Raw genomic sequence first — 115,343 nt, forward strand, 5'->3', positions numbered from 1 at the left:
GGCTCAGTGCTTGGCATATGGGGCGGTTCTCCTGTCGTGCCCTCTCAGGCTAACCCCGCAGAGCGGGACGTCTCACCCAAGGCTGACAGAGAGGGTTCTGAGCTGCGGCATCGCACTGGTGTGCATGTAGGTCCTGCGATCTTGGGGCCCTCCCCCTGCCGAACTACGTGGTGGCCGGGGCGGGTTCGGTGAGGCGGTCCAGCCGCGTGTAGAGGGCCCGTACGAGGCGGGCGCGGTTCTGGGCGCAGCGGGCGGTGCCTTCCGGCGCCTATCAGGCGGCTTCCACCGGTTCGAGTTCCTCGCCTCCCTGATTGCCATGGACAGCGAGCACGAGTTCCACGCGAACCCGTGGTCCGGCGACTTCCTGCTGGAGGGCTGGTGGGGGTACGACGACGTCGGCCTCGCCCCGGATATCGCTCGGAAGATCAACGAATCCTGGCCGCTCCTGCAGGCCGGCGCCTTCGGCGGGGAGGTCCAACGGGCTGAGGCTCTTGGTATTCGCCGTACGACGACTCCTACTTCAGCCAGGCCCGTCCCCTCGACATCGACCACCTGGTCCCGCTTGCCGAAGCATGGGACTCCGGCGCCTCTGCCTGGACCAGCGCCGAACGCCAGGCGTATGCCAACGACCTCGACGATGCCCGCGCGCTGATCGCGGTGTCCGCAGCCAGCAACCGGTCCAAGGCCGACCAGGACCCCACCACCTGGCAGCCCCCGGCCACCGGGTACCGCTGCACCTACGCAACCGACTGGGTCGCCATCAAGACCAGGTGGAGCCTCGCCGTCGACCCCGCCGAACAGACGGCTATCTCCACGATCCTCGACACCTGTCCCGATGCGCCCATCGAGGTCACCCGAGTCCGCTGACCACACGGCTAGGTCGTGTTTTGAAAGTTGGCTCTGCGTCTCGTCCCGCATCGCGATGATCTCGGTGTGGGACGAGGGGATCTTTCTGACGATCAGTGGGCTGTGCTGAAGCCGCTGTTGCCGGTCGCGGTGCTGGGGCGGCCGTCTTTGGGCAGGCTGAAGCTGATCGACGGAATCCGGTGGCGGGTGCGGACCGGTGCTCCGTGGCGGGACCTGCCGTCGGAGTACGGGCCGTGGCAGACGGTCTACGGACTCTTCCGCCGCTGGCAGCGTGACGGCACCTGGCCTGAACTGCTGACCCGGCTGCAGGTCCGGGCGGACGCGGCCGGGCTGATCACGTGGGAGGTCAACGTCGACTCCACGATCTGCCGGGCCCATCAGCACGCCGCAGGCGCCCGCCGCGACGGCCAGGCTCAGAACGAACCGCCGGGCGGAACCCGCACCGAGCCCGACGACCACGGCCTGGGCCGGTCCCGGGGAGGCTTCACCACCAAGATCCACCTGGCCTGCGAGCAAGGCCAGCAGCCGCTTTCTCTGCTGGTCACCGCAGGTCAGCGCGGTGACAGTCCTCAGTTTTCAGCCGTCCTGGAAGGCATCCGGGTGCCCCGCACCGGACCTGGCCGGCCCCGTGTCCGCCCGCTTCGAGTGCGGGGCGACAAGGCGTACTCCTCCCGCGCCAACCGGGCCTACCTGCGAAAGCGCGGCATCCGCTGCACCATCCCGGAGCCTGCCGACCAGGCCGCCCACCGCAAACGGCGCGGGAAGGCCGGCGGGCGGCCTCCTGCCTTCGACCGCGAGGACTACAAGGCCCGGCACGCGGTCGAGTGCGGGATCAACCGGCTCAAGCGCAACCGGGCGGTCGCCACCCGGTTCGACAAACTCGCCGTCCGCTTCGAAGCCACCGTCCTGATCGCCGCGATCGGCGAATGGCTGTGACCGGCCTGAGCCGTCGGATCCGCGTGCCATGCTGACCGCGACTCGGGTCGACAGCGAGGGGAAGGCAACGATGGCGGCTCAGTACTACGGCGCCGACAGCGAGAACGGCGACCGCATCGACGACCCCTCCGAAGACGCGCTGTTCATGATGATCAGCGACCTCAACGACTCCGACAACACCTTCGTCGTCGTCCAGCCCGACGAGGACGACCCCGTCTGGTTCGCCTCCGTGGCCGTCGTGGACGAAGGCGGCTACGAGATCGTCCGCCGTGACACCACCCGCGACGAGCACGAGGTCACCACGGCAACCAGCATCAACGACATCGCCCGCGACCTCACCATCTGGATGGCCGCCCGCGACTTCCCCGGACAGCCAACCAGGCAGGTCAGCGACTTCTAAAACACGGCCTAGTCCGCGTATCGTCGAGTGATGGAGGTTATCGCGGTGGCTGGTTATGGGGCGCTTTCCGACGTATACGAGTGGCTGATCGGGGACGACAGGTTGACCCCCGCCAAGGCAGCCGCGGTTTACTACAGCGATGTCGTGGGCTCTCTGCCGCCCAACGCGCGCGTCCTCGACTGCGCGTGTGGAACCGGCCAGCTCGCCGTCGGTCTCGCGAGTCTTGGCCTTGACGTGGTCGCCGCAGACGCCAGTGATGGGATGGTTCGCCGGACCGAGAAGGCCGCCGACGAGCAGGGTGTCTCGCTTCGAGCCCTCCGCGCGAGCTGGGACGAGCTGCCCGACCACCTGGAGGACTCCACGTTCGATCTGGTGTTCTGCGTCGGCAACTCGCTCGGGCACGCCGAGGGCGCAGCCGGGCGCCTGACCGCACTGGAAGCGATGTCGCGGCTGCTGAATCCGGGCGGACGCCTTGTGCTCCACTCACGCAACTGGGAGCTCGTGCGCTCCGCCGGCTCACGGGTAGACGTCCGTGATCGACTCATCCGCCGCAACGACCGCGATGCGGTCGTCAGCTACTACTGGCAGATCGAGCAGCGCTGGGAGCAGGAACACTTCCTCGAGATCGTGGTCGCCCAGATCGAGCCGGATGGGGCAGTGCGAGCCTGCTCGGAGCGGTTGTCCATCTGGCCCTACCGGTACGAGGACCTCGTGGCGCAGTTGCGGAGCGTCGGGCTCACGGTGCAGTCCACCACCTTCGATCCCGAGAACGATGGATACCTGGTGGTCGCCAGCCGCGACCAGGCGCGAGGCACGTCTGAGCCGGCGCGCTGATCCGCCTTTCGTCGTTGCCGTTGCCGACCTGCCAGCTCGCGACCGCCTGCCGCGGGTTCTTCGCGAAGTGTTCAGCGCTTGAAGCGGTTGCTGCGGGTACGGTCCTCACCCTGCATCTGACCTGCTCGAGCTGAGGCTGGAAACAGCTCACGATCTGCCTTACCGTCAGCTCACTCAGTGGCTGGGGAATTACGTGAACTTCCGCCTGGGGGATTTCGCGATCGTCCACACGCGGCTGTGGGAGCCGGCGGCGGAACTGATGGCCCGGACGCGCACCGCCCGGAACTGGGATCGGCGGGGCCAATACAGCGCCGGCCTGGCCGAACTCGCGTTGCACCACATTGGATGGCTCGAGGCCTGGCAGCAGGAGCGGCCCGAGGACCCCGATCTTGCCCTGGTGGCGGCTGAACTGGAGATCGACCGTGCCTGGGAGATACGTAGTGCCGCGCGCGCCCGCCATGTGACGCGGGAGCAGTTCCAAGCGTTTCACGCGGTGCTGCGCGACGCCGAACCGGTCCTGCGGACGGCCGCCGACCTCAACCCCGGCGACCCAGTCCCCTGGCGGATCCTCATCGCCCACGCCATGGGCGTCAGTGTTCCCCGCGCGGTGTTCGACGAGTACCTGGATCGGGGGCGCGAAGCCGACCCGCACCATGTGGGCCTGCACGCCCGGGCGGTGCAGTACCTGGCGCAGAAGTGGTACGGCTCGCACGCGGAGATGTTCGAGTTCGCTGAGTCGGCCGCCGCTGCAGGCCCTTGAGGGATCACCCCTGCGAGGACTGCCCCTGCACGCGGTCACCGAGTACGCGCTGGAGCACGAGGCGGGGATCGGGAAGGGGCCGGTCGCCTGGTCCCGGATCGAGCAGCTTGTCGAGGCGGACCTTTCGCTGTCCGCCGGGTTTGAGGCGGACGACCGACGCGCAGCGGGCTTCCGCAACCACCTCGCGCTCGCGCTGATCCGCTCCGGGCGTGAAGCCGAGGCCTTGGAGGTCTTCCGTCTCATCGGCACCGACGCCCGCGCATTCCCTTGGGCGTATCTGGGCGATCCGAGGGAGATCTTCCTTCTGATGCGCCAGGGCGTCCGGGTCGGTGTCACGCGCCGGACGCCGTACTTCGGCGGCTCCGGCCCGGCACCGGCCGCCACCAGCCCGTCCGGTGCGGCGACCACAGGGGACGCCGCAACTGCTCCTGTGTCCATGGCTGTCGCGCTCCCCGGCGCGCCGCTGCGGGACATCCGCACGGCGGTCCTGCTCACCGGCACGACTATGCGACTCGCTCCGGCCCGCGGAGGCGGCACGTTCGTCGAGCTCGCGTCCTCGGCGGATCCGCCGGGTCGCCGGGTCGCCGGGTCGCCGCAAGGGCATGCGCCAGACCCTGCCCGGCGAGAGGAGGGCTGCCGCGACTGGCCGGGTACGTTCAGCCGGGGCGAAAAGTGGCCGGTCCTGGTGGCGGTAAAGGAGGGCGCGGACTACACGCTCCACCTGTACCGCGATGGCCGTCTGGTGGTCGCCCACGCCTGGTGGGCCGACCCGGCCGAAATGCCGACGCAGGAAGAAGCGGCGAAGCGGGCGACTGCGATAGCGGCGGCGTACGGGGCGGCGGACCACCGGGCCCTCACCGCGGTCCTGCGCGGCACCGATGATCCGCGTCATCACCTCGCCGAGGCATTCGCGGCGCTCGGGCTGTCCTCGCCCCCGGCCGCCTTCGGGCACCGTCCCGAGCCCTTGGCCGAGGTGCCGGGTGCACAACTGGTTGAGCGGCGTTCCATCTTCCGCGCAATCAGAGAGTCACTTGTCTTCGAGAGTGACGGTGCCTCCAACGGAGAACTGCCCCCACTGTCCTGACCGCAGACCCGTCACCGAGCCGTCGAACAGGGGCCCGCGGACCATACGGGCCACTGGATCACGGCCGACTTCATCGTGCACCAGTCACGTGCCTGAGCCTACGTCGGACTTCCGTCGGACTCGGGGTGTCAGGCGGAGGGAGGGCTTGGTCGGTGATCGGCTGACCAGCCGTGGACCCCGTCAGCGGCCCTTTTCCTGGTCATGGGTTCGCCTGGGTCGTTGTGACCGGTTGGGGGTTCGTGCGACGAGGAGGGCGATGTCGTCGGTGTGGTCGGTGGCCATGCCAGCGAGGATTTCGTCGCAGAACATGTCGAGGTCTTCGCGGGCAAGGGCGGCGGCGTGCTGTCGTAGGCGGGTCATGCCGTGACTGAGATCCTCGCCGCGTCGTTCGATGAGCCCGTCGGTGTACATCAGCACGGTGGAGCGGGCGGGCAGGGTTTCGGTGGCGTGACGGCGCGAACAGGTGGGGTCGACACCGAGGAGGAGACCGCGGCCGCCTTCGAGGTAGCGGGTGTCGCCCTCGTGGGTGACCAGCAGGGGCGGCAGGTGTCCGGCGCTCGAGTAGGTGATCGTCCAGTCTCCGCTGTCGTCCTCGTCGAGGAAGGTGTACAGGCAGGTGGCCGTGGCGTGTGGATAGAGGGACTGGTGAGCGAGGTCGAGGCGGCTCAGGATCTGCCCGGGAGGTTCTTGTCGGTCGCAGCCGATGCCGCGGAGCATGTTGCGCAGCTGGCTCATGGTGATCGCGGCGCGCAAGTCATGACCGGTGACGTCCCCGATAATCATGGTGGTGCTGCCGTTGGGCAGGAGGAAGCTGTCGTACCAGTCGCCGCCGACCTCGGCGGTGGTGGCGGCGGGCGCGTACCGTGCGGCCAGCCGTAGCGGGCCGGTCTGCGGCAGGGTGGGCAGCAGCGAGCGCTGGAGGCGTTCGGCGATGTGCTGGGTCTCGCGGTGGAGCCGGGCGTTGTCCACGCCGAGAGCGATGCGGTGGGTCAGGTCCTCCACCATGGCGAGGTCGTCCTCTGTGAGAGGGGCCCGGTCGGCGGAGCGGCCGATGGTCAGCGCACCGAGGACCTGACGGCGGGCGCGTACGGGGGCGACCACGGCGGTCTGGGTGCCGAGTTGGTCGAACACCTCGAGCTGACGGGCGTGCAGCGGGTCGGCAGCCTTGTCGGGGCTGGGAATGTCGGCTGCGGTCAGCAGCAGGGGGCCGGCACCGATGAGCGCGCGTGAGAGCGGACCCACTGGATTTTCCGGGACGGCGGGCAGCAGGCCGGTCAGGCCGCCGACCGGCAGTATGCGGGGATCGCGGTGGACGACACTGACCCGGCGGGGGCGGCCGTCGTCGTCGAGGAGGTCGACCGCGCACCAGTCGGCCAGCTGGGGCACCAGTATGCGGCAAACCCGATCAACCGCAGCGTAGGAATCGAGCGTGCTGGTCATGGCGGTGGTGGTCTCCGCCAACAGAGTCAGCCGGTCCAGCGCCCGCTGGACCACTTGGTCCACCTCGAAATCGTCCATACCCCCCTCCTTCCCGTCGGGCCCACGATTGAAGGCGGCACGGCTACGCCTTCCCTCAAAGACTGAGGCCCGGGGGGGACACTGTCCCCTTCACCACTACGTCCCCCTGACCACGCCCGGTCCCCGGTTGTTCCCCAGGGTCCATCGCAGGGCGACGGTCGGTCTGGAGCGGCTCTGCGTCCCTGCTCGGGGGATCGCGGGACGCAGAGCCACGACCACGGCGGGGGTGGATACGGGGCCTGGCGGTGTGCCGCGTACGGTCAGCGTGCGCTTGATGAGCAAGGCCGTGCCACGTGGTCCAAAGCCCCGCAGACGGGGACGCCGGTAAGCGCCGACGAGGTAGCCGCCGGGCGGCCCGGTTCAGGAGGCGAGGTGGCAGGATGACGCGGTGTCCGACTCTCTGCACGAACCGTGGCTGCGCGGTATCGCCTTCAATCCGGCGGCGCCCTCCGACGTTCTGATACGCCTGGTGGATTCAGCGGCCGGTGAGGCCGGCCTGCTGATGTGCGCGGGTCGTGACATGCCCGACGCCGTCATCGACGCGGCCCTGAACCACCCGGACAGAGTGATCCGCCGCGCGCTCGCGCTGAACCGGCACATCGACCCCGCACGACTCGCCCCCTTGGCGACGGACCCGTCGGGGATCGTCCGCGGGTGGCTCGCCGGCGGCAGCCCTGCCCATCTCCGCCCGCGATGGGTCCGACCACTGCCGGACGACATCCTCGTCACCCTCCTGACCGCCCGGGACGGGGGTGAAGACGGCACGCTCACCGCGAACGAGATCGTCGGGGAGCTCATTTCCTCCCAGCAGATCCCTCTGTCCTTCCACCGCTCCATGGCCGGGCACGAGAACCCCCAGCTCCGTGAACGCGCCACCTGGGAGTGGCAGTCGCTCACCGCCGCGCAGCGGGAGGCCCTGCTCGACGACCCCGACCCCGCGGTACGGAAGGCGGCGCAGGAGCACAGCTGGGTGCTGGATCCCGAACGGGTGGAGGCCAGGCTGCCGTCCTACGGCTCCCGCGGCAAGCCTTTCGTGTTCGGCAGGTGTGCCCTGTCCCCCGCGCTCGTCGAGCAGTGCTTCGCGGAAGGCACAGTGCACTCCCTGACCTGGAATCCCCACATCCCGGCCGACGCCGTCGCCCGGCTCGCCCGCCGCCCAGAGGCGGAAATCCGCGAGTTGGTCGCCGCCCGGCCCGACCTGGGACCGGACCTGGTGGCGGAGCTGGGGGAGGACCCGGACGAGGACGTGCGGATGCGCGCAAGCCTCCACCCCTTCCCCCGCACCTGGGCCGAGTACTGGGCAATCGACAGGGTCATCGGGCATGGCCCGGACTGCACCTGCCCGATCACCGAGCCGACCGGCGAGCCGTCGCCCGACTGGTTCGCCGCCTGCGCAGCATCCGAGGAACCGGTGCTCCGCCGGGTCGCGGCGCGCTTCCCCGGCCTGCCCGCGGAACTCGCCGCGACACTCGCACAGGACGACGACGAGGAGGTACGGATCCTGCTGGCCTGCCACCACCCCCTGGCTCCGCCCCACCTCCTCCTGGACGTCTTCGTCACCCGCCCGGCGCACCGTCCGCACCTGCTGACCCTGCCCGCGTTCCCCCGCACCGGCCGGGCCCACCTCATCGACCACCCGGATCCCGACGTACGGGCCCTGGCCGCAGCCGACCCCACCCTGGCCGAACCCCCGGTGGAAGACCCCGACGAGTCGGTACGCCGGGCGGCCGCCGCCAACCCGAGCTTGACGCCGGAAGCCCTCGAGGCCCTCCTCACTGACTCGCGCACCGCAGAGGGCGCCGCGGCCAACCCGTCTCTCCCCGTTCCCCGCATGCACGCACTCCTCGACCGCTGCCTGAACGGCGCCGCCACCTCGCCGTCGGGCGGATGCTGAGAGACGACGCCCTCCTAGCGATCACAGGTCTGGCAAGCTCCATCGGCGATCGGCCATCGGCCATCGCCAACACGCCGGACAGGTGTTTCCACCGCTTATCAACATTCCGGGCATCAGTGACAAGCGACTGCTCCGGCAACTCGTCCACACATTCTCCGTTCTCACCCACGCAGCCAGCCCTACGCGCTGCGGCGCGGATTGCGGCTGGACGTCTTCGTGGCCGACCTCGTGCGGGCGGTCGGCTGCTTCTTCGCAGTCGTCTTCTTCGCGGCCTTCTTGGCCTTCGGCAGATCGTGGACCTCGGCGTCCTCGCCGCGTGAGGCCTTGGCCTTCTGCACGGACTCCTGCAGGGCGGCCATCAGGTCCACGACGCGGTCCGGTTCGGCCGGCTCCGGCGCCGCGGGCAGCTCGCGGTGCTCCCGTTTCGCCTCGATGATCTCCTGAACGGCTTCGGTGTAGGTGTCGCGGAACTCCTCGCCCTCGAGGTCCTCGCGGGTCATGGTGTCCATCAGCGCCAGCGCGCCGTCGATCTCGTCGTCGCTCAGTTCCACCGGTGGCGGCAGCAGCTCGGTGGGGTCGCGGATCTCGTCCGGCCAGCGCATTGCGTGCAGGACGATCACGTCGTCGCGGACCCTCAGCAGGCCCAGCCGCTCCCGGCCGCTCCCGGCCGACTTGGCGACGGCGACCTTCGCCGACCGGGACAGCGCCTGGCGCAGCAGCTTGTACGGTTTCGCCGCGACCTGCCCGGAGGGCTGCAGGTAGTAGCCGAGTATGGCCTGCATCGAGGCGAGGGTGACCAGTTCGGCATCGCTCAGGCGGGGCGTGATACCGACCGGCGGGCACCACGGCACCAGGTCGGGACGCTCCTTCAGCATGACGTCGGTCGCCGCATAGAGTGCTGTCGCGAGGGTGTCCACGTTGTTCGTCACACGGGCCGCTGCGGTCCAGGTCCGCGCACCGGATGCCGTAGTGGCGCTGGGGTGGCCGGTTGGCGGCGTCCCGCCGGTGAACTCCGCCGCCGCGTGACCCTCGTCCACCGGGGTCTTCTCGGAAGACCAGGTCAGTCCGGGTCCCCGGTGGCCTGGAGGCGGCGCAGGGCCAGGATCAGATTGCCGCTGCCGAACGTCGCGAGCGCGGCAACGCCCCACAGGGTCGCCGCGACACCGGCCCGGTCCAGCACGGCGCCCGCGGCCAGGAAGCCCAGCGGCCCGGCCAGGGTGCTGATCGTGACCACGGCCTGCAACACCTTGGGCCCGAAGCCGTCCGGCAGCCGGGCGGAGAGCAGGCCCATCAGCGGCGCGTTCGCCAGGGGCGCGGCGGCCGATGACAGGCCGACGGCGACGACGAGCACGCTGGCCGGCACGGGCACCAGGAGCGTCCACAGGGGCAGAGCGACGCAGACCAGGGCCGTACAGGCGAGTCGTACGGGGGCGACTTGTGCCGCCAGCACGTAGGCGGCCACCGAGCCCACCAGGCCACCGGCGCCCAGGGCGGCGATCAGCAGGCCGCCGACCCTGGCGTCCCCCTCGAACCGGGCGAACGCCAGCACCGGCATGGTGAGCATCAGGGTCCGCAGCATCAGCCCGAACACCACGGTGGACAGCATCGCCCGGCTCAGGAACCAGTCGCCGCACAGATGCCGCACCCCCGCCCACAGGCCGCGGGGCCCGGCCGCGGACCCTCCGGCCCCGCCACCCCCTACCGGGACGCGGCGCAGCAGCAGCAACCCGGAGAAGGCGAACGTGGCCGCGTCCAGCCACACCACCGATGTGGTCCCCACCAGCGGGATCAGCGCGCCCGCGAGCGCCGGTCCGGCGAACGCCGAGCCGTTCTGCACACCTTCCAGCGCGCTGTTGGCGCGGGCCAGAGAGCGGGCGTGCGGGCTCAGCAGTTCCATCGCCAGCACCCGCTGTGCCGCGTGGTACGGAACGGCCAGCGCCCCGAGCACCGCGACGATCGCCACGAGGACGGCCAGATTGAGCGCGCCCAGGGTCTGCAGCAGCGGGATCAGCGCCACCACCGGAGCGCGGGCGAGATCGGAGACGACCATGGTCCGGCGGGCGCCCAGGCGCTGGATGACCTCTCCGCCCGCGAAGCCGAGCAGCGCCATGGGCAGCACCTGGGCCGCGAAGACCAGGCCCGCCCGGGTGGCCGAGCCGGTGGTCTCCAGCACCAGCCAGGGCAGCGCGAGCATGGTCATCTGGGTGCCCAACGCCGTCACCGCGCCCGCGACATAGACCGCCGTCAGTGCACGGCTCGGCCTGCCACCCGCTGTGCCGTTCGGCGCTCCGCCTGGTGGGACGGGGGCTGCGCCGGGCCGGGTCGCCGCGATCGTCATCGGGTCGCCCCTTTCTCCTCGGTGGTCCGGGCCATGTGGTCGCCCCCGCACCCTGTCGCCCGCCCACCGTCCGGTGCCAGGGGAGGACCGGCAGTAGCTCACTGTCGGTGCCGCTGCGTTTTCTTCCCTGCCACGCAGCCCGCCCGTCCGGCAGTGTGATGGCCGTCGGAGCCCACCACAGCCAAGGCCACCGGCAGCGGAGGCGGACACCAACGAAGGGAGGGACGGCGATGAGCGGCGGTATCGGAACGGCGGTGCACGTCCCGTCCTTCGCCGCCCGCGACGGACGGCGAGCGGTCGAGACCCGGTATGTGGACGGTCTCCCGCAGATCGTGGCCTGGGATCTGACGACGGGTCAGCGCCGTCAGGCGACCACCGCACCGCTGGGTGTGGAGACCGCCGCCATCGAGCCGGACGGCCACGGCCTGTGGTGGTTCGACGCCGCTCCCGGCGGTCAAGGCCGCTGGCTGCGCGGGCCGTTCGAGGGCGGGCACCCGCGCCCGGCGCTCGACGGCGTACCCGCCGGGCGGATGCACGGCCTGGCCTTCGACCCCCGCAGCGGCCTCGCCGCCGTCGGCGTCGGGGTCGCGGACCGCTCGCGGTACTACCTCGGCCGACCGGGCGAGCGCGCCCGCCTGGTGGCCGAGGAGCCCGGCTATGCGGCAGTGGTGGGCCTGGCCCCCGGCGGCCGGCTGCTGGCCACCGCGCGGTGCCCGGCCGGACCGGCCGCGGTCCGGCTGTGGTCACCGGCCTCCGGCGTCCTCGTGGACGCCGTCCCCGGCGCAGCGGGGGACGGCGGCGCGGTGTGGGCGCTGGGCTTCCGCCCGGACCTCACCACCGCACGGCCGGAACTGCTGCTCGTCCTCGAACGCGCGGGCCGCTACACCCTGGCCTTCTGGCGGCAGGGCGAGGGGATCCGTACGCACGGTCCCGGCTCCGCCCTCGACTTCGATACGGAGATCACCGCCTGCTGGTATGGGCCCGGCCGCACGGCGCTGGTCCAGCAGGACCGGGCGGGACGCAGCCGCCTGCTCCGCGCCGACCTCGACCGCGGTACGACGACGGTGCTTCCCACGCCCGAGGGCACGATCATCGACTTCTCCTGCGCACCCGACCGCACGGTCCACTGCCTGTGGAGCCGCGACGGCGAACCGCCCCGGCCACTGATCTGCCCCCCGGAGAGCCCGGAAAGTGCGGAACCCCCGGAACCCCCGGAACGTCCCGGCCGCTCCGGCCGCTCCGGCCACTCCACGACGGCGTCACGCGGCACGGCGCCCGGCGGAACGACCGGATCCAGGCGCCGCGAGCTGTGGACACATCGGCCGTACGGGCAGATCCACAGCTTTGTGGCCACCCCGCCCGGCCGCAGGGCGGGCCACCGCCCCTGGCCGACGGTCTTCCTCGTCCACGGCGGGCCCCACACCCACGACCGGGACGCCTATGACGCCCGGACCGAGACCCTGGTGCGGGCCGGATTCGCCGTGGTGCGCACCAACTACCGCGGCTCGACGGGCTACGGCCCCCGCTGGCGGGACGACTTCGGCCACCGGGTCGGCCTCGCCCAGCTCGAGGACCTCGCCGCGGTACGCGGCCACCTCATCGACGCGGGAGTCTCAAAGCCGGGCCGTACCGGCCTGTGCGGTTACTCCTGGGGCGGCTATCTGACGCTGCTGGCGATGGGCGTCCAGCCCCGGCTGTGGGACGTGGGGCTGGCCGTCGCCCCGGTGGCCGACTACACGGCGGCGTACCGGGCGACGACGCCGGCGCTGCGGGAGGTCGACGACCGCCTCTTCGGCGGCACCCCCGAGCAGGTGCCACACCGCTATCGCGCGGCCTGCCCGATGACCTATGTGGGCCGCGTACGCGGCCCGCTCTTCCTCGCCGCCTCGGCGGACGACGAGAAGTGCCCTCCGGAACAGATCGAGCGCTATCTCGCCGCGCTGCGGCGCCGCGACGTCCCGCATCGCGTCCGGTGGCTCGGCGGCGGACACGACGTGGGCCGTGACCCAGCCGGACACGCCGCCGCCTGGGCCGCCATGGTGCGCTACGCCGACGACACGCTGCGCGCCTCCCCCAGAACCGCCGACCGCCGCACCAGCGGGCGGACCGGCTCGCACCACCCCGTCCACGACACCGAAGAAAGGTCAATACCATGAAGCGTCACGGACTGCGCGTCGACCCCATCAGCGCCACCGAGCGGGAGCGCGGGATCATCATTCCGCCGGACACCCAGGCCGCCCTGGACAAGGCGGTCCCGGTCCGGCCGAACGGCCCGGCGCGGACCTGCAGCACCCGCACGAAGAAGAACACGGAGAAGAAGTCGCCTCTGCAGTGAGCCCAAGCAGCGCCGTAGCGGGGTGCCACGCTCGGCACCCCGCCGCGGCGCCGGCCGTGCCGGTGAGGACAGGAAAACATCATGACCACAGCTACGGCAGCGACGGCAGCACCCCGGACGAACAGTCCCCGGCCGGACAAGCACCGGCCGGACAAGCCCGAGACGGCGGAACCGCGCCAGAACCCGCCGACGTTCCTCAGCGACCCGTACCCGGCCCTGGCCAGGATGCGGCAATCGGCCCCGGTCTCCGTGCTGCACAGCGACGGCGGCCTGCGGCTGTGGATCATCCCGCGCTACGTCGATGTCCGGGCCGCGCTCTTCGACCGCCGCTTCGCGCAGGATGTGCGGCGCGCCCAGGCCCTGGCCGACAGCCGGGTCGAGGGCGTCAATCTGGGCACCGAGATCACCCATATGCTCAGCAGCGATCCGCCCGACCACACCCGCCTCCGCCGCGTGGTCCAGGCGGCGTTCAGCCGCAAGCGGGTCGAGGCGATGCGGCCGATGGTCGAGCGCATCACCCTCGAACTCCTCGACGGGCTGGACACGGCAGCCGCGCGCCACACGACCCGCACCACCACCGCCACGGTGGACCTGGTACGTGACTTCGCCTTCCCGTTGCCGATCCTCGTCGTCTGCGAACTGCTCGGCTTCCCGCCCGAGGACCGCGACCTCTACCGGAAGTGGTCGACCGCCATCGTCACCCAGGAGGGCGACCACGCGGCGTTCCGGCGAGCAGTCCAGGAGATGGGCTCGTACGTCCTGGCCATCGCCGACCGGCGTATCCGCCGCAATGACCGTCCCGCCGATCTGCTCACCGAGCTGCTGGCGGCCCGCGAGCGCGGGGAGCTGACGGACGACGAGATCGTGGGCATGGTCGCCCTGCTGCTGATCGGCGGGCATGAGACCACCGTGAACCTGCTGGGCACCTCCTGCCTCGCGCTGCTGCGCGATCCCGGCCAGGCCGCCTGGCTGCGTGCCGATCTCACCCGGATGCCCAGGGCCGTCGAGGAGTTCCTGCGCTACGACTCCCCCATCTGTATGGCCACCACCCGCTTCACCACCGAGCCGGTGGACGTCGGCGGGGTGGAGATCCCGCAGGACGAGTTCGTACTGCTGTCCCTCGGCGCGGCCAACCGCGACCCGGCGCGCTTCCAGGACCCCGACCGCCTCATCCTCGACCGCCGGGACGCCGGCCATCTCGCCTTCGGCGGTGGCATCCACCGCTGCCTCGGGGCCCTGCTCGGCAAGCTGGAGACCGAGATCGCGCTCACCGCGCTCCTCGCCCGCTTCCCCGGAACGACCCTGGCCTGCCAGGAGCGCGACCTGCGCTGGCGCAACACGATGATGCTGCGCGGCTTGGAGGCGCTGCCCCTCACCCTGCGCCGCTGACCCCCGCCCTGGCCCTGCCGCCCTCACCGTCGCGGCCTGGGCCGGGCAGGTCAAGAAGAACGGGACACGGGGTGCGCAAGGTGGAACCGCGCCAGACGTACGGCAGGCGAACGGGCCGCCGACCGACGCCGAACCGCCGATCAGGCGCCCGCCCAGGACCGTAAGTTCGGGTGCCCTGGGGGTCGTGAACAGCTCTCGAATAAGTGTCCATGGGTGTCTTTTAGGCGCCGTGAGTGATGTACAATTTTGCGCATGAACCTGACGGAATGGGCACGCGCACAGGGCATTGCGCCCCGCACGGCGTACCGCTGGTTCCGTGAGGGCACGTTGCCGGTCCCTGCGGAACGCGTGGGGCCTCGCACGATCCTGGTGAACATCGACGCGAACACCTCACCCACCGTGACCGGTGGCGTGGGCTTGTATGCCCGCGTCTCCTCTCATGATCAAAGGCCGGACCTGGAGCGGCAGACCGCCCGGTTGTCGGCGTGGGCGGCGAAGGCCGGTCACAAGGTCGTCCGTATTGAGTCCGAGATCGCGTCGGGCATGAACGGCTGCCGGTCGAAGGCGAAGCGGCTGCTGGCAGACCCCGCCGTGACCACAGTCGTGGTCGAGCATAAAGACCGCCTCGGCGGGATGAACGTCGAACTTGTCGAAGCTGCCCTGTCTGCCTCCGGGCGCCGTCTCGTTGTCCTGGATGACGGCGAGGTCGAAGACGACTTGGTCCGGGACATGGTGGAGGTGCTGACGTCGTTCTGTGCCCGCCTCTACGGGCGCCGCTCGGCGAAGAGTCGCGCCCGCAAGGCTCTTGAGGCGGCTGCCGCCGGTGAGTGAGCCGAAGAAGAAGCAGCTCCGCAGCATCGAGGCACCGTTCGTCGCGCTGGGGCCGTCCGGGGTGGCGGTACGTGACCGCCTCAAGCACCTCACCGACGCGGACGACAAGGTGTTGCGGATGGTCGGTGAACACCTCGGGCGTCTCGCCTCCCAAGACCTCAAATCCCGGTGCGCCGACGGCCTGGACCACAATACGGATACGTGGGCGGCCCGTAAGCAGGGCCTGACCGCCACATCGTCCTCGCGCTGGGCCGGGAGCATCACGAAGGCCACTCACGATCAGTGGGCGCTCTCCCGGCGCTGCCAGCTCGCCCACATCCAAGGTCTTGAGACCGGCGTGCGCACGCTGATGCACCGCCTGTCCCAGCCGATCGGGGAGAAGGGCACCAAGCGGGCCCCTGGCGGATACCGGTCCAAGAGCGAGTGGTTCCACAAGTCCCGCCGTCTGGCGACTTTGGAACACCGCCTCGATGTGGCCCGCACAGAGCATGAGGCCGGTGTCGTGCACGTCGTGCGCGGCGGCCGACGCCTGCTGGGCAACCGTCACAACCTCGAAGCCGCCCGGCTCGCCGAGACCACATGGCGTGAGCGGTGGGAAGCGGAACGCTGGTTCCTCGCCGCCGACGGCGAGTCCGGCAAGCGGTACGGCAACGAGACGATCCGCGTCACCCCGGATGGCGAGATCTCCATCAAGCTGCCCGCACCGCTGGCCGAGTACGCGAACGCCCGCAACGGCCGGTACGTCCTCGCCTCCCGCGTCGCCTTCGCCCACCGAGGCGAGGAGTGGCGCGACCGGATCAAGGGCAACCTGGCCGTGGCCTACCGCATCCACCTGGACGTGGAACGTGGACGCTGGTACCTGACGGCCTCTTGGCAAAGGCCCGTCGTCAAGACGATCCCGCTGGACACCGCCCGCGCTGACGGCGTGATCGGTGTGGACACCAACGCCGACCACTTCGCCGCCTACCACCTCGACCCACACGGCAACCCGATCGGTGACCCGCGCCGGTTCTTCTACGACATCACCGGCTCGGCTGATCATCGAGATGCCCAGATCCGGCACGCCATCATCCAGTTGCTGCACTTTGCCGACCGGTGCAAGGTGACGGCCATCGGGCTGGAAAACCTGGACTTCACCGCCGAGAAGACCCGCGAGAAGCACGGGCGCCGCAAGAGGTTCCGGCAGCTCATCTCCGGCATCCCTACCGGCAAACTCAAAGCCCGGCTCGTCTCCATGGCCGCCGAACACGGCCTCGCGATCGTCGCCGTCGATCCGGCTTACACGTCGATGTGGGGAGCCCAGCACTGGGCCAAGCCCCTGACCAGCAAGACACGAAAGATGTCCCGTCACGATGCCGCCGGTATCGCGATTGGGCGACGCGCCCTCGGGCACCCGATCCGGCGACGGGCGGCACCGCCCCACGACGACCAGAGTGATCGTCGTGGGCATCGGACCGCCCAGGCCGAATCGGGAGTCGGAGGGCGTCAGGGAACCCGCCCACCCATCACGGAGCGTGCACACGATGCACGTCGCCGGATCGGGGAGCAGCGAACGCGGGAACCCAGCGCATCCAACACCGTTCGGGATGCGCGCAGTTCCGGGAGCTGGCGTCAGATGTCACTCCTGGACACTGTTTAGGAACGGTGAATATGGTGAAGCGGCGCCCTGGCACCACGCCGACGCTGGAGGAAGTGGCCGCGCTTGCCGGGGTGGGGCGGGGCACGGTCTCCCGCGTCATCAACAACGCGACCGGCGTCAAGGAGTCGACCCGGCATGCCGCGCAGCAGGCCATCGCCGAGTTGGGCTACGTGCCCAACCTGGCGGCCCGTTCGCTGGCGGGGCGGCGCGCGGACGTCGTGGCGCTGGCGATCACCGAGAAGGACTGGCGCAAGTTCGGGGAGCCGTTCTTCTCGGAGGTGCTGCGCGCGGTCGGCGACGCGCTGGCGGACACCTCGGTACAGCTGCTGCTGAAACGCCCCGGGTCCGCGACGAGCCGGACGCCGGGTCGGCCGCACGGGCAGCATGCGGGCATGGACAAGTTGATCGAGCTGGCCAGCACGCTCGCCTCGGGAGCGGTCATCGCTGTTCTCGCATCGTGGCTGACCAGTCGTGCCCGTAACCGCCAGGAGCAGCAGGCCGAGATCGGCGCTCTTCGAGTGCAGGCGGATGCGATGACGCTCGCGGTGATGGAACTGCAAGGTGCGGCCGCCGCCAACCGGCTGCTGTGGGAGGGGCCGGCCGAGCGCGGCCGGACGTTTCTGCTGACCGTGCTCGCCTTCGTTGGCGGCGCCGCACGCGCCCGGATCGGCGGCGGAACGGACGTCCAGAGCGGGCTCGTGGGGTTCGGCCGCGCGGCCGAGCTGCTGAGTCGGGAGCGGGTGGCGAGCATGCAGACCGCGGCATCCGCGCGCGAGCCGCTCACCCGGGCCGCCACCGCCGCCGCCCCGCACATGCGCTGCTCCGACCCGGCCGTCGCCACCGCCACCGCCATCGAGCAGCTGCTGAACGCCCTGTCGGACGTGGAGGACACCGCGCACCTGGAGGCCGCCCTGGAGGGGTTCGGCCGGGCCGTGAACGCCGCCACCGCGCCGAGGCTGTCCTGGTGGGCACGGCGACGCGGTGGCCGGGCTGGGTGACCTGTGCCCGCATGCGGGCCCGCAGTCAGCCACGGGCCCGTAACGCGGTCAGTGTCGCGTCTCCCACCACAGGATCAGCAGCGACACGGCGCCGCTGAAAAGCTGGAACAACTCAATACGATAAAGGAAAAGAAGAATTCACCTATCTTCATGGGAATCCTCACCTTCGATCACATAGCAGTACGCACGAGCATGGCTACGACTACCGATTAGTTGGTCCACAACTCGACTTGGATCATCAGTGCATGAGTTCCCGTCAGTCTCGCCGGGAGGGCGGACGATCAAGGAAGGGAGGGGTGGTTTTCCACGGTGGCGAGCATAGGGGCACGCCATTCGGTGTAAGGCGGGGCGCGTGGGTTTGCCTGAGAAGCCTCTCGGGTACACCATGGGGTTTCGAGGTCAACTTCCCGTACGACAAAGCCCCTTGCTCCGCGGATGGCTGGACACCGAGCGGTGCAAGGGGCTTCTGATGGAAGGACGAAACATGTCGATCCAGGTCCACGATCCCATATCACTGGGTACAACGCCACGCGGCGGCAGCTCGGGCGCAGTCGTGGTCGTGGTCATCGTAGTGATGGCTCTCATGAGGCCCGATCAGATCGCGGCTGTTGCCGCCCTCGTCACCGCTGCGACCACTGCCGTGACGGCACTCAACTGGCGCGGGCACCTTCGCCCGCCTGTCGCGAGCCTGCACCAGCACCACAGCTAGCGCACCGCTCCTCTGGGACACGGGGCCTGGCCGCCACAGCGGCCAGGCCCTTTGTCGTCTGCGTAGTTCGGAGAAGGCATGTGAGCCATGTTGGAGTTCAGCAGCATGCCTGACAGTTATCCGAGGGGTGTTCGGCATGTTGGTGATGTCTGGGATTGGGCTATCTGTTTCCGGAGTCGTGGTGGGTGAGTCCATGTCGTCCTCGTTGGCACCGCTTCCTGGCTGCAAAACGCGCGTCTGCGGGGGCGGTCTCGACGACGGCCGAATGCTGGTTCTGGATCACTTTCCGTGCTGGAGCCACGGAGGGTCACCACAACCGCGATCATGGACGGCCGTGGGTGATGTGTTCCTCCAGGGCCTGTGGTTCCACCAGGCCGAAGGCGTTGTGATCGAAAAGGCAGCAGTCGAGGGCGAGTTGGTGCTCGTGCGGGCCCGTGCGCCGGCGGAGAGGCCGCGTGTCATGCCTGTGGGACGTCGTCGGGCCGGGTGCACAGCCGATACGTACGCCGCCTCGCCGACACCGCGGTCGCCGGGCGTTCTGCGGTGATCGAGTTACAGGTCCGGCGGTTCCGCTGCCGTGACCGCGCCTGCAGGCAGGCCACGTTCGCAGAGCAGGTCGATGGGCTGACCTTCCGATACGGGAGGCGAAGCACCGGGCTGCAGGCGGTGCTGCAGCGGGTGGCCGTGATGCTGGCGGGCCGGGCCGGCGCCCGCCTGGCGGACACATTCGCGGTCCGGGCGAGCCGGTCGACTCTCCTGCGGCTGCTACGCCGCCTGCCGGAGCCCTGAGGTTCCCCCGCTGCGCCCGGCGGATGTCCTCTCCGCGCGAGCGGAGGTGAGCCGCCTCATTCGCCGCCGCCCGCACCATCTGCCTGGTCCTCTCCGCGCGAGCGGAGGTGAGCCGTTGGCGGCCTCCCCGGCGAGGTGGTCGGCCAGGTCCTCTCCGCGCCGGGCGGAGGTCTCCCAGGCCACGACTCTGCGGGAGAAGGCGTCGCGGATCGCCGACAGCCACAGTGGCCCCTGACGGGTGGGGATCATGGTCAGGTCGGTGACCCACAGCCGGTTGGGCGCGGGTGCCGTGAAGTCGCGTTGCACCAGGTCAGGGGCGAGGTCGGCGTCCGGGTCGCGGCGGGTGAAGCCCTTGCTCCTGCGGGGGCTGATCCCGGCCGGGCCGGCCTGGCGCATGAGCCGCTCGACCCGCTTGCGGCCGACGTGGACACCCTCGCGCTTCAGGACGGCATGCGTCTCCAAAGCGGGATCCTGCGCGCCGGAGTCGGCTACGCAGTGTCCGGGCGCAACTCGAAGTCCGGACAGGGCTGCAACATCGTCGCCCTCGTACGGATGGAGGGATGGATTGTGGTGCGCTGAACTGCACTGATGGCGCGTCACCCACAGCGCCACCCGTGTTGGACATCCGGCACCGGGCCGGGAGGGTGGGGGTGGCGGCGGCAGGGGCGTCCCGCCGTGGGACGCCCTCGCTCGGGACGTTTCAGGCGAACATGTCCGTGAGCCGGTCCCTGAACCAGTCCGCCGGCGTCTGCGCCGTCTGCATCCGCTCCTCGGTGGCCGCGCTGCTGACCGGCAGCAGCGGTGTGATCCGCGCGTCGGGGTTCGGGATCTGGAAGAACGGGATGCTGATCCGTGCGGCGGACTGCCCTTCGAGGGGGTTGCGGACCCTGTGCATGGTCGAGACCCAGCGTCCGCCGGTCCAGAACTCCATCATGTCGCCGAGGTTCACGACGAAGCTGCCCCGCGTGTAGGGGACTTCGCACCAGCCGTGGCCCTTCCGCTCGACCTGCAGGCCGCCGCCATCGTCCTGGTAGAGGATCGTCATGTTGCCCCAGTCGGCGTGCGCGCCCTTGCGCAGCTGGCCGTCCAGGGGGTTCTCCGTCAGCGGATAGTAGTAGTTCGCCGAGATCGTGGATGCCGAGTGGTCGATCTTGTCGTCGAAGAAGTTCTCGTCGAGACCGAGTGCCAGTGCGAACAGGCGTATCAGGTCGACCGCGAGCTTCTCGAGTGCGTCGCTGTACTGGAGCCATACTTCGCGGAAGTCCCCCGGGGCGTCCGGCCAGCGGTTGACCGCTTCCCACGGCAGCGTCACGGCGCCGGCCCCGTCCGGTGCGGCGCTGACATCACGCACGCTGGCGGCGAACACCTCGTTCAGGTCCGGGGGTGTCTCGACGCCGCAGCTCATGGACGCGCAGCCGACGTTGGCGTAGAAGCCGTTGGTTCCGGGGAGGATGGCGACTTTGGTCTTCTCCTCGGCCGGGAGCTCGAAGAACGCGCGGCAGGTGTCGTACATCCGGTCGATCAGTTCCTGGTTCACGTCGTGGCCGACGACGGTGAAGAATCCGGAGTTCTCACAGGCCGCGCCGATCGCCTTCGCCGTGAGCAGTCTCCCTTCCGGGGTATCGGCCTCGGACAGGTCGATGACGGGCACGTATCCGCTCTCCGCGGTGGCATCGCCGGCAGACAGGGTCATGGGAACACTCCTTCTACAGTGGGTACTTCGTTCTCGGTCGGCTTCGATTCCGGTCAGAACGTGTCGGTGGGGACGTAGGTGCCCCAGACCTCGCGGAGTGCGTCGCAGACCTCGCCGACGGTGGCGCGGGCTCTGAGGGCGTCCTTCATCGGATAGAGGACGTTGTCCTCGGTGTCGGCCGCCTTCTTCAGGGCCGTCAGGGCGGTGTCGACGGCCTGCTGGTCGCGTGCGGCTCGCAGGGTGGCGAGGCGTTCGGCCTGCTGGGCCTCGATGGCCGGGTCGACGCGCAGCGGCTCGTAGGGTTCCTCGACGTCGACCGTGTAGCGGTTGACGCCGACGACGACGCGTTCCCCGCTGTCGGTCTCCTGCGCGATCCGGTACGCCGAGCGCTCGATCTCGCCCTTCTGGAAGCCGCGCTCGATCGCGCTGACCGCGCCGCCCATCTCCTCGACCCGGCCCATCAGCTCCAGCGCCGCCGCCTCCACGTCGTCGGTCATCTTCTCGATGACGTAACTGCCCGCGAAGGGGTCCACGGTCGCGGTCACGTCCGTCTCGTAGGCGAGGACCTGCTGGGTGCGCAGGGCGAGGCGGGCGGATCTGTCCGTCGGCAGGGCGATGGCTTCGTCGAAGGAGTTGGTGTGCAGGGACTGTGTGCCCCCGAGGACGGCGGCGAGGCCCTGGACGGCGACGCGGACGAGGTTGACCTCGGGCTGCTGGGCGGTCAGTTGCACGCCCGCGGTCTGGGTGTGGAAGCGGAGCATCTGTGACTTGGGGTTCTGCGCGCCGAACTCGTCCTTCATGACCCGGGCCCAGATCCGGCGGGCCGCCCGGAATTTCGCGACCTCTTCCAGGATCGTCGTGCGGGCGACGAAGAAGAAGGAGAGCCGGGGGGCGAAGTCGTCGACGTCCATGCCTGCGGCGACGGCGGTCCGTACGTACTCGATGCCGTCGGCCAGGGTGAACGCGATCTCCTGCGCGGGCGAGGCACCCGCCTCCGCCATGTGATAGCCGGAGATCGAGATCGTGTTCCACTTCGGGATCTCGGCCCGGCAGTACTGGAAGATGTCCGCGGTCAGCCGCAGCGACGGCTTCGGCGGGAAGATGTACGTGCCGCGGGCGATGTACTCCTTCAGCACGTCGTTCTGGATCGTCCCCGTCAGCCGGTCCGCCGGGGCCCCCTGCTCCTCACCCACCAGCTGGTACATCAGGAGCAGGAGCGCGGCGGGTGCGTTGATCGTCATCGACGTGGAGACCTTGTCCAGTGGGATGCCGTCGAACAGAATCCGCATGTCCTCGACGGAGTCGATCGCCACCCCGACCTTGCCGACCTCACCGTGCGCGAGCGGCGCGTCCGAGTCGTGGCCCATCTGCGTCGGCAGGTCGAAAGCCACGGAGAGACCCGTGGTGCCGTTGGCGATCAGCTGTTTGTACCGGGCGTTGGACTCCACCGCGGTGCCGAACCCCGCGTACTGGCGCATCGTCCACGGCCGACCGGTGTACATCGACGGATACACCCCACGCGTGAAGGGGTACACGCCCGGCTCACCCAGCCTCTCCGCCGGATCCCAGCTCTCCAACGCCGCCGGTCCGTAGACCGGCTCGATGGGCAGTCCCGACTCCGACTCACGCGCCATGGTCCGTGACACCTTTCGGTAGCGGCAGGGGGAACGCGCGGCGGGGCACCGGGGGATGTATACCCCGCCGCGCGGACACGAGGGCGCTGCAGGCCCGATGCGTCCCTCGGTTCTTGTCGGCGTCCCGTTTCCTACGCTGCCGACATGATGAGCATGGGCCCACGCGCTAAAGGTTCCCTTGCTTCCAGGAGCGCGGTGCCCGACCAGTCGCAGCGCGTGTCCAAGTCGTGTTCAGCCGGGCCGGGTTCGGTGTCGTCGCGCGGTGGTCGCACGGGACGGCCAGGGGATCGCCGGCGCCACCGGGCCATGTGCGGGCGATCCGCTGGACGTGGTTGCGGTCGAAGGGCAGGTGCAACGGGCCTGCCTTGTGGCGCACCACGACCGCGGATCTGGGGGCGCCGGCGTCAAGGGGCACCGGCGAGGCTCCGGGCCTGACACGGTGGTCCGCCTCCAGGAAGTCCCACGGCAGACATGTCGGTGCCACCAGCGCCGCCACCGCGGAGAACACGTCCCGCGTCAGGTCCTCCCGGATGTCGGGCACGAACACGCCTTGCGACCAGCCGAGGGCCACGGCGAGCGGCACCCGGGGTCTGACGAGCACCACCTGCAGCACCTCCCCCTCCGAGACCAGGGGGAGCGCGCGGCGTACGGCGGCCAGGCTGCACGGCCGGGCGTCGAGAAACACCATGATCCGTTTCATGGGTCGTCAGCTCCAGACGATGAGGCGTTGCGGCCGTTCCAGGACTGCGGCGGTGTCGGCAAGGACCCTGGACCCGAGTTCGCCGTCGACGAGGCGGTGGTCGAAGGACAGGGCCAGTGTCGTCACGTGACGCGGCCGGACCTTCCCCTTGTGCACCCACGGCTGGAGCTTGATCGCTCCCATGGCGAGGATCGCCGACTCGCCGGGGTTCAGGATGGGCGTGCCGGTGTCGATGCCGAAGACGCCTATGTTGGTGATCGTCACGGTGCCGCCCTGCATCGCGGCGGGGGTCGTCCTGCCTGCTCGGGCCGCGGTCACCAGCTCGTCGAGGGACAGGGCGAGTTCGGGCAGTGTTTTCGCGTGGGCGTCCTTGATGTTCGGTACGACGAGCCCTCGCGGGGTCGCTGCGGCGATGCCCAGGTTCACGTAGTGTTTCTGGACGATCTGCCGGCCTGCTTCGTCCCAGGTGGCGTTGATCTCGGGGTTGCGCTTGATCGCGACGAGCAGTGCTCTGGCGACGAGCAGCAGAGGGTTGGCCCGCAGTCCCTGCAGGTCCTTGTCGGTCTTGAGCCGCTCGACGAGCTTCATGGTGCGCGTGACGTCGAGGGTCACGAACTCCGTGACGTGCGGTGCGGTGAAGGCGCTGGCGACCATGGCGGCGGCTGTCGCCCTGCGGACTCCCCTGACCGGGTGGCGGGTCTCCCGGGTGTCGGCGACAGCCGGGGCGGGGCCGGACTCGTGGGCCGGCGCGGGCGCGGGCGCGGGTTCGGGTTCGGGCGCGGGCCGGGCGACGGCGTGGATGTCGTCGCGGGTGATGATGCCGTCCGGTCCTTTGGGGATCACGGTGGTGAGGTCGACGCCCAGGTCCTTGGCGAGTTTACGCACCGGCGGCTTGGCCAGCGGCCGTGTGGTCGGTGGGGGCATGCCGGCCGTCTTCGGGGTCGTCGCGGGCTGCCTGCGGGGTCGGCGGACGGTGGCGGACTCGGTGACTCCGTAGCCGACCAGGACCGGTGTGCGGCCTGCGGGGGCGGGGGGCGTGGTGGCCACGGCGATGATCGCGGCGCCGACGTCGACCGTCGTTCCCTCGTCGAACCGCACTTCGTGCACCACGCCGTCGTAGGGGATCGGCAGCTCGACGGCGGCCTTGGCCGTCTCGATCTCGCACACGACCTGCCCGTCGGTGACGGTGTCACCGGGCTGGACGTGCCACTTGAGGATCTCGGCCTCAGTGAGGCCCTCGCCCACATCGGGCATCGTGAATTCGCGGATCGTCACGGTGCTCTCCTCAGTACGCCAGCGAGCGGTCGACGGCGTCGAGCACGCGATCGAGACCCGGCAGGTACTCCTCCTCCAGGCGCGCCGGCGGGTACGGCGCGTGGTAGCCGCCGACCCGCAGGACAGGGGCCTCCAGGTGGTAGAAGCATCGCTCGGTGATCCGGGCGGCGATCTCCGCGCCGGCGCCGAAGAAGACCGGGGCCTCGTGGACGATCACCAGCCGCCGTGTCTTGTGCGCCGACTTCTGCACGGTGTCGAAGTCCAGCGGCGAGAGGGACCGCAGATCGAGGACCTCGATCGACTTGCCCTCCTCCTGGGCGGCCGCGGCGGCCTCCAGGCAGACCTTCACCATCGGGCCGTAGGCGGCGAGCGTGAGGTCGCTGCCCTCGCACGCCACCTGCGCCTTGTGGAGCTCGCCCTGGGCCGGGCCCGTGGCGGAGCCGCGGTCGGGCAGAGCGACCTCGCCCTTGTCCCAGTAGCGGCGCTTGGGCCCAAAGAAGATGACCGGATCGTCGCCCCGGACGGCCTGCTGGAGCATCCAGTAGGCGTCGTTCGCGTTCGACGGGCTGACGATCTTCAGGCCCGCCACGTGTGCGAAGAGCGCCTCCGGTGACTCGGAGTGGTGCTCGACCGCGCCGATGCCGCCGCCGTACGGGATGCGGATGACGACGGGTACCTTGACCTTGCCGAGCGCACGGGCGTGCATCTTGGCGAGCTGCGTGACGATCTGGTCGTACGCGGGGAAGACGAAACCGTCGAACTGGATCTCGACGACCGGGTGGTAGCCGCGCAGGGCCAGACCGATCGCGGTGCCGACGATGCCGGACTCGGCGAGCGGGGTGTCGAAGACGCGGTCCTCGCCGAAGTCCTTCTGCAGACCGTCGGTGACGCGGAAGACGCCGCCGAGTCTGCCGACGTCCTCGCCCATGACGAGGACCTTGGGGTCTGTCTCGAGCGCCTTGCGGAGCGAGGTGTTGATCGCCTTGGCGAGCGAGAGGTTCTGTACGGCCATGGTTCTCAGGCCTCCCTGCTGCCGGCGAAGGACGCCTGGTAGGCGGTGAACTGCGCGCGTTCCTCGTCGACGAGTGTGTGCCCGTCCGCGTACACGTTCTCGAAGATCGCCGTCGGGTCGGGTGCGGGCATCGTCCGTACGGTGTGCCTGACCCGCCCGGCCAGCGCGTCGCTCTCCGTCTCCAGGGAGGTGAGGTATTCCTGGTCGGTCAGGCCCTCCCGCTCCAGGTGTCTGCGCAGGCGCAGGATCGGGTCCTTCGCCTCCCACGAGGCGCGCTCCTCGTCGTCCCGGTACTTCGTCGGGTCGTCGGAGGTGGTGTGGGCACCCATGCGGTAGGTGAAGGCCTCGACGAGAGTCGGGCCCTCGCCGCGGCGGGCGCGCTCCAGGGCGGAGCGGGTGACCGCGAGGCAGGCCAGGACGTCGTTGCCGTCGACCCGGATGCCGGGGAAGCCGAAGCCGCGGGCGCGCTGGTAGAGGGGTACGCGGGTCTGCTTCTCGGCCGGGGCGGAGATGGCCCACTGGTTGTTCTGGCAGAAGAAGACGACGGGGGCGTCGTGGACCGCGGCGAAGGTGAACGACTCCGCGACGTCGCCCTGGCTGGAGGCGCCGTCGCCGAAGTACACGATCACCGCGGAGTCGGCGCCGTCCTTGGCGACGCCCATGGCGTAGCCGGTGGCGTGCAGGGACTGGGAGCCGATGACGATCGTGTAGAGGTGGAAGTTGCTGCTGTGGGGGTCCCAGCCGCCGTTGTTGACGCCGCGGAACATGCCGAGCAGGTTCGTCGGGTCGACGCCGCGGACCCAGGCGACACCGTGTTCGCGGTAGCTCGGGAAGACGTAGTCGTCGTCGCGCAGTGCCCGGCCGGAGCCGATCTGGGCGGCCTCCTGGCCGAGCAGCGGTGCCCACAGGCCCAGCTCGCCCTGGCGCTGCAGGGAGGTGGCCTCGGCGTCGAAGCGGCGGGTGAGGACCATGTCGCGGTAGAGGCCGCGCAGGTCGTCGGCGGTGATGCCGTCCACGTACCGGTCGTACTCGGCGTTCTTGACGCGCTCGCCCTCCGGGGTCAGCAGCTGGATCGGGCTGTGCTGCTCGTCGTTCATGCCGAATTCTCCGCCCTCGCCTTGATCGCCTGGTTGAACTGCTCGAACGACCGTGCGGTCTTGGTGAGTTGAGAGCCGAGGAGGGGAGGCAGCACTCCGGAGAACGCCTCCCCGTGCTTCAGTGTCGTGCCGCCCGCGGTGGGTTCGAGGATGAATTCGTGCCGCCCGTCGAAGATCTTCGGGATCCAGAGCCGGCCGAGCCACTGGAGCCGGCGGCCCGGCTCGGCCACGGTCACCGTGGGGGCGAACGTGACGGGCCGGCCGCCTTCGGAGCGCATGGTGATGTCCAGTCGCGTGCCGGGTGCGGCAGTGCCGCGGGCACGGATCATGAAGGGGTTCCACTCCTCGTAGCGGTCGAAGTCGACCAGGATGTTCCATACGCGGTCCGGGGCGGCGTCGATGCCGATGGAGGTCTCGATCAGTCGCATGGCTCGGGACGTCTCTCCTGTGTCATGGCCATCAGCCTTCGGACACCGGGGCCACGGTCCGTATCTCGTTGACGAGGTCGCGGGTGAAGCCCTTCAGTGCCGGCCCCTGGAAGTAGAAGTGTCCTCCGCCGAACACGCGCTGCCGGCTGCCGATGCTGGTCTCCTCGGCCCATCCGGACATCGCCGGCAGCGGTGCCCAGGCATCGTCGGTGCCGCAGAACACGGTGAGCGGGCAGGACAGCGGGATGCGGTCGGGGGCCGGGGCGTAGGACTCCGCGGCTCGCAGGTCGGACCGGGTGATGCCGAGGAACCGGTCGCGGAACTCCGGGATGTCGCTGATGCGTTCCGGGGTGCCGCCCATGTCCACCATGGCTCGCATCAACTGCTCGTCGTCCAGCTCCGAGAGCCGGGGCACGCGCCGGAAGCCGGGCGGTACCCGGCCGGAGACGCCGACCCACAGCGGGGTGCGGCCCATGCTCTCCAGGACGCGGCCCGTCTCCAGGGCGACCAGGGCGCCGAAGCTGTGGCCGAAGAGTGCGACGGGCCGCCCGTCCAGCCACGGGTCCATGTCCGCCACGGCCCGGGCGACGACCTGGTCCATGCGTTCCAGGGGCTGCTCGGCGTAGCGTTTGCCGCGGCCCGGAAGGTCCAGGAGCAGGAGTTCCCAGTCCGCGGGCAGTTCCCGGATCATGGGGTAGTAGGCGGCGGCCGATCCTCCGGCGTGGTGGAAGCCGAAGATCCGCAGTGACGGGTCGTCGGCCCGGTGCGGACGCACGAACGGGTTCATGTGCACAGCTCCTTGTCCAGTTCCGCATCCGGCGCCAGGTGCCGGATGATGTAGCCGCTCAGTCGCGCGAAGAGGTCGGGCAGCGGCAGTTCGACGTCGAACTCCTCGAGCGGTACCTCGATCTGGTACTCGTCCTCGATGCCGATGGTGAGCTGCATCGCGGTGAACGAGTCACCGCCGGCGTCCAGGAAGGTCAGCGAGAGGTCGAGTTCCTCGTCGGCGTGCATCACCTTGCGGAGTTCGGTGTGCAGGAAGTCCACGACGCCCTGCCGGTCGGGTCCGGCGTTCTGGTCCGTCGCCTGTCCTTCGTGCGGGCCCGCGGGAACGTGGTCGTCGTACGGCTGCTCGTCGATCCAGCAGCGCTTGCGCCGGAAGGGGTAGGTCGGCAGGTCATGGGGGCGTCCGGTGCCCGGCTGCCGCAGTCCGTCGAGGAGCAGGTCCGTGCCGTCCCGGTAGAGGGCGGCGAGTACGTCGAGAAGGAGGTGCGAGGAGGCTTCCGGGTCCTCCGTCAGCAGGAGGCTCGTCCGGCCGTCCCACTGGAGCTCCGCGACCGCGGTGGGGGTGGACGGTGCGGCGGGGTCGGTGCGGACCCGGATGCCGAGGCACCCCAGGACGTCCACCAGCCGGCTCCGGGCCTGCTCGGACGGGTCTTTCAGGGCCTGGCCGAGGGCGGGGTGGGCGTCGAGCAGGGCACCGAGGGACTTCTCGAGGAGGGCGGGTCGGTCCGTGACGCGCAGGGTGACGTCGGTCCGGTCCGGCCTCACGGTGTCTGCCCGGTAGGCGTCGGCCGCCGCGGCGAGCCGGTGTGCCAGGTCGCCGGGGGTCGTTCCGGTGACGGCGATGCGGTGCTCGAAGGCGGTGCGTCCGTCGCGCAGGGTGGCGCAGACCTCGGCCAGCCGGTGGGCGTCGATGCCCGTGAGGTAGGCCACCGTGTTGTCCACGAGGGCTTTGAGGCTCTCGGGGTTCTTCGCCGAGACGGTGAGCAGTTCCGTGGTGGTGCCGTGTCCGGCGGGGGTGGTCGGGTGTGTGTCGTATGCCTCCAGGACCGCGTGCGCGTTGGTGCCGCTCATCCCGAACGCGCTGACGCCGGCGATGCGGCGTTCGTAGGTGTCCGGCCAGTCCTGCGACTCCCTGGGCACGGTGACTTTCATGCGGTCCCAGGGGATGAGGTGGTTCAGTTCCCCGTCCGTGTCGCTGCCGGCTGCCGGGATCCGTCCGTGGTGCAGCATGAGGACGACCTTGATCAGTGCGGCCATGCCCGCGGCGCTCTCCAGGTGGCCGATGCGTGCCTTGACGCTGCCGACGGCCAGGGGTGTGCGGCGCTGAGGGGCGCCGGTGCCGAGGACGGTGTCCAGGGCGCGGGCCTCGATGGGGTCGCCGAGCGAGGTCCCGGTGCCGTGGGCCTCGACGTAGCCGATGTCCTGCGGTGCGATGCCCGCCTCGGTGAGGGCGGCGCGGATGACTTCCTGCTGGGCGGGGCCGTTGGGCACGGTCAGCCCGGACGAGGCGCCGTCGTGGTTGACCGCGCTGCCGCGCAGCACGGCCAGGACGGGCCGGTGTTCCCGCTCCGCGTCGGACAGCCTCATGAGGACCATGACGCCGACGCCCTCGCCGCGGCCGTAGCCGTCGGCGGTGTCGAGGAAGGTCTTCGAACGGCCGTCGGGGGCCAGGGCCCTGCTCTGGCACAGGGACACCATGAGGTCCGGGGCGAAGATCACGTTGGCGCCGCCGGCCAGGGCATAGCGGCACTCGCCGCGGCGCAGGCTCTGGGCGGCCATGTGCAGGGCCACGAGGGAGGAGGAGCAGGCGGTGTCCACGCTCATCGCGGGTCCCGAGAAGCCCATCGCGTAGCTGATGCGGCCCGCTGCGAGGGAGTGGCCGCCGCCGGTGCCGTAGTACGGGTCGATACCGGTCTTGTCGGTGCGGTGGGCGAGCCGGTCGGTGTAGTCGGCGCTCATGATGCCGATGAAGACGCCCGCGTGGAGGCGGTCCTGGCGGCGGACCGCGATGCCCGCCCGTTCCATGGCTTCCCATGCCGTTTCGAGGAGGAGGCGCTGCTGCGGGTCGAGGGCGTCGGCCTCGCGCTGTGAGATGCCGAAGAAGCCGGCGTCGAAGTGCGCGACGTCGCGGAGGAATCCGCCGCGGTCGACGTAGGAGCGGCCGGGCCGGGGCCCGTCGGGGGTGTGGACCGATCGGAGGGCGACGCGGTCCTGCGGAATGGTGGAGGTGCCGTCCGTGGTGTCGTTGAGGAAGTCCCAGTACGTGTCGGGGGTGGTCAGGTCGGGCGGCAGGCGCAGGCCGAGGCCGACCACGGCGAGCGGCTCGTTGCGCTCGGCCTCCAGTTCGCGGACGCGGGCCTTGAGCCTCTTGGACTGGACGAGCTGCTGTTCCATCAGGCGGCGTATCTCGTGGGAATCCATGTTCACCTCACAGTTCTGCGGTCAGATCGCTCTGCAGTGCCTGGATGACCTGCTCGTCCGTGAGGTCCTGCACGGAGGTGTCGAGGTCGGTCGGCGGGGTCGGGGCGGTGGCGGCGGCCGGGGTGTCGGGCAGAACGTCCGTCATGATCAGGCGGGCGAGTTCGAGGACGTTGGGGTGGTCGATGGCGACGGTGGCCGAGAGTGTGACGTCGAGGGCGTGGCCCAGGAGGTCGCTCAGGTCGATGGCCATGATCGAGTCGACGCCCGCGTCCTCGAAGCCGGTCGTGTCGTCGAGGACGGCTTCGGGGTCGCCCAGGGTCTCCAGGACCAGGGTGCGCAGGGTGTCGTGCAGGCGGTCGTCGCGGTCGTCGGCCGGCAGGCCGAGGAGGTGGTCGCGCAGCCAGCCGCGGGGCCGGTCCGCGGGTTGTTCGGGTGCCGGTCCTTGCGGGTCCGCGGTCCGTTCGGTGGTGGGGTGGGCGCTGGTGAGGAGTTCGGCGAGCAGTTCCGCCCGTGGGTGTCCGTGCAGTTGCCGGGCGCAGGTGGGGGCGTCCAGGGCGAGGGCGAGCATGCGGGTCTTGGTGGTGGTGACGGCCAGGGTCAGCAGCGGTTCCGCGGTTTCGTCGGTGAGCCGGCTGATGCCGAGACGTTCGGCGGCCCGCTCCACATCGGCGGCAGCGGCCATGCCGCCCTTGGTGCTCGGGATCCAGGGCCCCCATTCGATGCTGGTGGCGGGTGTGCCCTCGGCCCTGAGGGCCTCGGCGAGGCCGTTGAGGTAGCCGTTGGCGGCGGCGTAGTTGACCTGGCCGGCGGAGCCGAGGAGGGCCGCGGCCGACGAGAAGAGCACGAAGGCGTCCAGGTCGTGGTCCCGGGTGGCCCGGGCGAGGTTCTCCGCGCCCCTGGCCTTGGCCGCGAACACGTGCTCGTAGTCGGCGGGGTGGAGTCGCTCGAAGGCATGGTCCGCGGTGGTGCCGGCGAGGTGGAAGACGGCGCCCAGCGGTGCGTCCTGGGCGGCGGCGGCCACGGCAGCCGCGCAGTCCGCCGCGTCGGTGACGTCGCCGGTGACGATCCGGACGGTGGTGCCCTTCGCGGTGAGTTCGTCGATCACCCGCAGGGCTGCGTCGTCGGGGGCCGAGCGGGCCATCAGGGAGAGGGCGGGGACGCCCTGCTGGGCGAGCATTCGGGCGACGCTGAGGCCCAGGGCGCCCAGTCCGCCCGTCACCAGGACGCTGCCGCGCCAGTGGGGGGTGTCCGGTGTGGAGGGGGCCGCGATCAGCCGGGCGATGCGCGTGCCGCCGGCATCGAGGGCGAACCGGGTCTCCGGTATGTCCTGGTCGAGGGCCAGGGTGAGCGTCCCGACCAGGCCGGCAGGGTCCCAGCCCTCCTCCAGTGCCAGCCGCAGCAGCCGTCGCCCGGTGTCCTCCGTCTCCAGCGCGGCCAGCATGCCCCACAGCGTTTCGCGCAGGGTGGCGCTCGCCGCGTCGCCGTCGGCGAGTACCGCGTACGGCACCGTGCGCGGCGCGGATGTCAGGGTGTGGGCCAGGTCGAGGGAGGCGCGCAGGGCGCCTTCGGCGTCGGTGGTGTGGCCGAACCGTGCGTCGACCACGGCGTCGGCGGCGGGTGCGGCGAGGTCGGCGGGGGTGCGGGCGAGGACCGTGTGTCCGAGGCCGGTGAAGGCGTCGGCGATCCGTTCTCCGAGCGGGGTGTCGGCGCCCAGGAGTGCGATCGTGCGGCCCGGGGCGCCCTGTCCGTCGAAGTGCGGGGCGGCGACCAGGGACAGTTCGTAGGCGTTCGGTTCGCCGGCGCGCAGGCTCTGGCGCAGGGCGGCCCGTCGGGCGCCGCGCACCCGGAAGTTGTCGACGACGAGGACGCTGTGTCCGGTGCCGGTGAACATGTGCAGGTCAGCGGTCTCGATCCGCATCCGGCCGCGCGGCAGGGGCTGGGTCTGCAGGGCGCGGACGTGGCCCCACAGTTCGGTGCCGCGTTCCGGGCGCCCGGGGCAGGACAGGGCTGCCGCGGAGAAGGGGATGGCCAGGGTGGCGGCCCGGTGCACCTCGTCGTCGACCATGAACGCCGCGATGGTCTGGAAGCACGAGTCGATGAGGCCGGGGTAGATCTCGTAGTCGTCCAGGCGGTCGGGTACCTCCGGTTCGGTGTAGCGCACCAGTGCCTCGTCGCCCTTGACCCATACGTCCTCGATCCAGCGGAAGGAGGGGCCGAGTGTGTAGCCGAGTTCGCGGAAGTACGTGTAGAACGCGTCCCTGCCGATGTGGCGGTCGGCGGCCGCGATGAACGCGGCGGTGTCGGGTGTCGCGGACTCTGTCGCGTGTGCGGGTTCGACCAGCCGTGCGGACAGGTGCTTCTCCCAGTGGCCCGTGGCCGGGTCGGTCAGGCTGTGCAGGGTGACGGTGGGCGTGGCGCTGCTGTCGTCGACGACGATCTGCGCGTCGTAGTGCTCTCCGTCCTGGATGACCAGGGGCTGCGGGCAGACCAGGTCCTCGATGGCCAGTGGCCGGCCCTGTCCGGCCAGTGCGGACAGGATCGTCGCGAGGTGTGAGGAGGCCGGGGTCAGGACCGTCTCCTCGATCCGGTGGTCGTTGAGGTAGAGCGGGTAGTCGGCGGTGCGTTCGAAGGCGAACACCCGTCCGTTGAACGCCGGCGAGTGCAGTTCCTCGCCCCAGTGCCTGCGTGGGGGCGCGGGGGTCTGCTGCCGGTCGGCCGGGGGTGCGGGCTTGACCTTGGTCCAGTGGCGGGTCTCGGCGAAGGGATAGCCGGGCGCCTCGGCGCGTGGGGCGAGGAGGGCGGACTGCACGCGGGCCCAGGTCAGGTCCTGGCCCTGTTCGTAGAGTGCGGCGGCGGCGGTGAGCAGGCCGGCGCGTTCCCCGTTGCCGCGCTGCAGGCACGAGACGGCGCCGCGCTCGGGCACGAGCCCGGCGGCGGTGACCATGTTGACGAGGGTCTGGTCGGGGCCGAGCTCCAGGAAGAAGTCGGCGCCCGCGCCGTGCAGGGCCTTGGCACCCTCGTAGAACCGTACGGGGCGCCGGACGTGCTGGGGCCAGTAGCCGGCGGTGTACTCGTCGACGGCGGCCACCTGTCCGGTGAGGTTGGAGACGATCGGCACGAGCGGCGGGCGGAACTCCATCTCGCGGACGATTGAGGTGAGTTCGGGCACCATCGGTTCGATCAGCCGGGAGTGCGCGGCGGAGGAGATGACCAGCTCACGTGCCTTGACGTCTTCGGCCCTGGCCCGCTCCGCGACGATCGCCACGTCCTCGGGGACGCCGGCCACGACGACGGACCGGGGTCCGTTGACCGCGGCCACGTCGCAGGTCGTGCCGGCGAGCCAGTGGGTGACTCGGTCCAGCGGGGCGGCAAGGGAGAGCATCGAGCCGCGCCCGGTGCCCTGCATGAGGCGCGCCCGGTGGGCGACGAGGGTCAGGCCGGTGGTCCGGTCCATGACGCCCGCGACGACGGCGGCGGCGATCTCGCCGACGCTGTGGCCGGTGACGACCGTCGGTGTCACGCCCCAGGACTTCCACAGCTCGGCCAGGGCCAGTTCGATGGCGACGGTGGCGGGCTGGGTGTACTGGATCTGGTCGATCAGTTCCTCGTCCGCTCCGTAGAACATCAGGTCGCGCAGTTCCAGGCCGATCAGGGGCAGCAGGACGCGCGCGCAGTCGTCGATCGTCTCGCGGAACACGCGTTCGGTTTCGTACAGCTCTCGGCCCATGCCGAAGTACTGGCTGCCCGCGCCCGAGAAGAGGAACGCGACCCGGGGGCGGCCCACGGTGGGCCCGGGGGCGGTGGTGAGGGCGCCGAGTCGGTCGAGGAGCTCGGTGGCGGTCTCGGCGAAGACGGCGCGCCTCACCGGGAAGTGGGCGCGGCCGGCCGCCGCCGTGGTGGCGAGGGCGGCGAGTTCGGTGTGGTCCGCCGCCTGTCCGGCACGCTGCTGCCACAGGCGGGTGACGCGCTCGAATCCGGCGCTGTCGGGGGCGGACAGCGGCATCAGGAGAGGGCCGTCCTGCGGCGGGACGGGGACCATGTCGGGCGCGGGTGCCTCGCCGAGGATCACGTGGGCGTTGGTGCCGCTGAAGCCGAAGCTGGACACGCCGGCCAGGCGTCGTCCGTTCTTGGCCCGCCACGGGGTGAGGGCGTCGACGACGCGCAGGTTCATCTCGTCCCACGGCACGTGCGGGTTGAGTTCCTCACAGTGCAGGCTCGCGGGGAGTTTGCCGTGGCGCAGTGCGAGGACGCTCTTGAAGATGCCGGCGACGCCCGAGGCGGATTCGCAGTGCCCGATGTTGCTCTTGATCGACCCGATGTGGAGCGGGTCACCGGGCTTGCGGTCCTGTCCGAGCACGGACCAGGCGGCGTTGAGTTCGATGGGGTCGCCCAGCGAGGTGCCGGTGCCGTGGGCCTCCAGGTAGGAGACGTCGGCCGGTTCGACACCCGCGTCGGCGAGGGCCGCCGCGATGACGCTTTCCTGGGCCGTGCCGCTGGGCACGGTGAGTCCGGACGAGGCGCCGTCCTGGTTGACGGCGCTGCCCAGGACCACGGCGAGTACGCGGTCGCCGTCGCGGCGTGCGTCGCTGAGCCGCTTGAGGACGAGTACGCCGCATCCTTCGGCGCGGACGAATCCGTCGGCCTGTGCGGAGAACGTCTTGCACCGTCCGTCGGCGGAGAGCATGTGGGCGCGGCTGACGGCGACCGAGCACGACGGCGATGTGATGAGGTTGACGCCTCCGACGAGCACCTGGTCGCTCTCGCCGTGGCGCAGGGACTGGACCGCGAGGTGGACGGCGGTGAGGGAGGAGGAGCAGGCGGTGTCGACGGCCATGGCCGGGCCGTTGAGTCCGAGGGTGTAGGCGACGCGTCCGGCCGCGGCGTTCAGTGCCGTGCCGCTGACGAAGTACGCGTCGAGGCCGGCGAGGCCGCCGTCCTCGAGCAGCCGGGCGTAGTCGGAGTTGGTGATGCCGACGAAGACGCCGGTGCGGGTGCCCTTGAGGCTCTTGGGGTCGATGCCGCCGTTCTCCAGGGCGTGCCAGGAGGCGGCGAGGAGCAGGCGCTGCTGCGGGTCGAGGCTTTCCGCCTCGCGGGCGGGGATGCCGAAGAACGCGGCGTCGAACCGGGCGATGTCGGAGAGGAATCCGCCCTGGTCGCTGGTGATCTTGCCGGCCTTGAGCTGGTCCGCGTCGTGCAGGTCGGCGGAGTCCCACCGGTCGGCGGGGACCGTTCCGACGGCGTCACGGCCTTCGCGCAGCAGGTCCCACAGTTCGCCGACGGAGTCGGCGCCCGGGAAGCGTCCGGCCATGCCGACGATCGCGACGGGTTCGCGGGCGGTTGTCCCGGAGGTGGGGCCGGTGGGGTCGGTGGGGTCGGTGGCCGGCTGGGTGGTGGGGGTGGGCTGGGTGGTGGGGGTGGTGGTGGGGATGGGGGTGGTGGTGGGGCGGCGGGCGGGCGGCGGGGCGGCGGCGGACGGGTCGGCGGCGCGCTCGGCGATGTACTGGGCGAGAGCGGTGATCGTCGGGTGGTTGAAGATGTCGGCGACCTTGAGCCTGATGCCGAACGCCAGGGACAGTTCGCGCGACAGGTCCACGGCCATGATCGAGTCCAGGCCGAGGTCGAAGAACCCGGTGTCCTGCGGGACGTCGGACGGGTCGTCGTGACCGAGGGCGTCCGCGACGAGCCGGGCGACGTGGCCGCCGGCCACGGCGGCCCGTGCGCCCTCGGCGACGGCCAGCAGTTCGTCGCGGGCGGGGGTGGGGCCGGTGGCCGGGTTCTCGGCCGCGGGTGTGTCCTGTCCGCCGGTGTCGGTTGCGGGTGCGGTGGCACCGGTGCCGAGCAGGGCGTCGAACAGCGGGCGGCGGCGGACGGTCGCCATCACGTCGGTGAAGCGCTGCCAGTCGACGGGGCAGGCGATCAGCAGGGCGCCCGTGCCGGGTGCCGCGTCGGCGAGCGTGGCGCAGCCCTCGGCCGCGGTCATCTCGACGATGCCCACCCGGGCGAGGTCGCGGCGCTTGTCGGCGTCGGCCATGCCGTCCAGGCCCCATGCTCCGTAGGCGATGGTGGTGGACTTCAGCCCCTGGGTGAGCCGGTGCTCGGCGAGTGCGTCGATGCCGCCGTTGGCCGCCGCGTACGCGGCGCGGCCCTCGTTGCCCCACAGGGCCGAGGCCGAGGAGGTCTGTACGAAGAAGTCCAGCGGCCAGTCGCGGCTGAGCAGGTGCAGCCACCAGGCGCCGGTGAACTTGCCGCGCAGCGCGGCTTCGAAGTCCTGCGGTGCGGCCGTGGCCAGGGGGGCCAGGGGCAGGGTGCCGGCGCCGTGCACGATCCCTCGCACGGGCGGCATGCCGGCGAGGACGCGGCAGGCTTCGGTGAGCGCGGTGGGGCTGTCGCAGTCGGCGCTGCGGTAGACGATGTCGGCGCCGTCGGCTGCGAGTTCGGTGAGTGCGGTCTTCGCGGTCTCGCCGAGTTCGGCGGCGGGGGTCCGTCCCAGAAGCAGCAGATGGCGTGCGCCGCGGCGGAGCAGGTCGGCGGCCATGGCGCGGCCGATGCCGCCGAGCCCGCCGGTGATCAGGTAGGTGGCGTCGCCGGTGATCGGCAGTTCGGGGGTGTAGCCGGCGGCGGCCGGCCGCATGCGTGCGGCGAGTGTCTCGCCGTCGCGCACGGCGGTCAGGTCCTCGTCTCCGCCGGCGCACACCAGGTGCAGCAACGCCTTGGCGTCCGCGGGCCGTGGTGCGGCGGGCAGGTCGACGACGCCGCCCCAGCTCTCGTTGAACTCCAGGCCGATGACGGGTGCGAGGCCGTGCAGTAGGCCGTGGTCGCCGGCCACCAGCTGGTCCTGTCCCGACACCTGGCGTGCGCCTCGGGTGACGGCGAAGGCGCGGCCTTCGGTCAGGGTGCGTACGGCGAGGGTGACGGCGGTGCACAGGGCCGCGCCATCGGCGCCGAAGTCCGTGGCCGTGTCGAGGGACTCGGGCAGGCGGGTGGCCTTCATGGCCAGGACGAGGGTGGCGGGGCCGGTGGGCGGGCGGTCGGCCCAGAACTTCTCCCAGGCCGGGCCGTCGGCGGGCAGGGTGCCGGTCTGCCAGTGGGGCCCGGACGGTGCGGTCGCCGGTCCCAGGACCGTTCCGCGCAGGCCGAGGGCGCGGGCCTGGTCCTGCAGGATATCGAGGAGTTCCGTGTCGTCGCCGGCCAGGACGAGTTCCGTCCCGCCGTCGGGCCGCGGGGTCTCCAAGGGCTGCCAGTCGAGGTCGTACAGCGGGACGGCGGCGGGTGGGGGCGGTGTCCGCGGCTGTGGAGGCGTCTGCTCGGGCGGGGTGGACCGGGTCGCCGGCTCGGGGGCGTAGCGGCGGCGCTGCCACGGGTAGTGCGGCAGTGTCATGACCCGGCGCGGCAGCTCGGGACGGTCGGTGTTTTCCTGGTCGTCGGCCGTGGTGACGGCGGGTGAGGGGGTGCCGTCGGCGAGTGCGGTGAGCGCGGACAGGGCCAGGGTCCGGTCGGTGGCGGTCACATGGGCCGTGACGGGGTGCCGGGCGCGCCCGGACATCACGGTGTAGGCGAACGCGGGGTAGTCCTCGTCGGTGAGGGCGGCGAGACGTTCGGCGTACTGGCCGGCCAGTACGCGCAGCGCCTGGGGGGTCTTCGCCGAGATGTCGAAGCCCGGTACGGCGACCGGCGCGGCGCCGGTCGTGTCGTCGGCCGGTTCGGCGGCGCCGAGGACGACGTGCGCGTTGGTGCCGACGATGCCGAAGGAGCTGATGCCGACGAACTCGCCGCTCTCGTGGGTGTTCCACTGCTGTTCGGTGCCGGAGAGGACGATCCCGGTCCCGTCGATGTCGATGCGCGGGTTGAGGGTCTGGAAGTGCACGAGCGGCGGGATGGTGCGCCGCTGGAGGCAGAGGATGCCCTTGATGAGGCCGGCGACGCCCGAGGCGGCTTCGAGGTGGCCGATGTTGGTCTTCACCGAGCCGACGTGCAGGGGTGCGCTGCCGCCGTGGGGGCGGAGTGCGGCGATGATGGCGTCCATTTCGATGGGGTCGCCGAGTGAGGTGCCGGTGCCGTGTGCCTCGATGAGGCCGATGTCGTCGGGTGTCAGGGCCGCGTCCTTGAGCGCGGTCTCGATGAGGGAGATCTGGGAGAGCACGTTGGGGGCGGTGAAGCCGGAGGAGCGCCCGTCCTGGTTGACGGCCGAGCCGTGGATGACCGCGTGGACGCGGTCGCCGTCGCGGCGCGCGTGGTCGAGTCGTTTGAGTACGAGAACGCCGCAGCCCTCGCCGCGGACGTAGCCGTTGGCGCGGGCGTCGAAGGTCTTGCACAGTCCGTCGGGGGCCAGGGCGCCCGTCTGGCTGATGACGCGGGTGGAGCCGGGTGAGACGACGAGGTTGACGCCGCCGGCGAGTGCGACGTCGCACTCGCCGCGCCGCAGTGCCTGGGCGGCCTGGTGGACGGAGACCAGGGAGGAGGCGCAGGCGGTGTCGATGGCCACCGCGGGGCCGGTGAGTCCCATGGCGTAGGCGATGCGTCCGGCGGCGAAGCTGTGTCCGTTGCCCGTCGTCCAGTGGGCGTCCATGTCGCCGTTCAGCCAGTCCCAGTAGTCGTGCCGTCCGGTGATGCCGACGTACGTGCCGACCGTGGCGTCCTTGAGGCGGGTGGGCGGCAGGGCCGCGTCCTCCAGGGCCTCCCAGGCGACTTCGAGGAGCAGCCGGTGCTGCGGGTCGATGGCCCGGGCCTCGCGGGGGCTGATCCCGAAGAAGGCGGCGTCGAAGTCGAGGACCTCGTCGAGGAAGCTTCCGCGGTGCGGGAGGGTGGCCCATTCGTCGGCGAAGGGGGCCATGCGGGAGGCGGGCCGTTCACGGATCAGGTCGCTGCCGTTGTGGAGCACGTCCCAGTAGGAGTCGAGGTCGTGGACACCGCCGGGGAACCGCATGCCCACTCCGATCACGGCGAGCGGCTGGTTGCCGCCCTGCGCGTCGAGCTGGGCCTTCAGGTTCTTTATCGTCTCCAGGGCACGGGTCAGCGGAGTCGCCGCTGCCTGGTTGTTACTGCTCGAAGTCATGGTCACGCAGTCCTCGTCGAGGTCACCGAGCGGATGGGGTCAGGAGGCGGAGGTGTCGGGCTGGAGCAGCCGCTCGCCGAGTACTCCGGCCAGGGCGCGAGAACTGCCGTAGGTCCACAGGAGTGTCGGGGAGAGCTTCAGTCCGAAGGCGGATTCCAGGCGGTTGCGCATCTCGAGGCTCATCAGGGAGTCCAGGCCCAGTGCTTTGAACGGTGTGGCTCGGTCGATCGCGGCGGGGTCGAGGCGGAGTACGTGGCCGGCGATCTGCTGCACCTTGTTCTCGACGAGTTCCTGGCGTGCGCCCGCGTCGGCGGCCAGCAGGAGGGAGCGGAACTGGTGGCCCGTCGCGGCGCCGGTGCCGCCTTCCTGGGCGGACCGGCGCAGTACCTGCCAGGTCTTCTGGGCGGCAGTCTCCGGGTAGGCGTCGAACCACTGGCGTGCGTTGAGCGGCATGTATCCGACGAGCTGACGGTCCTGGCCGAGGAACCTGGCGAGCGCGGCCCATGCCTCCTGGGCGGGGAAGCTGCTCATGCCCCGGTCTCCCAGGCGAGCGCCGCGGACGTCGTCGGCGGCCGCGAGGCCGATGTCGGCGAACGGGCCCCACTGCACGGCGAGCGCGGGCAGTCCGCGGCTTCTGCGGGCCGCGGCGAGGGTGTCCATGTAGGCGTTGCCGGCGGCGTAGGCGGCCTGCCCGACGTTGCCGATGAGCGAGGCGACGGAGGAGAACATCACGAACAGGTCGAGTGCGTCGCCTGTCGTCGCGTCGTCGAGGTGGCGTGCGCCGTCGACCTTGGGTGCGAGCACCGTCTCGAACTGTTCGGGCGTCACGTTCAGGACGGTTGCGTCGTCGAGGAGGCCTGCGGCGTGGAACACCCCGCGCAGGGGCGGCAGTTCGTCGCGCACCTGCTGCAGTGTCGCCTCCAGGCGGGCCCGGTCCGCGATGTCGCAGGCGTAGCTGTGCACCTGTACGCCGTTGTGCCGCAGCTGCTCGATCCGGATGCGCTCGGCTTCGCCGGGCCGGGAGCGGCCGAGCAGCGCGAGCGCGCCCGCGCCGTGGGCGGCCAGGAATTCGGCGAGCGAGAGACCGAGTCCGCCGAGTCCGCCGGTGATCAGGTACGTGGCGTCGGTGCGGAAGCGTCCTTGCGGCATCGGCTCGGGTACGACGGCCGACACCGTGCTGGGGCCGGTGAGGACGAGCTTGCCGATGTGCTTGCCGTGTGACATGTCGCGCAGGGCCTGGGGCGCGTCGGCGAAGGTGTACGCGCTGACGGGCAGGGGCTCGATCCGGCCGGCGGTCACTTCCTGCCACACTGCGTGGAGGATCGCGGCGAAGCGCCCGGGGCGCCGGTCGAGGAGACCCGCCAGGTCCACGGCCGCGAAGGAGATGCCCTTGCGGAAGGCGGCGAGGGTGATGTTCCTGGCTCCGTAGATGTCCTTCTTGCCGACTTCGATGAAGCGGCCGTCCTCGGCCAGTACGTCGAGGCCCAGGGGGATGGCTGCGCCGGTGAGGGAGTTGAGGACGACGTCGACGCCCCGGCCGCCGGTGGCCTCGCGTACCGCGTCGGCCCACGCCAGATCGCGGGAGTCGAAGACGTGCTCGATGCCGAGGTCCCGGAGGTGGCGGCGCTTGTCCGTGGTTCCGGCGGTCGCGATGATCCGCGCGCCCCGTGCCCGGGCGACCTGGACGGCCGCGAGGCCGAGTCCGCCGGCGGCGGAGTGGATCAGGACCGTCTCGCCCTCGTCGAGCCTGCCGAGGTCGACGAGCCCGTACCAGGCCGTGCCCATCGCCAGCGGCAGCCCCGCCGCGGCGGTGTCGTCCATGCCGTCGGGGATGGTCTGGGCGTGGTCGGCGCGGACCGTGAGATGCGAGGCCATCGAGCCCATGGCGCAGGCCGCGACGCGGTCGCCGACGGCGTGGCCGGTGACGCCGGTGCCGACGGCGGTGACCCGGCCCGCGCACTCCCCGCCGAGCAGCGAGGCGCCGCCCGAGTGGTCGGGGTAGGTGCCCATGGCCTTCATCACATCGATGAAGTTCAGGCCGGCGGCGGTGACTTCGATCTCGATCTCGCCGGGTCCGGGCGTGCGCCGGTTGAGCGGTCGGTAGACCAGGGAGTCCCAGAATCCGGGCCGGCCGGCGTGGAGGCGGAACGGGCGGTGCGAGGCGCGCCAGGGCGCCGGTTCCGCCGGTTCGCCGAACTCCGCGTCACCGCACACCAGTCGTCCCACCAGCCGGCGTCCCCGGCGCAGGGCGACCTGGTCCTCCTCGTCCGCGGTGAGGATCTCGGCGACGCAGTCGGTGGCCCATCCGGTGTCGTTCGGGTCGAGGTCGACCAGCAGCGGGCGCAGTTCGGGGTGCTCGCGCCGCAGGACGCGGGTGAAGCCCCAGTACAGGGCCGCTCCGGGGTCGGGCCGGTCTGCGGTGACCACGGCCTGGGCGGTGGCGGTGACCACGACGAGGCGGGGCGGGGCGCCGCGTTCGGTGCAGCGGCGTACGAGGGCGGGCAGGGCGGTCAGTGTGCGGCGCTGCCCGTCGAGGCCTGTTCGGGCATGGGGAGCGGCCACGACGATTCCGGTGGCCGTTTCGGCGGCGGCCAGCTGTTCGCCCCAGGTCCCGGGGCCGGCGCCGGAGGTGGCCAGGGTGACGGGGGCGCCTGTGGCGGCCAGGGCGTCGGCCAGTTCCCGTGCCGCTTCGTCCTCCCCGCACACGAACCATGACTGCGGCGCGGTCCGGGGCTCCGGGCGCGGTTCCTCGCAGAACACCAGGCGGTGCTCCCGTTCGGTGTCGTCGCGGTCGGCGGTGGTCGCGGCCAGCGGTTGCATCCGCAGGCCTTCCAGGACCAGCAGCAGTTCGCGGTCCTCGGTGAAGACCTGGAGGTCGAAGAGGTGGTCCGAGCGGCGTACGGCGTGGGACCGCACCGCGAGGACGGGCTGGTCGGGATCGGCGTACCAGTGCACGGCGGCCACCGCGGTGGGGACGACGGTCCGCTCGTCCTGGCAGAGCGCGAGGACGGTCTGGAGCGCGCTGTCCCACAGTGCGGGGTGCAGTCCGTGCGGGGGTGCGCCGGCCCGGCAGCGTTCGTTCAGCCGGACGTCCGCGAGGGCGCGGTCGCCTTGTGTGCGCAGTCGGCGCACGCCCTGGAACGCGGGCCCGTAGTGGAGGCCGCGCGTGCCGCACGCCGCGTAGAACGCGGTGTGGCTGTCGGGTTGTTCGTCGAGGTCGGCGTGCAGGTCGGCCGGGTAGGCCGCGGTCTGCGGGGTCGGGGCGGGGGCGGGGCGCTGCAGTGCGCGTGCGGTGGCGTGCTCGATCCACTCCCCGCTGCCTTCGGGCAGGGAGAGCAGGGTGAAGCTGCCGCCCTCGGTGATGTCGTCGCGCCACAGGACGGAGAGCCGGGCGGGTTCGTCGCCGAGCGTCAGGTCCCGGTGGAAGGCGACGTCGACGAGCGAGCCGGGCAGCCGGCCGTGCCGGTTGCGGGCCGCGTCGGCGGCGAGGGCCAGCATCGCGGCGCCCGGCAGCACGACGGCGTCGTCGACGCGGTGGTCCTTCAGCCACGGTGTGCTGTCCGCGGTCAGTTCGAGGTCGCCCTGCCAGGCGTCCTGCTCCGTCGCGGAGGGAACCAGATCGAAGCCGAGGCCCTGGCGGATGCCGCCGCGGCGCTTGGCGGTGCCGAGGTTGTAGGCGGTGCGCTGCCACGGGTATCCGGGCAGCGGGGCCGACGCGGTGCGCGGCAGACCGCCGAAGGGTTCCAGGCCGGCGACGTAGGCGCGGGCGAAGGCGGTGGTGAGGTCTCGCGGGGTGCCCTCGTCGCGGCGGAGCGAGGTGAGGACGACCGGCTTGTCGTCGTGCAGTTGTGCGAGCTGTTCGAGGGCGGGTGCGAGGACGGGGTGCGGGCTGATCTCGACGACGTGGGTGACGCCGTCGTCGAACAGCCGGCCCATGGCGTCCGCGAACAGGACGGGGTTGCGCAGGTTGTCGATCCAGTAGGTCCCGTCCATCTCGGGGCCCTCGATGTCCCTGACGCGCAGTGTCGACATCAGTACCAGGGTGCCCGGGCGGGGTGCGACGGGTGCGAGGGCCGTGGTGAGGTCGTCCGTGAGCTCGTCCATCTGCGGGCTGTGCGAGGCGTAGTCGACGTTGACGAGCCGGCAGTAGGTCCCTTCGGCCTCCAGGATCTCCTTGAGTACCTCAAGGGTGGCGTTGTCGCCGGACAGCACGCAGGAGTTGGGGCCGTTGTTGACGGCGATCGAGATCAGGTCCTCGAAGCCTTCGAGGGCCTTCTTCGCTGCCTCCCTGCTCAGGTCGACGGCGAGCATGCCGCCGCGGCCCGTGACCCTGCGGATGATCGCGCTGCGCCTGGCGATGACCAGCGCGGCGTCCTCGTAGGTGAGGATGCCCGCCACGGTGGCGGCGGTGACCTCGCCCTGGCTGTGGCCGATGACGACATCGGGTTCGACTCCGGCCGCGCGCCACATTTCGGCGATGCCCACGGACACGGCCCACAGGGTGGGCTGCAGCATGTCGATGCGGCTGAGCCACGCGTCGCCGGCCCGGCCCGAGACGATGTCCGTCAGGTCCCAGTCGACGTGCGGTTCGAGGGCCTTGGCGCAGCATCGTACGACGGACGCGAAAGTGTCGCTGCGCGCGTAGAGTTCCTGGCCCATCGCGGCCCACTGCGAGCCCTGGCCGGGGAAGACGAAGGCGGTACGGCCCCGGGCCCGGGCGCGGCCGGTGACGATGCCGGGGATGTCGGCGTCGTCCTCGGCGGTGACGAACCGGTCGAGGAGGGTGCTGAGCTCGGTGTCGTCCTGGGCGATGAGGGCGGCTCGCCGGGGGAAGCTGTCGCGCTGCCAGGCGAGGGTGCCGGCGAGCTGCGCGGCCGGTACGTCGCGGTGTGCGAGCAGGTCGCGCAGGTCTTCGGCGCGGCGGTGCAGGGCGTCGTCGGTGTGGGCGGACAGCGGGACCAGGACGGGGCTGTCCGGCTGGGCGGTGTCGTCGGGTGTCCGGCGGGGGTGTCCGTCGGCGTGTGGTGAACTCATCAGGACGATGTGGGCGTTGGTGCCGCCCCACCCGAAGGAGTTGACTCCCATGTAGAGGGGACCCTCCTTCGGGAGGGGCAGCGGCTCGCGGTTCACGCGCACGTTGAGCTCGTCGAAGGGGATCTTCGGGCTGAGCTCTTCGGCGTGCAGGCTCGGCGGGACGACGCGGTGCTCCAGGGAGAGCACTGCTTTGAACAGGCCCGCCAGGCCCGAGGCTGCTTCCAGGTGGCCGATGTTGGTTTTCACCGAGCCGACCGGGATCGGGCCGGCGCTGTGGCGCCGTTGTCCGATGGCGCGGCCGATGGCGCCGGCTTCCACGGGATCTCCGCGGCGGGTGCCGGTGCCATGCGCTTCTATGTACGCGAGCCGGTCGAGGGGAACGCCGGAGTCGGCGTATGCCCGGCGCAGCAGGTCTTCCTGTGCGGCCGAGTGGGGGGTGACCAGGCTGTCGCCTCCGCCGTCGTTGTTGACGGCGGTGCCCAGGACGACGGCGTGGATGCGGTCGCCGTCCTCCAGTGCCCGGGCGAGGGTCTTGACGTAGACGGCGGCGACGCCCTCGCCCCGGACGAAGCCGTTGGCGGACGCGGCGAACGCGGCGCAGCGGCCGTCGGGGGACAGGCCACCGAAGTGGGTGAGGCCGATGGACACGTCGGGCTGCAGGATGAGGTTGACCCCGCCCACCAGTGCGGCGTCGACCTCCCCGGTCCTCAGTGCCTGGGCTGCCAGGTGGAGTGCCACGAGAGAGGAGGAGCAGCCAGTCGCGACCGTGAGGCTGGGCCCGTTGAACTCCAGGAAGTAGGAGACGCGGGCGGCGATGACGTCGATGGCCTGGCCGACGGCGCTGCGCTGGGTCGCGCCGCCGCCGTTGGCCTTGCGCAGGAGTTCGTAGTCGTGCCACAGGGCACCGACGTAGACCCCGGTCCGTGAGCCTCTCAGGTCGGCGGCCCGCAGGCCGGCGTCCTCGAGTGCGCTCCAGCCGGCCTCGAGCAGGAGCCGCTGCTGGGGGTCGATGTCCTCGACCTCGCGCGGTGAGATGCCGAAGAAGGTGGGGTCGAACTGGTGCACGTCGTCGATGAATCCGCCGACGGCCTGGATCTGCTTCTCCGGGTCGAGTTGGGCGGTGGCGTCCCAGCGCTCCGGCGGTACCGGCCGAATGGCGTGGCCGCGGTTCATCATCAGGTCCCACAGGCCGTCGGTGTCCGGGGCGCCGGGGAAGCGGCCCGCCATGCCGACGACGGCTATGGCTCGGTCGGGATCGGGAGTCACGTGGTCCGCGTGCATGGTCTACCTCGGGTGGTGGGAGCGGGCTGTGGGGATTCGGGAGATGCCCAGCACCCTGCGGCCGAGCTGCTCGACGAACCGTGCGGGCCGGGTGCGGCCGCCGTGCCGGAGCAGCTCGCCGAGGATGATGACCCGGGTCTCCCGCAGGTGCTGGGGCGAGCCGTGGACGTCGTCGAAGGCGTAGACGCGGAACCCGTCGTGGCCGCGTGCCGCCTCGCGCCAGTCGTGCTGCGGGATGATCTCGTCGCGCAGGCTGGCGACGTACGTCACGGGGATGTCGAGGCGGGCGATCTCCTCCGGTGTCAGGGCGAGCTCGCGCAGGTGCTGGTCCAGTGACCCCGGTTCGACGCCTGAGGTGTGGCTGAGTGCGGCCCGTGTGATGCGGGGCATCGCCGCCAGGGCCGCCGGGTCGGTGAAGGACGTGGCGAGCGGGGCGCCGACGGTGACGACTCCGGTGATCCGCGGGTCGGCGTGGCTCTGCACCAGGGCGAGGTGTCCGCCGAAGCTGAGGGCGACGGCGAGCGTGCGGTGCGCGTCGCAGGAGTCGGCGACCGCGTCCATGACGGCGGTGAACACCTTTCCCGCCGAGCGGGAGTACGGCACGCCGTTCTCCCCGACCCCGGGGAAGTCGACGATGGCCACGGCCGATCCGGTGCGCGGCACGGCCTGCAGGAAGCCTCCCCATTGCTCCTTGAGGGAGACGATGCCGCCCATCATGATCACCAGTGGTGCGTCGGGGCGGGGGCCGGCGCTGTACAGGAACGGTACGTCGTGTCCGTCGACGGTGGCGGTGCGGCGCTCTCCCGCGCCGGTCCGCAGCAGCCAGGTGTGCAGGCTGAGCGCCGCGAGCTCGCCGGCCTCCCGCCGGGCGGGCGAGTCCGCGCGGGGGAAGCGTGCGAGGTTGTACAGGTTGGACGCGGTCCTGGGCCGGCCGGCGTGGACATGCTGTTCGGCGGCCTTGGACCACGCGCCGACCCAGCTGCCCGGGCCCTCGCCGTCGAGGTGTTCCACCGTACGGAGCACGGCGTCGACCTCGGCCGCCTTAAGGCCCATGAACCGTGCGTGCAGCCCCACGAACTGCTTGGCTTCGGTGAGCATCACGAGAGCTCCCAGGTTTCCAGTCGGTCCTTGACGCGGGCGAGCACTTCGGAGGCGAGGGCCCCGTCGATGACCCGGTGGTCGAACGCGAGGGAGAGGGTGAACTGCGGTGCGACGTGGATCTGTCCGTCGCGTACCAGCGTCGCGTCGGCGATGCGGCCGATGCCGAACCCGAGCGTTCCGGAGATCATCGGGAAGATCGCCCGTACCGGTTCGTGGCCCACGGAGGTGACCGAGAAGGTGCCCTGGATGTCCGCGCGGCGGGCCGCGTTGCCCATGGCCGCGCGGTAGGCGAGCCGGGCGATCGGCAACGGAAGCCGCTGCATCTGCTTGACCTTGGCGAACGGGCCCGACGCGTCGACCGGGGCGTCCTTGTAGACGTCGATGGAGTTCTGGACGTCGAGGGCCGACAGGTCCTGGGCCGCGTGGACCGTGCCGGCGACGACGCAGCGCTCGCCGTCCACGGTCTTGTCGAAGAGCACCTTCACGTCCACGTCGTCGAGCACGGCGATCCTGGGGCGCATCGAGCCGCCCTGGAGCATCGAGCGGGCCTGCGGGTAGGCGGCCACGACGTCGGCGGCCGCTTTGACCAGGAGGCTCACATAGCTGAGTTTTCCGCCGCTGTCGACGCGCGCCGACTTCAGGCGGGTGGCGTCGACGTCGGCCATGAGATGGACGTGGCAGGTCCTGCGCGCCCCGCCGTGCAGGAAGGTCCAGGTGCCGCGGCGGGCCGCGGGCAGCGGCCGGACGACGGGGGCCGCGGTGCTCATGCCGCCTCGCCGCCCTTGACGGTGTCGGAGACGAGCCCCGACAGGTCCCCGATCGACTCGGCGTTCATGAAGCGGTCGTAGTCGAGGTCGGCGGCCAGTGCGCGCTCCAGGTAGACGAGTACGCGCATCTGGTTCACCGAGTCCCAGCCGTCGACGTCGCGCAGTGCGGTGTCGGCGGTCAGTTCGCCGAACTCGCAGTCGAGCAGCTGCTCGACGACGTCGGCGACGATCCGGTCAGCGGACATGGAAGGCTCCCTCGTCGTTGACGACCCGGATCCATGGGGGCAGGTCGGTGATGTTCATCAGGTCATGGCGGAAGCTCTGGGGCTCGGCGTCGTCCCCGGCGGCGGGCAGGAAGCCCTGGGCGGGGTAGAAGCCGGCGAACTTCGCGTTCTTCGCCGTTCGTGCGTAGGTGCCCAGCACGGCCGTGGCGGAGTGTTCCCGGGCGGACCGCAGGACGAGGCCGACGATCGCTTCCTCGACGTTGCGCGAGAAGACCCGACAGCTCAGGACGACGTTGTCGATCGACCAGGACGCGTCGTCGGTCCGGCTGAGGGCGATCGCGGCGATCAGCCCGTTGTCGCCGAACCGGTCGGTGAGCCGGGCGGCGTAGAAGGCGGCGGTGCCCGCGGCGGTGTGCCGGGCCATGTCCTCCTCGCTGTAGCGGACGCCGGCGAGGTTGAACTGGTTGGTCTTCTTGAAGAGCTGGGCGATCCGTGGGGTGTTGAGCGGGCCGGCCGGTTCGATGGCCAGCTGTGAGTCGAGGGCCGTCAGGTAGTCCTGGAGGCTGCCGGCCGTGCTCTGCAGTTGTGCTCGCCGGCCGCGTTCGCGGTACAGCTGAGTACGCTCGCGGTCCTCGCTGGTCAGCCGCAGCAGGTTGAAGTCTGCGCGCTGCGCCACCGCGGCGGCGTACCCCGCGGGGTCGGCCGGTAGTTCGACGGTCGTGACCTGCGGCAGCAGCTCCCGCATGAGGCCGCGCTCGACCGGGTTGTCGTCGACGAAGACCATCGCGTCCGGATCGATGTTGAGCTCGGCCGCCAGGTCGCGCACGTTGTCCGGCTTGGGGTCCCAGTTGGCCCGTACGGCCACGAACGAGTGCGGTGTGAGGACCATGTCCGGGTGCGTGGCGATGGTTTCGCGGGCGATGTCGTCGTCGTTCTTCGAGGCGACGGCAAGCATGACGCCCTGCTTCTCCAGGTCTCGGGCGAGTTCCTGGAGCTCCTGGTGGGCCGAGCCGGGGTAGGCCCCGCCGAGCCGCAGCCCTGCGATGCCGTCGTCGCCGACGACGCCGCCCCACAGCGTGTTGTCGAGGTCCAGGACCAGGCACTTGGCGGCGAGGCCCAGGTCGGCGCGGGCGATGCGGGCCAGTTCCGTTGCATAGGCGTGCAGGAACTCCGGCGCGTAGGTGTGCGCCGCGGCGTGCCGCATCCGGTGGCTGCCGAAGGTCGTCCCGGCCCTGGCGGCTAGGGCGGCGTCGGACAGCACGACGGTGTTCGGGTACTGCACGGCCAGGCCGAGGACGTCCGCGTTCATCCGCTGCCAGGCCGCTTCGAGGCGGGCCTTGGTGGGGTAGTCGATGACGCGGTCCCTACGGAGCGGGCTCAGCTGCACGGTGCACAGCACGGTGAGTCCGCCGAGTACTTCCTGGACGGTCCGCGTCCACTCCCCCAGCTCGGCGGGGAAGGCGGCGCAGCGGGCCTCGACGGCGTCGATGTCCAGCGGGTCCTCGATCTGTGCGAAGACGGCGTTGTCGTCGAGGAGGCAGGCGACGATGCGTGGTCGCAGGTCCTTGAGCGTCGGTGCTCCGGAGAGGATCTCCAGGCGCCACTGGTCGAAGCCGGCGAGGCGGATCTCGGGGAGCAGGCCGTTGCCGAGCATGACCGCGGTCAGCAGGGGCGGGACAGGGTCCAGGGTGCAACTGCCGAGCAGGGCGATCCGCTGCTCCCTGAACAGGCCGGTGGTGGCGAGCTGCTCGCGGGAGCGTGCCCCCGACAGCAGGGAGCCGGCCGCCTCCAGGTCGAGAGGGTCGCCGATCTGCGTGAGCAGGCCGGGCAGCACGGCCGCGCCGGCGGCGAGACCGCCGCGCTTGACCGCGCGCAACTGCTGGAGGGGAGTTGCCCCGGGGCCGGGGGGTAGGGCTTCGGTGCCGTCGGTGGGTCGGGGTGCTCCGGTGCCGTCAGGCAGCATCGCGCTCCGCCTCCTGCGGCTGGTGGCGCAGTGCCATCCCCGAGATGATCCACTTGGAGGATTCGATGGTGGTGACGAGGACGCGTCCGCCCACGCCGGTGCCGGCACCGATGCGCTGCATGGTGCGGTTGAGCTGGATGAACGGCAGGGCGTTGCCGTTGTTGCCGGTGTCGGCGACGCAGGAGACGGCCTGCTCGGGGGCGACCCCCATGCGCCGGCGGATCTTCTCCGCCATGACGCCGTTCAGCTGCGGCGGCAGGACGTGCTCGATGTCGCTCGTGCGACAGCCGACCGTCGCAGCCAGCTCCTCCAGCACCGTGCAGGCCAGGCCGGGGACGTTCTGCTCGATGGCCTTGTAGTCCTCTTCGCCCATGGACTCGCGGACCTCGGTGCCGTCGGGCCCGGGCACCATGGGTGCGCCGTCCGCTCCGTACCAGCGCACTAGCTGGGCCGGGGCGCGCCCCTTTCCGACGGTACGCAGCAGGATGTGTTCGACGACCAGGCCCGGGCCCGCGTCGTCGGCGTCGACCACCGCCGCTCCGGCCCCGTCGCCGAACAGGGCGAAGTTGGCGAGCTCCGCGGACTTGATCCGTTTGATGTCGCGGTCCGCGGGCCACAGCTTCACGACCGAGTCGGCGCCGATCACCAGCCCGCGGCGCAGCCCGCCGGCCAGCAGCGCCTGGGCCGTGTACAGGCCGGTGAGGGCGCCGGCGCAGCCGGACGTCAGCTGGAAGGTGGGCAGGTCGTTGAGGCCGAGACGGTCCGCGACGGTGTTCACGGTGGCGGGCATCAGGTGGTCGGGCGACCCGGTGGTGAGGATCAGGAAGTCGATGGTCGCCGGGGCGACTCCGGCCGCGGCGAGCGCCCTCTCGCCGGCGGCCGTGGCCAGGTCGCCGGTGTTCTTCGGCACACCGTCGGAACTGGCCGGGTCGCAGAAGTGGCGGCTGCGGTTGCCAGTCATCCTGTCGAGCCACTTCTCGTGCAGGCCGAACCGCTGCGCCATGTCGCGGTTCGTGACCGGTTCACCCGGGAGTACTTCGCTGAAGGCAATGAGTCTCACGGCGTCAAGTTCCTTTGGTGAGTCAGGAGTTCGCTCCGTCGGGGGTGTCCTCCCGCGACGCGGGATCTGACATCCGGGAACTTAGGAACGCGGCCTAGGAGAGGGCTAAAGCATCTCGGCCGGGTCCGGCGGGCGGCCCAAAAGGTTCTTAAGCGCTCGGGGCGAGGCTCGGGCACGTCTGTATCGCCTCATCCCGCAGAACCGAGGGAGTAACGCTTATGGTCGACACCGGTCAGTGGAGGGATGTCGAACCCCTTGTCCTGGCGGTAGGCGCGCGCGATGAGCAGCTGCTGGAAGCGGTCGCCACCGTCGGTTTCGACCGGGCTGCGGCGGTGGCCGTCGACGAGCTGGTCGCACGGTATGAGCCGACCGGTCCGTGGGAGCCGGTGCAGTTGCACCTGTGTCTCCACAACGACGGCCGGTTCGCCAACTACACCGTCCGGGTCGACCGGCGCGGGATGGTCGCCACGCCCGGCCGCCCGGACAGCACGTCCGTCAGCGTTACCTATCAACTGCCGGATCTTCTGCGTCAGTTGTACGGGTCGCGCTGTGGCCGGCGGCCCGGTCCCCCGCAGGTGGAGATCGCCTGGCCGGACGAGCCCGGCGGCATTCCCGCCCTGGCGCGGCGGATGGGACCCGTGGTGCAGGGCCTGGACGCGCTGCTCGCCGCCGGCTCGTCCGTCGAGAGTGACCTGGGCGGCCTCGCGGTCCGCTTCGGCTCCGACAAGTGGGGCGGGGTGCACTGGTACACCCGCCACTACGAGCGGCACTTCCGTCCGCTGCGCGACGCTCCGGTGCGGATCCTCGAGATCGGTGTCGGCGGCTACTCCGACAACGGTTCCGGCGGGGCGTCACTGCACATGTGGGAGCAGTACTTCCGGCGGGGGCTCGTGCTGGGCCTGGATCTGTTCCGCAAGCCGGAGGTGCTCGGCCCCCGGATCAGAACGCTGCAGGGGGACCAGAACGACCCAAAGCAGCTGGTCGCCCTGGCGAAGGAGCACGGGCCGTTCGACATCGTGATAGACGACGGCAGTCATATCAACGAGCACGTGCGGACGTCCTTCAACGCCCTCTTCCCGTATGTGCGCCACGGGGGTCTGTATGTGATCGAGGACGTGCAGACGTCCTACTGGCCCGGCTACGGCGGCAGGCCGGGTGCCGCCTGCGGCAGCACCGACACCACCCTCGGGCTCATGACGTCGCTGGTGGATCTGATCCACCACCAGGAGTACGGCAGCGAGGGTTCCGGTCCCCGGCCCTACGCCGCCGACCACGCGGTGGGCGTGCACTTCTACCACAACCTCGTGTTCGTGGAGAAGGGCCTCAACAACGAGGAGCCCAGTCCCGCCTGGATACCCCGGTCCCCGTTCCCCACCGCCTAGGAATTCTGGAGCGTCTGATGAACACCCCCACGTCCACGCCCTCGCTGGTGCAGAGCGTGCTGTCGGAGGAGGCGAACGCGGCGGCGGAAGCGGCGCTGTTCGACCTCATCACCCCTGAGGGCAAAGAGAATCCCTTCCCCGCCTACGCCCGGCTCCGGCAGGCGGCACCGGTCTATCCCAGCGCGCTGGGCGCGTGCTTCGTCTCGGGCTACGACGCCTGCAGGGAAGTCATCTTCAGCGACCGGTTCGGGGTCGCCGACGAGGAGTGGTTCGACACCAACGAGCCGGACTGGCGCAGTCATCCGCTGATGTTCCACGTGTACTCGACGATGATCGGCAACAACCCGCCCGATCACACCCGGCTGCGCCGCCTGGTGTCCCACGCCTTCAACGCCCGGCGGATCGAGGAACTGCGCCCCTTCGTGGCCGATCTCACCGACCGGCTGCTCGACGACATGGCCGCGCAGGCCGGCGCCGACGGCGTCGTCAACCTGCAGGAGGCCATCGGGCTGCCCGTGCCGATCCGGGTCATGGCCAGGCTCCTCGGCGTGCCCGACGAGGATCTGCCGCCCTTCCAGTCGTGGGTGCGCAAGTGCGGCGTGATGTTCGAGATCGCGGTCACCCCCGAGGAGCTGGCCGAGGGCGACGCCGCCTACACGAGCATTCGCACCTACTTCAAGTCCCTGGTCGCCGACCGGCGCCGCTCACCCAAGGACGACCTCGCCTCCGCGCTGATCGCCGTCGTCGACTCCGACGGGGACCGGCTCACCGAGGAGGAGCTGCTGGACACCCTGGGCTTCCTCTTCGCCGCCGGGTTCGAGACGACGGCCGGCATGGTCGGCAACTCGGTGGTCGCGCTCGGTCGCCACCCCGACGAACTGGCGCTGCTGCGCGAGGACCCCGCTCTGCTGGCCGCCGCGACGGAGGAGCTGGCCCGTTTCGACGGCTCGATCCAGATGACCCGGCGCATCGCCATGGAGGACGTCGTCCTGGGTGGCATACCGATCGCGGCCGGCACCTCCGTGGTGGCGCTCATCGGCGCCGCCAACCGGGACCCGCTGCACTTCCCCGAGCCGGACCGGCTCGATCTGCGGCGCACCGGCACCCGGCCGCTGAGCTTCGGGCTCGGAATGCACTACTGCCTGGGCGCGGCGCTGGCCCGCATGGAGCTGGAGGAGATCCTGGGTCGCCTCTACAAACGCTTCCCCACCGTGTGCCTCGCCGGCGATCCGGTCCGCCAGCCCGGCCTGGCGCTGCGCCGCTTCGCCTCCGTGCCGGTCAAGCCGACCTGACGGGAGAGCCCAGTGACAGGCCTTCGATCACATCCCTCGTCCCTGGCCCAGGTCGTCGGCGGGCACGCCGCCGAGCTGGGCGACCGGGTCGCGCTGACTTTTCTGAGCGACCCCGCGGCCGACACGGGTCGGTCCCTCACCTATGCGCAGCTCGACCACGACGCCCGTCGGATCGCGTCCTGGCTGATCGAGCGTGGTGCCCGCGGCGAGCGGGTGCTGCTCCTGCACCCGCCGGGGCTCGAGTTCGCCAAGGGCCTGGTCGGCTGCTGGTACGCGGGCGCCGTCGCGGTGCCGTCGCCGCTGCCCGGGACTCGGCCCCAGCACCTGCGCCGGCTGACCGCGATCGCCCGTGACACGCGCGCCGCGTTCGTGCTCACCGACGCCGCGAGCCGTGCGGAGGTGGAGAAGTGGGTGGCCGACGAGGGTCTGGACGTGCGGTGCGTGGCGACGGACAGCGATCCGCTGGGCGATCCGGGCCTGCGTCCCCTCGTCGTCCAGCCGGACGAACTCGCACTGCTGCAGTACACCTCGGGGTCGACGAGCGACCCCAAGGGCGTGATGATCAGCCACACCAACCTGCTGCACAACGCGCAGGCGATCGGCAGCACCCTCGGCAGCGGCGCCGGCACCCGCTTCGGCGGCTGGCTCCCGCACTATCACGACCTCGGCCTGATGGGGATGCTGCTGCAGCCGCTGTTCCACGGCGCCGGCAGCGTGTTCATGTCGCCGATGAGTTTCCTCAAGCGGCCGCATCTGTGGCTGGAGATGCTCGACCGGCACGACATCCACATGAGCGGCGGACCGAACTTCGGCTACGACCTGTGCGTGCGGCGCGTGACCGACGAGCAGATCGACCGGGTCGACCTGTCCCGCTGGCGCGTCGCGGTCAACGGCGCCGAGCCGATCAGGGCCGAGTCCGTCGCCGCCTTCGCCCGGCGGCTGCGGCCGGCGGGGCTGCGGGCGGAGACCATGTTCCCCTGCTACGGGCTGGCCGAGGCCACCCTGATCGTCTGCGGGGACCGCCCAGGACGGCCGCCGCTCAGCGAACGGGTGCTGGTCGAGGATCTGGAGCAGGGGCGGTTCGTGGTGTCGGCCACGCCGACCGCGGCCGCCGCCGACGGTTCCGACGGATCCGACGGGTCCAACGCGCCCGACAGTTCCGACGGGTCCGACGGGCCGGCCACTCGTGAGCTGGTCAGCAGTGGTGTGGTCACCGGCCTCGATGTGCTGATCGTCGACCCGGACACGGCGCAACCCGTGCCGGACGGGCGGGTCGGGGAGATCTGGGCACGTGCCGGCAACGTCGGACTCGGCTACTGGAACTGCGAGGAGGCGACCCGGCAGACGTTCCGGGCGGTCACGGCGGATGGCGACGCGGGCTATCTGCGCACCGGTGACCTCGGGGCGGTCCACGACGGCGAGCTCTTCGTCACCGGCCGGATCAAGGACGTGCTCATCGTGAACGGACGCAATCTGCACCCGCAGGACATCGAGGCCGAGTCGAAGTCGGTGCATCACGCGTTCGCCACCGGCGAGGCCGCCGCGTTCGCCGACGGCCGGCACGTGGTCGTCGTCCAGGAGGTGCGGGCGGGGCGGCTGACGGCGGAGGAGCTGACGCTGCTGGCCCGTTCGGTCTCCCAGCGCCTGGGGCAGAGTCACGGAATCGGCGGCCTACGGGTGCTCCTGGTCAGGCCCGGCGGTGTGGAGCGCACGACCAGCGGCAAGGTCCAGCGGTCCGCCATGCGCGCGCTGTATCTCGTCGGCGGGATCGTCCCGCTCGCCGACAGCGCCCAGGGTGTGAGTGCGTCATGACCACCGTGGACGTGTACGCGGGGTTCCGCACGCGGCTCCTCGCCGAGCAGTGGGAGCGGGTCCTGGGCGACCCGCGCGACCCGGACAGCGTCTTCTCCCCCGCGCGGTGCGCCGCGCTCGACGAGCAGGACGCGTTCCCCGTCGAGATGTGCGCCGCGCTGGACGCGGCGGGTCTGCCGGCGACGTATGTGCCCACGCGGTACGGCGGGAGTCTGGAGCGCTACGACGAGGCCTTCGCGATCATGCGGACGGTGGCCCGGCGTGATCTCACAGCGGCCGTCGCCCACGGCAAGACGTATCTGGGCGCGGTGTCGGCCTGGGTGGGCGCGGAACCCGGACAGGCCCGGGAGCTGGCCGGGCTGATCCTGGACGGCGGGGTCGTCGCCTGGGGGCTGACGGAGCGCGCCCACGGCAGCGATCTGCTGGCCGGAGAGGTCGATGCCCGTCCCACCGCCACCGGTTACGCCCTCACCGGCGAGAAGTGGCTGATCAACAACGCCACCCGGTCCGATGTCGTGTGCACCCTCGCCCGTACGGACCCGGCGGGCGGCCCGCGTGGCTACACGCTGCTGCTCGCCGACAAGCGGCGCCTGGCACACGGCGCGGGAGGCTACCGGACCCTGCCCAGGGTGCGCACCCACGGCATCCGGGGCGCGGACATCAGCGGTATCGCGTTCGACGGGGCCGAGGTGCCGGCGGACGCCGTGGTGGGCGCCCCCGGTGCCGGCCTGGAGATCGTCCTGAAAGGCCTCCAGCTCACCCGTACGCTGTGTGCCTCGCTGTCGCTGGGTGCCGGTGACCACACACTGCGCCTGGGGGTCGGCTTCCTGGGCGGGCGCAGTCTCTACGGGCGCACCCTGGACCGGCTTCCGCAGGCGCGCCACGCACTCGGCAGGTCGATCGCCGATCTGCTGGCCGCGGAGGCCGCCGCCGTCGTGGCGTGCCGGGCGATCCACACGTCCCCCGGAGAACTGGCCACCTCCTCGGCCGTCGTCAAGTACCTGGTGCCCACGCTGGTCGGCGAGGCCGTCACTGGTATCGGCAAGCTGCTGGGTGCGCGGGCCTATCTGCAGGGGACGCATGACCAGGCCCTGTTCCAGAAGGTGGAGCGCGACCATCGCATCGTCGGGCTCTTCGACGGCAGCACCGTGGTCAATCTGCACGCGCTGGTGAACCAGTTCGGACTGCTCACGCGCGGTTACCGGCGTGCGCCGGCGGACGAGTCCGGTGCGGTCACCGCGGCCACGCTGACCGCGCCGCTGCCCGCCTTCGACCCCGCTCGTTTGACGCTGGCCCCCACGAGGGGCTGTGGCATGGTCCAGGGGCTCGCGTCGATGCTGAAGGTCAGCGCTCTGCCGCCGCGCACGGCGAACCTCGCGGCCGAGCTGCTCACCGCGACCCACGCGCTGCACGAGGAGCTCGCCGCCCACCGGCCCTCTCCTGTCGCCGTGCCCGCGCACGCCTTCGCACTCGCCGAGCGCTACGCGGCGTGTTACGCGGCCGTGGCGGCCCTGCGCCTGTGGACGTACAACCACGACTGGGTCGCCGCCGCGGCGGCCCCGCGGGACGCGGCGCTGTGGCACGACGGGCTGTGGCTCGAGGCGTGTCTGTACCGGCTGCTGGAACGGATCAGTCCGGGGTCGGTCCGCGGCGATCCGGACTCCGACGAGGTGTTCGACCGGCTGGTCGGCCTGGCGGCGTCCGCCGGGGTGCCGGCAGGAGCTCCCGGTGGCCCGGTGCTGTCCTTGCTGCCCGCCCCCGTCCGCGTATCAGGTGAGGAGGGACCGTGAGCACCGCCGTTGATCTGGAGGAGCTGCTGGGTGATCCCTGGGACGGTGACAACCCCTGCGGTTTCGAGGCGGTCGTCGCCGCCGACGAGGCGGGCCGGCTGCCGGACGGCGGCGAGCGGATCCTGGACCGGTACGGTCTCGGCCAGGAGTTCGTGCCCGCCGGGCTCGGTGGCCGGCTGCACGACATCCCGCGGCTGGCGCGCACGCTGCGCTCGGTGTTCCGCCGTGACGGAGCCCTGGGGCTGGGGTACGGGGTGACGTCGTTCATGGCGGCCGTCAATGTGTGGACGTCCGGTGGTCCGGACCAGCAGCGGCGCCTCGCCGACGTACTCGGACGGGGCGGCAGGGCGGCGGTCTGCTTCCATGAGCTGGCCCACGGAAACGATCTCTCCCGCCAGGAGTTCCGGGCGCGACGGCAGGGCGGCGACTATCTCCTGAGCGGCCGCAAGGAAGTGGTGAACAACGCCGACCGCGCCGACGCCCTGCTGCTGTTCGCGCGTACCGAGGACGCCCCCGGCAGCCGGAGCCACTCCCTGCTCCTCGTCGAGCGCCCGGAGCTTGCCGGCCCCCGGGTCCGTTCGCTGCCGCGCTACCCCACCGTCGGGGTGCGCGGCTGCAGCCTGGGCGGCCTGGAGTTCAGCGACTGTCCGGTCCCCGCGAGCAGTGCCGTCGGGGTGCCCGGCACCGGCCTGGAGACCGCGCTGCGCGCGTTCCAGGTGACCCGCGCCGCCCTGCCGAGCATGGCCATCGGCACGCTGGACACACAGCTGCGCGTCACCCTGCGGTTCGCGTTGAACCGCAGGATGTACGGGTCGACGGTCGCTGAACTGCCGCATGCCCGAGCGCAGTTGACGGGGGCTTTCGCCGATCTGCTGGTCTCCGACTGTCTGGCGACCACGGCCACCCGCGCCCTGCATCTGCTGCCCGACGAGTGCGGCCCGGTCGCCGCCGCGACCAAGTACCTGGTGCCGCGCCTGCTGCTGGAGGCCTGCGACGACCTGGCCGTCGTCCTGGGCGCCCGCCACTATCTGCGCGAGGGCACGTACGGGATCTTCCAGAAGCACCTGCGGGATCTTCCCGTGCTCAGCCTGGGACACGCCGGACCCACCACCTGTCTGGCCACCCTCGTCCCTCAGCTGCACCAGCTGGCCCGGCGTTCCTGGCTCGCGGGCGGCGATCCGCCGCCCGCACTGTTCGCGCCCGACGGCGCCCTGCCCGCGATGCGCTTCGACCGTCTCGCCCTCGCCGCCGGCGGCCGGGACATCCTGGGCGGCGGTGTCATCGCCTCCCTCGAGGCAGTGATCGACGAGTCCGGGGGGCCGGGCGACCCGCTCGGCGTCCTGGCCCGGGCCCTGCTCGCGGAGTTCCACGCCCTGGCGGCGGGCTGCGCCGGCCTGCGGCCGCGCGAGCGCACCGTCGTGTCGGGCCCGCGCAGCTTCGCACTGGCCGAGCGCTACGCCCTGCTGCTCGCGGCCTCCACCTGTGCGCAGATCTGGCGCCACGACGGCCATGGCCCGGAGTCCTTCCTGCGCGACCGGGCCTGGCTGACCGCGGCCCTGCACCGGATCTGCGTACGCCTGGGACACGCCCCCGAGCCGCTGTCGCGGCAGACCGAGGACCGGCTCTTCACCGAGCTCCTCGTGCGCCACGAGGCGAACACCAGTTTCGACCTCGGCAACCGTCCGTACGCATAGCACCGGCCCACCACGAGAACACGGAGAACCTGATGACCACCGCCCCCACCACCGCAGTGATCCGTTCGAAGGCGGAACTGAGTACCTGGCTCACCTCGTTGATCGCCGACTACCTGGACGTCGATGCCGTCTTGCTCGATCCGCGCCGGCCGCTCGCCGAGGCGGGGCTCGACTCCGTCTACGCGGTGAGCGTGTGCACCGACATCGAGGACGCGCTCGGCATCCCGGTGGAACCCACCCTCGCCTGGGACCACCCCACCGTCGAGGCGATGGCCGCATACCTCCACGACGCCCTCGCCGTCCGATGAGCGGCGACACTGTCTGCGGCACCGCCCGCGCTCCCGTGGCGATCACCGGCATCGAATGCGCCTTTCCGGGTGTCGAGGACAAGAACGCGCTGTGGGAACTGCTGCTGCGGGGCGGTGACGTGATACGTCCGGTGCCGGCGGACCGCTGGGACACGGAGCAGGTCGTCGCGCCCGGGCCGGACGTCGCCCCGGGCACCATGAATACGCGGTCCGGTGGCTATCTGGAGGACATCGGTCTGTTCGACAACGAGTTCTTCGGCATCACGCCGCGCGAGGCCGCCGCCATGGATCCGCAGATCAGGCTACTGCTGCAGTGCGTATGGCGGGCCGTCGAGGACTCCGGGACCGATCCGCGCGCCCTGGAGGGCAGCAGGACCGGGGTCTTCGTCGGCGCCATGGGCAACGAATGGGCTCTGCGGATGGGCGACTTCGGCAGCATCACCCCGCATCTGGGATCGGGCACCGGGCACGGTATGACGGCCAACCGGATCTCGTACCAGTTCAATCTGCGCGGCCCGAGCGTCTCCGTCGACACCGCGTGCTCCTCCTCCCTGGTGGCCGCCGACATGGCCCGCACCGCGCTGGCGCGCGGCGAGTGCGACTACGCCCTGGTCTGCGGGGTGAACGTGATCCTCACTCCGGCGCTCGGGATCTTCTACACCCAGGCCGGTCTGTCGGCGCCGGACGGCCGGTGCAAACCCTTCAGCTCCCGCGCCGACGGCATCGGCCGCGGCGAGGGGGCGGCCGTCCTGGTGCTGCGCCGCCTCGACGACGCGCTGGCCGCGGGCGACCAGGTGTACGCCGTGATCCGCGGCGGGGCCGTGAACCACGGCGGGCGCAGCAACGGCTTCGCCGCCCCGAACCGGGCCGGGCAGCGTGAGGTGATCACCGCGGCCTGTGCCGAGGCGGGTGTGCGGCCCCGTGACGTCCGCTTCGTCGAGGCCCACGGCACGGGCACCATCCTCGGTGACATGATCGAGACGGCCGCCCTGGGCGATGTGCACGCCGTGCCGCGGGACCAGCCGTGCGCCGTCGGCTCGGTGAAGGGCAATCTCGGGCACACCGAGGGCGCCGCCGGTGCCGCCTCTCTCCTCAAGGCCGCGCTCGCGCTGCGTCACGGCGTCCTGCCGGCCAGCCTGCACAGTCGGCACGAGAACCCGGCGCTGCGGGTGGCCGAGCGAGGACTGCGTCTGGCCAAGTCACCGCTGCGGCTGCCGCCGGCCGATGTGTTCGGCTCCGTCAGCAGCTTCGGTCTGGGCGGCACCAATGCCCATCTGCTGCTCTCCAGCCCCCCGCCCGCGCCCCGCCGGGCCCGTACCGGTGCCGCGTCCGGCGCCGGGGAGCGCGAACCCCGGCTGTTCACCCTGTCGGCCCCCGACCCGGAGTCCCTGCGCCGCAATCTCGCCCGGCAGGCCGCCCATGTCGCCCAGCAGCGCGAGGCCGACCTGCCCGCCGTCTGCCAGGCGTCCCACCGGGTGAAGTCCGGCCTCGCGCACCGCTTCTCGGCGACGGTCGACAGCCGCGACGGCCTGGCCGACCTCCTCCGGCTCGCCGCGCAGGAGGACACGCTGTTCGCCCGGCACACCGGCAGGGCCGCGACGCCCCGGGTCGGGCTCCTGTTCACCGGGCAGGGCTCGCAGTACGCGGGCATGACCGCGGGCATCCACCGGCAGTCCGCCGTGTACCGGCGTTTCCTGGCGGAGGCCGACGAGGCCATCGGCCCGCACCTGGGCCGGTCCGTCGTGAGGATGCTGCTCGAGGAGGACCCTCGCGTGCAGGAGACCGCGTACGCGCAGGCGGCGCTCTTCGCGGTGGAGTACGCGCTCGGCCGCGCCCTGATGTCGTACGGTGTGGAGCCGGCGTTCGTCCTGGGCCACAGCGTCGGCGAGTTCGCCGCGGCGTGCCTGACCGGCGCGCTGCCCCTGGCTGACGCGGCCCGGCTGGTGAGCCTGCGCGGCGCGCTGATGCAGCGGCTGCCGGCCGGCGGCGGGATGCTCGCGGTGCTCGCTCCCCTCGAAGAGGTCCGGGACCTGATCGAGCAGGAGCCGGAGCTGGGTGTGGCCGCGGTCAACGGGCCGCGCAACGTGGTGGTGTCGGGGGCCGAGGCGGCGCTGGCCCGGCTCGGTGTGGCGCTGACGACGCGCCGTGTCCGTTCCCGCCCGCTGCACGTCTCGCACGCCTTCCACTCGCCGCTGATGGCCCCGGTCGTCGAGGAGTTCGCCGCCGCGGCCGCGTCGGTGTCGTGCACGGCGCCCCGCCTTCCCCTGCTGTCGACGGTGCTCGGCCGCCCGCTGGGGGACACCGCTCTGGATGCCGCCTACTGGACGCGGCACATCACGGCGCCGGTGCTCTTCGCCGATGCGGCCCGGGCGGCATTCGCCCTCGAACCGACCCATCTGGTGGAGATCGGGCCGCGCTCGGTGCTCAAGTCCCTCGTCTCCGCGCTGCAGCCGCCGGAGGGTCTGCGCCGGCTCGCCGTGTGCCCGGGCGAGAAGGCCACTGCCGGTGATCTGCTGGATGTGGTGGCGGCTCTGTACCGGGCGGGCCTCGACCTCGACGGGGAGGCGTTGCGGACCCCGGAGGCGGCCGGCTGGCACCGGCTGGCGCCGTACTCCTTCTCTCCGCTGCGGCGCTTCGGTACCAGCGTCGTCCCCGCGCAGCCCGCGGCACCGGCCCGCGCCTTTGTGCCGGAGAAGGCACGGACCGCCGCGTCGCCGCACGCCGACACCGACGGCGGTGCCGGCGAGGAGCTGGTGCGCGCGGCGGTCGTCGCCGCGGTCGCGCAGGTGGGCGGCTACGACGAGGCCGAGATCAGTCCCGACACGATGCTCTACGACGATCTCGGATACGACTCCGTGACCATGCTGATGCTGGCGCGGCTGCTCCAGGAGCGCTTCCCGCAGTTGGCGGAGCTCGACATGACCTCGGTGCCCGCCGCCGCCCTCCGTGTGCGCGACCTGACCGCCCTGGTCACCGGGCATCCGGAGGAGCAGCTGGTGGGACAGTACGGTGGTTACCGCGGATGACGACACGTCTGAACACCCAGGTGTGCGTCGTCGGCGGGGGTCCCGGCGGCATGATGCTCGGCCTCGAACTGGCCCTGCGCGGCTGCCGTGTGGTGGTGGTCGAGCAGAGCACGAAGTTCACCCGGCACTTCCGCGGCGAATCGGTCTCCCCCGATTCGGTGCGCCTGCTGGACCGGCGCGGGCTGCTCCAGGAGATCAGGACACGCCTCGACTTCGAGGAGACCCGGCGCTTCGAGATCTCCGACGGGCGCAGGCGGGTCCTGGAGGTCGACTTCGAGAAGCTGACCCCCACGGGCTATCTGCCGATCGAGCTCCCGCAGCAGATCCTCCTCGATGTCCTGGCCGACGCCGCCGCCCGGCACCCCCACTTCACCCTGCTGCGCGGCAGCAGCGCCACGGCCCTGATCGAGGAGGACGGCCGGGTGGTGGGGGTGCGGTGCAGCGGCGGGAGGGACGGCGGGGGGGACCAGGAGGGCACCGAGATCCGGGCGGCTCTCACGGTGGGCGCGGACGGCCGGTTCAGCCGGATGCTGCGGCTCAGCGGGCTCGCCCACACGAAGACCCCGCTCGACCGCGACGTGTTGTGGTGCACGCTGCCCTTCCCCGACGCGTGGGACCGGGGCACGGTGCGTGTCCGCATCGACGGGAACCAGCACGCGCTGTGCCTGCCCACCCACCCCGGCCTGGTGAGGGTGGGGCTCAACATCCCCAAGGGCGGTCTGAAGGAGTTCCGCAGGCTCGGCGTCGGCGCGCTGCGTTCGCGCCTCGCCTCACTCGTCCCTGAGCTGGCTCCGGCCGCCGAGGAGCACATCACCGACTGGAGCAGCATGATGCTGCTCGACATCTTCACCACGTCCGTGCCGCAGTGGTCCCGCCCCGGTCTCGTCCTGATGGGCGACGCCGCCCACACCCTGTCCCCCGTGCTCGGGCAGGGCGTCAACCACGCCGTCATCGACGCCGTCACCCTGGCCCGGCTCGTCGCGCCCGTCCTGGACGCCCCGGTGCGCAGCGGCCGGCTCGACGCCGCCACGCTCCGCTTCCAGCGGCTGCGCGGTCCGCATGTGGAACGCGCCCGCAAGGTGCAGCTGGCCCAGGAGCGTGCCTTCTCGGTCTCCAGCGTCCCCGCGGTGCGCGCACGGCAGGGTCTCTACACCCTGATCAATTCCACCGACTGGCTCAAGCGCCGTATCTGGCGGCGCGTCTACTACACGCTGTCATCGCACTGATGGCGCGGCAGAAACGATCCCGTATCCCCTCGGCTCTGTGAGGCAGCATCATGCAACGGAACATTTCCGGCCAGCGCGTTCTGATCACCGGCGCGTCCAGCGGCATCGGCCGGGCTCTGGCCAAGGAGCTCGCCGCCAAGGGGGCGCACCTGGCGGTGGCGGCCCGCACCGAGACCGCGCTGCACGAGCTCGCCGATGAGATCACCGCGGCGGGCGGTCGCCGCCCGGTGATCCTGGTGACCGACCTGTCCCTGCGCGGCAACGCCGAGCAGCTCGCCCGGCGGGCCCTGGCGGAGCTGGGCCGGGTGGACATTCTGATCAACAACGCCGGGGTGGGCTGCTTCGGCTTCCAGTGGAACGTGGGCGACCGCGACGAGGCCCGCGAGGTGTACGAGACGAACTTCTGGAGCCCGCTGGCCCTGGTGCGCGGCATCGTGCCGCACATGCGGGAGCGGGGCACGGGGCTGGTCATCAACGTCTCGTCGCTGATGCAGTTGCGTACCTGGCCGGGGCTGGGGTATTACGCCTCGTCGAAGTCCGCGATGGCTGCCGTCACCGAGACCCTGCGTCTGGAGCTGGGGAGCACCGGCATCGACGTGATGGAGCTGCTGCCAGGGCCGGTCGACACCCAGTTCCTCTCCGAGTCCGCCCGGGCGCCGGGCGCCGGGCACATTCTGCGCAACCTGCCTGTCGGTACGTCGCAGGCCCTGGCGGTGGCGGCGGTGCGCGCCATCGAGAAGGGCAAGCGGCGTCTGGTCTATCCCGGCCGGCTGGTGGCCGCGCTCTATCTGCCCATGCTCGTGCGCTACAAGGCGGCGCGGACGGTGCGGCGGGCCGGCGCGGACATCGATCTGGACGACCGTCGTGTCATTCGTTCGGGGTCGCACGGCGATCCGATCGCCCAGCAGGCGCGTGCCGACTGGGCGCGCGCCGGGAGGGCCTCCTGATGGCGTTCGGTGCGGCATCACCGGTCGCACATCTCGTCGGCGCGGGCTCCGCGCTGCCCGGTGCCCCCGTCGACAACGGGACTCTGGCCGGGCTGATCGGCGCCAGTGCCTCCTGGATCGACGACTTCACGGGAACGAGGACCCGCCACTTCGCCACCGACCTGAAGACCGGGGCTGCGACCCATGCCCTGGTCGACCTGTGTCACGAAGCCGCAGAGGCGGCGATCGCCGATGCGGGGATCGACCCGGGCGAGGTCGGGTTCGTCGTGCTCAGCACCGCCACGCCGGACCATCTGATGCCGGCGACGGTCAATCTGGTGGCGGACCGGCTGGGCATCGGTCATGTGCCCACGTACCAGCTGCAGTCGGGCTGCGTCGGCGCGATCCAGGCGCTCGACCTGGCGTGCCGCATTCTGCGTGATCCCGAGGCGGACGGTTCCTGCGCCACCGGTCTGGTCATCGGCGCGGACGTGTGCAACAAGCATCTGCTGCTGGACCGGGACTTCGCGCGTGTTCCGCCGCGCGAACTGGTCAATTACATGCTGTTCGGTGACGGGGCCGGCGCGACGGTGGTGTCCCGGGAGCCCCGGGGCCATCGCACCGCGATACGCCGTGTCCTCAACCGTTTCGTCGGTCTGGGCCAGTCACCCGGCCAGGTCATCGAGTGGTTCGGGCTTGCGGACCGCCATGACGAGCGGCCCGCGGCACAGGAGGACTACAAGGCCATCGAGGAGAACGTCCCCCGCCTGGCGGAGGAGATCCTGTGCGAGCTGGCCGACGACCTCGCATGGGACCTCGACCGGGTCGAGTACGTGCTCCCTCCGCAGCTCTCGGGCCGGATGACGGAACTCATCGTCGACCGCATCGCCCTGCCGGCGCGTGAGGTGAGCTGCGTCGCCGCGACCGGCAACAACGGAAATGCGCTGCCCTTCCTTCAATTCGGTTGTCTTCTGCCTCAATTGCGTGACGGTGAGCGGGCACTGTGCGCGGCCGTGGAGTCGAGCAAGTGGCTGAAAGGAGGGCTGGCGCTGGAGAAGACGGCCATTGGCTGAACACCAGTGCGTCCAGGGCTGCCGCGCTTGCGCCCCCGGCACAGGGTGCGGCACTGTCGTCAGCGGACGAGGGTGCCGGGCATCCTCAGGAACCGGAACACGGCTCTGAAGCAACGGATTTGAGTACATGACGCACCGTTTCTACAATGGCCCTTCTCTGGAAAGGCTCCACGAGGATTTCGCGAAGAAATACACCATCGACACGGATTCACCCGTGCGTGGTGCCGTGGAGACCCACATCGACGCACCCGTCGAGAAGGTGTGGGAACTGTTGAGCGGTGTCGACAGATGGGCGTCGTGGAACCCGGCGATCACCGAGGTCACTCTGGCCTCCGATGTGCGGGTCGACGCCCGGTTCACATGGGTCAGTCACCGGGCCCGGATGCGGTCGCAGTTCGCTGTCATCGATCCGCTGAGCGAGCTCACCTGGACCGGAGTCAGCATGGGCATCAAGGGGATCCACCGCAACCTTCTTCAGGAGCTCCCCGACGGCCGGGTCCTGGCCCGCACCGAGGAGTCGATGGCGTCCCCATTCCTGCGTTTGATCTTCAGCGAGCGCAAGCTCCATGCGACGCTCTCGGAGCAGCTGACCCGGTTGAAAGAGGCCGCGGAGCGGGCCGTCTGAACCGGTGACGGCCCGCTCGGTCTCACTCCGGTGCCGTGCGCAGTTCCACGCCGAACGTGCTGAGCACGCTGTCGGCCAGTGAGGCGGGCACGTCGGCGGTACGGGTCACCGCGTCGCGCAGTTCGGCGAGCCGGCGCGGGTGCTGCCGCTGCTGCTCGACCATCTCGGCCCAGTGCTCCGCGGGGCAGATGATGCGGCTCACCGCTGCTTCTTGGAACAGGTCCAGGCAGACGGCCGGGTCCCAGTGGTCGCTGTAGACGCCGGTGCCCCCGGTGAGGATGGGCAGCCAGACCGCGGGCATGAGCCCCGCCCGGCTCGTGAGCGAGTACGAGGTTCCGATGGTCTCGCCGAGGCTGCAGGGGTCCGGCGGTTCCCCCTGGCCGGTGGGGTGGCGCAGTGATGCCAGGGCAGCGGCGCCGAGATCCGAGTGCCGGTAGCGGGTGGGGGCCGTCCCGCCGGCCGAGGGGATGATCAGGCAGGTGTCGTCGCCGTCATGCGGCAGGGGGCCGATCAGGTCGGCTTCCGAGCGCCATACGTCGGGGGCGATGCGGCAGACCTCGTCGAAGTCGAGGGCTCCGGTGGTCGAGGCGTCGCCCACCACCACCCGGTGGCGCAGTTCCGGCAGGTGTTCCGAGACGGCGAGCAGCCCTTCCGCGTGCCGGTGGCCGAGGTAGGTGTCGAACACCACGCACATGCTGGCCTCCGTCTCCTTCAGGGCCTGTTCGAGTTCTCGTTCGTCGAAGGAGGGGGGTACGAGGACAACGACGGCGTTCAGCCGCAGGCAGGCGATCATCATGACGGCGCTCCCCCAGCAGTCCGGTACCTGCAGGGCGACCGCGTCGCCGCGCCTGAGTCCGCACCGGGACAGGGCGACGGCGAACCGTTCGACGTGCTCCAGGAGTTGGCCGAAGGTGATCTGCATGGTCAGGGCTCTGCCGAAGCCGCGGGTCATGAGGACCGACCGGCCGGGCAGGGCCGAGGCTATCTGGTACAGAGCGGTCACGACGGTCTCGCCCTGTCGCAGGAACGTGGGTTCCAGGCTGCTTGCGGAACGTTCGGCCATGGTGCGCGTTTCCCTTCGGGTGCTTACTCGGCGGCCTGTTGCACAAGACGTGCGACGTGCACGCGTGAGGGGCAGTCGAGTTTCCTCATCACCTGCCGGAGGTGGTTGATGACGGTCCACTCGGAGAGTTCCAGCTCGCGTGCTATCTGGCGATTGGTCAGGCCCTCGGCGACCTTCTCGGCTATCTGGACCTGCCGTGGGGTGAGGCCGCTGAGGGGGGTGGTGCCGGCGCGCGGGGCCGGTGTCGGTTCGGCCTCGGGGGGAGCGGACAGGGCGTCGTTGAGCGCCGACAGCAGTGACGTGCCCTGGATCTGGCGCTCCAGTTCGGTGACGGTGCTGGCGCCGAGGTCGTTCTGCAGGGCGGACCTCAGTTCTTCCAGCGGGCCGCCGTCGTCGGGGTCCGGCAGTCCGAGCTCTTTCCGGGTCGAGCGGGTGATCAGGAGCAGGCGTGCCGCCCGGTTCTGCTGTCCTTCGCGGACCAGGGGCAGGATGCGTGCGGCGGTCTCCAGTGCGTCGGTGGTCTGCTGTGGTGCGCTGGCGCCGCGCAGCAGCTGCATGGCCTCGCGGATGGCGGCGTAGGCCGGTGCGGGCTGCTGACGCTCCAGGTGCAGGCGGGCCAGGTCGACGAGTGCGGCGGAGTGGGCGCGGGGTCCCGCATGCCGGCTCAGGTCGTGGATGGCTCTGCGGAGGTCGGCCTCGGCGTCCGGCTTGTCGAGGGCGGCCTCGGCGAGGGCCTGGTGGTGCCGTGCGGTGGCGATGTCGCGGGGCTGTCCGTGCAGGGCGAGTTCCGCGACCGCGAAAGAGGCGAGGTCCGCGGCGGGGCCGGCATCGCCCCGCCTGCGCAGGAGTTCGCTCAGCCGGCCCGCGATCCGTGCCGCGCCTGCCCGGTCGAGGCCGGCCCGGTAGAGGTCCTCGGCCCGTTTCAAGGCGTGCTCGGCGGTGTCGGTGGCGCCGGTGCGCAGCGACCAGGCGCCGACGGCCTCGAATGACCGGGCCAGCAGTGGCCGCAGCTGCGGCGCGCCGGGGGCGTCGTCGCACTCCAGTTCCCCTACGGACTGAAGGAGCGTGCGTGTCATGGCGGGCAGGAGGTTGTGGGCGGCCCAGGCCTCTTCGAGTGCCAGGAGCATCCCGGCCGCCGTGGCGTGGTCGCCGGCGGTCTGGAGGTGGCTGATCGCCGCCCGGTGGCAGTGGAGCTGGTCTCCGATGGTGGTCAGCCACTTCGCCTGGTGCGGGCCGTTCAGTTCCTCCTCGGCGCCGGCCGCGACCTCGGCGAAGTGGTGTGCGTGCCGGTCCCGGGTCAGCCTCAGCTCCTGGTCGTCCAGGGGCGCGTGGCGCAGGTAGTAGCTCCTGATGGTGTTGAGCATGCAGAACCCGACGTCGCCGTCGGCCCGCTCGAACCGCTGCAGCAGGCTCATGTGGACCAGTGCCTCCAGGTTCCGTATCACCTGGGACCATTCGAGGTCGGTCACGTGCTGGGCAGTGGAGACGTCGAACCGGCCTTCGCACACGGCGAGCTGCTGGAGGAAGCGGCGGGTGTCCGGGGGCAGCAGGCGGTCCCCCCAGCTGATGGACTCCGAGACGGTGCGATGCCGTGGCGGGACGTCGAGCAGCCGGCTGCTGGATGCCCAGTCGCCCTGGCGTACCCGCTGCAGCAGTGCCCGTGGTCCGACCATGCCGACGACCGCGGCGCTCAGTTCGATGGCCAGCGGGAGGCCGTCCACGGCTCGGCAGATGGCGGCGATGACGTCGATGTCCTCGTCCAGCAGCGCGTAGTTGGGCCGCTGGGCCCGGGCGCGCTCGACGAAGAGGCGTACCGCCGGCGCGTCGGGGTTGGCGAGCACGCGCGGCCCGCCCTCGGGAGAGACGGGCAGGGGCCGTACGGGGAACAGCTGCTCGTTGGAGATGTTGAGGGACACCCGGCTGGACACCAGGATGTGCAGGCCCGGACTGCGTTCGAAGAGCCGGGCGAGGTCCAGGCAGATCGGGGCGGCGACCAGGTCGCAGTTGTCCAGCAGGAGCAACAGTTCCCGCTCGCCGATCCGGGCGGCGGCGAGGTCGCGGCCGGACGGGCCCGAGGGGGGTGCGCTCGCGCCCAGGCCGAGGGCGATGCGCCGCCAGGCCTCGGCCGGGTCGGCGGTATGGCCCAGGTCGACGACGAAGGTGCCGTGGGCGAACTGCCGCCGTGTCGCGGCGGCCCGTGCGAGCCTGCTCTTGCCGACGCCGGGCGGACCGGTCAGCGTGAGGATGCGCCGCCCCGGCGCGTACAGCAGGCCCACGAGCTTGGCCAGTTCCACCTCGCGCCCGATCAGCGTGTTGTTGGTGGCGGGCCACAGGGAAGCACCGCCGGCGGTGAGCGCGGGATCTGACGCCTGGGTCATCGGCCCCTCCGTGAGTGATTCTGTCGGCGATCTTGAGGGTTCACGAGCTGATCAAACCGGGTCGGAAGGAGCTGCTGGAGCTGGAAGAACAAGGCGGCGTTCCCGGTGTTCCCGATCTCCCTTACGCAGGTGATCTGCTGCGTGTCCGGCACGGCGAGAAGCGTGGTCACCCGCCCCGCCGTGCGGTGCGAGACCTGGGGCGGAAGGGGGAATTCTTGGTCGCCCTGGTCCCGTTGCAGCGTCTGCAGAAGCTCCCCCATGTCTCCGCGGCCAGGTCCGCGGCGCTGTCGTCGGCGGCCTCGCAGTGGGTGGGGGGCGCACCCCGCTCCGCCGGCTCCTGCGGCCGGGGACCGTCGAGCCCGCCCACTCCGTGCCATTCTACGATCCGCTCGGACGCGTGGTGGGAGCCCGCGTAGCTCAACAGGGCGCCGTCGGCGGCGGGTTCGTGGCGGACCGGGTCGGTCGTCAGGATCGTGGCCCCGGCGCCGTCGCCGGGGACGAGGATGTCGAGGAGCCGGGACGGGCCGTGGGCATCGGCCCGGACACCGGGCTCGTAGGGGCTCGGTGTGACTTCGGCGCCGATCACCAGGGCGGTGCGGTGGCGTCCGCAGCTCAGCAGCCGGCGGGCGACGCCGAGGGCCCTTGACGGCGCCGGCGCGGCCGGAGCGGATCTGCAGTGCGGTGACGACGTGGTGGATGCCGAGCCGGGCGGCGACCAGATCGACGGCCGACGGGGAGAGCTCACCGGGGGCCGAGGTCCCCAGGACGACGAGGTCGATGTCGTGGGGTCTGAGCCGGGCGGCCCGCAGGGCCTTACCTCCGGCTTCCGGCTCCAGGTCGGCGTGGGAGCAGTTCTGCGGTCCCGTCTCGATGTCGAAACCGAGATGCCGGGCGCTGATCCTTGTGGCCGGGCCGATGCGCTCCTCGCAGGCCCTGTCCCAGTGGAACGTGCTCGCCAGCATGGCGTTGTCCACGGGGGTGCCGGGGAGGGCCGTTCCCACGGAGAGAAGACGGACGCTCTGATGGCTCATCGCGCGAAGACCTCCCCCCGGGTACGTGCATACGTCGTCTGAGACTCTCCACCCCGCTGCTAAACCGGACCTTATCCCGGCCTTGGGCTCACGCACCGACCTGCGCCCAAAGTGACTCTTTAGCGGGCGGTCCCACTGTGGGGGTCAGCAACGCTTCCACCTAACGACCACCTGGAGACCCAAGGTGATCACCGACCGCGACCTCACCCGCCCCCTCCTGCCCGGCGACGGGCCGCAGGAGTTCTTCCTGCCGCCGCTGCCGCGGCTGCTGCCCGCCGGCTACCACCCGGACGCCGCCCGGATCGAGATCTCCTCGAACGGCTGGGTGCGCCGCATGCTGGAGCCCTGCTTCGACTCCGAGGAGTCGCTGCTGCTCTTCCTGCGGCAGCGCAACGGGCTCTACGGCCCCCTCACCGTGCCGTACGCCCGGACGGCGAGGGCTCAGAACATCGCCGACTGGTACCAGTTCGTCACGGTGATCGACAGCTTCGTCTCCGACGAGGCGGCGCTGGGCGCCGACCACGCGGCAGCCGCGGAGACCTTCGCCGCCGTCGTCGCCGACCTGCGCGACGGCGGGGGCGGGCGCGGCACCGCGAGCCTGTACGGCGAGGCCGCTCAGGACCTGTGGAGGCGTATCGCGGCCGGGATGAGCGCACGCCAGGTCGAGCGGCTGGTCGCCTCCCTGGAGGCGTTCCTGCGCGGGTGCGCGCAGGAGATCCGCAGCAAGCTCGCCGGTGCGGTACCGGACTTCGAGGCGTGCATGCGGGTGCGGGTGGACAGCTTCGGGTGCGCGTTCCTGGAACTGCTCACCGAGTACGCGGCCGAGGTCGACATGAGCCGGCCCGCCGCCGAGGGGGTCTTCGACGAGGTCCACCACCACGGCATGAGGCAGCTGATCCTGGTCAACGACCTGCTGTCGTGGCGCAAGGAGTACGCCCAGCAGGACACCATGACGACCGTCCGCGTGCTGTGCGAGGTCGAAGGGCTCGCCCTGCAGGAAGCGGTCGACCGGCTGTGCGCCCTCGTGGAGCACCACGAACGCGCCTACATCGCGGCACGGGACGGGGTGCTGTCCGGCCCCCACGGGCAGCGCGAGGACGTCCGCGCCTACCTGTCGGGCCTCGACCATCTGATCGGCGGGAGCCAGGAGTTCGAGTACCTGACGCCGCGCTACTTCGGCGACGGCGCGGTGTGGGACGGCTCGGTCTCCGGCTGGATCAGCCTCACCGCGCCGGTGGCCCGCTTCCGCGACGCACCTGATGTCCCGCCGTGCGCCCGCCCCACCCGTCCCCTGATTTGAGGAGCGCCGTGACCACCGTCCCGCCACTGCCCCGCACGATGTCCTACGCCGTCGCACCCGGCGCGCTGCCCCTGCTCGGTCACGCCGTGCCGCTGGCCCGCCGGCCGCTGGAGTTCCTGACCGGGCTGCCCCGGCATGGGGACCTGGTGGAGGTCCGGCTGGGGCGCCGCCCGGCCGTGATGGTCTGCCACCCCGATCTGATCAAGCGGGTGCTGCTCGAACCGCGGATCTTCGACAAGGGCGGGCCGCTGTTCGACAAGGCCGAGCAGCTCGTCGGCAGCGGACTGTTCGCGGCGACCTGGGAGCCGCACCGGAGACAGCGCCGGATGATGCAGCCGGGTTTCCACAGGTCGCGGATGCCCGGGTACGTGGCGGTGATGCGGCAGGAGATCGCGGAGCTGCTCGGGGGCTGGGCCGACGGCCAGGAACGCGACATGCGCCATGAGATGCACACGGTGACGCTGCGCATCGCCTCCCGCACGATGTTCACCAACCCGGTCAGCGGCCGTGCCGCGGCCGAGGTGCAGGAGTGCATGCCGATCATCAACCGCGGCGTCTACAAGCGGATGGTCGCGCCGACATCGCTGCTGGAGAAGCTGCCCACCCGTGAGAACCGCACGTTCGCGCTCGCTCACGAGCGGATGGCGCAGGTCGTCGACGAGACGATCGAGCAGTACCGCGGCGCGGGCGTCGACCACGGCGACCTGATGTCGATCCTGATCGGCGCGGTCGACGAGGACTCCGGGCAGAACATGTCCGAGACGGAGATCCACAAACAGGTCATGACGCTGCTGGCCGGCGGCATGGAGACGACGGCGAACGCGATCTGCTCGGCCCTGCACCTGATCACCGGGCATCCCGAGGTCGAGCGGCGGCTGCGCGCGGAGCTCGACGAGGTGCTGGCCGGCCGGCCGCCGACCTTCGAGGACCTCTCCCGCCTGCCGTATCTCGACCGGGTGTTGCACGAGACGCTGCGGATCCGTCCGCCGGTGTGGCTGCTGACCCGGGCGACCACGTGCGACACCGAGCTGGGCGGCCATCGCCTGGCCCAGGGCACCATCGTGCTGCTCTCCCCCTATCTGCTGCACCACAATCCGGAACTGTTCGCGCGGCCCGAGACGTTCGACCCCGACCGGTGGCTTGCGGAGCGGGTCGACGACGTCACCGAGGCGGCGATGCAGCCCTTCATCATGGGCAACCGCAAGTGCATCGGTGACAGGTTCGCGCTCAACGAGGCCATGATCGTCATCGCGACGATCCTTTCGGGCTGGTCGCTGCGGATGATCCCGGGCGCCAAGCGCGTGTCGCTGCCCGAGGCGACGCTCGGCCCCGGCCCGATGCCGATGGTGTTGCGCCGCCGCGCCGCGCGGCACACCAGCGCCCCGGCGGCCGTCCCGGGCGAATGCCCCTACCAGGGAGGGCGTTCATGAACGGTGTCCGTCCGACGCCGGCGGAGGCCCCGCACGGGCTGCCGGTCGCCGGCCATGCCCTGCAGTTGTGGCGGCGCCCGCTGCCGTTCCTGCGTGAGCTGTCCGGGCACGGCGACCTCGTGATGCTGCGCCTGGGACGCCACCGCGCCTATCTGGCGGTGGGCGTCGACGCGGTGCGCACCGTGCTCCACGATCCGCGGACGTTCGACAAGGGCGGCCCGCTCTTCGAGAAGGCCCGGCTGCTGGTGGGTGACGGTCTGGTCAGTTCGGACTTCGCCACGCACCGCAGACAGCGCCTGCTGATGCAGCCCGCGTTCGGCACGTCACGGCTGCCCGGCTACACCCGGCTCATGGCCGAGCAGATCGACATGACGCTGGACCGGTGGCAGCACGGCCGGACACTGGACATGGGCCGGGAGATGCACACGCTGGCCCTGGAGGTCGCGGCACGGACCATGTTCGGTGCCCAGCTGGGCGAGCGGGCCATCGCCGAGGTCGTCGCGTCCATGCCGTGGGTCATGCGGGGCGTCTACCGGCGCATGCTCGTCCCGGCGGACTGGGTTCACCGCCTGCCGCTGCCCGCGAACCGTCGCTTCGACCGGGCCCGCGCCACGATGCACCGCGTCATCGCCGACACCGTCCGCTCCTACCGGCGCGCCGGGCAGGACCACGGTGACGTCCTGTCGATCCTGGTCAGCTCCCAGGACGAGCACGGTACGTCCCTGAGCGACGCCGAGATCCACGACCAGGTCATGACGCTGCTCATCGGGGCGACCGAGCCGCCGGGCTCCGCGCTGACCTGGGTGTTCCAGCTGCTGTCGCAGAACCCGGAAGCCGAGCGCGCCCTGCAGGCCGAGGCCGACGACGTGCTGCGCGGCGGGCCGGCCCGCGCTGTGGGCGCGGCGGACCTGGCACGCCTGGAGTTCACGCGGCACATCGTGCTCGAGGCGCTGCGGCTCTACCCGCCGGCGTGGCTCCTCAGCCGCATCGCCACCCAGGACACCGACCTGCTCGGCCATCCGGTGCCCAAGGGCGCCACGGTGCTGTTCAGCCCGTACCAACTGCATCACGACCAGGAGGTGTTCCCCCGTCCGTCGCACTTCGACCCGGGCCGGTGGCGTTCCCCCTCCCCCGCCGCCCGCGCCGCGCTGCTGCCCTTCGGGGCAGGCAACCGCAAGTGCATCGGCGACGAAGTGGCCCTGACCGAGCTGTCCCTCGTGGTCGCCGCCGTGGCGTCCCGGTTCCGGCTGCGGGCCGTTCCCGGCACGACGGCACGGCCCGTGGCCCGCGCTTCGCTCGGCGCCGAGAACGTCGTGCTCGAAGCCGAACGGCGTATCGCCCGCGGCGCGGCCGCTCACGGCAGCACACCGGTCCGGCCCCGGACGGTGACGTCATGACGCGGGCGCCGGCGCCGGCCGGCCTGGTGGACCCTCCGGTCCGCCCGCCCGTCGAGGGGATGCGGCCCACCGCGGCGTACGGCGTGCTGGCCGGGCATCCGCGAGCCGCCACCGTGCACGCGGACATGCGGGCCTGCCTGGACGGCATCGACAGCGTCGTACGCGCCGACCCGCTCGTCATTGCGCCGGCCATGGCCGGTGTCTTCTCGGGCGGCAAACGGCTGCGCCCGCTGCTGGTGCTGGCCACTGCGTACGCGGGGCGCACGCCGTCGGCGCGCACCCGCAGCCGCGCCGTCGGCGGTGCCCGCGCCGTGGAACTGCTGCATCTGGCGAGTCTCGTCCACGACGACATCATGGACGAGGCGATGACCCGGCACGGGGTAGCGACGATCAGCGCGCGGGCCGGCAACAGTCGCGCCCTGCTGGCCGGCGACTTCCTCATCGGCCACGCGCACGCCGCCGCGGCCGGTCTCGGTGCCGAGGCCGGAATCCTCCTCGGTCACACCTTGGTGCGGTTGTGCGAGGGCCAGGCCGAGGAAGTGTCGACGGTCTTCGCCGCCGGCCGCGGTGAAGCGTCGTACTTCAGGGCGATCGGCGGGAAGACCGGTGCCCTGATCGATGCGGCGTGCCGCACCGGCGCGCTCGCCGCCGGGCTCGACGTCACGACGACCCAGGCCCTCGGCCGCTTCGGCCACCATCTCGGCGTGGGGTTCCAGCTCCTGGACGACATGCTGGACCTGACGGAGAGCCATGCGGATTCGGGCAAGCCGGTGGGGCACGACATCGCCAACGGCGTCTACACCTACCCCACCCTGTGGGCGCTGCGCCGCGATCCGCTGCTGCGTGAGCTGCTGGACGAACTCGCCCGGTGCGAAGGGTCCCGCAGCGCCCTGGCCGACGAGGCGGCGCACCGGGTCCGTGCCTCGGGTGCGCTCACCGCGACCCGGCAGGCGATCACCCGTCGGCGTGAGCGCTGCCTGGGACTCCTGGACGGGGCGGTCGACGGCATCGGCCCCGACGGCGTCGGCCTGATGGCCGATCTCGCCGTCGCCGTCCTGAGCCACCGGGGCGGATGACCGGAACGGGGCGGTGAGGGACGGGTCCCTCACCGCCGTCACACGCCGATGCCGGCCTGCCGCGCGAAGCCCGCGTGGGGGTGGAGCAGGGCCCAGGTGCGGACCGTCCGGCACACCGCGTTGCACCGGTCCACCGCCGCCGCGCCCGACGCGGAGTCCAGGGCGCGTTCCGTGCACCGCCCCAAGATGTCGTGGGCATCGTCGGTCAGGGCGGTCACCAGGTGTTCGCGGCTGGGGAAGTACCGGTAGACGGTGGAGGAGGCCATGCCGAGCTCGCGGGCCACGGCTCTGACGGACTGCTGTTGCGCTCCCTTGGCCGCGAGCCGGCGCCGCGCCTCGTCCTCGATCCGTGCGGTCATCTCCCTCCGGGCGCGCTGCCGGGTCCGTCCGGTCCCCCTGCGCTCACGGTGCGGGCGGGTGCTCGACGGGCAGCAGGCCGACAGCTCTGGCACCGCCGGGCGAGCCGACGTCGGTGAAGGCGTCCTGGTTCACCTGCCGGTAGTGCTGCCACTGCTGCGGCAGTTCGTCCTCGAAGAGGATCGCCTCCACGGGACAGACCGGTTCGCAGGCACCGCAGTCGACGCATTCGTCGGGCTGTGTGCAGAGCATGCCGGTGCCTTCGTAGATGCAGTCCACGGGGCACTCCTCCACGCAGGACTTGTCCTTCACGTCCACGCAGGGCTGGGCGACGACGTAGCTCATGAGGCGGCCCCTTTCGAAGCAACGGTCCAGCTGTCGGCGCCGGCCAGCAGTGCGGTGAGGTCGCCCTTGCCGTCTCGCTCGATCGCGGTCTCCAGTTGGTCCGCCATGAGGGTGTCGTAGACGGGGCGGTCCACGGATCGGAAGACGCCGATGGGGGTCTGGTGGAGGGTGTCGGGGTCGGCGAGGCGGGAGAGGGCGAAGGCGGCGGTGGGGGTGGTGGCGTGGGCGTCGTGGGTCAGGATCCGGGATTCGTTGTCCGGGGTGACGGTGACGACCTGGAGGTCGCCGGTGGCGGGGTCGCGGACGACGCCCTTGTCGTTCTCGGCGCCGAAGCGGATCGGTCGGCCGTGTTCGAGGCGGATGACGGCTTCCTTGGCCTGGTCCCTGTCCTTGAGGGCTTCGAAGGCGCCGTCGTTGAAGATGTTGCAGTTCTGGTAGATCTCGACGAGAGCCGTGCCGTTGTGGTCGGCGGCCTGCCGCAGGACCTCGGTGAGGTGTTTGCGGTCGGAGTCGACCGTGCGGGCCACGAAGGATGCCTCCGCGCCGAGGGCGAGCGACACGGGGTTGAAGGGGGAGTCCAGAGAGCCCATCGGGGTCGACTTGGTGATCTTGCCGATCTCGGAGGTGGGGCTGTACTGGCCCTTGGTGAGGCCGTAGATCCGGTTGTTGAACAGCAGGATCTTGAGGTTGACGTTGCGGCGCAGGGCGTGGATGAGGTGGTTGCCGCCGATGGACAGTGCGTCGCCGTCACCCGTCACCACCCACACGCTCAGGTCGCGGCGGGAGGTGGCGAGGCCGGTGGCGATGGCGGGGGCGCGGCCGTGGATGGAGTGCATCCCGTAGGTGTTCATGTAGTACGGGAAGCGGGAGGAGCAGCCGATGCCGGAGACGAAGACGATGTTCTCCTTCGCCAGACCCAACTGCGGCATGAAGCCCTGGACGGCGGCGAGGACGGCGTAGTCGCCGCAGCCGGGGCACCAGCGCACTTCCTGGTTGGATTTGAAGTCCTTCATGGACTGCTGGGCCTCGGCCTTGGGGACCAGGCGGAGGAGGGGCTCAGGCATCGGTGGCCTCCTTGAGGACGGCGGCGAGCTGTTCGGCCTTGAAGGGCATGCCGTCGACCTGGGGGTGGCTGCGGGCGTCGATGAGGTATTCGGCCCGGATGAGGGTGGTGAGCTGGCCGAGGTTCATCTCGGGGACGATGACCTTCTCGTACCGTTTGAGGAGGTCGCCGAGGTTCTTGGGGAAGGGGTTGAGGTGGCGCAGGTGGGCCTGGGCGATGTGGCCGTTGTCGCGGCGGATGCGGCGGACGGCGGCTGTGATGGGGCCGTAGGTGGAGCCCCAGCCGAGGACCAGGGTCTGTGCGCCGTCGGGGTCGTCGACGTCGATGTCGGGGACGTCGATGCCGTCGATCTTGGCCTGGCGGGTGCGGACCATGAACTCGTGGTTGGCGGGGTCGTAGGAGATGTTTCCGGTGCCGTCCTGCTTCTCGATGCCGCCGATGCGGTGTTCGAGGCCGGGGGTGCCGGGTACGGCCCAGGGTCGGGCGAGGGTCTGCGGGTCGCGTTTGTAGGGCCAGAAGACTTCGGTGCCGTCGGCGAGTTCGTGGTTGGGTCCGGTGGCGAACTGTGTCCGTAGGTCGGGGAGTTCGTCGACGTCCGGGATGCGCCAGGGTTCGGAGCCGTTGGCGAGGTAGCCGTCGGAGAGCAGGAAGACGGGGGTGCGGTAGGTGAGGGCGATCCGGGCCGCCTCGATGGCCGCGTCGAAGCAGTCGGCGGGTGTCCTGGGGGCGACGACGGGGACGGGTGCCTCGCCGTTGCGGCCGTACATGGCCTGGAGGAGGTCGGCCTGCTCGGTCTTGGTGGGCAGGCCGGTGGAGGGGCCGCCGCGCTGGATGTCGACGATCAGCAGCGGCAGTTCCAGGGAGACCGCGAGGCCGATCGTCTCCGACGTGAGTGCGACGCCGGGGCCGGAGGTGGTCGTCACGCCGAGCGCGCCGCCGAAGGCGGCCCCCAGGGCGGCGCCGATACCGGCGATCTCGTCCTCGGCCTGGAACGTGCGCACACCGAAGTTCTTGTGCCTGCTGAGCTCGTGCAGGATGTCCGAGGCCGGGGTGATGGGGTACGAGCCGAGGTAGAGGGGCAGGTCCGCCTGGCGGGAGGCGGCGATCAGGCCGTAGGAGAGGGCCAGGTTCCCCGAGATGTTGCGGTAGGTGCCGGTGGGGAAGGCCCGGGTCGCGGGGGCGACCTCGTAGGAGACGGCGAAGTCCTCGGTGGTCTCGCCGAAGTTCCAGCCGGCCCGGAAGGCGGCGACGTTGGCCTCGGCGATCTGCGGCTTCTTCGCGAACTTCTGCCGCAGGAACGTCTCGGTGCCCTCGGTCGGCCGGTGATACATCCAGGACAGCAGCCCGAGCGCGAACATGTTCTTGCTCCGCTCGGCCTCCTTCCGGGACAGGCCGAACTCCTTCAGGGCCTCCACGGTCAGCGTCGTCAGCGGCACCGGATGCACCCGGTAGCCGCCCAGCGAACCGTCCTCCAGGGGCGAGGTCGCATAGCCGGCCTTGGCCATCGCCCGCTTGGCGAACTCATCGGTGTTGACGATGATCTCCGCGCCGCGCGGCACATCCGCGATGTTCGCCTTCAACGCGGCGGGGTTCATCGCGACCAGCACGTTCGGAGCGTCACCCGGAGTCAGGATGTCGTGGTCGGCGAAATGCAACTGGAAGGACGAGACACCCGGCAGAGTCCCGGCGGGCGCCCGGATCTCGGCCGGAAAGTTCGGCAGCGTCGACAGGTCGTTCCCGAAGGACGCCGTCTCCGCAGTGAAACGATCACCCGTCAGCTGCATGCCGTCACCGGAATCACCCGCAAAACGGATGATCACCCGGTCGAGCCGGCGCACTTCCTTCTCGGTGCCGTGGTTCGGCCTCGCCGGGGCACTGCGCTGCTCCCCGACCAGGGCCTCACCGGCCTCGCTACTGACCTGGCTGGTCACTGAACCGGACCTCCCTCGTGCACGGCTGTGCGCGCGGGACTGACCCGTCTGCCGTCCGGGGGACGCGCACTGGGCCCAAGCCTCGTACCGTCCGCTAAAGGAAGGCTTTGATGCGGCACTTCACGCTTCGGCGCGGGTGCTGCCGGGCCGCGAGGGGGCCAGGAAGGTGCCCGGTGGGCCGTCAGGCCTGCTCCCCGCCCTCGCGGGGCCGCCACGAATCGAGGAGCCACTGCGCCAGCCTGCGCATGACCTCGATGTCCTCATCGGAGAGGGAGCCGAAGTACGTCTTCTCGAACTCGTCCAGCAGTCGGTCGCCGCGCTTGAGGAGCTCGTGTCCCCGTTCCGTGGCGACCAGGCGGTGGCTGCGCCGGTCCGCGGGGTTGCGCCGGCGCTCGGCGTAGTGGCTGCGCTCGAGTTCGTCGATGACGCCGACCATCACGTTCGGATCGAGGCCGAGGCGGCGGCTGAGCTCCTGCTGCGACGACCCCTCCCGTTCCGCCAGGGCCGCCAGCACGCTGAACGCGCGGGGGCGCACTCCGGCCGTCCGGAGCGTGTCCTCCGCTCCCGCCATGAGGAGTTCGCCGATCCTGATCAGCTGGTAGGCCGTCCGCTGCTGCAGTCCGCAATCGGGATCACCGGTCGACCGCCACCCGGGCGGCAAGGCGGGGGTTTCGTTCATGCTTCCAGGATACCGGCTATTTACGATACATGAGCCATACTGTCCTGCCTGAATAAAGGTTGACCATAAAGGTCTTATGGCTGACATACTAATGGCGTCACGGATCATATGCTGGAGAGTTGATCATGGACTGCCGATGTCGCACCGTCCTGTCACCGGGACGTCCTCGGCAATCGGCGCACGCTACGCGCGCAGACCGGCGGCCGGGGTGCGGCATCCGCGTCACCGGAGCCGTCGCCCGTCCGCGGAACAGGGCGGCCCGGCCGGCCTGTTCGCCGGAGCCGTGTGCCGGTGGCGCCGGGCCCGCCCTCACGCGGCACACCCGCACCGGCTCTTACACGTTATTCACGGGGGGAAACTGTGAGACTGCTCGACCGCGACGGGGAGATATCGGCCTTCGCTCACGCACTGGAGGCCAGCGGCCGCGAGCGCGGCAGCGCGACGATCCTCTCGGGCCCGGTGACGAGTGGAAAGACCCAGCTCCTGACCGCATTCGGCGAGTACGCGGCAGATCACGGTGCCTTATGGCTCAGCGCCGTCAGCTCTCTCGACGAACAGAATCTTCCGCTCGGTGTCGTGCGCCAGCTCCTCGACGGTGCGGTGCTGCCCGACTCACCGGCCGGGGCACGGATCCCCGGTGTGCTCGACCGTCTTCCCCACGGCCCGCAGGACCGGGATCTGCCGCACGCGGCCGCCACGATGCGCGAGCTGTGGAGCGCTGTGCTGGCGCTGTCGAAGCAGCGGCCCGTCGTACTCGGCGTCGACGACGCGCACTTCGCCGACGAAGCCTCCCTGCAGTGTCTGCTCTACTTCGTCCGGCGTCTGGGCTCGGCCCGCGTGATGGTGCTGCTCACGCGCTGCGAGGGGTTCTCGCGGATGAACCCCGTCCTCGACGTCGAGCTGCCCCGCCAGCCGCACACCACCCTCGTCAGGCTGCGGCCGCTGTCCCGGCAGGCCGTGCGCTCCTTCCTCCTGGGCCGGCTCGGACCCGCCGTCACCGACCGGCAGGCCGAGGAGTGGTACGCCCTCACCCAGGGCAACCCGCTCCTGGTCCAGGCCCTGGCCGACGACATCGGCTGCCTGCCCGAAGGGCTGGCCGGCAGGCCGCCGCACGAGATGGTCGGCAGCACGTTCGCCCGGAGCGTGCTGGCCTGTCTGCACCGCGGGCACCCCGGCCTGCTGGCCGTGGCCCGCGGCATCGCGGTCCTCGAGAGCACCGAGCACGCAAGGGTCCTGGAGGACCTGATCGGCCTCGACGCGGCCGCGGTCGGACAGGCCCTCCACGAGCTCACCGGCCTCGGCCTGCTCGAGCACGGACGCTTCCGCCACGAGATCACCCGTACAGTGATCATCAATGATCTGGAGCCCGGCCGGCTGCCCCTGATGCACCGGCACATCGCGACGTGTCTGCGCGACCTCGGCGCCCCCGCCCTCGTCATCGCCAAGCACTTGGTGGCCGCCTCCCGGGCGGACGCGCCCTGGGAGCTCGGCGTACTGCGGGAGGCCTCGGCACGCGCGATCGGCTCCGCCCGATTCGACCTGGCCATCGACATCCTCGCGCTGGCCGCCCGTTCCGCCGCCGACCCACGCGACCGGGCCCTGATGACCGCCCTGCTCGCACACGCCGAGTGGTGCCGTGACCCCGGCCTGGCCACCCGTCATCTCGGCGCGCTCCGCACGGCCCTCGCCCGGGGCACCCTGAGCAGTGAGCACGCCCACGACGTCCTGGGCCCTCTGCTGTGGCACGGCCGGTTCGACGAGATCCCCCAGACCCTGGCGGCGCTGCGGGCGCAGGAGGCGGGCACGCCGGCCGAACTGTCCCCGCAGGTGCGGCTGGCCCACCAGCAGGTGATGTGCAGTGCCCCGCACCTGGTGCCGCCGGCGGTGCGGCCGCTGCCGACGCAGCACAGGACACAGTTCGCGTACGTGGCGGCGCGGCGCAGGGCGCTGGCGACGAACGCGCTGGCGGAGGTGCTCTGCGCGACGGCGGACGCGGCGGCCGTGTCGGGGGCCGAGGAAGTGCTGCGCAGCGCCGGGCAGGCGGACTTCGCCCCGGACGTTCTCGAACCTGCGCTCTTCGCCCTCATCTACACCGACCGGACCGAGCAGGCTGCTTACTGGTGCGAGCGGCTGGCCGAGAACACGGCCATGCTGAAGTCGGACACCTGGGCCGCGATGCTCTGCGCGATCCGGGCGGAGATCGCCGTGCGGCACGGGGCGCTCGGTGTCGCCGCCGGCCACGCCGAGCGGGCCCTGAGCATCCTGCCGGCGCAGAGCTGGGGGGCGGCGGTGGCACTGCCCCTGTCGTGCCTGCTGCGGGCCCGGTCGGAGATGCGTGAGCACGAGGCCGTGCAGCGGCTGCTCGGCAGCCCGGTGCCCGACAGCATGCTGCAGTCCCGATTCGGGATGCACTATCTCCACTCCCGCGGCCGGCATTACGCCGCGACCGGCCGGCCGTTGTTCGCGCTCGGCGACTTCATGGCCTGCGGCGACTACATGACGGCGTCGGGCATCGACATCCCGGCGCTCGTGCCGTGGCGCACGCACGCCGCCGAGGCACTCTTGCGTACGGGGCAGGAGACGCAGGCGGCGCAGCTGCTGGACAAGGAGGTCGCCCGGCTCGGCCCGGCGGCGCTGCGGGCCCGGGGGGTCGCGCTGCGCGTCCTGTCCCGGCTGCGTCCGGGGCCCCAGCGGCCACTGCTGCTGCAGGAATCGCTCGCCGCACTGCAGCCGTCCGGGGACATGCTCGAACTGGCCTATGTTCTCGTCGAGTTGAGCGAGGCGTTCCACGAGGCCGGTGATCTCAGCAAGGCTCGGATCGTGGGACATCAGGCCACGAGCACGGCGGAGCAGTGCGGGGCGCGCACCTTACTCGAACGCATGGGGCGGGTCGACGGCGGTCACCAGCGGGAGGACGTGCCGCCCGGCGCCGCGGGCGGACACCGCTCTTTCGGCCTCGGTGACCTGAGCGTCGCCGAGTGGCGGGTCGCGCGGCTGGCCGCCCATGGGTATACGAACCGTGAGATCTCCGCCAAGCTGCATGTCACCGTGAGCACGGTGGAGCAGCATCTGACACGTATCTACCGCAAGCTGGGCATCAGTGGCCGGGTGGGCCTGCCGAGCTGGCTGAGCACCCGGACCCCCGGGATGCCGGGGCCCGCCCCGCTCGCGTCCGCCGGCCTCACGCCGGCCTGAGGAGCCGCCAGGCCCTCAGGCCGGCGGGTTGCCGGGGCCGGCGGGTTGCCGGGGCCGGCAGGTCCCCGGGGCCGGCGGGTTGCCGGGGTCCTGTGACTACGCGGCGGCGCTGTCGATGCGGGTGTCGCCGGCGAGAATGGCGTGGTTCAGCTGCCGGAGAGTGCGGCACGGTTCGAGACCGAGTTCCTCTCTCAGCCGTGCGCGGGCCGTCTGGAAGACGGCGAGGGCGTCCGCCTGCCGGTCGGCCCGGTACAGGGCCTGCATCAGGTACCGGTAGAAGTTCTCCCGGAGCGGGTATTCGGCTGTCAGTGCGTAGAGCCGGCCGACGACCTCGCGGTGTCTGCCCAGTCGCAGACAGGCCTCGATGAGGGTCTCGGTGCATTCGAGGCGGGTCTCTTCGAGCCAGTTGGCGTAGGCGTACGTGATGATGCCTTCCCTCAGGTCGGCCAGGGCCGCGCCGCGCCAGATCCGCAGGGCCTGTTCCAGGACGAAGACGGCCTCGCCGTACTCGCCCTGGTGGTGGAGATCGCGTCCTTCGTCCATGAGCGACCGGAAGTCGTTCACGTCCATTTCATCGCTTCCGATGCACAGCATGTATCCGAGCGGGCGGGTCACGATGGGGCTTTGGGTGCGGGTCTCGCCCGAGCCGCTCGCCTTGAGGAATTTGCGCAATTGCGAGACATAGACGTGGAGCGCGGCGGTGGCCCGGCGCGGTGGTGCATCCCCCCAGATCTCGCGGATTAACTGATCGGTCGTGATGACCTGGTCGCAGCGTGCCAGAAGAGCGGCGAACAACACTTCGATCTTCCGTGCGTTGATGAAGGAAGGCTCTTTCGAACCTAGTACGCGTATGGGCCCCAGAACCTCGTACCGCATTGTTCTCCCCCTGCCAAGGCGCTTCTGGATCAAACAGATTCACCATGGCATCTTCACGCCTTGTTTCCCACCCCAGAGGGCCACCCCTACTGCCCCCTAGCGCTCCCTGCTCCCCCTGGCCGGCTGCCGGACGTTCGACTGTTCGCTTTCTTCCGGGCTTGTCGAGAACGTGGCAGGAGTGCCGTGGTGGCGGACGGTTCGGGTGCTCGTCACACCGCGGCCGGCTCCTGCCGTGCCGCGCCGAGGTCCACCGGGTCGACCGGGTGCGGTGTGCTGAGCACCTTGCCGAACAGCCGGTACTTCATCGGCAGCCGGTCCAGGGCCTGGAACTTCGCCCGGCGCAGGGCCGTACCGAGGTGGGTGTTCTGTGCGAGGGCTGTCTCCTGGCGCCGCTGGAACCGTGTGACCAGTGCCTTGTGCCTGCGCCGTACGTCGACGAACGGGGCGAGTTCCGTGGCTTTCACGGGAGACTTCGTACCGCCGTGCTTGAGGGCCCGGGCGATGAACGGGGTGATGCAGACCGTGTCCTGGATCGCCAGATTCACGCCCTGGCCCAGGATCGGGGTACAGGTGTGGGAGGCGTCCCCGATGAGCACCAGGCCGTCGCGGGTCCATTCGTCGACTTCCGCGGTGAATATCTCCAGAAATCCTGTGTCGTTCCAGGAGTTCAGATGCCCGTCGATCAGCGGCTTCAGGCGCGGCTCGATCGCGGCGATCCCGGCGCGGAAGGCGTCGAATCCTTCCTTGCGCAGTTCTCCCATTCCCCGCTTGGGGAGGTTGTGGCCGACCCGCAGGAAGTCGGGGTAGGTCGGCAGCACCACGAGGTGCTTGTTCCGTTCGACGACGAGGCTGGCCTCGTTGCCCCAGTCGGCGGGGCGGGGCAGCTTGAACGACAGGAAGTCTCGGTCCGCCGGGTGAATGCGGGCGTCGATGCCCGCTTCCTTGCGTACCTTGGAGAACCGTCCGTCGGCGCCGACCACCAGGCGCGCGCGGACCTCGACGCGTTCGTTGTCCTTCGTGCGCAGGACGGCGCCGCGGATCGCGTCGCCGTCGCGCAGCAGGCCGACGCACGCGGCGCCCGAGGCGTAGGTGTGGGTGGGCAGGGCGGCAGCGGCATCGTTGAAGATCTTGATCAGTGCGGGCTGCGGGATGTCGGTGGGCAGGGCGGGAACGTCGAAGCGTCCGTAGTCCAGGGAGAAGACGCGCCGCCCCTCCATGCGCATGGACACCGCGGTCGTCTCCAGATAGCCGTGTGCGCTCAGGGCGGGGCCGAAGCCCAGTCTGCGCAGTGTGACGACGGACGGGGCGGCCAGTGTCTCCCCGCGGAACTCGCGGTCGAGATGGGTCTGCTTCTCCGCGACCACGACATCGATGCCGCGGCGGGCCAGCAGACAGCCGAGCAGGGCACCGGCCGGTCCACCGCCGACGACAAGGACGTCCGTCTCGTTCGGGATGGTCATCTGTGCTCTCCCCATGCTCGGAGTCGACTGTTCGGCGCGAAAAATAGGCCGGCCTGCTTGCAGGGGCCTAAAGGAATGGCCGGTGGGGGTCGGGCGCCGGCCGGCGCGCGCACGAGGGGGCGGATCGGTCTTAAGCGCAGTACTAGGGCCGTCGTGCAGGCTGCACCGAGCACGCCGGTCCGTCATTTCTGCGTAGAAGAATTCGAGGAGCAATCGTGAGTATCAACGCCAAGGTCTCGCCCGAGGAGGGCGTGTCCGGCTCGTCGGCCGGCCCTCCCGCAGACAGCCGTCGGTGGTGGGTGCTGGTCGTGGTCTCACTGGCCCAGTTCATGGTCGGCCTCGACGCCACCGTCGTCAATGTGATGACTCCGACGCTGCAGTCGACGTTCGGGATGTCGACCACGGGTCTGCAGTGGGTCATGAGCATCTATGTGCTGCTGTTCGGCGGTCTGATGCTCCTGGGCGGCCGGCTCACCGATGTCATCGGGCGGCGCAAGGTGCTGCTCGCCGGTATCGCCCTGTTCACCGTCGGCTCGCTGCTCGCGGGCATCGCCGACAGCGAGACCCAGCTGCTGTGGGCCCGCGCCCTGCAGGGGATCGCCGCGGCGGGCGTCTCGCCCGCGGCGCTGTCCACCGTCGTCACCAGCTTCCCCGACGCCAAGGAACGCACCAAGGCGTTCGGTATCTGGGGTTCCATCATCGGTATCGGTGCCGCCTTCGGCACGCTGCTGGGCGGCGCGATCATCGACATCGGATGGCGCTGGGCCTTCTACATCAACGTGCCCATCGGCGTGCTGCTCATCGTGGCCGCTCTCGCGCTGATCCCCGGCGGTGCGCCGAGCGGTCCGCGCCCCAAGTCCGACGTCATGGGCGCTGTGACGTCCACGGCCGGTCTGCTCCTGCTCGTCTACGGAACGGTCAGCACGACCACCCGGGGCTGGGACGACGTGATCACTGTCGGCTCCTTCGCCGGAGCCGTCGTCCTGCTCGCCCTGTTCCTGCGCATCGAGAGCCGCAACGCGGCGCCGCTGGTGCCGCTGCGGCTGTTCCGGCAGCGCGGCGTGGTGGCCGGCGGCCTGGGCCAGCTGATCACCGCCGGCATCATGCTGCCCTGCTTCTTCATGCTGCCGCTCTACATGCAGTCGGTTCTCGGCTACACGCCGATGGAGACCGGGCTGGCGTACATTCCGACCACGCTCGCGATGATCTTCTTCGCACCCGTCGTCTCCAAGCTGATCCCGAAGGTCGGCCCGATGGCGTTGTACGTGACGGGGACGCTGCTTCTGGGCGCACTGATCGTGCTGATGCTCAACAGCCCGACCGACGCCGGCTACTGGTCCTTGATGATGCCGGTGACCGCGCTGCTCGGCATCGGTCTGCTGTGCTGCCTCATCCCCACTCCGGTGGTGGGCACCTCGCAGGCCACGGAGGAGGACGCGGGCACCACGTCCGCGCTGCTCAACTCAGCGACCGAGATCGGCAGCGCGTTCGGCCTCGCGGTCGCGGCGACCGTGATCCAGTCCCGTACGGCCCATTACATCGCCCAGGGCGAATCCCCGACCGAGGCGCTCAACAACGCGCTGCACAGCGGGTTCGCCGTGCTGTTCGTGTGGGTGGGCATCAGCCTCGTCGTCGGAGTGTTCGGGTTCCGCGGCATGAAGCCGGGCGTATCCCCGGAGCCGGAGGCGGTACTCGCCGCCGCGTCCGACGGTGCGCCGCTGGACAGCAAGGTTTCGGCCATCACGTCCCGTTGACCCACGGTGTGGCGCACGTCCCGGGGATGATCTCGCCGGGCGTGCGCCGCCCGCTTGTGTCCCCCGGCAGTCTTGAACCCGTCCCTCACCGTGGTAAGGACCTTCCCGTCATGAATGTCGTCGCCGCCGTATCTTCCTCCCTGCTCATCCTGGAGTTCGGACTCGCCGCGCTGACCTGGACGCCCGCCCTGGACGTCGCGGTCGCCCGGTACTCCGAGCTGGCGCATGTCCCTGCGGCTCCGCGGACCGTGACCCTGATCGGCCTGTTCGACACGATCGGTGTGATCGGCGTGGTCGTGGGCTTCTGGAAGCCGATGGCCGGCGTGCTCGCCGGCTCGGGGTTCGCGGCGCTGTGCGGCTGGATCCTGTCCCGGCAGATCTCCTACGGGGACCGCGGTTCCGCGCTCGTGCCCTACGCGCTGTTCGGCAGTGCCGCGGTGGCGCTGGTCGTCAGCCGGCTCATGGCCCGTTCCTGAGCTCGCCGGCCCGCCGGCTCCCGGGACGGCGGCGGGCACCGCGGCAGGAAACCGGAGTACGGCGTCGATGACGCCCCAGGAGCGCACGCGTGGACGGACGGCGTGCTCCCGGCGCTCCGCTCCGGCAGGCACGCCCTCGGATTGCGGCTTCGGCTTCGGCTTCGGCTTCGGATTGCGGCTTCGGCTTCGGCTTCGGATTGCGGCTTCGGTCCCATGATGCGTCACCCGGCCGCGGGCTCTTGGGGAGCAGGCGGGCCGTGTGCTCACCGCCGAATCGGCGGAGGACGAAATCGGGCGGCCCGTCCCACTCCTGGCCGGCTGCCCGCCCGGCGGTCCCGGATCACTCACCCGTCCCCGGGCGAGTGGTGCACAAGAGCCGCGCCCCACGTGCCGCCTCGTCATCCACCAGGGGCACGGGGCCGGCCGGCAGGCGGGGCCGACCGTCCGTCAGGAGGGCGGCACTGATCATGCAGCCGGCAACCGGCTCGAACACGGCGAACGTCCACGCTCCGGCGTCGGCGGTCCGGCCGTCGGGGAACTGCAGGCGCGGGTGGGGCTCCTGGAGACAGAAGCCGAAGTCGCCCAAGGAGAACCGCAGTCCCTGGCCCAGTGCTTTGGTGAAGGCTTCCTTCAACGTCCACAGACGCAGGAGCATGGCGTTGCGCTCGCTCGCGGGTGCGAGCCGCAGCCGTGCGAGCTCGGCCGGTGTGCAGATCTCGCGCTCCATCCCGGCCCGCAGCAGGAGCCGGTCGGTGCGTTCCACATCGACGCCGGCCTGTCCCACCGTCGTCAGGCAGACGAGGACGACGTCCTCGGTGTGGCTCAGGCTGACCGCGATGCGGTCGCATCCTCTCAGGTACGGTGCGCCGCCGGGCCGTGCGGCCAGTTCGATGCCGGCGGCCGGCATGCCGGTCACCGCGCTCACGGCGTGCTTGAGCAGGGCGCGTGACGCGGCGAGGCGGCGGCCTGAGGGCAGCGCCCGCGTCCGTTCCCAGCGCACGGCCTCGTCCCCCAGCAGTGCGTGCACGGCGGTGTCGTCGCCCAGCGGCCATTCGGTGCAGCGGGAGTAGGCCAGGGCCGTTCCCGTGCGGGCGAGATCGGCGCGGAGCGGGTCCCAGGGGCCGTGTGGTCCAAAGACATGGCGTGGCGGCGGCAGGGGGTGGGTGAGCGGCATTCCTCAGGCCACCGGCGCGGCGCGGTGCGCGCCGAAGTCCTCGTCCGCGGCGCAGTGGCGCAGGGCTTCGTCGTGGATGTGGCGGTTCTCCGCGGCCGGGGAGGCGCTCGCCGCCCGGAGTCCCAGGCGGCGGCCGAGGCGGCGCAGTGTCGCGGTGATCCATACGGCGTCGGCGAAGTGCCCCTGTCCGGTGCGGCTCGCCTCCTGGTGGCGGCCCAGGCATGCCGCGGCGGTCAGCAGGAGCATGTAGCGGTCGGTCATGGCCAGGTTGCGGGGGTCGGAGGTCAGGGACGGGTCTGTCAGCGGCAGCCGGGCGAAGTGGCGGCGCACGCGGCCGAGTTCGGCGGTGAACGCGGTGATGAGCCGGGTCAGTTCGTCATGGCCGGCTGCCCGGGCCCGTCCGCCGGCCGCGGGCAGGACGGCGCTGAGACTGTCGGTCCTGCTGAAGGGGACGAGCTGCTGCCATGCGAAGCCCGGCAGGTCACCACCGGTGGCGAACAGGCGGGCAGGGGCCGAGGAGTTGTTGAACCATGCATGCCGGGCGAGGAAGGGCAGGTGGGGCAGTGCGATGGCGCGGCCCGTGAACGCGCCGGGCCATTCGGGGGCGAGGGCACGCACGTGGTGGGCCTGGTGTGCGAAGTGCGGCTCGTCGCCGTCCCTCCACAGGGCTCGCGCTCCCAGCAGCGGGCCGAGGTCCTGCAGGGCGTCCTCGATCAGCATGGGTACGACACAGCTCACCGTCGCCGACAGCACGGCCGTCTCGCCCGGCAGGACACCGAGGGCACGCGCGGCCGTCGTGGCCAGGGCTTCGGCGGCAGTCAGGTCCAGGAAGGCTCCGGCAACGGCCCGGGCCACGCCCCGCGACCCCATTCTGCCCACGGCGGGACCCGGCGCCCCGGTCAGCCGCCGCAGGGCCAGCCTCAGGCAGGTGTCCGCCGTGCCGAGCAGCAGGGCCGGCACCACGGTGCCGGTGACCTGGAGCGTGCGCAGGAACAGCGCCGTACCCCGGCCGGGCTCTGCCACCGCGGCGGCCGGCGGCAGCAGGCAGCGGGTGAAGCGGACACCGCCGGGCAGCCGCAGGCCGGCCCGGCCGTGCGGCACCGCGCCGAGGCCGGCGAGGAGTACCGTCGCGCCGCCCGGCGCCGTGACACCGCGGGGTGGCGCGACGGTCGTGTACAGCAGCAGCGCGGCCGCCTCAGGGCTGGCGGTGAGGGGAGTGCGGGTGCCGTCGAGGAGGTAGCCGTCACGGGTCTGCTGCGTGTGCAGTCCGTCGGGGGCGAAGACCTGGCCGACGGTGTGGGGGCCGCGGGACAGGGCGAGGGTGCCGCCCTGCAGCAGCAGGTCCGCGACGTGACGCTGCTGCTGCGGGGAGCCGGCACACCACACGTGCAGGGCGGCGGTGAGAGGGGCGGCCGCCAGGGCAATGCCGGCAGCGACGTCGTGCCGGAAGACCGGCCGCAGCGATTCGACCAGGGTGTCGGCCCGGTCGAGAACACCTCCCAGCGCCACCGGCACCAGCACCGGCCCGAGACCCGTGGCACCAGTGCCGGTGCGGCCGTCGGTGCCGGTACGGCCGTCGGTGCCGGTACAAGCACCGGTACGGCCGTCGGTGCCGGTACAAGCACCGGTACGGCCGTCGGTGCCGGTGCGGGGCGGTGACGGATGCGGTGCGTCCGAGCGCCGGGGCACGACACGTGCTGCGGCTGTCGTACCGCCGGGGGTCACAGCGCCCCCTGTGCCAGGGGTTCGCTGATCTCCCAGACACCCGGCCGCAGTTCCAGCGGGTCGCCGTGGGCCATGCCCATGCGCAGACTGTCCGCGACCCGGCGGGCGTAGGCATTCCACCGCCGGTCGCCCAGAGTGCCGGCCGCCCGCGCGCACTCCTCGAGGCTGCTCAGCGCCAGGTCCAGTTCGCCGCCGCGCAGTGCGGCGAAGGCCTGTCCGCGCCGCGCGTCGGCCAGACCGCGCAGATCTCCTTCGGCATGGCACAGCAGCGAGGCCTTGGCATACATACGGCTGGCCTTGACGAATTCACCACGGCTCAGTTCCACATCGGCCAGGCCGGTCAGGGCCCGCGCCCCGGTCCGCCCGTCGGGCGTCTGGCGTGCCAGGGTCCTGGCCCAGGCGTAGAGGGTGCTGGCTTCGGTGAACTGGCGGCGCTGCCAGGCCAGGGCACCCTGGGAACACAGGATGGATGCCTCGGCCGCCGGGTCCTGTGCACGGCGGGCGGCGGTCAGGGCCAGCTGAGAGAGGCTCTCCCACGCCTCCCAGTCACCGACGGCCTCCAGGTAGCGCAGGAAAGGATCGGCCAGTGTCCAGGCCAGCTCCCACAGACCCGCGTCGTGCGCCCGGCGGACGGCATCGGCGACAGCCGTCCGCTCCGCGCTGAACCAGCGCAACGGCCAGGCTCCGGCGGTGTGTCCGACGGCGACGGACACCGGCACGGCGCCACCACCGGCCGGCACGGTGTCCTCGCCGTCCGGCTGGACGGCGCGGGCGCCCGGAGACAGCAGCGCATCCGCGTGACGGGCAAGGGTGCGGTAGCCCGTGCACAGGCGCAGCGTGGCGGCCCGGGTCTCCTCCTGCGGCCGCTGTGCGAGCAGTTCACCGGCCAGCGCACGCGACAGTTCATCGCTCACGTAGCGCACCGGCTCGCCGCTGTCGTGGCGGGTGGTGAGCAGCCCGGCCCTGACGAGTGCCTCCATCGCGCGCTCGGCATCGTCGGCAGGCACACCGAGCAGCGCGGCCCCGCTCCAGGGAGCGAAGTCGGGGCGTGGGGCAAGGGCGAGCATGGTGAACGCGTGCTGTTCGGTGTCGTGGAGTTCCTGGTGGCCGGCGAGGAGACGGCTGCGGACGTCCTGGTCGCCCAGTGCCAGGACATCCAGACGGGAGCGTTCGTCGGTGAGCCGGGTCAGCAGCACCTCGGGGGACCAGTGCGGGCGGTCGGCCAGGGCAGTGGCCGCGCTGCGCAGCGCCAGCGGTGAGTGGCCGCACAGTCGGGCGATGTCGGCTGCGGTATCGTCCGCGACCGGTGTGCCGGTGTGGGCGCGCAGCAGCTCGGCCGCCGCACCGGGGGTGAGCGCGGGCAGCGGGAGAGTGCGGCTCGCGGCAAGACCGGCCAGCGGTCTGCGGCTGGTGACCACAAGTGTGCTCGCCGTGGCCGCCAGCGCCACGGGCTCGATCTGATCGGCACCGGACGCCTCGTCCAGAACAAGCAGCAGCCGGCGCCCGGCCACGGCCACGTGCAGCAGATCGGACAGCTCCTCCACGCCCGCCCGCGGATCGGGCGCGGGACTGTCGGGGCCCGGCCGCAGAAGCCGGAGCAGCCGTGACAGCACCGCATGAGCACTCAGCGGCATCCCCTGCGCCGACCGCAGGCTGACGAACACCCGCCCGTCGGGAAAGTGACCGGCGCTGCGGTAGGCCAGCTCCACGGCACAGGCGCTCTTGCCGACACCTGCGGCCCCTGTGATCCCAAGCACCGCGACAGGCGGCGTGCCGTCACTGCCGAGCAACTGCTTCTCGGCGGCGTCGAGCTGCTCCTCCCGGCCCGCCAGCCGCACGGCGGGCCGGGGCAGCCGGACCACGGGCGACGGCACCGATGCCACCTCGACAGCGGGCCCGCCGGCCAGACACTCGTCGAAATGGGTGATCCGCTCCGCGCGCAGCATCCTTTGATGCAGCTCCCGCAGAGCGGATCCGGGATCGATGCCCAGCTCCTCGGCCAGCGAACGGCGAATCCGTTCGTAGGCCGTCAGAGCCTCGGACTGCCGGTTGGACCGGTACAGGGCAACCATGAGATGGGCATGAAGAGTCTCCCGCAGCGGATACTCACGCACCAGACCGGTCAGCTCACCCGTCAGCCGGCGATGCAGCCCCAGCCACAGATCGGCGGCGATCCGCTGCTCCAGGACATCCATCCGTAACAAGTCGATCCGCGAAGCAGCCGCCTCCAGACGCTGCCCCTGCACAACCCCAGCAAGAGCAGGACCGTGCCACAGCCCCAGCGCCTCGTGCAGCGCCTTGCCCGCCTCCGCGAACTCCTGGCGGCTGTAAGCCTCCTCACCCCGCGCACGCAACCGGTCGAAACGCTGCAGATCCACATCACCGGCGCCGGTGTGCAGAACATAGCCGGGAGGCCGGGTCTCAAGAACGGCACGCCCGTCACCGGCGTCCGGCCCCGGAGACAGCACCTTACGCAACTGCGAAATGTACACATGCAGTGTCGTCGTCGCGGTACGCGGTGGCGCACCGTTCCACAGCTCATCGATGAGACTGTCGGTGGACACCACCGTGTTCGCCCCTACCAGCAACGTGGCCAGGACGGTACGCAGCTTCGCCGCGGTAGGAGTCTCAGGTTCGGCCTGCAACGGGCCCAGAAGACGAAATCGCATACGCATTCCTCAGCAGTCCTGCAGTACCGACATGGTGACCGTGCTGACCCGTCGCTCACCCTGGGCATGCTCGATATTCACCGGAACCATCGGCCGGCCCATCGGATCCCGTCGTATCTTCCCCGGCTCCACGGAACACCGCACCGGCAGAGAATCGTCCAGAGGCGTGTTCATCAGCGACGACCAGCGCGTCGGCAGACAGTGCGCCGTGTCGAACTGACGCAACTCGGCCGCCGCGAGGATCGCCGCCTGCCGCGACGCCTCCAGAAGCAACGCGGTATCCGCCCGCTCCGAACGGCACGGATCGAACACGGGATTGTCGGGATGCGCGATGACATCCATCAACAATTTCTCCCCCCGCACCACCTGCGGCCCGTGGACCGTCACATTACGCACGTCCCCACGGCCCACCCTGGCCGGACGCAACCGCCCAAGATCCTCGGCGAGCAACCGCGGCCGGCCTGCCTGCTCATCGAACCCCCGCCGCTGCCGCCCGATCCCCAGACGGGCACCGACCACCGCGCACCGCCCGCCCCGGACCCGCACCTCACCCACGCACTCGAACCCCGTCGGCGCCCCCGCGGCACCGACCGGACGAACCCGCAGATCGACAGCGGCCACACTCTGTTCCTGCCCGGCGGCAAGCCACACATCAATGTCCGTGATATCCACCCTGCCCGAAACCACGGAAACACGCCCCCGCCCCGCAAAACGCCTGGCCACCAGAGCCGAAACAGACTCCATCGCCTCCGTCAGGAAACCGAGATCCCCCACCCGCTCCCCCGGCTCCTCAAACAGTAAGTTCCTCCCCGGCAACTCCTCCGACAGGACGAACCGGTAATCATCACCCGACACCGTCGCCCCGAGAAAGAACTCCTCCGGTGAGACCGGACGATGCACCAGATGACGCGACCTGGACACACGCCCCGGAAAAGCCCCCCGGCCGACACTTTCCACGCCCCCGTCCACCGGGGCCAAAGAAACCGACACCACCGAAATCCCCCCTCGCATCCCGACCCGACACACGCCCGGCACCCGGCCGGACAACACCAGCCACACATCCTCCCGACAACACCCACCCTAGGAACAACGCATCGAAAATCACCATGACAAGACACTGGCAACCCCCCACCAAGAGCCCCGCACACCCTGGCAACTAGTTGCTACACCCAACCGCCGCACCGACGTCAGTGGCACACACTGGGGGTACACGGCAGTGACTCTTACGGAAAAAAGCCCGGACTCTGACCACTGCAGCACAGCAAGAAAGCCATCACCGCACCCCGCCCTACACGGGCACAGGCCCGAGCGGCGAACGTGGCCGCTGCCGTGAAGTCGCGGCCCACCAGGTCCAGTGACGCGAGTACCGTGCGGTCCGCTCTGGTCAGGCCCCGGCGCCGTCTGCGGGTGACCCCGCTGATGCCGTGCTCGCGCATAAGCCGCTCGACGCGTTTGTGGTTGACCCGCTGCCCTTGTCGGCGCAGGGCCGCCGTGATCCGGGGAGACCCATATGCCTGGCGGGAGGTGGTGTGCAGGCGCCGGATCTCGGTGACCAGCTCGTCCTGACAGCGCGCCCGTTCCCGGGCGGCTTCCCGCGTGGCCAGGTAGGCGTAATAACCCTAGCGGGACACGCCCAGAATCCGGCACAGCAGAGCGACACTGTGGCCACCGGGGTTCGTCTCGGTGGCCTCTCCGCATCGCTGAACGCGTAGCGCACGGCTACTTCGTCGACTCCCTCGCGAAGAAGACCGCGGCCTTTTCAGGACCTCGATCGTCTGCTGCTGTTCCCGGTTCCCCCGCCCCAGACGACGCAGCTCTTCCTTCTCGTCGCTGCTCAGCGTGCCGCCCGCCGGCCCTTAACCCCCGGTCGGCCTTGTCCTGGTTGACCCAGTTCCCCAAGCCCTCCAGGCTCACCCCGATCTGCCGGGTGACGAGCCAGCCAGAAAAACCGCCCCAAACCGCCCTCGCGGGCGAAAGTCGGATGAGGCAGAACGGCTCCGCGTACACGAACCACGGAGCCCTGGGGCCCGAACGGAGGTTCGGACCCCCTAAGGACGACACCCTCATCCGCCCGGCCGGATGTTGCGGTTGACGCGGAAGACATTGTCCGGGTCGTAGTGCGCCTTGATCTGACGGAGGCGCTGGTAGCTGCCCCGGTACGCATCGGCGGTTCTGGTGGCGTCGTCCTCGGCCAGCTGGAAGTTGACGTAGTTCCCGCCGGTCGAGAACGGACGGATCCTCTCCCATCCCTCGCGTACCGCGGCCACGATCCCGTCGCCGTCGGCCTGCGCAGGCCACACTCCGGAGAAGCCGCTGATGAACCGGGCTTCCCGGTTTCCGACCGCTCCGCCGTCACCGTCGGACTCGTTCAACGCACCGGCGAGGTGGAAGATGACGGAGAAAGACAGGGGGGACGCGACCTCCAGTGCGGCGTCCCGGAAGGTGGCGAGGTACTCGGCCGGCAGGCCGGGGAGAAACTCAGCCTTCCAGTACTGGTTCAGCCCTTTGGGCTCCATCGCGTCGATCATTGATTGCTGGGCCACGTACGGCTTCGCCCCGATCAGGTTGAAGATCGGCTCTCCGAGTGCACGCAGCGGGGCGAGGTCGGCCTCGGCGTTCGCACCGCTGTGGCACACGAGCAGTGCGGCGACGGGCTTGAGGTGCCACTCATCGGGGACGAACGGTGCGGGCGGCGCGAGCCGGACGAGCGCCACCGCCGTCAGCTCGCGGGGAGCGGCCGCGGTGAGTTCCCGGTACGTCGCGAGGACTTCGTCCGCCCGGTCGGCGCTCCTGGCGGCCAGGCCGCCGGTGATGACGGGGCCGACATCGTGCAGCCGGAAGGTGAAGCGGGTGACGACGCCGAAATTGCCGCCGCCGCCTCGGATCGCCCAGAACAGATCCGGGTTCTCCGCCCGGCCGGCGGTCCGTATCCTTCCGTCCGCCGTGACGATCTCCACCTCCTCCAGGTTGTCGGCAGACCAGCCGAACCGGCGCGTCAGGTAACCGAATCCGCCGCCGAGGGTCAGACCAGCGACTCCCGTCTCGGACACGAACCCGAGCACCGTCGCGAGCCCGTACTGCTGGGTCGCCCGGTCGACGTCCCGCAGCAGGCACCCCGGACCGGCGTGCGCGAGGCGGGCGGCCGGGTCCACGGTCACCTCGCGCATGCGGGACATGTCCAGGGTCAGACCGCCGTCGGCGAGTGCCGTTCCGGCGACGGCCCAGCACTCCGCCGCGAGGGCCGGGGGTTCGGCCTACGGCGCGAGCGTGAGCGCGTCAGTCGGCTCGGGTTGCGCTCGACCGCGCCCGTACGGTGCCACGACCGCGGAGCTCACCGAAACCGGAGAACTGACGAAGAACTGGCATTGGTCGCCTGATCGCAGCCCCGGACCGAGCATCCACGGTCGGTCACGCGAAACGCGGCCGCGCGATCATCACGCCAAGGAGCGGGGGTGGTTTTGGTCGCGCCAGGCCCGAGGCGAGATTCCGTACGTCTGTTTGAACACCTTGCTGAAGTGGGTGGCGTCCACGAAGCCCCACCGTCGTCCTATCGCCGCGATGGTCCGCAGTCGGCCGTTCGGGCCGGCCAGCTCTCGCCTGCATTCGGCCAGGCGGTGTGTACGGATCCAGTCTCCGAGGCTGATTCCCGACCGGGACAGCACAGCGTAGAGATGACGCACGGAGATGCTGTGTGCTGCGGCGATCCGTGCCGCAGACAGATCGGGATCAGCCAGGTGCTCCCGGATGTATTGAGTGATCCGCAGGCTGAGTGTCGCCTCCAAGGGGTCCTTGGCCAGGCTGAGGTTGCCGTGCTGGGACGTCAGGACGGCACGGAGGAGTTCGACGCTGGGTTGCACGGCGGCGTCGGCGTGCACACCCTGATGCAAGTCGTCGCTGACGGCCAGTTGGGCAAAGTAGGTGAAGGCGAGGCGCGCAACGGGGTTGTCGGCTCCCAGGGGGACAGCGGTGATGTCCCGGAGTAACCGGTCGGGGAGGGCGAGTGCCGCGCGGGGGAAACGGATGAAGCGGAAATCGACTCCCTCGTCGAAGAGATGCGTGTAAGGAGCAATCGATTCGTAGACGGCAAATTCCCCCGGCCTCAGCAGGCACTCGCGACCGTTCTGCACCACCACGCTGCCGCCCGTCATCTGAACACCGAGAGTGACGGCCAGCTCCTCGTCCTTTCGGGCGAGCCGCTCCGTCCGACGGAGAGTGACCGCGGTCGCCCGCGCCGAACAGATCCTGACGGGCCCCACGGTGCCGAGCCCGATGCGAACGGAGATGTCCTCAGCCGCAGGACGGTGGTCGATATCGACTGCCACCATGGATTCCCACACCGCGTTCCGGACCACTTCCTCCCGGTCCCGCGGCGGTATGAACGCGGTGTCCAGGACCGGGCTCATGAGGGAGACCCTCGTCCGTTTCGGTCACAGAGCCAGCCTGACAATACCTCGGCCCGTTCCCCCACAAGTCCCCCTCGACACGGACGGTTCAGACGTCATTTTGGCCGGATTCGATCTCCCTGTGCAACGGCTTCGACGGAGCACACACAGGACCCTCACCTGATGCGGCGTCAACTTGAGGCGGCGCACTACTGACCAAGTTTCCTGCACGGATGACAAAGTTCCGAAGCCCACGATGACCCTAAGGTCCATGGTCGAGGCCGTCACTCTTGAGGTGGCAGTGAAACTTTTGCCAATCGGCACAAGAGTCGGCTGTCGTCACAGAGGCGCCTCAGTAACCACAGAGATGAATCGGGGAACCTGTGCGCATCACCGCAACAACACGAAGGGTCAGGAAGAACCTGGCGGCCTTCGCCGTTACCGCCGCTCTCGTAGGCGCCGGGACCGTCGCAGGCGCCTCCAGCGCCTCGGCCGCCACCACCTGGCAGGCGATGGACAAGGTCTGCAAGTCGTACACCACCTCCGACGGCGTCACTCCGAAGGGGCAGATCTGCGCCGAGGTGCAGAAGCGCGTCACCGACACCGGCTCGGTCACCGGCTGGCGGGGAAGGGTGATCCTCTCCCCCGTCAACGGCTACGGGATGAAGCCGACCACCTATCACTGGTACAGCGGCGCCCTCGCCCAGGTCTGCACGGGCGGCTGCACCATGAAGACCGCCGCGTGGACCTCCGCCTGGTCCCCGGTCCGGACCCTCGGCTCCGGGCCGTACAAGGTACAGGGCGAGTTCAGCGACGGCCTGGTCTGGGACCTCCACGCCTCCTGGGGCAGGTGGCAGACGGCGGCCGAGAAGTGCGCCACGTACGCGGCCGGCACGGTGTGCGTGCGGTACCAGGTACGCGGCTACCGCGACATCCGCCAGGAGCGCAGCCGCCTCACCTACACGCCGGCCAGCGGCGGTTACATAATCCCGCGGTCGATCAAGATCGGATCCATCATCGACGGCGTCAGCACGTCCAAGACCCTCAACCTCTGCGACCCGTCGTGCACCAAGCGGACGCGCGCCTACTCCGCGACGGTGACCCGGGCCACACCCAACCCCGCCGGCTCGAACGAGTACTACGCCACCGGTACCTTCAAACGGCCCAACGGCACGACGTCGACCCTGAAGGCAGCGATCACCGGCTGACCCCGGCACAACCGCTCACCACGAAGGCCCGGTCCGCGGGACCGGGCCTTCGTGGTGAGCGCCCAGCAGGGGCGATTGCTTGAGGCGTGAAAGTCCCCTGAGGGACGAGGTGGTGCCAACCCGGAGCCCGGAGGCAAGGGCGTCATCGTGAGGTGGGGTCTGGAGGAAGCCGAGGCGAGACCCGGGTAGCACGGAACACGAACCGGGTACGAGGCGTGCTGGTCGGGTGAGCCTGCATGGCAAGGGGAAGCCCGTCACCGCCGGGAAGCAGCGGGAAAACGTTCTTCGGTCGACCGGGAAGCGATCTTCAACTGCTTCTGTCCCGCCTGGTCAGCGGTACTCGTGAACACCCCCGACGTTGAAGGAGCGGCGCAGCCTCTGCCGCGAGGATGTTGCTGGGGTCATCGAGCAGCACCGGGCAGACAGCCGCAAGTACCGGCTCGTCCACAACACGCTGCAGAACCTCATCGTGATCTTCTCCGCGGCCACGACGACCGTTGTCGCCCTGGATACCGGTAGCTAGCTGACCTGGCAGAACGTCTCTATCGTCGCCATCGGGCTCACCGTCACGCTGTCAGCCGCCTTCACCGGCTACTACAAGCACCGCGAGCGCAGTCAATTCCTGCTGCAGACCGCCGACACACTCGAGGCGCCAACGCCGTCGCCCTCGGCATCGGCCCCTACAAGGACTTCGGCCCGGACCAGGAGCAGCAGGCACTGGAGACCCACCGCGGAGTTCGCTGCGACTCCTGCAGGCCGCGTCCGGCCAGGCCGTGCGCCGACGGCGGCGGCCGGCCGGTGAAAGTCGCCGGCCGGCCGACCGGGACGCTCCGCACGCCGTCGCCACCACCGCCCGTGCGACGACGGCGACCACGGTGAGCAGCACGGCGATGGTCTCTGTCCAAGCCCGTCGTGCTCGGCGAGGCCGAGCTGAGGCGACTTCTCCAAGACGACAAGGCAGCACCAGGCAATCCCCCGAAGGGGGTACCGCAACCCACATGAGTGATCGAACACAGCATCACAACCCACTTCACCCGGCCACAGAAGGAAAGGGCCCGGTATTCGAATTCCGGTTCTAGATTTCGCCCGTCTCCACCCGTTACGGGGATACGAGAACCGTCGTTACCCGATCACCAGTCCGCATCGCACCCCGAGGAGCCCTCACGAATCCCGTACGCCTTCCTGCGCTCGTTCATCCCGCGTTCGAAAACACCACCGCTCCCTCAGGTACCTCTCTGCACTCCGCCACCGATCGCAACACCCTGCCCACCCGTGGGTCACGACCGCATACGAGGTACTTGCCATGATCCACGCCATCACCCCGCTGAGGCCGGCACGTCAAAACAAGGGGTATGAGCGCCCTCTGCCCGTCGCGGCGGTCCGGGCGCTGAGAGCGTTCTCCGCAGTCGATGCCCTGAGCGCGCTCGTCCACGGTCTCCGGCACGGCGATGCCCTCGTGGCCGCGCGGGGCCGAGGCACCGTCGAACGCATGGTGCAGGAGGGCCGTCTGTGAGCAAGGAGCCTCACCTGCTGATCGCCGATGTCGCCCAGGTCCTGCTCCGGTCCGACGGCGCCGCCCTGTGCGTGCGCCGCACGGCGGACGCCGCCCTCGCACCGGGACAGCTCACGGTCGCGGGCGGCCATCTGGAGGCCCGCGAACCACTCGATCACGCCGCGCGGCGCGAGGCGAAGGAGGAGACCGGGGTCCTCATCAGCGCGGAGCAGCAGGAGTTCTGCGGTCTCGTTCACCACCACGACCCCGATGGTGGGGCGGACCGGATCACCGCCGTATTCCTGGCTCAGTCGAACACGGGTGAGCCGTACAACACCGAGCCGGACAAGCACGAAGGGCTCTTCTGGGTGCCGGCGGAAAGACCGTCGCTCAACTGCCACCCTTCCACCGCCACGATCTTCCACGTGCTCACCCACGGCCCGTCCTACCGGGCCGCCAACTGGCCTGCGGGAGGCGCCCAGTGAAGAGGTTCTTCGGACCGGTCACCATGGCCGACCCGCAGGTCTCCGACGCCGAACACGAACTGTTCGGCGGACCCCTGCGCTACGACATGGGATGGTCCCAGCACGAGCACGCAACCTTGGACCTGACCATGATGTCGGCGCTGCGCTCCATGCCCACACTCGTCGGCGTCACGCTGCGCATGGCCTGGCAGGCCGACCGGCGGGCCCTGCTCTCCGTCGGAATCAGCGAGATCGGCCAGGGCATCGCCGCTGCCGGCGGCCTGCTCGCCGTCAACGCCGTCATGCACGCCCTCCTCGCCGGCAACGGCAGTGCCGCCGACCGGCTGCACGCCCTGCTGCCCGGCCTCCTGGCCGCCGCGCTCATCGGCGTCGTCAACTCCGCCCTGTCCGCCTGGTCCACTTCCCGCGCCGGGCGGCTGGAGCCCAAGGTGGAGCGGATCGCCACCACCCAGTACCTGGCGGCCGCAGCCAAAGTTGAACTGGAGGCCATCGACGATCCCGACTTCCGGCGGCTCGTGGACATCGCCCAGCACGGTCCCGGCTCCGCCCGCCGCATGATCAGCTCCTGCGTCGCCGCGCTGAACGGGCTCATCTCCTTGATCACCACCGCGGGCGTCCTGGCCGTGCTCCACCCGGTGCTGTTGCCCCTGCTGCTCCTTATCGCCGCGCCGCGCGGCTGGGGCGCCATGCGCGTGGCGCAGGAGCGGTACGTGTCGGTGATGAGCTGGATCGAGCACGTACGGGCCAGCCGCTTGATCGGCAACCTGCTCACCGAGCGCACGGCCGCGCAGGAAGTCCGCCTCCACGCCGTCGGCGCCTTCCTCCTCAGCCGCTACGAGCGCATGGCCGAAAGCGCCGAGGCCGAACAGGAGCGCCTTGCTTCCAGCAAGGCCCTGACCGAATGGGTGGCCTCCGCACTGTCCGGCCTGGCGATGGCCGCGACCTACGGGGCCATGTTCTGGCTGATCATGACTGGGCACATGAGCCTCGCCGTCGCCGGGACCGCTGTCATCGCCGTACGGACCGGCTCAGCGAGCCTGGGCGCGCTGGTCATGAACATCAATCAGCTCCACGAGGAAAGCCTCTACGTTCGCGACCACGGCCGCTTCCTCACCGAAGCCGGCCGGCGGACGCTGCCCGCCGGCGGGGCTCCCGTGCCGGAACGGGTCAAGGAGATCGTTCTGGACCGGGTGACCTACCGGTACCCCGACCGGGACACAGCCGCCCTGGACGGGGTGTCCCTGACCCTGCCGATGGGGTCGGTAACCGCGGTGGTGGGTGAGAACGGTTCCGGCAAGAGCACTCTGATGAAGATCCTCTCGGGCATGCTGCTGCCTGCCTCCGGCACGCTGCGCTGGGGCGAGGCGGATCTCACCGGCCTGGACCGGGCCCAGGTCTTCGAGCGGGTCTCCCTGCTCACCCAGGACTTCCAGCGCTGGCCCGTGACCGCCGCGATGAACATCCGCCTCGGCCGCCCCGACCACCCCGCCACGGACGACGACCTGAAGCCTTCGGTCGACTACGCCGTCGCGGGCCCCGTCATCGCCAAACTCCCCGACGGATTGCGCAGCCTTCTGGCCCGCGTGTTCCGTGGCGCAATCGAACTGTCCGGCGGCGAATGGCAGAAAGTGGGCCTGGCCCGCACGCACTGGCGTAGCTCGACATCACAGGCAGACGGCGTCCTCATCGTCGATGAACCGACCTCCGCCCTCGACCCCGAAGCCGAGATCGAAGCCTTCGACCGCATCCGCCGCCTCGCCGCACCGAACCGGGCCGTCGTCCTGGTCACCCACCGCATGTCCGGCGTCCGCCACGCCGATCACATCTACGTCCTCAACAACGGGCACCTCGCCGAGCACGGCACCCATGACGAACTCATCGCCGCCCGTGGTCGGTACGCCGCCATGTTCGACGCGCAAGCTGCCCAGTACGCCCCGAGCGCAACCATCCCCCATCCCGCCTCGCCCATCGTGTCGGACCAGGTATGAGCCGCTCGACCGAACGGCCCGCTGTGACCACGCTGCCCACCACGGACCTCGACGACGCCACCGCCCTGCGCCACCAGCCGGCCGACCACCTCGCCGCTGCCGGTCACATCCGAGCAGCGGTACGCCGGAACTATGTGATGGCTAAGCTGACGTACATCTCGGCGGTGCGAGCTGCGGAGTTGCGCGCCGTGACCATCGGCGACATTCACTGGGAGCTGGGTCAATGGGGCCGGTTCGTTGTCCAGGGCAAGGGCCCGCGGCGGTCTGGTCCCCGCGAGCGGCGGGCGCATCTGTTCCAAGAGGGCCGGGACCTTCTGTGGTGCTATCTGGAGGGGAAGCGCGGCACCCGCGCCGGTCAGTCATCACCGGACACAAAAGGGGGCGCCGAGCGGGCCGCTCTATATCCGCAGAAGCTGCAGCTCACATAGGTCGGGCGGGGCCCGTCCGTCATGGGGCGAGCCGGTGACCGCCGTGGTGAGGGAAGGGGTGGCGGGCGCATGAAGCACCGTTCCGGTCAACGCCGGCGGCGTGTATGCCGAGCCCGCGCCGGCGGCCACACACGCGCCATCGGCGTGATCGAGATGGTCCAATCCGCCGTCCGTGTGCGCGCATCCTCCGTCCGCGTGCGGCACGCCGTCCGCTGCGGCCATCACCATCTGGTGGCCGGCTGCGGTCTGCGCCGCCGGCACCCCGCCCGGGGCCAGCCCGTGCATGCCCAGAACACCGGCCGGCACCGCCAGCACCAGCAGCACGAACAGCCGCCCGGCCGGGCGGCTGCTTGAACGGGTGCTCGCGGTCACGAACTCATCGTACGGGCATCCCCGCACCGAGCCGGCGCACCCGCCGGCTGCCCTCACCGCCTCCCCCCGGCGCACATGTCCGCCACGATTTGGGGATCCCGGCGGTCACCGTCCGGTACGCGCCCGGCTTTCCTTCGCGGGTCCGGCTGGTGTCACGCGCCCGCGCCGGGTTCCGGCACCGGCCTTCCCGGCGGGGTGAAGGCGGCCAGCACCGTGGCGGTGATGTGGCCGGCGGCACGCTCGGAGGTGAGGCGGCCCGCGCGGATCTCGTCGGCCGCGCTGTGCATGACTGAGTGCAGGACGTTGACCAGCCACGCGATCGGCAGATCGGTGCGGAAGACCCCCTCTGCACGGCCGCGGGCGAGGATCGTCTCGACCCGGGCGGCCGGGCCGCTGTGCAGTTCGCGGATGCGCCCGGGGGCCAGTTCCTTCTGGGCGGCAACCAGCAGTGCACGCGCCTGGTCCACCAGATGCCAGCTGGCCTCGATATAGCGGGCCAGCGCGAGCAGCGGTTCACCGGCCAGATCGACCGCGTCCAGCGCTTGATTGCCCCGGTCGACGGCACGGCTCATCGCCGCGTCGACGACCTCCGCCCGGGAGGCGAAGTGCGCATACAGCGTCACCCGGCCCACGCCCGCGGCGCGCGCGATCTCACTGAGGCTCGCCTCCGGGTTCTGCCCCAGGCACTCGGCCGCGGCCTGCACGATCGCGTCGATGCTCCGCAGGGCGTCGGCGCGTTTGACGGTGCTTCTACTGCTCATGCCTCACACCCTACCCGTATAAGTCGTACAGAGCTGTTTGGCTTATGTCATCATCGAGTCTAACCTGAACAGCACTGTACGAGTTAGCTTTGGAGAGGTGAGCGTCATGAGCGACACGGAAACCGCGAACACACACACGCCGGAAACACCCCATCCGCAGCGCTGGCCGGTCCTCGGCCTGCTGGGGCTGGCCCAGTTGATGCTGATCCTCGACATCACCGTGGTAGCCATCGCACTGCCCCACATGGGCGCCGAACTGGACCTGGACCGCGCTGCCCTGACCTGGGTGGTCAGCGGCTATGCCCTCACCTTCGGCAGCCTGATGCTGCTCGGCGGCCGGGCCGCCGACCTGTTTGGCGCCAAGCGAATCGCCCTCGCAGGCCTCGCCGTCTTCACCGCCGCCTCGCTGGCCGCCGGGCTCGCCACCGGCGCACCCCTGCTGCTGGCCGCCCGTATCGCCCAGGGAGCGGGCGCCGCACTGCTCTCACCGGCCGCCCTGTCGGTGGTGGTGAGGCTGTTCGACGGCGACGAACGCAACAGGGCACTGGGCATCTGGTCGGCGCTCGGCGGAGGCGGCGCCGCCCTCGGCGTGCTGCTGGGCGGGCTGATCACGGCCGGGCCCGGCTGGGCCTGGGTCTTCTTCATCAACGTCCCTGTCGGCCTGATCGTCCTCGCCGCACTCGCCCGGATCCTGCCCGATCTCCCCCGCGCGGCCTCCGGCTCCCTCGACGTGCCCGGCGCCGCCCTCGTCGCCGCGGCCACCGGCGCCCTCATCTACGCACTCATCCGGGCCGGCGACCACGGCTGGCTCAACGCCCTCACCCTCGCCCTGTTCGCCGCCGCGGCAGCCGTCTACGTAGCATTCGCCGCCTGGCAACGCCGGGCGGCCGCACCGCTGATGAACCTCCGTCTGCTCGGCCGGCGCCCGGTCGTGGCAGGCATCTTCGTCATCGCGGTGGCCACCGCCTTGATGGTTGGCGTCTTCTTCCTCGGCTCCTTCTACCTCCAGAACCACCAGAGCCACGGTGCCCTGACGACCGGGCTGCTGTTCCTGCCGGTGGCGCTGGTGACCATGGCCGCCGCCACCGCGTCCGGCCGCGTGATCGGCCGCCTCGGGGCCCGGCTGCTGGCAGCGGTGGCCCTGGTCACTGCTGCCGCGGGATTCCTCGTCCCGGTCCTCTGGTCCGGCACCACCGCCATGGTCACCGGCGTGAGCATCGCCGCGGCCGGGCTGGGCGCCCTGTTCGTGGTCGCCTCGGCCACCGCCCTCAGCAGCGTCGGCCCCCACGAGGCCGGGGTGACATCCGGAATCGTCAGCACCTTCCACGAGTTCGGTGCCTCCGCCGGCGCCGCCGCCGTATCCAGCGCCGCAGCCGCCGGCATCGCCGCCCACACCGGCACCGCCACGGCGGCCGGTTTCGACGACGCGTTCCTCGTCGCCACAGGCATCGCCGCGGCCTCCGCCGTCATCGCCCTGTGGCTGATCCCGGCCCAAAAGGCGTAAGCCGATAGAAACTGGCTTCCAGCAGCGCGGACGTGCCCGCGACGATCCCGGAGCTGCTTGCGCCGTCGCGAGAGCTCGCCAGACCAGACACCGAAGCACGAGAGCCGACCGCCAGTCCTCCGCTCAGGCACGCCCTGGTTCTGCTCCCGATGCCCACGCTCGTCCTGCCCGGCCTTCTGTGCGGCAGTGAGCCCGGGTGGCCGTGGTCGGCGCCGTAGAAGCGGCGGCGCAGCAGTTACTCGTCGACTGACAACCGGGTCCGGTCGCGTCAGCCACGGAAGCGGGAGAGCCAGGTGCCGCCGGTCTTCTGCTCGGGTACGGCCTGCCCTGCACCTGGTGCTGATGCGCACCCGGCCACGCTTGCTGTACGTCGGTGACAGCCTGCCGGTCGCAGTCCTCCGCCCAGAGACCGCCGGAGTTCTTGGGCGGTGCCCAGCCGACCCGCTCGACCGCCCGCCACCGTTCGTCGGTGAACTCGGCACCGCAGACGGGACGGCGGGCCTCACCCTCGGCTGCCTGCTCCTGGGCCGCCCGCCACACCTGTGCCTGGTATTCCTCCTGCCGGGCCTTGGCCTCTTCCCGGGTGCGGGCATCGCCCGCCTCACGGCGGGGATCGCAGATCGCTTCCCGCAAGGGCTGCATGTGGTACGGCCGAAGCGGAGGAGCACCTGACCCGGCCGGGCCGTGCTCGCGCAGCCGTTTCAGGCCGGTGTGGTGAATCCTGAGGACGAGCCGGCCTGAGGGTGAGGAAGACCTGGACGGCGGTGACGAGGATGATGTGGTGGTGCCGCGGCTCGGGGGTGGCGAGGCCCCCCAGCCTCGGGCTTTCATGAGGTGGACTCGCGGACACCCGGATCCCGGACACCCGGACACCACCGCCGTCGGGCCGCGCACCGGGCAGTGGGACAGGCAGAGCACGGGCCGCGGGACGGTGCGGCTCAGCCGGTCAGGAGGGGCCTCAGGTACTGCGCGGTGACGCCCGGACCGGCCGCGACACTGGCAGGCGGGCCTGCGCCGACGACCTCGCCACCGCGGCCGCCCGCGCCCGGTCCCATGTCGATGATCCAGTCCGCACAAGCGGCGACGTGCAGGTCGTGCTCGGCGATGACCACCGAGTTGCCGGCCATTAGCAGGGTGTCGAAGGCATCGACCATGCGCTGCACGTCCAAGGGGTGCAGCCCGGTGACCGGCTCGTCGAGGATCACCAGGCCTCGTCCCCGGCCGCCACTGCCCATGAGAATGGCGTTGGCGAGCTTGAGGCGCTGCGCCTCTCCGCCGGACAACTCGGTCCCGCTCTGCCCGAGTTGCAGATATCCCAGCCCCGCCTGCCGGGTGGCGCGCAGGGTCGCGGCGAGCGGCGCGGGGGCGGGGAAGAACTCGGCGGCCTCGTCCACCGTCATCGCCAACACCTCGTCGACGGACTTGCCGTGGTAGGTGACGGCGAGCAGCTCGGGAGTGAAGCGGCGGCCCTCGCAGACGTCGCACTCGACCCACATGTCGGGCATGAAGTGCATGTCGACCTGGCGCCTGCCGTACCCCTGGCAGGCTTCGCAGCGGCCGCCGGGCGAGTTGAAGGAGAACGCCCCGGCGCCGTAGCCCAGGCTCTTGGCCTGGGGGGTGGCCGCGTAGAGTTTGCGTATCAGGTCGAAGGCCTTGGTGTAGGTGGCCGGGTTGGAACGCGGGGTGCGGCCGATCGGGTCCTGGTTGACCACCGTCACCCAGTCCACCGCCCCCGCGCCCTCCACGGCGGCGACGGCCTCGGGGTGTTCACCGCGCAGCGTGGCGGCCAGACTCGCGCCGAGGGCCTCGTGCAGGAGACTGCTCTTGCCGCTGCCGCTCACCCCGGTGATGCAGGTCAGTGTGTTGAGCGGGATGTCGACCCGGTCCAGCTGGACGTTGTGCACATCGATCCCGACCAGGGTGAGCCGGGGTGCGGCGGCCCCGTCGAAGCGCCGCTCGCGCCGGACCCGGGGGCCGCGCCCGGCGAGGTAGGCACCGGTGAGCGAGTGCGGGTTGTCACTCAGTTCCGCGGTGGGTACCGACGCGACGAGGGTGCCGCCCTCGCGGCCCGCGCCGGGTCCCAGGTCCACCACCCAATCGGCCAGGGCGATGAGTTCGGGATCGTGCTCAACCAGCAGAACCGTGTTACCCGCATCCCGCAGGGCGTGCAGGATCTCACGCAGTGGGTGCTTGTCGGCGGGGTGCAGCCCGGCGCTCGGTTCGTCGAGTACGAAGATGATGCCGGTCAGGTCCATGTTCAGCTGGGCGGTGACACGGGCGCGTTGGAGCTCGCCGCCGGACATGGACGGGGCGCTGCGGGTGACCCGGAGGTGTCCGAGACCCAGCTCGACCATGAGCCGCACCCGTCGGCCGAGGTCGGGCAGCAGGTGGCCGGCGACTTCACGCTGCATGGGGGTGAGGGTGGCGTCGATGGTGCCGACCCAGTCGAGCAGGTCCTCGATGGGCATCCGCACGACCTCGGGGTAGGTGAGCCCCGCGACCCTGACGGTGCGCGGAACGTCACCGAAGCCGCTGCCGGCGCAGGCCGCGCAGTCCTGGCGGCACATGAACCGCGCATAGTTCTCCTTGCTGCTCTCGGAGCCTGCGGCCTCGTACAGCCGGGAGACCTCGAAGACCGCTCCCTTGAGCGGCACACTGCGTTCGATGACTGTCTCCGTGCCGGACTTCTTGTGCTTGCTGACGATCTTGTAGGGGATCGCCTCGTCGCCCGTCCCGTACATAACGGCGTGGCGGAACTCCTCGGGCAGTTCGCGCCAGGGCCGGCCGAGGTCGGCCCCGTACCGTTCGGCCAGGGCGGGCAGCGCCAGGTACTCGCCGGAGTTGGCCCGCTCGAACCACTCCCCCGCGCCGGCCGTCAGTGGCAGGTCGGGCCGGGTGACCAGCCGGTCCTCGGCGGGGGTGACGAGGTAGCCGAGGCCGCTGCACCGCTTGCAGCGGCCCTCCATGCTGTAGCGGTCGAAGTAGGCGCTGGTGAGCCCGCGCAGCTCGGGGAATTCCACGGCCTTTGGGCCCAGTGCGGGCATCCTCGCGAACAGCAGCCCGAGGAAGTCGTTCAGTCCGGTGATGCTGCCCAGGGTCGAGCGGGGGCTGCGGTTCAGCCTCCGCTGGTCGACGGCGAGGGTCACCCCGAGCCCGGAGATGCGGTCCACCTGGGGGCGGTCCTTCGGGGAGATGAACTGCCGGAAGAAGGGCGAGATGCCGTTGAGGTACCGCAGTTGTGCCTCGGCGTGCACCGTGTCAATCGCTAAGGACGTCTTTCCGCTGCCGCTGACACCAGTGAAGGCGACGATCCTGTTCTTGGGGAAGGTGACGCTGGCATTGCGCAAATTGTGGGTGTTCGCTCCGACGATCTCGATGAACTCGTCGCCGAGGCTGCCATCGGCCTGCTGACTCACCGCTGCTCCTTCTGACGGACCTGTGCGGGGACTTCCGCCCTGCTTGACTGAAGCAATTACTCTCACGAGAGTAGCGTCGTGAATCTAACCCGTCTCATGGCTCTCGGGACCCTTCAGAACGTGGGACCGCTCCACGGTCACGAGATCCGCCGCATCGCCGAAGTCACCAGCGTCAGCAGTTGGGGAGGCGTCAGTGTCGGCGCTCTCTACCGCGAGTTGCGCACGATGGACGAAGGCGGCCTGGTCGAACCCATCCGCACGGAGCAGGTGGGCAGACGGCCCGCCAGGACGGTGTACCAGATCACCGCCTCGGGAGAGGAGGAACTGCGCACCCTGCGTGAACAGGCGGTCACCCAGGTACACCACGGAACTGACCCGTTCGGTGTGGCCCTCCTGTTCACCCGCACCAGCGAGCTCCCGACCCTCCTCGGCCTGCTGAAGCGCCGCCGCGAAGCGGTCCTGACCATGCGCGACGGCATCGAGGCGGAGAGCCGCGCGCTGCGCGAAGCCGGCGAGATCGGGCCGCTCGACGCCGCGATGTTCCGGCGCCGGGTGATGCAGCTCGACGCGGACCTGGCATGGCAGGACGAACTCGACCGCACGATCGCGGAGACCGTCGCCGCCGAGCACCCCGCCGGCGAGCAGAACCCCGCCGGCACCATCACTGGCACCACAGCGGAGGCAACCCCATGAACATGATCGAAGTACGAAGCCTGACCCGCACGTTCCAGGCGCCGCAAGGTGAGGTGAACGCCGTCCGAGGTGTCGACTTAATGGTCGCCACAGGTGAGATCGTGTGGTTCCACAGCGGCAACCCCGGCACGCGTCGAATTACCGCTGGGGCGTGTGCCTTCGGCAAGATGGGCGCATGATCGAGATCCGTACACCCCGTCTCCTCCTCCGTAGCTGGCACGACGACGACCTCGCACCGATGGCGGACATCAACTCGGACCCACGGGTTATGTGCTGGATCGACGACGGGTCGGTGCGCGACCTGGACCGCACGGCCGAGGACATCGAGCGGTGGGAGGAGCAGTGGGACGAGGAGGGCTTCGGACTCTTCGCCGTCGAGCTGCTGGCTTCGGGTGAACTGATCGGCTTCACGGGCCTGTCCGTGCCCGAGTTCCTGCCGGAGGTGATGCCCGCCGTGGCGATCAGCTGGCGGCTCGGCTCACAGTTCTGGGGCCAGGGGTACGCATCCGAAGCCGCGCACGCCACACTGGAGTTCGCGCTCCAGGACCGCGGTCTGGACCGCGTCGTCAGCATCAACCGGGTGGGGGACAACGCCTCCGAGCAGGTTATCCGCAAGCTCGGCATGGTGACCGAGCGGGAGATGACACACCCGGTGCACGGCTACCCACTGCGCGTTCACTCCATCGACCTCACCGAGTTCCAGGCATGAACCGGCCGAGCCGTCGATTGCCCCATACAGCCGACTGCTGCCCCAACGTCCTCGAGCGCGCTGACCGCGGTGCTACGAGAAACGGGGCTGTCGCCGGGCGCAGCGGCACGGGACACGGCACTCGCTCGGCTACCTGAGGACGGTCGGCTCGGGGACATGACGCGGGCCATCGCCGGTGCGGTGACCGGGACCGGTTCCCCGGGGCGCGGCCGGGCTAGCCTGGCCGGCATGGAGAAGTTCAACGGGGTGGAAGTCGTCGCGTTCCCCGATGCCGCGGCCTTTGAGGACTGGCTTGCGGAACACCACACCCGCCGTGAGGGCGTGTGGGTCAAGGTAGCGAAAAAGGCGTCAGGCATCGCGTCGGTCACGGAGGACGAACTGGTCGACGTGGGCCTGTGCTGGGGCTGGATCTCGGGGCAGCGCCGGGGCTTGGACGACCGGCACTACCTGCAGAAGTACGGGCCACGGCGACCGAGGAGCCTGTGGTCGCGGGTGAATGTCGAGAAGGTCGCGGCGCTGACGGCGGCAGGCCGGATGCGAGAGCCCGGCCTCGACGAGGTCCAACGGGCCCAGGAGGACGGCCGCTGGGACCGCGCGTACGCATCACAGGCAACAGCTGCCGTCCCGGACGACCTTGCTGCGGCCCTTGCCGCGGACCCGGCAGCGCGTGCGGCGTTCGACGCGCTCGACCGGACCACCCGCTACCTTGTGATGCTCCCGCTGCTCCGGGCCACGACGCCGGAGATCCGGCAGACGCGGCTGGAGCGGGCGGTTCAGCAGCTGGCACGGGGACGGCAGGTGGACGAAGGATGATCGTTTGCGGTGGAGCTCCCTGGGCCGCCGGCGCCGTGAGGTGAAACCGAGGCCGCAACGGGAGAGGTGACCGATCGGGGCCAATCCTTGACCGGCCGAGGCAGATCCTCGAATGCGCGTCGAAATCGCCGCGGCCAGGATCGCGTTCTTCGAGGCGCCGCTGCGGCGGCGCCTGCGGTGACCGTACGGTACGGCGGAGGAGTGGCTCCGCCCACGTGAGCGCATCGGCCCCTGCCTGTCCTGTCTGCGCGGCTTCGCCAGCCGTCTCGCCGAACAGGTGATCACCGTCTTGGGCCGAAGCCTGTTGCGGTAGTTCTCCCGGCCGCCCTCCGGTGCCCTTCATCCCACCGGCCTGGGGCCCGCGCCACCAACTCGGCGGCCAGTCCGTCACGCGCAGTGCTCGTCGCACCCACATCGGCCTCTCCGGCCTCGATGTCACTCGTCACGTCAGTCATCAGCTGCCGCTTAGAGCGCGTCGGCAGCATGCCTCGTCTTGGAGCCGCTCGCCAGGTCTCTACTACATTTTCAGTAGCAGCAAATGTCAGCAGGCGTACGACGACAGGCGGCCGGCATCCGGAGAGGCTGGACGGACAACCAGCACCCCATGGGGAGACCTCCTGCCGTGGCTATATTTCTTCACCGAGTAGGCCGTCTGGCCTTTCGGCAACGTTGGTACGTTGTTCTGGTCTGGGCGGCCGTCCTGGCTTTCGCCGGACTCAGCGCTCTCAAGGCTCCGGAGGCGTCCGACAAAGGGTTCTCCATGCCGGGCATCGAGTCCCAGAAGGCATTCGACCTGATGGAACAACGTTTTCCCGGTACCGCTGCCGATGGTGCCACCGCCCGGATCGTGTTCGTCGCGCCGAGCGGGGAACAGCTCACCACCCCCGGGAACAAGCAGGCCGTCGAGAAGACCGTGGCCTTCCTGGCAGGCGGCACACAAGTCGTGAGCGCCTCCGACCCGTTCCGGTCGAAGACGCTGAGCAGGGACGGTCGGACGGCGTATGCGACCGTCACCTACAAGGTCGGGGCCAAGGAACTCACCGACGCCAGCAAGAGCCGGCTGCAGGAGGCCGTCCACAGCGCTCAGGATGCCAGACTGACCGTTGATGCGGGCGGAAGTGCCCTGGACGCGGGCGGCGGGCCGGGCGGTGGGGCCGAGCTGATCGGTGTCGCCGTGGCTGCCGTCGTCCTCCTGGTCACCTTCGGTTCGCTCGCCGCGGCCGGGCTGCCGCTGCTGACCGCCCTGATCGGCGTCGGGGTCAGCATGGCCGGCATTCTGGCACTGGCCCACGCGCTCGGCCTGTCCGCGACGACGAGCATCCTGGCGATGATGCTGGGCCTCGCGGTCGGCATCGACTACGCCCTGTTCGTCGTCTCCCGCTATCGCGAGGAGCGCGCCCAGGGCCGTGCGCCGCAAGAGGCGGTTGGGTTTGCGGTCGGCACGGCCGGGTCCGCGGTGGTGTTCGCTGGGCTCACCGTGGTCATCGCGCTGGCCGGACTGGCGGTGGTGGGTATCCCGATGCTCACCAAGATGGGCCTGGCCGCGGCCGGCGCGGTCACCGTCGCCGTACTGATCGCCCTGACTCTGGTCCCGGCACTCCTGGGCTTCTGGCCGAACGCCGTTCTCACGCGGCGGGCACGCAGGGACGGACGGATCGAGGAGCAGAGCATCCGGAACAACTGGGGCACCCGCTGGGCACGGTTCGTGCTGCGGCGGCCGTTGCCTGTGCTGCTGCTGGGCGTGGTGGGGCTGGGGGCTCTCGCGCTGCCGGCCACGGATCTGCAGCTCGGTAACCCCGGGGACGAGGCCAAACCGACCTCCGCCACCGAGCGTCGGGCATACGATGCGCTGGCCGGGGCTTTCGGGCCAGGCTTCAACGGGCCTTTGACCATCGTGGTGGACGCCCGGGGCAACACCGGCGCGAAGAGCGCCGTAGAGTTCGTCGCACAGCAGATCGGCGGCACCAAGGGCGTCGTCTCCGTCTCCTCGGCCCGCTTCAACAGGGCGGGAGACACGGCAGTCTTCCAGGCCGTGCCGTCCACGGCCCCGACCGACGAGAAGACCAAGAACCTGGTCACGGCCATCCGGAACGACCGGCCCGCGATCGAGTCCAGGACCGGGGTGACGTTCGCTGTCACCGGCACCACCGCTGTCGACATCGACATCGCCGAGAAGGTGCAGTCCGCTCTGGTTCCCTACCTGACTGTTGTCGTGGGTTTCGCGATCGTACTGCTGCTGCTGGTCTTCCGGTCCCTGCTCGTCCCGCTGAAGGCGGCCCTCGGATACCTGTTGTCGGTTCTGGCCTCTCTGGGCGTGGTCGTCCTCGTGTTCCAGCAGGGCCACGGCGCCGAACTGCTGGGAGCGGAACACACCGGCCCGATCATGAGTTTGATGCCGATCTTCCTGGTGGGCATCGTCTTCGGCCTGGCCATGGACTACGAGGTCTTCCTCGTCTCCCGGATACGCGAGGCATACGTCCATGGCGAATCGCCCCACCAGGCGGTCACCAGCGGATTGCGGCACAGCGCCCGGGTCGTCGTGGCCGCCGCACTGATCATGATCGCTGTCTTCGCCGGATTCATCGGCGAGAGCGATTCAATGATCAAGATGATCGGGTTCGGGCTGGCCTCCGCCGTCCTCTTCGACGCCGTCGTCGTACGGATGGCAATCGTACCCGCCGTCCTCGCGCTGCTCGGCCACAAGGCCTGGTGGCTGCCGGGCTGGCTGGACCGGCTGCTGCCCTCCGTCAACGTGGAAGGCGGGACACCGAACCAGCAGCCCGCCGCAGCGGACCCGCAATCGGTCGGGACCTCAACCGGCCGGGAAGTATCGCGCACCTGACACCACAGCTTCTCCTCTGCCGGGGCCACCTGTGTGGGATGACACGGGTGGCCCCGACAGCCGTTCCGTGGGAGCGGACGACGACGTGTTCCAGAGCACCGACCGGAGAACCGTATGAGTACCAGCCCTGAGCGTTGCACCGACCGTTTCGAGCGGTACGCCGACCGCCATCCTCGCGTCGTCGACGCGGTCCTGGTCCTGGTGCTGATGGCCTGCGCGATCGTGGGCAGTGGTCTCACCAGGCCTGGCGCTGCCCCACCCCAGCGGGACACCACCGTCCTGGCCGTCATGGGAGTCTCGTGTCTCGCCCTGTTCACACACCGAAGCCATCCGCAGACCGTCACCGTCGTGAACGCGATAGGCATCGTGTTCGTCACCGCGCTGGAGTACGTACTGACCCCTCTGCTGCTGGCCCCCGTCATGGCGGCGTTGTACTGGCTGACCACCCACACCGGTCTCAAGACGGCACGCCTCTACAGTGTCACCACGGCAACGGCTCTGATGGCCGCGTCAGCGATCTTCGACCCCACGTACGCTTCTTCCCCCGTACCACGGTCCATCGGCTACTGTTTCTGGCTGCTGTTGCCGCTCGCCGCCGGCAGCATGACGAGGCTGCGGCGCGCCTACGTCGCCTCGGTGCAGGCCCGCGCCGAACATGCCGAGCGGACCCGGGACGAGGAGGCACGGCTGCGTGCCACCGAAGAGCGCATGCGCATCGCCCGCGAGCTGCACGACGTCGTAGCACATCATCTGGCCCTGGCCAACGCCCAGGCAGGCACGGCCGCCCACTTCGCGCTCACCAATCCGCAGCAGACGAAGGAGATTCTCACCAGCCTGACCGACACCACGTCTTCCGCGCTGCGCGAGC

Annotated in this window: 85 protein-coding genes and 4 pseudogenes (1 of these 89 running past the window's edge); 46 read left to right on the forward strand and 43 right to left on the reverse strand. The window is 70.7% G+C overall.

Annotated elements, in window-relative coordinates; translation table 11 throughout:
• Window positions 1–163: 163 nt before the first annotated feature.
• Window positions 164–262: pseudogene (locus ACZ5C2_RS13095) on the reverse strand (restriction endonuclease); the annotation flags it as partial.
• 9 nt (window positions 263–271) lie between these two features.
• Entirely contained in the window at window positions 272–478 is a 207-nt protein-coding gene (locus tag ACZ5C2_RS13100; RefSeq protein ID WP_457464437.1) for a hypothetical protein, read from the reverse strand.
• A 44-nt stretch (window positions 479–522) separates the two neighbouring features.
• On the opposite strand from ACZ5C2_RS13100, the pseudogene ACZ5C2_RS13105 reads away from it, so the two are divergent.
• From ACZ5C2_RS13105 to ACZ5C2_RS13130, 6 genes and pseudogenes are all read left to right on the forward strand, one after another.
• Window positions 523–867 (forward strand): annotated as a pseudogene (locus ACZ5C2_RS13105) (HNH endonuclease family protein); the annotation flags it as partial.
• Window positions 868–933: 66 nt separating this feature from the next.
• Window positions 934–1,803: an IS5 family transposase gene (locus tag ACZ5C2_RS13110; protein WP_468789576.1), complete on the forward strand. Its 870-nt coding sequence runs from the start codon at window positions 934–936 to the stop codon at window positions 1,801–1,803.
• A 28-nt stretch (window positions 1,804–1,831) separates the two neighbouring features.
• A complete protein-coding gene (locus ACZ5C2_RS13115; protein WP_468789578.1) occupies window positions 1,832–2,203 on the forward strand; it encodes a hypothetical protein in 372 nt (123 codons plus the stop codon).
• A gap of 30 nt (window positions 2,204–2,233) precedes the next feature.
• On the forward strand, window positions 2,234–3,037 hold the full coding sequence (locus tag ACZ5C2_RS13120; protein ID WP_468789580.1) for a class I SAM-dependent methyltransferase: 804 nt from the start codon (window positions 2,234–2,236) through the stop codon (window positions 3,035–3,037).
• A 193-nt stretch (window positions 3,038–3,230) separates the two neighbouring features.
• Window positions 3,231–3,797, forward strand: a complete 567-nt coding sequence (locus tag ACZ5C2_RS13125) for a hypothetical protein (RefSeq protein ID WP_468789582.1) — start codon at window positions 3,231–3,233, stop codon at window positions 3,795–3,797.
• 223 nt (window positions 3,798–4,020) lie between these two features.
• Window positions 4,021–4,881 carry a hypothetical protein gene (locus tag ACZ5C2_RS13130; RefSeq protein WP_468789584.1) on the forward strand — a complete coding sequence of 287 codons (861 nt, stop codon included), beginning with the start codon at window positions 4,021–4,023 and terminating at the stop codon, window positions 4,879–4,881.
• A gap of 180 nt (window positions 4,882–5,061) precedes the next feature.
• Here the strand turns inward: ACZ5C2_RS13130 and ACZ5C2_RS13135 are convergent, their stop codons facing one another.
• Window positions 5,062–6,399: a PP2C family protein-serine/threonine phosphatase gene (locus tag ACZ5C2_RS13135; RefSeq protein ID WP_468789585.1), complete on the reverse strand. Its 1,338-nt coding sequence runs from the start codon at window positions 6,397–6,399 to the stop codon at window positions 5,062–5,064.
• Window positions 6,400–6,787: 388 nt separating this feature from the next.
• Between ACZ5C2_RS13135 and ACZ5C2_RS13140 the strand changes: the two genes are divergently transcribed.
• Window positions 6,788–8,293, forward strand: a complete 1,506-nt coding sequence (locus tag ACZ5C2_RS13140) for a hypothetical protein (RefSeq protein WP_468789587.1) — start codon at window positions 6,788–6,790, stop codon at window positions 8,291–8,293.
• A gap of 179 nt (window positions 8,294–8,472) precedes the next feature.
• On the opposite strand, the gene ACZ5C2_RS13145 is transcribed toward ACZ5C2_RS13140, so the two are convergent.
• Both ACZ5C2_RS13145 and ACZ5C2_RS13150 read right to left on the reverse strand, forming a co-directional pair.
• Entirely contained in the window at window positions 8,473–9,330 is an 858-nt protein-coding gene (locus tag ACZ5C2_RS13145) for a Ku protein (protein ID WP_468789589.1), read from the reverse strand.
• Window positions 9,331–9,353: 23 nt separating this feature from the next.
• The gene (locus tag ACZ5C2_RS13150; RefSeq protein ID WP_468789591.1) at window positions 9,354–10,631 is read right to left on the reverse strand and encodes an MFS transporter; all 1,278 of its coding nucleotides are present in this window, start codon (window positions 10,629–10,631) and stop codon (window positions 9,354–9,356) included.
• Window positions 10,632–10,861: 230 nt separating this feature from the next.
• Between ACZ5C2_RS13150 and ACZ5C2_RS13155 the strand changes: the two genes are divergently transcribed.
• The 7 genes from ACZ5C2_RS13155 to ACZ5C2_RS13185 all read left to right on the forward strand — a co-directional run bounded on the left by ACZ5C2_RS13155 (window position 10,862) and on the right by ACZ5C2_RS13185 (window position 19,321).
• On the forward strand, window positions 10,862–12,787 hold the full coding sequence (locus ACZ5C2_RS13155; RefSeq protein ID WP_468789593.1) for a prolyl oligopeptidase family serine peptidase: 1,926 nt from the start codon (window positions 10,862–10,864) through the stop codon (window positions 12,785–12,787).
• Complete coding sequence (locus ACZ5C2_RS13160; protein WP_468789595.1) at window positions 12,784–12,966, forward strand: hypothetical protein; 183 nt, start codon at window positions 12,784–12,786, stop codon at window positions 12,964–12,966. The genes ACZ5C2_RS13155 and ACZ5C2_RS13160 overlap by 4 nt, the downstream gene beginning before the upstream one ends.
• A gap of 81 nt (window positions 12,967–13,047) precedes the next feature.
• Window positions 13,048–14,355 (forward strand): cytochrome P450 family protein, encoded by a 1,308-nt coding sequence (locus tag ACZ5C2_RS13165; RefSeq protein ID WP_468789597.1) that lies wholly within the window; start codon window positions 13,048–13,050, stop codon window positions 14,353–14,355.
• Window positions 14,356–14,607: 252 nt separating this feature from the next.
• On the forward strand, window positions 14,608–15,186 hold the full coding sequence (locus tag ACZ5C2_RS13170) for an IS607 family transposase (protein ID WP_468789599.1): 579 nt from the start codon (window positions 14,608–14,610) through the stop codon (window positions 15,184–15,186).
• Window positions 15,179–16,825: a nuclease/transposase family protein gene (locus ACZ5C2_RS13175; RefSeq protein ID WP_468789601.1), complete on the forward strand. Its 1,647-nt coding sequence runs from the start codon at window positions 15,179–15,181 to the stop codon at window positions 16,823–16,825. Before ACZ5C2_RS13170 ends, ACZ5C2_RS13175 begins: the two co-directional genes overlap by 8 nt.
• Window positions 16,826–16,836: 11 nt before the next feature.
• Window positions 16,837–17,823 (forward strand): LacI family DNA-binding transcriptional regulator, encoded by a 987-nt coding sequence (locus ACZ5C2_RS13180; protein ID WP_468789603.1) that lies wholly within the window; start codon window positions 16,837–16,839, stop codon window positions 17,821–17,823.
• A 1,195-nt stretch (window positions 17,824–19,018) separates the two neighbouring features.
• Window positions 19,019–19,321, forward strand: a complete 303-nt coding sequence (locus tag ACZ5C2_RS13185; RefSeq protein WP_468789605.1) for a hypothetical protein — start codon at window positions 19,019–19,021, stop codon at window positions 19,319–19,321.
• Here ACZ5C2_RS13185 and ACZ5C2_RS13190 read toward each other — a convergent pair.
• Entirely contained in the window at window positions 19,298–19,783 is a 486-nt protein-coding gene (locus ACZ5C2_RS13190) for a DDE-type integrase/transposase/recombinase (RefSeq protein ID WP_468789607.1), read from the reverse strand. The two genes, ACZ5C2_RS13185 and ACZ5C2_RS13190, sit on opposite strands and share 24 nt — an antisense overlap.
• On the opposite strand from ACZ5C2_RS13190, the gene ACZ5C2_RS13195 reads away from it, so the two are divergent.
• On the forward strand, window positions 19,772–19,900 hold the full coding sequence (locus tag ACZ5C2_RS13195; protein WP_468789609.1) for a hypothetical protein: 129 nt from the start codon (window positions 19,772–19,774) through the stop codon (window positions 19,898–19,900). The two genes, ACZ5C2_RS13190 and ACZ5C2_RS13195, sit on opposite strands and share 12 nt — an antisense overlap.
• Window positions 19,901–20,021: 121 nt before the next feature.
• On the opposite strand, the gene ACZ5C2_RS13200 is transcribed toward ACZ5C2_RS13195, so the two are convergent.
• The 16 genes and pseudogenes from ACZ5C2_RS13200 to ACZ5C2_RS13275 form a co-directional block, all read right to left on the reverse strand.
• Entirely contained in the window at window positions 20,022–21,014 is a 993-nt protein-coding gene (locus tag ACZ5C2_RS13200; protein WP_468789611.1) for an isopenicillin N synthase family dioxygenase, read from the reverse strand.
• A gap of 53 nt (window positions 21,015–21,067) precedes the next feature.
• Complete coding sequence (locus tag ACZ5C2_RS13205; protein ID WP_468789613.1) at window positions 21,068–22,648, reverse strand: acyl-CoA mutase large subunit family protein; 1,581 nt, start codon at window positions 22,646–22,648, stop codon at window positions 21,068–21,070.
• Between the two features lie 166 nt (window positions 22,649–22,814).
• Window positions 22,815–23,348 carry a hypothetical protein gene (locus ACZ5C2_RS13210; RefSeq protein WP_468789615.1) on the reverse strand — a complete coding sequence of 178 codons (534 nt, stop codon included), beginning with the start codon at window positions 23,346–23,348 and terminating at the stop codon, window positions 22,815–22,817.
• A gap of 6 nt (window positions 23,349–23,354) precedes the next feature.
• Window positions 23,355–24,602: a dihydrolipoamide acetyltransferase family protein gene (locus ACZ5C2_RS13215; protein ID WP_468790140.1), complete on the reverse strand. Its 1,248-nt coding sequence runs from the start codon at window positions 24,600–24,602 to the stop codon at window positions 23,355–23,357.
• Window positions 24,603–24,633: 31 nt separating this feature from the next.
• Window positions 24,634–25,635 (reverse strand): alpha-ketoacid dehydrogenase subunit beta, encoded by a 1,002-nt coding sequence (locus tag ACZ5C2_RS13220; protein ID WP_468789617.1) that lies wholly within the window; start codon window positions 25,633–25,635, stop codon window positions 24,634–24,636.
• 5 nt (window positions 25,636–25,640) lie between these two features.
• Window positions 25,641–26,888, reverse strand: a complete 1,248-nt coding sequence (gene pdhA / locus ACZ5C2_RS13225; protein WP_468790142.1) for a pyruvate dehydrogenase (acetyl-transferring) E1 component subunit alpha — start codon at window positions 26,886–26,888, stop codon at window positions 25,641–25,643.
• Window positions 26,801–27,160 (reverse strand): annotated as a pseudogene (locus ACZ5C2_RS13230) (SRPBCC family protein); the annotation flags it as partial. The gene pdhA and the pseudogene ACZ5C2_RS13230, both read right to left, overlap by 88 nt.
• A gap of 31 nt (window positions 27,161–27,191) precedes the next feature.
• Complete coding sequence (locus ACZ5C2_RS13235) at window positions 27,192–27,947, reverse strand: thioesterase II family protein (RefSeq protein ID WP_468789619.1); 756 nt, start codon at window positions 27,945–27,947, stop codon at window positions 27,192–27,194.
• A complete protein-coding gene (locus tag ACZ5C2_RS13240) occupies window positions 27,944–30,367 on the reverse strand; it encodes a beta-ketoacyl synthase N-terminal-like domain-containing protein (RefSeq protein ID WP_468789621.1) in 2,424 nt (807 codons plus the stop codon). Before ACZ5C2_RS13240 ends, ACZ5C2_RS13235 begins: the two co-directional genes overlap by 4 nt.
• Window positions 30,368–30,374: 7 nt before the next feature.
• A complete protein-coding gene (locus ACZ5C2_RS13245; RefSeq protein ID WP_468789623.1) occupies window positions 30,375–39,419 on the reverse strand; it encodes an SDR family NAD(P)-dependent oxidoreductase in 9,045 nt (3,014 codons plus the stop codon).
• A 39-nt stretch (window positions 39,420–39,458) separates the two neighbouring features.
• On the reverse strand, window positions 39,459–45,734 hold the full coding sequence (locus ACZ5C2_RS13250; RefSeq protein ID WP_468789625.1) for a type I polyketide synthase: 6,276 nt from the start codon (window positions 45,732–45,734) through the stop codon (window positions 39,459–39,461).
• A 3-nt stretch (window positions 45,735–45,737) separates the two neighbouring features.
• Entirely contained in the window at window positions 45,738–46,832 is a 1,095-nt protein-coding gene (locus tag ACZ5C2_RS13255) for an alpha/beta hydrolase (protein WP_468790144.1), read from the reverse strand.
• Window positions 46,832–47,602, reverse strand: coding sequence for a 2-oxo acid dehydrogenase subunit E2 (locus ACZ5C2_RS13260; RefSeq protein WP_468789627.1), 771 nt, complete (start codon window positions 47,600–47,602; stop codon window positions 46,832–46,834). Before ACZ5C2_RS13260 ends, ACZ5C2_RS13255 begins: the two co-directional genes overlap by 1 nt.
• Window positions 47,599–47,847 carry an acyl carrier protein gene (locus tag ACZ5C2_RS13265; protein WP_468789629.1) on the reverse strand — a complete coding sequence of 83 codons (249 nt, stop codon included), beginning with the start codon at window positions 47,845–47,847 and terminating at the stop codon, window positions 47,599–47,601. Before ACZ5C2_RS13265 ends, ACZ5C2_RS13260 begins: the two co-directional genes overlap by 4 nt.
• Window positions 47,837–49,789 (reverse strand): HAD-IIIC family phosphatase, encoded by a 1,953-nt coding sequence (locus ACZ5C2_RS13270; RefSeq protein WP_468789631.1) that lies wholly within the window; start codon window positions 49,787–49,789, stop codon window positions 47,837–47,839. The genes ACZ5C2_RS13265 and ACZ5C2_RS13270 overlap by 11 nt, the downstream gene beginning before the upstream one ends.
• Window positions 49,779–50,849 carry a 3-oxoacyl-ACP synthase III family protein gene (locus ACZ5C2_RS13275; protein WP_468789633.1) on the reverse strand — a complete coding sequence of 357 codons (1,071 nt, stop codon included), beginning with the start codon at window positions 50,847–50,849 and terminating at the stop codon, window positions 49,779–49,781. The genes ACZ5C2_RS13270 and ACZ5C2_RS13275 overlap by 11 nt, the downstream gene beginning before the upstream one ends.
• 218 nt (window positions 50,850–51,067) lie before the next feature.
• Here ACZ5C2_RS13275 and ACZ5C2_RS13280 point away from each other — a divergent pair, with 218 nt between their 5' ends.
• From ACZ5C2_RS13280 to ACZ5C2_RS13330, 11 genes are all read left to right on the forward strand, one after another.
• Complete coding sequence (locus ACZ5C2_RS13280) at window positions 51,068–52,231, forward strand: class I SAM-dependent methyltransferase (protein ID WP_468789635.1); 1,164 nt, start codon at window positions 51,068–51,070, stop codon at window positions 52,229–52,231.
• A gap of 17 nt (window positions 52,232–52,248) precedes the next feature.
• Complete coding sequence (locus ACZ5C2_RS13285; RefSeq protein ID WP_468789637.1) at window positions 52,249–53,523, forward strand: cytochrome P450; 1,275 nt, start codon at window positions 52,249–52,251, stop codon at window positions 53,521–53,523.
• A gap of 12 nt (window positions 53,524–53,535) precedes the next feature.
• Window positions 53,536–55,335 carry a fatty acyl-AMP ligase gene (locus tag ACZ5C2_RS13290; protein ID WP_468789639.1) on the forward strand — a complete coding sequence of 600 codons (1,800 nt, stop codon included), beginning with the start codon at window positions 53,536–53,538 and terminating at the stop codon, window positions 55,333–55,335.
• The gene (locus tag ACZ5C2_RS13295) at window positions 55,332–57,125 is read left to right on the forward strand and encodes an acyl-CoA dehydrogenase family protein (RefSeq protein ID WP_468789641.1); all 1,794 of its coding nucleotides are present in this window, start codon (window positions 55,332–55,334) and stop codon (window positions 57,123–57,125) included. Before ACZ5C2_RS13290 ends, ACZ5C2_RS13295 begins: the two co-directional genes overlap by 4 nt.
• Window positions 57,122–58,819 carry an acyl-CoA dehydrogenase gene (locus ACZ5C2_RS13300; protein ID WP_468789643.1) on the forward strand — a complete coding sequence of 566 codons (1,698 nt, stop codon included), beginning with the start codon at window positions 57,122–57,124 and terminating at the stop codon, window positions 58,817–58,819. Before ACZ5C2_RS13295 ends, ACZ5C2_RS13300 begins: the two co-directional genes overlap by 4 nt.
• A gap of 32 nt (window positions 58,820–58,851) precedes the next feature.
• Entirely contained in the window at window positions 58,852–59,127 is a 276-nt protein-coding gene (locus ACZ5C2_RS13305) for an acyl carrier protein (RefSeq protein WP_468789645.1), read from the forward strand.
• Window positions 59,124–62,153, forward strand: a complete 3,030-nt coding sequence (locus ACZ5C2_RS13310; RefSeq protein ID WP_468789647.1) for a type I polyketide synthase — start codon at window positions 59,124–59,126, stop codon at window positions 62,151–62,153. Before ACZ5C2_RS13305 ends, ACZ5C2_RS13310 begins: the two co-directional genes overlap by 4 nt.
• Window positions 62,150–63,379: an FAD-dependent monooxygenase gene (locus ACZ5C2_RS13315; protein ID WP_468789649.1), complete on the forward strand. Its 1,230-nt coding sequence runs from the start codon at window positions 62,150–62,152 to the stop codon at window positions 63,377–63,379. Before ACZ5C2_RS13310 ends, ACZ5C2_RS13315 begins: the two co-directional genes overlap by 4 nt.
• 50 nt (window positions 63,380–63,429) lie before the next feature.
• The gene (locus ACZ5C2_RS13320; protein WP_468789651.1) at window positions 63,430–64,326 is read left to right on the forward strand and encodes an SDR family NAD(P)-dependent oxidoreductase; all 897 of its coding nucleotides are present in this window, start codon (window positions 63,430–63,432) and stop codon (window positions 64,324–64,326) included.
• The gene (locus tag ACZ5C2_RS13325) at window positions 64,326–65,378 is read left to right on the forward strand and encodes a beta-ketoacyl-[acyl-carrier-protein] synthase family protein (protein WP_468789654.1); all 1,053 of its coding nucleotides are present in this window, start codon (window positions 64,326–64,328) and stop codon (window positions 65,376–65,378) included. The genes ACZ5C2_RS13320 and ACZ5C2_RS13325 overlap by 1 nt, the downstream gene beginning before the upstream one ends.
• Before the next feature lie 214 nt (window positions 65,379–65,592).
• Window positions 65,593–66,003: an SRPBCC family protein gene (locus ACZ5C2_RS13330; protein ID WP_468789656.1), complete on the forward strand. Its 411-nt coding sequence runs from the start codon at window positions 65,593–65,595 to the stop codon at window positions 66,001–66,003.
• 22 nt (window positions 66,004–66,025) lie between these two features.
• Here ACZ5C2_RS13330 and ACZ5C2_RS13335 read toward each other — a convergent pair whose 3' ends face one another.
• From ACZ5C2_RS13335 to ACZ5C2_RS13345, 3 genes are all read right to left on the reverse strand, one after another.
• Window positions 66,026–67,066 (reverse strand): AMP-binding protein, encoded by a 1,041-nt coding sequence (locus ACZ5C2_RS13335; RefSeq protein WP_468789658.1) that lies wholly within the window; start codon window positions 67,064–67,066, stop codon window positions 66,026–66,028.
• A 23-nt stretch (window positions 67,067–67,089) separates the two neighbouring features.
• A complete protein-coding gene (locus ACZ5C2_RS13340; protein WP_468789660.1) occupies window positions 67,090–69,444 on the reverse strand; it encodes an ATP-binding protein in 2,355 nt (784 codons plus the stop codon).
• Window positions 69,445–69,610: 166 nt separating this feature from the next.
• A complete protein-coding gene (locus ACZ5C2_RS13345) occupies window positions 69,611–70,189 on the reverse strand; it encodes a beta-ketoacyl-[acyl-carrier-protein] synthase family protein (RefSeq protein ID WP_468789662.1) in 579 nt (192 codons plus the stop codon).
• A 470-nt stretch (window positions 70,190–70,659) separates the two neighbouring features.
• Between ACZ5C2_RS13345 and ACZ5C2_RS13350 the strand changes: the two genes are divergently transcribed.
• The 4 genes from ACZ5C2_RS13350 to ACZ5C2_RS13365 are packed head-to-tail and all read left to right on the forward strand — an operon-like array spanning window position 70,660 to window position 75,678.
• Window positions 70,660–71,775 (forward strand): terpene synthase family protein, encoded by a 1,116-nt coding sequence (locus ACZ5C2_RS13350; protein WP_468789664.1) that lies wholly within the window; start codon window positions 70,660–70,662, stop codon window positions 71,773–71,775.
• Between the two features lie 8 nt (window positions 71,776–71,783).
• A complete protein-coding gene (locus tag ACZ5C2_RS13355; protein ID WP_468789669.1) occupies window positions 71,784–73,205 on the forward strand; it encodes a cytochrome P450 in 1,422 nt (473 codons plus the stop codon).
• Window positions 73,202–74,602, forward strand: coding sequence for a cytochrome P450 (locus ACZ5C2_RS13360; RefSeq protein ID WP_468789671.1), 1,401 nt, complete (start codon window positions 73,202–73,204; stop codon window positions 74,600–74,602). The genes ACZ5C2_RS13355 and ACZ5C2_RS13360 overlap by 4 nt, the downstream gene beginning before the upstream one ends.
• Window positions 74,599–75,678: a polyprenyl synthetase family protein gene (locus tag ACZ5C2_RS13365; RefSeq protein ID WP_468789673.1), complete on the forward strand. Its 1,080-nt coding sequence runs from the start codon at window positions 74,599–74,601 to the stop codon at window positions 75,676–75,678. Before ACZ5C2_RS13360 ends, ACZ5C2_RS13365 begins: the two co-directional genes overlap by 4 nt.
• Before the next feature lie 38 nt (window positions 75,679–75,716).
• On the opposite strand, the gene ACZ5C2_RS13370 is transcribed toward ACZ5C2_RS13365, so the two are convergent.
• The 5 genes from ACZ5C2_RS13370 to ACZ5C2_RS13390 all read right to left on the reverse strand — a co-directional run bounded on the left by ACZ5C2_RS13370 (window position 75,717) and on the right by ACZ5C2_RS13390 (window position 80,053).
• The gene (locus ACZ5C2_RS13370; RefSeq protein WP_468789675.1) at window positions 75,717–76,037 is read right to left on the reverse strand and encodes a TetR/AcrR family transcriptional regulator; all 321 of its coding nucleotides are present in this window, start codon (window positions 76,035–76,037) and stop codon (window positions 75,717–75,719) included.
• 43 nt (window positions 76,038–76,080) lie between these two features.
• Window positions 76,081–76,380: a ferredoxin gene (gene fdxA, locus ACZ5C2_RS13375; RefSeq protein ID WP_468789677.1), complete on the reverse strand. Its 300-nt coding sequence runs from the start codon at window positions 76,378–76,380 to the stop codon at window positions 76,081–76,083.
• A complete protein-coding gene (locus tag ACZ5C2_RS13380) occupies window positions 76,377–77,444 on the reverse strand; it encodes a 2-oxoacid:ferredoxin oxidoreductase subunit beta (protein ID WP_468789679.1) in 1,068 nt (355 codons plus the stop codon). The genes fdxA and ACZ5C2_RS13380 overlap by 4 nt, the downstream gene beginning before the upstream one ends.
• On the reverse strand, window positions 77,437–79,374 hold the full coding sequence (locus ACZ5C2_RS13385) for a 2-oxoacid:acceptor oxidoreductase subunit alpha (protein WP_468789681.1): 1,938 nt from the start codon (window positions 79,372–79,374) through the stop codon (window positions 77,437–77,439). The genes ACZ5C2_RS13380 and ACZ5C2_RS13385 overlap by 8 nt, the downstream gene beginning before the upstream one ends.
• Window positions 79,375–79,555: 181 nt before the next feature.
• Entirely contained in the window at window positions 79,556–80,053 is a 498-nt protein-coding gene (locus tag ACZ5C2_RS13390; protein ID WP_468789683.1) for a MarR family winged helix-turn-helix transcriptional regulator, read from the reverse strand.
• Between the two features lie 360 nt (window positions 80,054–80,413).
• Here ACZ5C2_RS13390 and ACZ5C2_RS13395 point away from each other — a divergent pair, with 360 nt between their 5' ends.
• Window positions 80,414–83,248: a helix-turn-helix transcriptional regulator gene (locus ACZ5C2_RS13395; protein WP_468789685.1), complete on the forward strand. Its 2,835-nt coding sequence runs from the start codon at window positions 80,414–80,416 to the stop codon at window positions 83,246–83,248.
• Window positions 83,249–83,344: 96 nt separating this feature from the next.
• Here ACZ5C2_RS13395 and ACZ5C2_RS13400 read toward each other — a convergent pair whose 3' ends face one another.
• Window positions 83,345–84,046: an AfsR/SARP family transcriptional regulator gene (locus ACZ5C2_RS13400; RefSeq protein WP_468789687.1), complete on the reverse strand. Its 702-nt coding sequence runs from the start codon at window positions 84,044–84,046 to the stop codon at window positions 83,345–83,347.
• 287 nt (window positions 84,047–84,333) lie between these two features.
• The gene (locus tag ACZ5C2_RS13405) at window positions 84,334–85,584 is read right to left on the reverse strand and encodes an FAD-dependent monooxygenase (protein WP_468789689.1); all 1,251 of its coding nucleotides are present in this window, start codon (window positions 85,582–85,584) and stop codon (window positions 84,334–84,336) included.
• 215 nt (window positions 85,585–85,799) lie between these two features.
• On the opposite strand from ACZ5C2_RS13405, the gene ACZ5C2_RS13410 reads away from it, so the two are divergent.
• The gene (locus tag ACZ5C2_RS13410) at window positions 85,800–87,338 is read left to right on the forward strand and encodes a DHA2 family efflux MFS transporter permease subunit (protein WP_468789691.1); all 1,539 of its coding nucleotides are present in this window, start codon (window positions 85,800–85,802) and stop codon (window positions 87,336–87,338) included.
• A 110-nt stretch (window positions 87,339–87,448) separates the two neighbouring features.
• Window positions 87,449–87,814 carry a hypothetical protein gene (locus ACZ5C2_RS13415; RefSeq protein WP_468789693.1) on the forward strand — a complete coding sequence of 122 codons (366 nt, stop codon included), beginning with the start codon at window positions 87,449–87,451 and terminating at the stop codon, window positions 87,812–87,814.
• Window positions 87,815–88,154: 340 nt separating this feature from the next.
• Here ACZ5C2_RS13415 and ACZ5C2_RS13420 read toward each other — a convergent pair whose 3' ends face one another.
• From ACZ5C2_RS13420 to ACZ5C2_RS13455, 8 genes and pseudogenes are all read right to left on the reverse strand, one after another.
• Window positions 88,155–88,988 carry a 4'-phosphopantetheinyl transferase family protein gene (locus ACZ5C2_RS13420; RefSeq protein ID WP_468789695.1) on the reverse strand — a complete coding sequence of 278 codons (834 nt, stop codon included), beginning with the start codon at window positions 88,986–88,988 and terminating at the stop codon, window positions 88,155–88,157.
• Window positions 88,989–88,991: 3 nt separating this feature from the next.
• The gene (locus ACZ5C2_RS13425) at window positions 88,992–90,713 is read right to left on the reverse strand and encodes a hypothetical protein (RefSeq protein WP_468789697.1); all 1,722 of its coding nucleotides are present in this window, start codon (window positions 90,711–90,713) and stop codon (window positions 88,992–88,994) included.
• Window positions 90,710–93,382, reverse strand: coding sequence for an AfsR/SARP family transcriptional regulator (locus tag ACZ5C2_RS13430; protein ID WP_468789699.1), 2,673 nt, complete (start codon window positions 93,380–93,382; stop codon window positions 90,710–90,712). Before ACZ5C2_RS13430 ends, ACZ5C2_RS13425 begins: the two co-directional genes overlap by 4 nt.
• A 9-nt stretch (window positions 93,383–93,391) precedes the next feature.
• Window positions 93,392–94,282, reverse strand: a complete 891-nt coding sequence (locus ACZ5C2_RS13435) for an AfsA-related hotdog domain-containing protein (RefSeq protein ID WP_468789701.1) — start codon at window positions 94,280–94,282, stop codon at window positions 93,392–93,394.
• Window positions 94,283–94,605: 323 nt separating this feature from the next.
• On the reverse strand, window positions 94,606–94,986 hold the full coding sequence (locus tag ACZ5C2_RS13440; RefSeq protein ID WP_468790146.1) for an IS3 family transposase: 381 nt from the start codon (window positions 94,984–94,986) through the stop codon (window positions 94,606–94,608).
• Between the two features lie 459 nt (window positions 94,987–95,445).
• A complete protein-coding gene (locus ACZ5C2_RS13445; protein ID WP_468790148.1) occupies window positions 95,446–95,910 on the reverse strand; it encodes a BBE domain-containing protein in 465 nt (154 codons plus the stop codon).
• A gap of 402 nt (window positions 95,911–96,312) precedes the next feature.
• Window positions 96,313–96,582, reverse strand: a pseudogene (locus ACZ5C2_RS13450) (FAD-binding oxidoreductase); the annotation flags it as partial.
• 234 nt (window positions 96,583–96,816) lie between these two features.
• On the reverse strand, window positions 96,817–97,785 hold the full coding sequence (locus ACZ5C2_RS13455; RefSeq protein ID WP_468789703.1) for an AraC-like ligand-binding domain-containing protein: 969 nt from the start codon (window positions 97,783–97,785) through the stop codon (window positions 96,817–96,819).
• A gap of 362 nt (window positions 97,786–98,147) precedes the next feature.
• On the opposite strand from ACZ5C2_RS13455, the gene ACZ5C2_RS13460 reads away from it, so the two are divergent.
• The 6 genes from ACZ5C2_RS13460 (at window position 98,148) to ACZ5C2_RS13485 (ending at window position 103,365) form a co-directional block, all read left to right on the forward strand.
• Window positions 98,148–98,972 (forward strand): hypothetical protein, encoded by an 825-nt coding sequence (locus ACZ5C2_RS13460; protein WP_468789705.1) that lies wholly within the window; start codon window positions 98,148–98,150, stop codon window positions 98,970–98,972.
• Window positions 98,973–99,330: 358 nt separating this feature from the next.
• On the forward strand, window positions 99,331–99,495 hold the full coding sequence (locus ACZ5C2_RS13465) for a hypothetical protein (protein ID WP_468789707.1): 165 nt from the start codon (window positions 99,331–99,333) through the stop codon (window positions 99,493–99,495).
• 780 nt (window positions 99,496–100,275) lie between these two features.
• A complete protein-coding gene (locus ACZ5C2_RS13470) occupies window positions 100,276–100,485 on the forward strand; it encodes a hypothetical protein (RefSeq protein WP_468789709.1) in 210 nt (69 codons plus the stop codon).
• On the forward strand, window positions 100,482–100,949 hold the full coding sequence (locus ACZ5C2_RS13475; RefSeq protein ID WP_468789711.1) for an NUDIX domain-containing protein: 468 nt from the start codon (window positions 100,482–100,484) through the stop codon (window positions 100,947–100,949). Before ACZ5C2_RS13470 ends, ACZ5C2_RS13475 begins: the two co-directional genes overlap by 4 nt.
• Window positions 100,946–102,937 (forward strand): ATP-binding cassette domain-containing protein, encoded by a 1,992-nt coding sequence (locus tag ACZ5C2_RS13480; RefSeq protein WP_468789713.1) that lies wholly within the window; start codon window positions 100,946–100,948, stop codon window positions 102,935–102,937. Before ACZ5C2_RS13475 ends, ACZ5C2_RS13480 begins: the two co-directional genes overlap by 4 nt.
• Entirely contained in the window at window positions 102,934–103,365 is a 432-nt protein-coding gene (locus tag ACZ5C2_RS13485) for a site-specific integrase (protein ID WP_468789715.1), read from the forward strand. Before ACZ5C2_RS13480 ends, ACZ5C2_RS13485 begins: the two co-directional genes overlap by 4 nt.
• On the opposite strand, the gene ACZ5C2_RS13490 is transcribed toward ACZ5C2_RS13485, so the two are convergent.
• Both ACZ5C2_RS13490 and ACZ5C2_RS13495 read right to left on the reverse strand, forming a co-directional pair.
• Window positions 103,336–103,737 (reverse strand): DUF6153 family protein, encoded by a 402-nt coding sequence (locus ACZ5C2_RS13490; RefSeq protein ID WP_468789717.1) that lies wholly within the window; start codon window positions 103,735–103,737, stop codon window positions 103,336–103,338. The two genes, ACZ5C2_RS13485 and ACZ5C2_RS13490, sit on opposite strands and share 30 nt — an antisense overlap.
• 152 nt (window positions 103,738–103,889) lie before the next feature.
• Window positions 103,890–104,498, reverse strand: a complete 609-nt coding sequence (locus ACZ5C2_RS13495) for a TetR/AcrR family transcriptional regulator (RefSeq protein WP_468789719.1) — start codon at window positions 104,496–104,498, stop codon at window positions 103,890–103,892.
• Window positions 104,499–104,604: 106 nt separating this feature from the next.
• Between ACZ5C2_RS13495 and ACZ5C2_RS13500 the strand changes: the two genes are divergently transcribed.
• Entirely contained in the window at window positions 104,605–106,002 is a 1,398-nt protein-coding gene (locus ACZ5C2_RS13500; RefSeq protein WP_468789721.1) for an MFS transporter, read from the forward strand.
• Between the two features lie 938 nt (window positions 106,003–106,940).
• On the opposite strand, the gene ACZ5C2_RS13505 is transcribed toward ACZ5C2_RS13500, so the two are convergent.
• Window positions 106,941–109,418 carry an excinuclease ABC subunit UvrA gene (locus ACZ5C2_RS13505; RefSeq protein ID WP_468789722.1) on the reverse strand — a complete coding sequence of 826 codons (2,478 nt, stop codon included), beginning with the start codon at window positions 109,416–109,418 and terminating at the stop codon, window positions 106,941–106,943.
• 96 nt (window positions 109,419–109,514) lie between these two features.
• Between ACZ5C2_RS13505 and ACZ5C2_RS13510 the strand changes: the two genes are divergently transcribed.
• From ACZ5C2_RS13510 to ACZ5C2_RS13535, 6 genes are all read left to right on the forward strand, one after another.
• On the forward strand, window positions 109,515–110,111 hold the full coding sequence (locus tag ACZ5C2_RS13510; RefSeq protein ID WP_468789725.1) for a PadR family transcriptional regulator: 597 nt from the start codon (window positions 109,515–109,517) through the stop codon (window positions 110,109–110,111).
• Entirely contained in the window at window positions 110,108–110,290 is a 183-nt protein-coding gene (locus ACZ5C2_RS13515) for a hypothetical protein (RefSeq protein WP_468789727.1), read from the forward strand. The genes ACZ5C2_RS13510 and ACZ5C2_RS13515 overlap by 4 nt, the downstream gene beginning before the upstream one ends.
• Window positions 110,287–110,820 (forward strand): GNAT family N-acetyltransferase, encoded by a 534-nt coding sequence (locus ACZ5C2_RS13520; RefSeq protein WP_468789729.1) that lies wholly within the window; start codon window positions 110,287–110,289, stop codon window positions 110,818–110,820. Before ACZ5C2_RS13515 ends, ACZ5C2_RS13520 begins: the two co-directional genes overlap by 4 nt.
• A 228-nt stretch (window positions 110,821–111,048) precedes the next feature.
• Window positions 111,049–111,633 carry a YdeI/OmpD-associated family protein gene (locus tag ACZ5C2_RS13525; RefSeq protein ID WP_468789731.1) on the forward strand — a complete coding sequence of 195 codons (585 nt, stop codon included), beginning with the start codon at window positions 111,049–111,051 and terminating at the stop codon, window positions 111,631–111,633.
• A gap of 622 nt (window positions 111,634–112,255) precedes the next feature.
• Window positions 112,256–114,475: an MMPL family transporter gene (locus ACZ5C2_RS13530; RefSeq protein WP_468789733.1), complete on the forward strand. Its 2,220-nt coding sequence runs from the start codon at window positions 112,256–112,258 to the stop codon at window positions 114,473–114,475.
• A gap of 114 nt (window positions 114,476–114,589) precedes the next feature.
• Window positions 114,590–115,343: the 5' portion of a sensor histidine kinase gene (locus tag ACZ5C2_RS13535; protein ID WP_468789735.1), read on the forward strand. Its footprint extends 512 nt past the window's final position; 754 of the gene's 1,266 nt are visible here — the first part of the coding sequence; its start codon is at window positions 114,590–114,592; its stop codon lies off the right edge, out of view.

The sequence above is a fragment of the Streptomyces sp. NPDC031365 genome (assembly GCF_055569765.1).

What these genes read in the sequence shown, in the direction of transcription:
- ACZ5C2_RS13115 (WP_468789578.1), top strand. Translation starts at nt 1,832, where the DNA reads ATGCTGACCGCGACTCGGGTCGACAGCGAGGGGAAGGCAACGATGGCG.
- ACZ5C2_RS13120 (WP_468789580.1), top strand. Translation starts at nt 2,234, where the DNA reads ATGGAGGTTATCGCGGTGGCTGGTTATGGGGCGCTTTCCGACGTATAC.
- ACZ5C2_RS13135 (WP_468789585.1), bottom strand. Translation starts at nt 6,399, where the DNA reads ATGGACGATTTCGAGGTGGACCAAGTGGTCCAGCGGGCGCTGGACCGG.
- ACZ5C2_RS13150 (WP_468789591.1), bottom strand. Translation starts at nt 10,631, where the DNA reads ATGACGATCGCGGCGACCCGGCCCGGCGCAGCCCCCGTCCCACCAGGC.
- ACZ5C2_RS13155 (WP_468789593.1), top strand. Translation starts at nt 10,862, where the DNA reads ATGAGCGGCGGTATCGGAACGGCGGTGCACGTCCCGTCCTTCGCCGCC.
- ACZ5C2_RS13160 (WP_468789595.1), top strand. Translation starts at nt 12,784, where the DNA reads ATGAAGCGTCACGGACTGCGCGTCGACCCCATCAGCGCCACCGAGCGG.
- ACZ5C2_RS13165 (WP_468789597.1), top strand. Translation starts at nt 13,048, where the DNA reads ATGACCACAGCTACGGCAGCGACGGCAGCACCCCGGACGAACAGTCCC.
- ACZ5C2_RS13170 (WP_468789599.1), top strand. Translation starts at nt 14,608, where the DNA reads ATGAACCTGACGGAATGGGCACGCGCACAGGGCATTGCGCCCCGCACG.
- ACZ5C2_RS13180 (WP_468789603.1), top strand. Translation starts at nt 16,837, where the DNA reads ATGGTGAAGCGGCGCCCTGGCACCACGCCGACGCTGGAGGAAGTGGCC.
- ACZ5C2_RS13195 (WP_468789609.1), top strand. Translation starts at nt 19,772, where the DNA reads ATGCGTCTCCAAAGCGGGATCCTGCGCGCCGGAGTCGGCTACGCAGTG.
- ACZ5C2_RS13200 (WP_468789611.1), bottom strand. Translation starts at nt 21,014, where the DNA reads ATGACCCTGTCTGCCGGCGATGCCACCGCGGAGAGCGGATACGTGCCC.
- ACZ5C2_RS13205 (WP_468789613.1), bottom strand. Translation starts at nt 22,648, where the DNA reads ATGGCGCGTGAGTCGGAGTCGGGACTGCCCATCGAGCCGGTCTACGGA.
- ACZ5C2_RS13210 (WP_468789615.1), bottom strand. Translation starts at nt 23,348, where the DNA reads ATGAAACGGATCATGGTGTTTCTCGACGCCCGGCCGTGCAGCCTGGCC.
- ACZ5C2_RS13215 (WP_468790140.1), bottom strand. Translation starts at nt 24,602, where the DNA reads ATGCCCGATGTGGGCGAGGGCCTCACTGAGGCCGAGATCCTCAAGTGG.
- ACZ5C2_RS13220 (WP_468789617.1), bottom strand. Translation starts at nt 25,635, where the DNA reads ATGGCCGTACAGAACCTCTCGCTCGCCAAGGCGATCAACACCTCGCTC.
- ACZ5C2_RS13235 (WP_468789619.1), bottom strand. Translation starts at nt 27,947, where the DNA reads ATGAACCCGTTCGTGCGTCCGCACCGGGCCGACGACCCGTCACTGCGG.
- ACZ5C2_RS13240 (WP_468789621.1), bottom strand. Translation starts at nt 30,367, where the DNA reads ATGGATTCCCACGAGATACGCCGCCTGATGGAACAGCAGCTCGTCCAG.
- ACZ5C2_RS13245 (WP_468789623.1), bottom strand. Translation starts at nt 39,419, where the DNA reads ATGACTTCGAGCAGTAACAACCAGGCAGCGGCGACTCCGCTGACCCGT.
- ACZ5C2_RS13250 (WP_468789625.1), bottom strand. Translation starts at nt 45,734, where the DNA reads ATGCACGCGGACCACGTGACTCCCGATCCCGACCGAGCCATAGCCGTC.
- ACZ5C2_RS13255 (WP_468790144.1), bottom strand. Translation starts at nt 46,832, where the DNA reads ATGCTCACCGAAGCCAAGCAGTTCGTGGGGCTGCACGCACGGTTCATG.
- ACZ5C2_RS13260 (WP_468789627.1), bottom strand. Translation starts at nt 47,602, where the DNA reads ATGAGCACCGCGGCCCCCGTCGTCCGGCCGCTGCCCGCGGCCCGCCGC.
- ACZ5C2_RS13265 (WP_468789629.1), bottom strand. Translation starts at nt 47,847, where the DNA reads ATGTCCGCTGACCGGATCGTCGCCGACGTCGTCGAGCAGCTGCTCGAC.
- ACZ5C2_RS13270 (WP_468789631.1), bottom strand. Translation starts at nt 49,789, where the DNA reads ATGCTGCCTGACGGCACCGGAGCACCCCGACCCACCGACGGCACCGAA.
- ACZ5C2_RS13280 (WP_468789635.1), top strand. Translation starts at nt 51,068, where the DNA reads ATGGTCGACACCGGTCAGTGGAGGGATGTCGAACCCCTTGTCCTGGCG.
- ACZ5C2_RS13285 (WP_468789637.1), top strand. Translation starts at nt 52,249, where the DNA reads ATGAACACCCCCACGTCCACGCCCTCGCTGGTGCAGAGCGTGCTGTCG.
- ACZ5C2_RS13295 (WP_468789641.1), top strand. Translation starts at nt 55,332, where the DNA reads ATGACCACCGTGGACGTGTACGCGGGGTTCCGCACGCGGCTCCTCGCC.
- ACZ5C2_RS13305 (WP_468789645.1), top strand. Translation starts at nt 58,852, where the DNA reads ATGACCACCGCCCCCACCACCGCAGTGATCCGTTCGAAGGCGGAACTG.
- ACZ5C2_RS13310 (WP_468789647.1), top strand. Translation starts at nt 59,124, where the DNA reads ATGAGCGGCGACACTGTCTGCGGCACCGCCCGCGCTCCCGTGGCGATC.
- ACZ5C2_RS13315 (WP_468789649.1), top strand. Translation starts at nt 62,150, where the DNA reads ATGACGACACGTCTGAACACCCAGGTGTGCGTCGTCGGCGGGGGTCCC.
- ACZ5C2_RS13320 (WP_468789651.1), top strand. Translation starts at nt 63,430, where the DNA reads ATGCAACGGAACATTTCCGGCCAGCGCGTTCTGATCACCGGCGCGTCC.
- ACZ5C2_RS13325 (WP_468789654.1), top strand. Translation starts at nt 64,326, where the DNA reads ATGGCGTTCGGTGCGGCATCACCGGTCGCACATCTCGTCGGCGCGGGC.
- ACZ5C2_RS13335 (WP_468789658.1), bottom strand. Translation starts at nt 67,066, where the DNA reads ATGGCCGAACGTTCCGCAAGCAGCCTGGAACCCACGTTCCTGCGACAG.
- ACZ5C2_RS13340 (WP_468789660.1), bottom strand. Translation starts at nt 69,444, where the DNA reads ATGACCCAGGCGTCAGATCCCGCGCTCACCGCCGGCGGTGCTTCCCTG.
- ACZ5C2_RS13360 (WP_468789671.1), top strand. Translation starts at nt 73,202, where the DNA reads ATGAACGGTGTCCGTCCGACGCCGGCGGAGGCCCCGCACGGGCTGCCG.
- ACZ5C2_RS13365 (WP_468789673.1), top strand. Translation starts at nt 74,599, where the DNA reads ATGACGCGGGCGCCGGCGCCGGCCGGCCTGGTGGACCCTCCGGTCCGC.
- ACZ5C2_RS13370 (WP_468789675.1), bottom strand. Translation starts at nt 76,037, where the DNA reads ATGACCGCACGGATCGAGGACGAGGCGCGGCGCCGGCTCGCGGCCAAG.
- fdxA (WP_468789677.1), bottom strand. Translation starts at nt 76,380, where the DNA reads ATGAGCTACGTCGTCGCCCAGCCCTGCGTGGACGTGAAGGACAAGTCC.
- ACZ5C2_RS13380 (WP_468789679.1), bottom strand. Translation starts at nt 77,444, where the DNA reads ATGCCTGAGCCCCTCCTCCGCCTGGTCCCCAAGGCCGAGGCCCAGCAG.
- ACZ5C2_RS13390 (WP_468789683.1), bottom strand. Translation starts at nt 80,053, where the DNA reads ATGAACGAAACCCCCGCCTTGCCGCCCGGGTGGCGGTCGACCGGTGAT.
- ACZ5C2_RS13405 (WP_468789689.1), bottom strand. Translation starts at nt 85,584, where the DNA reads ATGACCATCCCGAACGAGACGGACGTCCTTGTCGTCGGCGGTGGACCG.
- ACZ5C2_RS13415 (WP_468789693.1), top strand. Translation starts at nt 87,449, where the DNA reads ATGAATGTCGTCGCCGCCGTATCTTCCTCCCTGCTCATCCTGGAGTTC.
- ACZ5C2_RS13420 (WP_468789695.1), bottom strand. Translation starts at nt 88,988, where the DNA reads ATGCCGCTCACCCACCCCCTGCCGCCGCCACGCCATGTCTTTGGACCA.
- ACZ5C2_RS13430 (WP_468789699.1), bottom strand. Translation starts at nt 93,382, where the DNA reads ATGCGATTTCGTCTTCTGGGCCCGTTGCAGGCCGAACCTGAGACTCCT.
- ACZ5C2_RS13445 (WP_468790148.1), bottom strand. Translation starts at nt 95,910, where the DNA reads ATGATCGACGCGATGGAGCCCAAAGGGCTGAACCAGTACTGGAAGGCT.
- ACZ5C2_RS13455 (WP_468789703.1), bottom strand. Translation starts at nt 97,785, where the DNA reads ATGAGCCCGGTCCTGGACACCGCGTTCATACCGCCGCGGGACCGGGAG.
- ACZ5C2_RS13470 (WP_468789709.1), top strand. Translation starts at nt 100,276, where the DNA reads ATGATCCACGCCATCACCCCGCTGAGGCCGGCACGTCAAAACAAGGGG.
- ACZ5C2_RS13485 (WP_468789715.1), top strand. Translation starts at nt 102,934, where the DNA reads ATGAGCCGCTCGACCGAACGGCCCGCTGTGACCACGCTGCCCACCACG.
- ACZ5C2_RS13495 (WP_468789719.1), bottom strand. Translation starts at nt 104,498, where the DNA reads ATGAGCAGTAGAAGCACCGTCAAACGCGCCGACGCCCTGCGGAGCATC.
- ACZ5C2_RS13500 (WP_468789721.1), top strand. Translation starts at nt 104,605, where the DNA reads ATGAGCGACACGGAAACCGCGAACACACACACGCCGGAAACACCCCAT.
- ACZ5C2_RS13510 (WP_468789725.1), top strand. Translation starts at nt 109,515, where the DNA reads ATGGCTCTCGGGACCCTTCAGAACGTGGGACCGCTCCACGGTCACGAG.
- ACZ5C2_RS13515 (WP_468789727.1), top strand. Translation starts at nt 110,108, where the DNA reads ATGAACATGATCGAAGTACGAAGCCTGACCCGCACGTTCCAGGCGCCG.
- ACZ5C2_RS13520 (WP_468789729.1), top strand. Translation starts at nt 110,287, where the DNA reads ATGATCGAGATCCGTACACCCCGTCTCCTCCTCCGTAGCTGGCACGAC.
- ACZ5C2_RS13525 (WP_468789731.1), top strand. Translation starts at nt 111,049, where the DNA reads ATGGAGAAGTTCAACGGGGTGGAAGTCGTCGCGTTCCCCGATGCCGCG.